We start from the raw sequence: 114,539 nt of genomic DNA, 5'->3' as shown, positions 1-114,539 counted from the left end.
CCACCAGGGCACCACCGTGGCCCTGGCCATGGACGACCGGCGCCGGCTGGTCTACACGGTCCTGGACCTGGCACGTCACGACGAGTCCAAGGGGGAGCTGGACGCCGCGTACTGGTCGGAGAACCCGCTGCCGCTGCGCCTTCCTTCCGAGGTGGCGGACACCGGCTTCGCGGCCGCCGGGGCCACCGCGTTACCGATGGTGAAGAAGGGCGGGCGCATCGAGGCGGCGGCCGGGGAGCGGCTGGACGAGGAAGAGGTGGACCCGTTCCTGTCCACCACGGCCCGGCTCACGGCCCCGGTGCCCTTCCACGTCCTGTCGGACGGGACGCACGTCGTCGTGCTGCGCCAGTCCATCGGTGCCGATCACCCGGACGCCGTGCACAAGCTGACCGGAGGCGGCTCCTCCGGTGACCCGGGCCGCGGGGACTACGTGACGGACGCGGCCGGCGCCAAGGTGCCGCTGGTGGCGGACACCCTCCTGTGCGACCGTTTCCTCCTCGTGGGCGGCGAGCTCAAGCCCGTACTGGAGGCCCGCTACCGCCGCAGCCGGCACCGGAGCCGGCCCGACTCGGCCAAGGACAGCCTGGGCACCACGGACATGGAAGGCCGCCCCTTCCGCGAGCCGACCCAGGAACTGTCCTTCGTCCGTCACCTGAGCGGCGGCCGGTTCGCCGCCCTGCTCGTGCCCACCGCCGTCCACGGACAGCAGCGCTGGCAGATCTTCGCGCACCACGACGCCACGGGCCGCATCGACTCCTTCAACATCGAGCAGGGCAAGGACGGCCTGTTCAACCTCCAGGGCACCCGGGCATGGACCAGCCCGGATGCCGCCCACCGCGACGCCGTCTACGAACCGGGCCCCGGCACCTGCCCGTTCACCGGCCTGCCGCTCGTACCCGTCGTCAGCACGGAGGGCCACGCCGAGACCGCCCTGGCCTTCGGCGAGGGCGACGCCCACGTCCGCGTGGCCGAGGGGCCCGAGCTCGCCGGGCGGGACTTCACCGTCGAATTCTGGGCGCGGCGCACCGCGCACGCGCGTCAGGAGTTCCTCCTCGGCCACGGCGACGAGGCCGGCAGCCCCCACAAGTCCCTCCACATCGGCTTCCGCGAGGACAACCGCTTCACCTTCGCCTTCTACGCCGAAGACCTCAACGCCGACGTACGGACCGAGGACACCGCCTGGCACCACTACGCCTGCGTCTACGAGCACGCCGCGCGCCGTCAGACCGTCTACCGCGACGGCGAGCAGGCCGGCAGCCGCACCACGGACAGCGGCTACACCGGCACCGGCGCCCTGCTGCTGGGCCGCGCCCTGGCCCAGAGCGCCCGCGCCGAGCTGGACGAGGTGCGGATCTGGGACCGCGCCCGCACCGCCGACGAACTCCGGCGCGACAAGAGCGTGCGCCTCATCGGCAACGACCCCGGGCTCGTCGCCTACTACCGCTTCGACGAGGGCTCCGGCACCCGCCTGCACGACCAGACCGACCACGCCCGCCACGGCGAACTCCTCGGCGGCCCCCGCTGGGTGACCTCCGAGGCCCCCATCGGCGACCACCCCGGCGTGCGGCGCGACAGCTTCACCGTCGCCGGCCGAAGAACCGTCTCCGGGCTCTCCGCCGTCCTGTACCACCAGCAGGAGGAGACCACCACCGGCTACGACCGGGAGCCCAGGCCCGCCAAGCGCCAGGCCCGCGTCCTGCTGTCGTACGCCACCTCCGGCCCCGACCCGAGGACCGGCGCGGAGACCGACGACGCGTACCTGGCCACCATCGACTTCGGCGTCGGGCGCGACGGGCGCCTCGCCCAGGTGCCGGACGAGCTGAAGCTGCCGGTGCTCGCCGCGCCGGAGGGCAGCTCCGACGTCGAGACGATCAGCGAACTGGACGCCCGGATACGGGAGCTCGTCCAGGACATCGCCGCCAAGGAGACCGAGGTCGCCGACCTCGCCCGGCAGACCGCCGACGTGCCGGAGCTGGAGCGACAGCGCGAGATGTACTACGCCGCGTGGCAGGACATCTCCGGCTGGACGTGCCGTCTCCGCTTCAAGAACACCCGGGACGGCAAGCCGCAGTACCTCGCTGTGAAGGACGACGGCGCGGGGAGCGAACCGCCGCTGATCAGGACCTCCGACAAGGAGGCGAAGTCGGCGCTGTGGGCCGTCCTGATCCCCCCGGGCGCCAGCTGGAGCGGCCCCACGCCCTACCACCTGTACAACCCGCACACCGGCAAGGACATGAACGTCGCCGGTGACCGCCAGGACAACGACGCGCCGCTGATCGTGTGGCCACGGAAAGCCACCGCCTGGAACACCCATTTCCACATCGACGAGCGAAGCGACGGTTACCTCACGCTCGTCAACCGCCACAGCGGCAAGGCGGTCTGCGCCCCCGACCGGCTCGGCGACCGCGTCGTCCAGTACGACCCGGCAGCGGTCACCGAGTCCGGCGAGGGGCTGGTCGTCGTCGAACGAGTCGCCCTCCACGACTTCGGCCGCTCCGACGCCCGCGAGGCCGGCAAGCGCATGGAGGCCCTCGACGCCCAGCTCGCCGAGCTCCGCCCGCAGCGCGAACTGCTGGAACGGCGCCGCCGCGAGATCGAGGCCGACCAGGCCGAGCTCACGGCCAAGCGCGACGAGCTCGCCCGCCTCACCGGCGGCCTCAAGGGCGCCGACGACATCGCGCTGCCCGTCCCCCAGCTCTCCCTCGACCGCACCGGCCTGAGCGCCTCCGGCGCGCTGCTGGCCTTCGCCCGCTCCGCCGACCGGCCGTACCTGCTGGACAGCGCCACCGGCAACGTCGTGCTGTACTTCCGCGGCACCAACGGGCAGTTCTTCGCCACCTACTACGACACCACGGTCCTGCGCTCCTCCCGCAGGCTGACGGCCGGCGACGGCCAGGGAGTCACCTTCACCGCCCGCGACTCCGGCACCGGCCTGGGCTCGGTGACCATCCGCGTCACCGCCGGTGACGGACCCGGCCTGTGCGACATGACCATCGAGCGGGGCGAGGAACGCGAGACCTGGCGGGGGCTGCCGCGCCACGCCGCCGACTTCGCCGCGATCGTCAACGGGACGCCGGAGGAGCCCGTCACGATCGGCGCGGTCAAGTCGTTCGACGCGACCACCAGAATCCTGTCCGGCGGCAAGTCCGGCGACGTCGTCGGCGGTGTCCTCCGGCTCGCCGAACCCCTCTCCGCCGCCCTGCCCGCCGGTACGCCGGTCACCCTCGGCGGTCACCTCTACCTCACGGAGACCGCTTGCGCGCCCGGAGCCACGTCGCTCCGGCTGGACGCCGGCGAGGGCGGCCCCGAGCCGCAACCGGGCGAGGCGGTCCAGCGGCTGCGCTACGACCACCGCCGCGCCTCCTCCAACCGCCCCGGCGTCCCGCTCTCCGCGGGCTCCCGGCTCGTGCTCGCCGACCCGGGCACGGCCCGGGAGGTCCCGCTCGGTGAGGTCGCGGACCTCGTCGCCGGGCACGGCTGCCGCTGGCGCGCCGACAAGCCCGGCCGGGCCTACTCCTTCGACGGGCAGCGCAACGCCCTCACCCTGCCCCAGGAGCAGCTCGACCGGGTGGCGGTGGCCCGCGACCTGACCCTGGAGGCGTGGGTCAACCCCGAGGCGGTGTCCGGCGCGGCCAGGATCGTGCACGCCGGCACCGGCGACGTCCCGTACACGCTGGGCCTGCTCGCCCCGCCCGCCCCCGTCGTGCCCGCGCTGGCCTTCGACGGCAGGAGCGGCGTGGCCATGACCGAGAAGGCCTTCAGCCTCGCGGGCCGGTCCTTCACGGTGGAGTTCTGGGCGCGGCGCACCAAGGAGTGGGACGGCAAGGCGCAGTACGTCGTCGGCCACGGCACCTCGCACGCCACCACCCGTGGCTCCCTGCACATCGGCTGGCGCGAGACCAGCACCTTCACCTTCGCCTTCTACGGCGACGACCTCACCACCACCCACGGCCAGGACTACGCCGGCTGGCACCACTGGGCCTGCGTCTTCGACGCGACCACCCGGGAGCAGGTGATCTACCGGGACGGCGTCGCCGAGGACCGGCGCATCGCCACGGGTACGTACCAGGGCGACGGCCTCTTCAGCTTCGGCAGCCACTTCGGCGGCTGGGTGCCCGACTACGCCGCCGTGGAGATGGACGAGGTGCGGCTCTGGGGCACCGCCCGCACCGCCGCGGAGATCCGGGACCGCAAGAACGTACGGCTGACGGGCAAGGAGCCCGGCCTGATGGGCTACTGGCCCGCAGGCGACCCGCTGGACCGGGTGGACGGCAAGCCCGGCGTTCTGGACCGCTCGGGCAACGACCGGCACGTCCACCTGCGCGGCGGCATCACCACCGTGACCACGACCGCTGAGCTCAAGCAGGCCGCGGAGACGACCTACCGCGTCGTCGCCGGGGCCGGTGACCGGCTGGTGGCCACCCGCGACACCTTCCCGCCGCACCAGTGGACCCACCTCGCCGCCGCCTACGAGCAGTCCTGGGCCGTCGAACTCTCCGACGGCGCGTACCTGGAGGCGGCCGACAACGACGCGCTCGACATCGCCGACGACCTCACCGTCGAGGTCTTCTGCCGCGTCGCCGCCCTGGGCGCGACACAGGGCCTGCTCTCCAAGGGCCGTACCGCCGACGGCTCCGGCGGCAGCGTCCCGTACCGGCTGCTCGTCCTGCCCGACGGAAAGCTGGAGTTCGGCTTCGAGGAGCCGGACGGCAAGCTGGTGAGCTTCACGTCCACCGGGGCCGTCGCCGCGGGAACGTTCCACCGCCTCGCCGTCGTCCGCAAGAGCGGCCGGTCGATGCACGAGCGCAAGGGCAACAAGGAGATCACCGCCGCGGGCGCCGACGGCAAGCCCGTCCAGCAGACCGTCGAGCTGGTGGAGTCCGTCGACGTCCAGGAGTGGCAGGACATCCGCTTCTTCATCGACGGCCGCGAGGCCGGCTCCGCCCGCTACGAGGGCCCCGGCGCCAAGGGCAACACCGGCACGCTCGACATCGGCCGCGCCCGCACGGGCCCGGACGTCCACTCCTTCACCGGTGTCGTCGCCGAAGTCCGGCTGTGGGGCCTCGCCCGTGACGCCGCGCAGCTCGGCACGCCCGTCTCCGCCCGCGACCGCGGCCTGACCGCCCGGTGGCGCTTCGAGGAGAACGCCGGCAACACCGCCGCCGACACCACCGGCTCGCACCCCGCCCGGCTGCGCGGCGCCCGCTGGACCCGCAACCCCGACCCGCGCGGCAGCGCCTTCCGGCTCTACCGCAACGGCATCTCCGTGGCCTGCGACCCCCTCGACGCCAAGGACTTCGCCGACTACGGCGACGCCCAGCTCTCCCTCGGCGCCCGGCTCGAGGGCGGCGAGGTCACCCAGCCCTTCCGCGGCATCCTGGAGGAGGTGCGCGTCTGGCGCACCGCCCGCACCCAGGAACAGGTCCTCGACAACCTCTTCACCCGCCTCAAGGGCGAGAAGGAGGACCTGATCGCCTACTGGTCCTTCGACCGCGCCTCCACCGACGAGAGTGCGAACCTGGTCCGCGACGAGGGCCTGCGCGGCAACGACCTCACCCTCCCCGACGCCCCCCGGCGCCCCGCCGCCGTCCTGTCCACCGCCCCCGTCTCCAGCGACACCGCCCAGGTCCGCTCGGCCCTGGCCGCCATGCGCACCCCCTTCCACGAGACGGTCTCCGCCGCGCCCGCCGTCGCCGAGTACGCGGACATGCAGTACACCGCCAAGGGCGAGGCGTTCGGCGTGCTCAAGCGGGCGTACGGCTGTCTGCGCAACGGCCGCTGGCACCTGGTCACCGGCTACAAGGTCGGCGACCTGATCAGCGAGTGGGTCGGCCAGGTCCAGTTCGACCCGCAGCTCGTCGGCTACGTCGAGGGCGCCCCGCCGGTGCCGTCGGAGAACCTCACCCCCAACACGGTCGATCCCGACCGGGCCACGTACGACGGCGCGTCGTCGGTGACGTTCACCGAGGCCGAGGAGGTGGTCCACTCCCTGTCGTCGGCCAAGGAGCGCAGCGTCGACGCCGCCTTCTCCTTCGCCCTCTCCAACGAGGTCGACGTCGACATGTGGATGATCGCCGCGCCGCTGGGCTTCGGTGTCGCCAAGTCCATGGCCAAGGCCAAGGTGTCGGTGGGCGTGCGCGGCAGCCTGGAGTTCTCCAACAGCTGGGCCGACGAGACCGTGGTCTCGCAGGGCGAGAACACCGCGCGGGCGATGAAGGTGGACCTCTCCGGCAGCTGGGAGGACCCGCTCAAGCCGCTCAATCCGGCGCTCGGGCGCCGCTACGTCCCCGTCAACACCGGCTTCGCGGTGGTCCAGTCGCAGACCGCCGACGTCTTCGCCCTGCGGCTCGCGCACAGCGGCGCCCTGGTCGCCTACCGCATCCAGCCCAACCCCGACATCCCCAAGGACTGGAACGTCGTCCCCTTCCCCCTCAACCCCCGCTACACCAAGCAGGGCACCCTCGACGGCGCGGTCGGCTACGACGAGCGGGGCAAGGTCCTCGACCCGGACTACGCCGGCGCCCGCGACCACGGCGAGTACAGCTACTACAAGCCGCGCGAGGCCTACGCGATCAAGCGCCGCATCCAGCGCGAGCAGCAGCGGCTGCGCGGCTACTACGAGTCCGTCTCCACCGAGACCCACGCCCCCGACCCCACCGCCGAGCGGGCGGGCCGCGTCCTGGGCGGCGCGATCGGCGGCGAGACGGCACCCGGCAAGGGACGCGACACGACCGGCAACACCACCGGTGACGGCTTCTCCCGGCGCGACCTGGTCAACACCTACGTCTGGACGGCGGACGGCGGTTTCTTCTCCGAGACGACACAGACCACCGACGTGGTGAGCGAGACGACCTCGGGCTCCTACTCGCTGTCCGGCTCGGTGGGCGCGTCCGTCGGCACGTCCTTCGACGTCATGGGCGTCGGGATCAACGCCCAGCTCGACGCCTCCGTCGGCGGCGGCATGACCGTCACCCGGGCCCGCGGCAAGGAGGCGACACGCTCCTTCGGGCTCGACGTCACCTGCTCCCCCTCCGGGAACGTCCAGCAGTACGACGCCAACCGCAAGCCCGTCTTCGACGCCGACGGCAACCCGGTCAACGCGCCGGGCAAGGTCGACGCGTACCGGTTCCTCACCTTCTACCTCGGCGAGGACACCGAGCACTTCGACACCTTCTTCCACAAGGTCGTCGACCCGAAGTGGCTGGAGAACGCCACCGACCCCAACGCCGCGGCCCTGCGCCAGGCCCGCCAGTCGGACCGCAAGCCGCCGTGCTGGCGGGTGATGCACCGCGTCACCTTCGTCAGCCGGCTCCTGCCGCCCGTCACGAGCGCCGCCGCCCCGCCCCTGGAGCGCGCCGTCCGGGAGCTGGACCTGGCGAGCAACTACGAGCTCGTGCGCCGCCTCGACCCGTACGTCAAGGGCGCGACCACGAGCCTCGCCGACCTGGGCACGGCGGTCCGCGAGGCCCTCGGCACCCACCTGCCGGGTCTGCTCCCGCACGCCGACGCGGTGACCGGCTTCATGGCGCAGTACTACGGAGTGGAGGCCTAGGATCCGCCCGGCGGATCTTCATCGCGGCACAGCCCCGCGCCCCGCAAGGGGCGCGGGGCTGTGCCGATCTGCGGCTGCCGCCGCGTGGGCGCGACAAGCCACGACGCACCCGCAGACGGGGGCTGCATGATCCGCCGGGCAGGCCCTGGACGCCCCTACAGGGCCGCGGTGAGCATGATTTCCCTGACCCGGTCCACGTACTTCGGCACGCCCGCAGCGGCCTGCGCCGTGTCCGGCATGCCGACCACCAGGTCGGCCCGGTCGGGGAACCAGTTCAGCCACAGCGACACCCCGCTGGCGTTGTCGGGGCCGGTCAGGACCGTCGCGCCCGCGTCGAGGTAGTCGCGGGCGCCCGGTGCGGAGCGTGCGTCCACGTAGGACGCCATGGGCGGGATGTCGGGGGCGGCACCGTCCTCGACGAGCAGGTCGAGTGCCCGGTGCAGGGGCACGTCGTACCCTTCGCGGGCCCGCTGGAAGCCCTGCTGCGCGGCGGCGATCGTGCCCGCGAGGCTCGGCGAGGCGGGCAGGCGGAACAGCAGGGGGGCGAGGTTGACCAGCCAGCCGTGCACGCGCAGCAGCCGGGGGTGGGCCCTGGTCGACACGGCGGTCAGGACACGGTAGGTGTCGTTGCCGGTGAACTCCTCCTGGGCGAGGGCCAGCGCGGCGAAGAAGCCCGCGGCCAGGCCGCCGCCGTGCCGGGCGCAGAAGGCGCGGAACGCGCGTGCCTGCTCCCCGGTGAACACCGGGTACTCCAGGCGCGTGGCGGGCAGCAGATCGCCGGTGTCGTTGCCGAGGTCGACGGGGAAGGCGGGGAAGCCGCCGTCCTTCACGGCCAGGAACTCCGACCAGGCGGCGAGCTCCGGTGCTCCCTTCGTCAGCGACGCGGAGCGCCGGTGCTCGCGACGGTTGAGGTCCAGATAGCCGGGTGCCGGCGGCAGGTCGACCGGGGTTTTGCAGCGCGCCGCGTGGTAGCGGATGCGCAGTTCGTGGAACAGCAGTGTCAGGGAGTGTCCGTCGGTGTAGGCGTGGTCGATCGCGAAGTACACCGTGGACGTCGTCTCGCGGCGGATCACTCCGGCCAGCAGGCCCGGCCCGTTCACCGAGGTCTTCTCGTCGATCCGCCGGTGGAGGTGGGCCCGCAGGCCGGCCGTGTCCGGGAAGTCGCCCACGGGCACCGGGTGCACGGTGAGGGAGTCGGGCGGTATACGGAACCCGGTCAGGGTGTCGCCGTCCGGGTCGTACCAGGTGTGGAACGCCTCGTGCCGGCGCACGAGCCCCTGCCACGCCTCGGTGAGGGCGTCGAGGTCGGCGCGGCCCGGCAGGTCGAACGTCATGGCCACCCAGGGCGACTGCTGCCGGCCGGCGGCGCGGTGGGCGGCCGCCAGCTGCAGGTGCGCCCGCTGGAAGTGGGAGGCGGGCACGTCGTGCGGCTCGGGCGCCCGGTCGGTTCTCGCTTCGAACTCGGTCACGTGGCCCGGCTCGGGCCGCCAGTCGACGATCTGGGTCATGCGCACGGTGGGGTCTCCTGTTCCGTCGGGTGATGCGAGGTGCGCGGGGGTCAGGCGGGCGTCGGCACCGCTGCGGCCCGGTGGCCCTGCACGACACGGTCCGCGGCCTGCGCGGCGGCGAGGACGAAGCGTCCGACGTTCGCGCGGGCCACGGCCGTGCCGGGGAAGCGCGTCGAGAGGTGGACGCCGCGTTCGCTCCTGGTCAGCCACACGTACACCTCGGCCGGGCCGTGGATCCGGCTGCGCAGCATCACGTCCTCGGGCCGGGGCGGGGTGCCCGTCACCCGGCGTACGTCGAGGTAGGACACGACGAACCGGGGGTGGATCGGCCTGCGCAGCATGCGGCTGACGTGGGGCAGTGAGCTGCCCGGTCCCGGTGCGCGCCGGCGCAGTTCGGCGGTGGCGGTGGCGACGGTGTCGGCGAAGGCCGCTCCGGGGGCGGCCGGGATCCGTACGGGGTGCAGGCCGACGAACCAGCCCGGGGCCGCTCGCCAGCGTGCGGGCCGGGTGTCGGCGAGGCTGATCACGGACAGCTGCCGTGCGCCGGTGACCTCGGCCGAGGCGAGTGCCAGGCAGGCGAGCAGTCCGGCGGCGGTCGTGCCTCCGGCGGCGCGGGAGGCGGTGGCGAATCTGCCGGCGGCGGGGCCGTCGAGCAGCCAGTGGTAGCCGCTCGTCTGCGGGATCGGTGTTCCGGGCGCGCCGAGCGGCAGGGGGAAGGCGGGGGTACGGCCGCGGGTGTCGGTGGGCAGGGCCCGCCAGGGAGCGGTGCGGTCGGGTTCCGCCGGCAGCCGTTCCAGGAGCTGCCGCTCCTCGGCCCCGTAGTCCAGGAAGGTCGGCCGGGGCGCGGGCGCGGTGCGTCCGGCCAGGGCGTCGCGGATCTCCCCCGGGATCATGGCGAGTGTGCAGCCGTCCATGACGCCGTGGTCGGCGCCGACGAACACGGTGAGTGCGTCCGCGCCGTCGACCGTGGCGAAGAGCACCGGAGGCCAGCCGAGCGGTCCGGTGCCGCGGTCGAAGAAGGCTTCGATCTGCCGCCCGATCGAGGCCCCGTCGGCGAAGTCGCCGACGTCCTGCCGTCGCAGGGTGACGGCGCTCTCGGGGAGCGTGCGCCGTGCGCAGCCTCCGGGGGCCGGTATCAGCGTGCTGCGCAGGTGCTCGTGTGCGCGCAGCCAGGCCGAGAAGGCGGATGCGATCCGCTCCGGGTCGCACCGGCCCACGCGGAAGGACACCCCGATCCATGCCGGAGCCACGTGCCGCGGCCCGCGGTCGGCCGCCGCACGCACATGGTGTTCGTGGACGAGTGCGGGCGCCCGGGGGTCGTCCCTCCAGTCCGCGTCCGGGGCGGACGGCGTCCAGAACACGAGTCGGCCGGCGGGAATGTCGCTGTCTCCCAATTCCGTGAATTCCACTGGAATTCCTTCCCCCTATGACACCTCATCGACGTCCCAATTGACGCCTCGATACGCCTCGATACGGCTCGCGGAAGCTAACCGATCACGATGAAACAAAGATGAAGGAGAGACGTTTTCGCTGATCAACAGCGCGGTTGGGCGGCACGGGAGAACCTCGCGCTTGTTGCTCCCCGATCACGCTGCTAGCGTCGGCGCCCGTCATTCGCTCCGCATTCCGTCATTTCCATGACCGTGTCGACGGAGGTCGATTCATGAACGTACGGGCAGGCACGCCCTCCACGGATTACGCGGCGCTGCGCCGTGATCCGGAATACGCCGGGTTGAACCGCGCGCTGCTCGATCTGGTCCCGGTGGGCTCCGGGCCGGCCGTGCTCGATCTGGGGTGCGGCGACGGGGCCGTCAGCGAGCAACTGCTCGCGCGCGACGCGGCGATGTCGCTGGTCGGCGTCGATCCGGACGCGGCGCTGCTGGATGCTGCGCGCGCCCGGCTGGGCGACCGGGCGCGGTTCGTCGAGGGCGACGCGTCCGCCGTCGCCCGGCTGTTCCGCCCGGGCGTCTTAGACGTCGTCGTGCTGGCCAACTGCATTCATCTCGTCCCGGACCTCGCCGAGGCGCTCGAGGCGATCGGCGAGGTCCTCGGGGGCGGCGGACGCCTGGTGTTCAACTCGGCCTTCTACGCGGGCGCCGAGTCGGGGGCCGACCTCCCCCTGTACGCCGAGCTGGTCGCCGGCGCCCGCCGCGCCGCCCGGGAGCGCGGGCTGCCCCTGACCCGGTCGGCCGCCGGTCGGCCGGCGGGGCTGCGCAGGACCGCCGGGGACTACCGGGCCGCGCTCGCCGGCGCGGGGTTCACCGATGTCGCCACCGCCGAGCGGGAATTCACGCTCGGCCCGCGTTTCCTCACCGCGCTGTGCTCGACTCCGATGTTCGCCACGGCCGCGCTGCCCGGGGTCGACCGGCACACCGCCGCGGAACTTCTCACCGCCTCGCTGGAAAAGCAGTACGCGCGCGCCCCGTTCACCATCACGCGGCGTTGCGTGTACTTCTCCGCCACCCGGCCCTGACCACCGTTCGAAAGGAAGAATTCCCATGACCGAGATACTGGACGCCGTCACCCGGGTCATCACCGGCATCCGCCCGGACCTGGGCGGCCCCGGAGCGGCCGTCACCCGTGATTCCGCCCTGTTCTACGCCGCCGATCCCGGGCAGCCGGTGCTGGGGCTGGACTCCATGGAGGCCCTGGAGCTGATCGCCGCACTGGAGCGGGAGTTCGGCATCGAGCTGGCGGAGACGGACATCAGGATCGCATCCTTGCGCACCGTCGGGGACGTGGTGGACGCGATGGCGGCGGCCCGGTGATGCACAGGACGGCGCGCAACCGCGTGCTGGTGACCGGCATCGGCGTGGAGTCGTGCGCGGGCGACACACCGGACGAGCTGTGGGACGCCCTGGCCACGGGGCGTCCCGCGATCTCGGCGCTGGATCTCGACGAACCGCTGCCGTGCCGGGTCGGCGGGGTGATCCGCGGGTTCGACCCGGGCCGGTACATGTCCGTCCCGCAGGTCCGCCGCACCTCGCGCTTCCAGCAGCTGCTGTTCGCCGCGGCGCTGAAGGCCCGGCAGGACGCGGGGCTGCGCACGGCCCCGGGGGCCCTGTACGTCGGTACCGGCGGTGGCGGGCTCGACGAGACCGCGCGGCAGGTGACCCTGCTGCGCGCGAGCGGGTGGTCGCGCATGGACCGGCTCGGGCTGCTGCGGCTGCTGCCCAACCAGGCCGCCGGGCTCGTCGCCCAGGAGCTGGGCATCACCGGCCCGGTGCTCACCCTCTCCACCGCCTGCGCCTCCTCGACGGACGCCATCGGGGCCGGTCTGCGCGCGGTGCGCGACGGCATCGCCGACATCGTCCTGGTCGGCGGGGTGGAGAGCTGGCTGGACGTGCCGGCCCTGGCGTCGTTCTGCCTGCTGGACGCGCTCTCGCAGCGGCCAGCGGCGCAGGCGGCGGCCGCGTCCCGGCCGTTCGACCGGGACCGCGACGGCATGGTGCCCGCCGAGGGCGCCGCCGTGCTCGTCCTGGAGTCCGAGCGGTCCGCGCTGCGGCGCGGCGCGACCGTGCACGGCGAGGTGCTGGGCGCCGCGTCCACCTGCGACGCCCACCACCCCGTGGCGCCCCGGCCGGACGGCGCGGTGGCGGCCGGGACGATCGAGCTGGCCTGCGCCGACGCCGGCCTGGAGACCGCCGCCGTGGACCTGATCAGCGCGCACGGGACCTCGACGCCGCTCAACGACCGGACCGAGACGGCGGCGATCAAGCGCGCGTTCGGCCCGCACGCGCGCGACGTGGCGATCACCGCGCCCAAGTCGGTCATCGGCCACGCGTGCGGCGCGTGCGGGATCATCGAGAGCGTCGGCGTGCTGCGGGCCATGCAGGACAAGTACGTACCACCCACCGCGAATCTGGACCACCCCGATCCGGACTGCGACCTGGACTACACCCCACTCGTGGGCCGGTCCGCTGTGATCAATGTGGCCGTCAAGCAGAACTTCGGTTTCGGCGGTCAGAATTCGGCGGTGGTGTTCGGGTCCGCGTGACGGCACCGTCGTCGAGGGGGTGCGGCGCCGCCCGCCCGCGCGGACCACCGGCGGCGCGGCGTTCCCGGTGGGCGCGGCGTTCCCGGTACGTACGGCTTTCCCGGTACGTACGGGCCAGGTGGTCCTGCAGGCGGGCGTGGCGGAACTGGTAGACCGCGCCGCTCTGGCGGAGCACGCCCCGCCGGTAGGCGTCCTCCAGGAAGGCGACCACGGACCAGGGCAGCCGGCCGGTCAGGGGCAGCCAGATGCGGGAGAAGACCGCCCACTGGCCCCAGGCGGTCAGGGCGAGGGCGTAGCCCAGGGCACCGCAGAGCCCGCTGATGAGGCCGAGTTTGAGGGAGGCCTCGGTGCTCCAGACGAGCGGGCCCAGGAGCATCGACAAGGGCCGCACGGCCACCGCGGACCCGACCCCGGCCAGCAGCCCGAAGGCGGGGACCCACACCAGGACCTGGGCGATGGCCGTCCGGCGGTTCGTGCGCAGCAGGCCGGCCGGGTTGACGGCGGAGCGGATGTCGAGAGGGGTGGCGAGGAGGGTGAGCAGGCCGAGGGTGGGACCGCCACCCAGGGCGAACACGGAGCCGAAGAACGCGGCGTCGTAGAGGCCGAAGTACAGCATGCTCAAGGGGCCGGTGCCGTAGACGAGGCCCTTGAGCACGCCGTGTTCGAAGCCGTAGCCGAGGCCGAAGACGAGCCCGCACAGGAAGCCGACGGCGGTGCGCCGGAGGACTGTGCGCCCGGGCGGGCCGGCCCCGCCGAACACCCTCATGCGCACGCCCGACGGCGCCACCGCCGTGTTCCTGCCCGCGACCATGAACCAGTGGGCCAGGGCGCAGATCAGCGCGGCGAGCAGCCCCGTCATCAGCCCTTCCACGACCTGGAAGCCCAGCGGGTCGAAGAGGGTGCCGACGACGCAGTCGACGAGCCCGACGAGCAGGCCGGTCACCAGCGCGGTCACCACGGTGCGCGCGGCGCGGCCCAGCCCCGAGCCGAGCCGCCACCACTCCAGGTCGGGTGTGTCGAGCCGGGTCAGGTGGTGGGCGAGATAGCCGAGCCAGTACTGGGCGCGTTCCGGATCGAAGGCGCGGCGCCGGCCGCCGGCCGTGCCGTGCTCGGCACGGAGGCGGTAGGCGGAGGCGGTGAAGGCGTCGAGGAGGTGCTCCTCCAGCTCGGCGGGGCCGCCGAACCGGCCGGTGTCCAGCAGGGCGGCCGGGTCCCGGCCCGGGGTGTCGCTGTAGACGGCGCGGGCGAGCGTGACCATCAGCGGGGTGGTCAGCACCGCGGCGAGGTGGGTGGCGCCGCGGCCGCGCGGCCGTGCGCGCAGTGCGCTCAGCACGGGCTCCCAGGCGGTCGTCGCGGCGTTACCTCCGCGGGCCTTGCGGGCGGTGCGGGGCAGGTAGTCGGCCAGGTCGTCCGGGGTGAGGTCCGTCAGCTCCACGGCGGCGGCGGAGGTGAGCACGTCGGTCTCGGCGACCGCCGTGGCGTACTCGGCCGGACGGCTCGTCAGCAGCAGCGGCAGCGTGGTGGCGTTGAGCGCCTCCAGCGCGGGGCGGTGCAGCCCGGCGGCGATCTCGTCGAAGCCGTCCAGCACGGGGAGCACCCGGCCGGCCTCGACCAGCGCGGCGGCCAGGCTCGGCCGGCCGGGCGCCGGGCCGGCGAGACCGGGGTGGTCGCGGACCAGCTGTGCGGTGAGCCAGTCCCGGAAGGTGGTGGCGGTGGGGTCCCACGCGCCGATGCTGAAGATCACGGCCACGGGCTCGGCACGGGTCCGCGAGGCGGTGTGGTCCAGGACGAAGCGTGTGGTGAGGACGGACTTCCCGGAACCGGGCCGGCCCAGTACCACCAGCCGCCCCGAAGGGATCCTGCGGTGGACGTCCACGATGTGCTCCAGCCGCCCGCCGAGGTCCAGCGGTCCCGGGGCGGCCCCGGCGGGCAGGCGGCGGATGTTGGCCCAGTGGTCGGTCAGTTCGTCGGACGCCGGCCGCCAGCGCACGGGCAGCGGGTAGGGGTCGTGCACCTGCCGCTGCTCCTCCTCGCGCCGCCACCGGGCGGCGACGGCGTGGGCGAGCTGGTCGGCGACGTCGGCCAGGGTGTCGTACAACGGCGAGACGGGCCGGGGAGCGGCGCCCGGTGCGGCCGGAAGCAGCCGCTCCGTGGCCGATCCCGGAAGCAGCCGTTCCGTGGCCGGCCCCGGAAGCACCGGCCCGGTGGCCGGTTCCACCGGAAGCACCTGCCCGCCGGCCGACCCGGGCGAAAGAACCCGCCCCGTGGCCGATCCGGCCGCAACGGCCTGCCCGGTGGCCGGTGGACCGTCGACGGGCGGGGCGTCGGGGCGGGCTGCGTGCCCGCTGCGGCGGACGGCGGCCGCCAGCAGCTCCTCGCGCTCGGCCGGTGCCAGCCCGAGCGCGTCGGCCAGCAGCCGCACCGTGGTCACCCTGGGGTCGGCACGCTCGCCGGTCTCCAGCCCCCGGATGGTGCGCACTCCCACTCCGGCGCGTTCCGCCAGCAACTCCTGCGTCATGCCCGCGTCGCGCCGCAGCCGCCGTAACAGCGTGCTGAACTCACTGGCCACAGGTCAGGGCCTCCCCCTCGCACAGATGTTTCCCCAGGTGAGGGACTCTAGCGCGGCCACCGGCCGCAAACGGCCGGTCGTATGGCCTGTCCGCTGCGCGGACACGGGACGAGCGTCGGGGCATCCGCCGCGGACAGCGGCCCGAAGCCCGGGGAGCCACGATGCCGATCACCACGACCACCGCACTCGGACGCCAGGAGCGCGACGTCCTCTACGCGGTCGGTTGCGGTCTGCGGGACGACGAGATCGCCGCCGCCCTCGCCCTCGACGAGGACGCCGTGGCCGGGCACCTCGCACGGATCCTCGCCGCGCTGGGGCTGCGCGACCGGGCCGCCGCCATCGTCCACGCGTTCGACATCGGTCTGGTGGCTCCCGGCCGCGGCCCCCGCAGACAGCCGGCGAACCCGCGGCCCGCGCCCGCCGGCCACCACGGGCCCGGGCCGCGGTTGCGGATCTCGGTGCTCGGCCCGCTGCGGGCGTGGCGCGACGGGCAGCCCCTGGACCTGGGGCACCTGCGCCAGCAGGCCGTCCTGGCGGCGCTGGCCCTGTGCCAGGGCCGGACGGTCAGCCGGCAGGAGCTGCTCGACGGGGTGTGGGGACAGGAGCCGCCGAACACCAACGTGGTGCCGGTGTACGTCTACCGGCTGCGCAAGGCCCTGCACACGGCAGGCGGCCCGGACGCGGTGATCGCACGTGACCGCAGCGGCTACCGGCTGCTGCCCGGCGTGGTCGCCGTGGACGTGGCCCGCATGGAGGAACTGGTCACCGCGGCCGGCGCGGCCGAGCGCGCGGGCGACCTGACGGCTGCGGTCCGCTCCTGCGCCCGGGCACTGGAGCTGTTCCGCGGGGAGCCCCTGGCCGGCCAGCCGGGGCCGTTCGCCGAGCTGGAGCGGCTGCGGCTGACCGAGCGCAGGGTCGTCCTCGTCCAGCGCAAGCTCGACTGGCAGCTGCGGCTGGGGCAGCACTGCGAGGCGATCGCCGAGCTGTCGGCGCTGGCCGTGGCGCAGCCCCTGAACGAACCGGTCGCCGCGATGCTGATGCGCGCGCTGTACCTCGGCGGCCGGCAGGCCGACGCGCTGAGCGTCTACGCCCGCACCCGCCGCCGGCTGGCCGACGAGCTGGGGGTCTCGCCGGGCCCGTTGCTGCGGCAGACGCACCGCACGATCCTGCGCGGGGACGACGTCCGCCTCGGCCTGAGCGGAACCGCGCGGTGACCGGCCCGGCAGGGCCCACGCGCGCCGAGGAGCTGCTGCTGGCGAGGATCACGGCGGCGGCCGGCCGCGAACGCCTCGGCAGGCGGCGCGGCACCTATCAGGGAGTTGTGCGCCCCGCGGCCCCGAAGGGCTTGTGGGGCCAGGGGATCGGCGCCCTGTTGGCCCTCGCCCGGCACCTGGGAACCTGCGCTGCCGACGTGCGCGACGAGGCGCGACTGGACCTGTACGAGCACGGGATGACGGTCGCCGTCAAAGGCCGCATCCACGTCGTCCGTTACGACACCACGGCGGTGTTCCGGACGGGGGCCGCCTCGCACGCGCTCACCGGCGTCGGCGGCGAGCGGATCGTGCTGCACGACGGGCCGGAGGAGGACGACGTGCCGCCATGGCGGGCCGGGATCGAGCGGGGCGTCACCCGGGCCCGACTCCCCCGGGCGCTGGCCGCGCTCGGCAGGGGCGAGCGCCTGGCCTTCGGCGGCATCCGGCTGACCCGGGAGGAGATCGGGTGCGGGGAGGTGCGCGCACGGTGGCCGCAGGTCCGCGACCTGCGGGTCCGGCAGGGCGCCGTCGTGCTCGACACCGTCGACGGAACCGCGCACGAGCTGGCCGCCGACCTGTCCCGGATCCCGAATCTCTGCGTCCTGCGGGCGCTCGTCGAGCACCTCGGGCGGGAGGGCGGGCGCTGAACTCCCGGCCATTTCATCGCGATGTCAACGCCCGTCCCTAACGTCGAAGCGCTGCACAGCAGTTCCGTGTCGCCAGTTCCGTGGCGTCAGTTCCTTGTCGTCAGTTCCTTGTCGTCTCGACCGAAGCAGCAGCAGGAGGAGCACGCAATGTCCCTGTTCCGGGCCCTGACCCGCAGATGGCGCAAGACGATCGTCGCCGGGGCGGCCACGGTCATGACGGCGGCCGCCGCACCGGCCGTCGCCCACGCGGACCCGGTCCACCACTACTACCTGGAGGTGGGCGGTACGGGCTCGGGGGCGCCCGCACCGGACTGCACCGGCAGCTACCGGTTCGCCAACCAGCACCTCGACGGCGGCATTCCGGTGCCGGTGTGCTACCCGGCGAGCGCCGGCCCCTGGCTCAACGGCCGCAATCAGTACCCGGACCCGAGCGCGCCGTCCTTCGACGCCAGCGTCCGCGAGGGCTACCGCAATCTGCTGGCCGCCGCCGAGGACACCCACCGCCGTGATCCGAACGCCCGTTTGACCCTCGTCGGCTACTCCCAGGGCGCACAGGTGGCCGACCTGGTGCTCCAGGCGATAGCCGGCGGCGGCACCGGCATCCCCCGCTCGCTGGTCGACGGCAAGCTCTACGCCGACCCGATGCAGCCGGGCACCGGCATCTGGGCGAAGCTGCCCAAGGGCTGGAGCGCCCTGGGCTTCACCTCCCCCGGCCCCGGCCCGGAGAAGTTCGACGGCATCCCGGTGCAGCGCTTTTGCATCCGTACGGACGGGGTGTGCGACGCGACGGCCCTGACCTCCGTGCTCGGCTTCTTCGCCCAGCACCCGAAGTACTGGCAGGACGGCGACGTCATGACCAGGACCATCGGCAAGGACGGCGGCGACGGAGTCGTCTGGTACGAGTCCTGACCGCTCGGCGACCGGCGGAACGAGTGCGGTTCCCGACGTGAGAGAGGTCGGGATCGGTGTGAGACTGGGTACGGAAGGGGTGATCCCCGTGCCGGAGCCATCGCGCGCGTCCGCCGGTCCCGACACCGCCATCGACGAGAATCGGCTGGAAGAGCTGATCGTCGAGGCGCAGACGGCGCTGCCGGTCGAGCTGCCGGGGCTGGCCGACCGGTGCGCCGCGGCCCTCGGCCTGGACTCCGCGCTGATCTACCTCGTCGACCTGCAGCAGCAGCTCCTCGTCCCCCTCGACGAGGCCATGGAAGCGCTGCCGGTGGACCGCTCGCTGGCCGGCTGGGCGTACCGCACGCTCTCCCCGCGCGTGGACGACGCCGACGCCAGTGTCATCGTCTGGCTGCCCCTGGTCGACGGTGCGGAGCGGCTGGGCGTGCTGGCGGTGCGGACCACCGCGCTGGACGGGGTGCGGATGCGGCGCAGCCGGATGCTGGCCTACCTGTTCGCCATGCTGATCACCTCCAAGCGCGCCTACAGCGACTGGCTCGCCGCCCGCGCCCGCACGGTGCCCATGCGGTTGCCCGCCGAGATGCTGCGGGCCTTCCTGCCGTCCCACACCATCGGCAGCGCCCGGTGCGTCTCGACCGCGGTCCTGGAACCGGCGTACGAGATCGCCGGCGACGCCTTCGACCACGCGGTGGTCAAGGACGTGCTGCACACGATGATCATCGACTCCATGGGACACGACCTGGCCTCCGGGCTGACCACGTCGGTCGCCATGGCGGCGGCGCGCAACGCCCGCCGCGGCGGCGGCGACCTGGCCGACGTCGTCGACTCCGTCGACCGGGCGCTCGCCGAGTGGCTGCCCGACCATTTCTGCACGGGTGTCCTGTGCCGGCTCGACGCGGTCACCGGGGTCCTGCGCTGGGTCAACTGCGGTCATCCGCCGCCGCTGCTGATCCGTGCCGAGCGGGTGCTCGCCGGGGCACTGGACAGTCCCCCGCAACCGCCGATCGGCCTGGCCGACCATCTCTCCCCGGCGACCCGGGAAGTCCACGAGACGACGCTGGAACCGGGCGACTGCGTCCTGCTCTACACCGACGGTGTCGTGGAGGCCCGCGACACGGACGGTACGGAGTTCGGCCTCGACCGGTTCACCGACTTCATCATCCGCTCCTCCTCCGCCGGCCAGCGCCCGGCGGAGGTCCTGCGGCTGCTCATCCACGCCATCCTCGACTACCAGCGCAACACCCTGCGGGACGACGCGACCATCCTGCTCTTCGAATGGCGCCCGCAGCACCGGTGACGCGCCCGGCCGGTTTCCGCCGCCCTCATCCGCCCGATGGAGGCTGCCCGCCGGGCAGGGGTTCCTCGCGCATCGCGAGTGCCAGGACGAGGGCGAGCACCATGAAGGGCACCGTCCAGCCGAAGACGGTGTGGAAGGCCGCCGCGGCCTGCGCCGGGCCCGGCTGCGGGGAGGGCAGCCCGGCGGCGAGGATCGCGCCGAAGAGGGCGGTCCCGAAGGCACCGCCGAGCGTGCGGCAGAAGTTCAGTACGGCGGTTGCCGCGCCCACGTCCCGGTACCCGGCGCTGTTCTGCCCCGCCAGCAGGGCGACCTGGACGAAGAAGCCGAGGCCCACACCGGCGACCGCGAGTGGGACGACGAGCCACGGCGCCCCCGTGTGCGGCCCGGCCCGGCTGACAACCGCCAGCGCCCCGCCGGCCAGCACCGCACCCGCGACCGGGTACGCCTTGTAGCGTCCGGTCCTGGCGATGACGGGTCCCGACAGGGCGGCGGCCACCACGATGCCGAGCAGCATCGGGATGACGTACAGCCCGGCCCGGAAGGCCGACTTGTGCTGCACCAGCTGCAGGAACGTCGGCACGTAGAGCATGGCGGCGAACATCACCGTCCCGACGACGAGGTACTGCGCCGTGGCCAGGGCGAAGACCGGGCGGCGGAAGAGCCGGGGCGGCGTGAGGGGTTCGGCCGCCCGGCGCTCGACGACCACGTACAGGGCCAGGGCCACGGCCCCCACAGCGATCAGCCCGAGAAGAACGGGCGAGCTCCACGCGTAGCGGTGCCCGCCCCAGGTGGTGACGAGCACGACGGACGTGGTGAACACCGTCGCCACCAGCGCCCCCAGGACGTCCGGCCGGCCGCCGGGGTCCGCCGGGCGTGGCAGGCGCAGCCGCAGTGCGACGGCCGCGAGGGCGACGGCGCCGATCGGCAGGTTGACGTAGAAGATCCAGCGCCACGACAGCCCGTCGGCGAACGCCCCGCCCAGCAGCGGCCCGGCGACGAGGGCGAGCGCGGCCACCATGCCCAGGAGGGCCTGGTGCCGGGCTCGTTGCCGCGGTGCCGCCAGGTCACCGGTGATGGCCATCACGAGCGAGGTGATGCTGCCGCCGCCGATGCCCTGCAGGGCACGGCTCAGGGAGAGGTGCAGCACGCTGCCGGCGGTGGCGCTGAGCAGGGAGCCGCACAGGAAGACCAGAAGGGAGACCTGGAAGATCCCCTTGCGTCCGTACATGTCGCCGAGCCTGCCGAAGACCAGTGTCGTCACGGCACTGGTCAGCAGATAGGAGGTGGCGATCCACGAGACGTCGGTGGTGGTGCCCTGCAGGTCCTCGGCGATCGACGGCAGGGCGGTCGTCACGATCGTCTGGTCCAGGTTGGCGACGAACAGCGCCAGCATCAGGGGCAGGACGACCATCACGACGCGTCCCGGGGCAGGGGGTGTTCCGGATGGGTGCGATTGCGGCACATCCACCACAGCCAGGCCGCATACTCGGCGCAGGCCCGGCCCTTGGCGTGCCACGTGAGGTGGCCCCCGCCTCCGCCGAGGCGTTCGCCCAGGGCACGCACGGCGACATGCAGGACGGCACCGGTCAGGGCCGTCGTCCGATGTTCCTCGGCGCACAGCACCCGCATCATGCGTTCGCGCTCGCCGGCGCTGTCGCGCAGCACGGCGTACATGCTCCGGCGCAGCTCGGCCGTGGTCCGTCCGGGGTCGCAGAAGATGCGGTGCAGGGCTGCGGCGAGATGTTCGCCCGCCCGGCCCGCGGCCTGCCGGCGGTGGCCGTGCCGGGCGACGCTCCTGGTGTGGGCGAGGCATTCGGCGTCCCGCAGCGCGAAGGTCAGCCCGGACGCCGTGAGCGGGTGGCAGGCGCCGACGGCGTCGCCCACCAGGACGTACGGGCCGCGGCCGTGGAAGCTGCGCGGCCGCAGCCGGTTGGCCGCCCACTGGACGCCGCCGTGCCGCAGCGCGTCCTGCAGGGCATCGGCCATCTCCTGCGGAAGCAGGGGGGCGTAGGACCGGTACAGGAAGGTCAGCAGCGGACCGGAGCGCAGCGGCAGCAAGGGGACGTCGAACATCAGCCGGACGGTGCCGGGGGCGATCCGGTACGCCAGGACGGGCCCGGGGCCGCCCGCGAAGAGATGGCCGTAGCCCTCGGTGGGGAGCGGCACACCGTGGATCAGTACCCCGGCCGTGCGGGAGACGGTCGTCGGCGCGGCGGGGGCGGGCCGCAGCGCGCGCCGCACGAGGGACCTCTGCCCCTCGGCACCGACGACGCGCCGCACGCGCACGTGCCGCAGGGAGCCGGCCCCCTCGGTGTACGTGACGGTGGCCTGCTCGACGGACCGGACGCGGCAGCCGAGGGCCAGGGTGACGCCCGGGTGGGCGGACGCCCCGGCGCGCAGGGCGGTGACCAGGTCCTCGTGCCGGACGACGGCGGCGCGCCGGCCGTCGGGGCAGGGCAGCGTGATGGGCGGACCGCCGTCCTCGGGGTGCAGGACGAAGCCCAGGGCGGGGGTCGTACGGGCCGGCGGCAGGTCGACGCCCAACCGGTGCAGGGCGTCGAGCCCGGTGGGGTGGATCCACTCGCCGGCCAGCCGCGCCGGGGGCCGGCGCGCGGCCTCCAGCAGCAGCACGCGCAGGCCGCGCCGTGCATGCGCCAGGGCCGCGGCGCAGCCCGCCGGTCCCGCGCCGACGACGGCGACGTCGTACGCGGCGCGGCTCATGGCTTCCTGCGGCGGTAGCGCAGCAGGCAGGGTTGGCGGGGCGGGGTGAACATCGACAAGCGGGCCGGACGGACGTCGGGCTCGGCGAGTTCGAGGTCGAAGTCGCGCAGCAGGGCGCTCCAGAAGACTTTGATCGCCTGCTGGGCGAAGGGCATGCCCGGGCAGAGATGGCGTCCTCCGCCGAAGCCGATCAGTGGGCTGGGCGTCACGCGGTGCTCCGCACGGCAGGCGTAGCGGTCGAGGTCGTAGTGGTGGGGGTCGTCGAAGACCTGGGGCAGCCGGTGGGCGGCCGCCGGGGACACGATCACCATGTGGTCGCGCGGCACCCGGTGGCCGCCGATGTCGACGTCCTCGGCTACGGTGCGCGGAATGGAGTGGGCGGGCGGATGCAGGCGTTCCGCCTCCAGCACGCAGTGTCCCAGCCACTCCATTTTCTGCAGCAGTTGCAGGCTCGGTGCGGCCGAATCGGCGAAGAGCGCGTCCAGTTCGGCGCGGACGACGGACAGCCACCGGGGGTGCCGGAGCAGGAGGATGCCCGTCCATGCGGACTGTGTGGAGGTGGTGCCGTAGCCGCCGAACAACAGGCCCAGGGTGATGGCGGCAGCGGCGTCCTCGTCGGTCGTGGTGCCGTCCGGCCTGGGGGTGCCGGTGATCGTCTCGAACAGCCCGTGGTCGACACCGCGGGGACGGTCACCGGGTGCGATCTCTTTGATCGTCCGGGTGAGGGTGTCCCGGGCGCGGTCCCGTCGGCGATAGGCCGGCAGGGGTGCCCCGGGGGCGATCGCGAAGGACAGGTGGAGCGCGGTGCCCAGGTGCCCCAGCAAGTCGGGCAGGGCCCGCCCCACGGCCCGTGCGTACCGGGGTCCGATCAGGCAGTGGGCGGCCATGAGCGCGGTCACCTCGCGGGCGGCCGTGAGGATGTCGGCCTCCCCGCGGCGGCCCCAGGCCGCGGTGTACTGCTCGACCTGTTCGTACATGATCGTCACGTGCTGGGCCATGGCCTCGCGCCGCAGTACCGGACGTGTGACCTTCTTGTGCCAGGCGAGGAGTTCCGGGGGCTCGTCGAAAAGGTGCCCCTCGCCGAAGACAGGGATGAGGCGGAAGTGCATGTACTGGCGGTTGAGCTCGCTGCCGTCGTGCCCGAGGACGGCAGCGATGAGCTGCGGACTGCAGAAGGAAGCGACCTTGGTGCCCAGGACCGTGAAGGCGATGGCCTCCCCCAGGGCGGTGTGCTGACGCAGCAGGAATGCCCCGGGGTCACGGAGATAGGGCAGGGCGTGGCCGATCACAGGAAGGCCACCGGGCACGGCGGGCAGTTCCCGGACCGTGGCTGCCGTCACGGCTCCTCCTGCATGCGGTGCGCGTGCCAGTAGCCGATGAAGAAGTCGCCGCTGCGGGCGCCTGCGCACGCGGCGCGGGCGCCGTCGGTCATCATGCGCAGCACGGGCGGCAGCTGGTCGCGGGGCGGCAGCTCCGCGGTCAGCTTCTCGAGCAGGTCCCAGTTCGGCGCCCAGTCGCCGAGGTCGCGGCCGTCGCTGACGTGGATGTCCGTGAAACCGGCGGCCGCGAGGCCCTGCCGGAGCTCGTCCAGCGTCGCCAGGGCGGCCAGGCCGTGGGTCCGGCAGATGGTCTCGGCGACCTCGTCCGCCTGCGGCCCCGCGGCACGCATCCAGTCGTAGCCGGTCCACACCCCGCCGGCACGCAGCACGCGGGCGACTTCGCGGTGGGCGCGGTGCTTGTCCGGTACGTGGCACAGGGCTTCGAAGCTGTAGGCGGCGGTGAAGGTCGAGTCGTCGAAGGGCAGGGCAGTGGCGTCGGCGGTACGGAAGGAGACCCTGTCCTCGAGCCCTCGCCTGCGGGCGTTGTCCTGCGCTTCCCGCACCCGGTCGGCCACCAGGTCGACCCCGGTCACCCGCGCTCCGGTGTGGGCGGCGATGGTGCAGGCGGGGCCGCCCACACCGGAGCACAGGTCGAGCACGTACGAGTCGGCCGTGATCCCGGCGCGGTCGGCCAGGTCCTTCTCGTGGGCCTCGGTGGCCTCCTCGCGGCTCTGTCCGGGGCCGTAGCAGGCCATGTGCTGGGAGGGGCCCCAGCTCTCCCGGTAGACGTCCCCGACCAGGGCGTAGTACTGCTCCACCATCGCGGTGGAATCGTCGCGGCGGTGTCGGGGGTCGGCGACCAGGGCCCGGAACTGTGCTGTCGCATCGATCTCAGTGCTCATGCCGCTCCCTGTGGTGTGCCGGACGTGCGGAGTCCGGGGTGATGGGGGTGACCGCCCGGAGGTAGCGGCCCAGGGCCAACGCCGGAAAGTAGGCGGAATAGAGCCGGTACGTGAGCATCATGGTGGTGAAGAAGACACCGTTGACATGGTCGCCGCTCCAGGAGCCGTCGGGCCGTTGGGCGGCGCACAGCCAGCGGATCCCGCCGGTGACCGAGGGGTGTTCGGGGCCGAGCGTGTCCAGCCCGGCCAGCACGGCCCAGCCGGTCGTCTCGGGCAGTCCGTGGTCGAGCGCGATGTAGCGGCGTTCGATGCAGCTGCGCCAGTCCTCGCCCCATCCCCCGTCCGCCAGCTGCGTCGCGGCCAGCCAGTGCCCCAGGGCGCGCAGGGCCGGGTCGCCGGGCCGGGCACCCGCCGCGCGCAGGCCGCGGGCGGCGTGGAAGGCCGCGTAGAGGTAGTTGATGCCCCACGTGCCGGCGAAGGAGCCGTCGGAGTTCTGGGCGGAACGCAGGAAGGCGGCGCCCCGCTCGCGCGCCTCGTCCGCCCTCCGTCGTGCGTCGGGAGGCAGATGGGCGCGCATCCGGGCCAGAGCGGTGAGCGCGGAGCCGGTGCACTCCACGGACGACGAGTCGACCATGCAGGTGGAGAACATCTCCGTCGGGTTGAGTGCCTCCAACCACCGGCCGGCGCGTTGACGGTCGAGCGTGCCGAAGCCTCCGTCACGGTTCTGCCGGGCGAGGACGACGTGCAGCGCCCCGGGCAGCGACCACTGCGGGAGAGTCCCGTGGATGTCGCTCCCCTGTGCGTCCAGCAGAGCGTTGGCGGCTTCCGCCGTGCAGTCGCCGACCGGCCAGCGGCTGTCGCCGTCGGAGAACGCCCAGCCGCCGATCACCGCGCGCCGGGGCGGTACCGGCCCCGGGTACGTGGTGATCTGAGCGGTACGGAGATAGGCGCAGGCTCGCAGTACCGCCGGTTGCGGTTGCTCCCCGGAGGCCAGGAGTGCGCTCATGGCGAAGGACGTGTCCCACACCGTGGAGCGGTCACCGCAGATGCGCACCCCGTTCTTCTCGTCCTCCCAGCGCCAGTACGCCAGCCTCGCCACCGCCGCGTCCAGCAAGGGGTGCTGCCGGTCGTGCGCGAACAGCACCAGGCACTCCATCAGCGCGTTCACCGAGGACAGGCCGTGCACCGGCGACGCGTGCTGTTCGTCGACGACGGCACGGTGGCAGCGTTCCAGGGCGGCGCGGCGCAGCCGGCGGCTGTGCACGCGCTCCCAGCCTCGCAGGCACTGCTGGAGGGCGCGCAGGAGGCGACCGCGCGGGAAGACGACGTCGGGACCGGGCGCCGGTGGGATGGCAGGCGTGGTGAACAGCTCGCGCCGGAGTGCGCCGGCAAGCGGCCCCAGGTCGGCGCAAAACCGTGCACCGTAGAGGTAGCTCATGGCCTGGTAGAGCATGCGGGTCCAGCCCAGAAGCCGTTCCGGGTGGAGCGGAACCCACCGGGGCAGCAGCATGGCCTCGGGCGGGAAGGGGGCCACCTCGCGGTAGGGGACGATGCCGAGCACCGCCAGCCAGAACCTTCCCCACTGCGGAACGCACCGCGCCCCGCCCGGCTGTGTGCCGAGCCACTTCATGGCGCCGGCGGTCAGCGGATCACCGGGGCCCAGGCCCAGCAGGCGCAGCGCCACGTACGCGAGCACGGTGGCGTACGGCGAAGGCGGCGCCGCGGGGTGCATGCCCCAACCGCCCTCCTGCGTACGCGTGTTGCGGAAGTGGGTGACCATCCCCTGCCGCGTGGTCTCGTCGGGCGGCCGCTGCAGTACCCGCATGACGATGACGTACTGGGAGAGGATGGTGGTGTTCCACTCCATCTCGCCTTCCCAGGACCCGTCCTCGGACTGCAGTGCCAGGAGGCGTGCGCAGGCGGCGTCGTAGGCGGCACGTACGTCGTGCGGACCGGCGTCACGGGCGTTCATCGAGAGGCGCTCCTCGGTGAGAGCGAGCGGGTGCGGAGCCGTGCGCGGGAACCGATGCCGGGTGTACCGCGGCACTGCGCACCGAACGCACGTCCCGGCTCGCCCCCGAGAGGATGCATGACCCCTTTGCCCGGACGGGGAACCGCCGTTCATCCCCTCAGGTGGTAAATACGCCTGACCGTGCGGTGAGTGTGCGAGCGATTCGGGCCACGCACCACCGCCCGCCCCGCCGCCCCGTGCGCGTGTCCGGAAGGCTTCTGGCCGGGCATGGCGGGACGCCACATGCTGGGGGCGCACCCTCGGACCGCCACCCAGGAGTCAGCACGGTCACGCCCGTCGAGAGGTGGGGATCGGTGAACGAAACCGTGGCAACGGGTTCTCTGCGGGATGCGACGACGAGCGGGGAAGAGGTGCGTGCCTGTCTGGACGACTTCCTGGCGGCGAAGGCTTTCGACGCCGCCGAGCAGTCCCTCCCGGTCGAGATCGTTCACGTCCTTCGTGATTTCGTCTGTGACGGAGGCAAGCTCGTCAGACCCGAGTTGTGCCTGATGGGCTGGTGTGCCGCAGCCGGCGGTGGGCCGGCCCCGGCCCCGGTGGTACGGGCCGCCGCCTCGCTGGAGCTCTTCCACGCCTTCGCCCTCATCCACGACGACATCATGGATCGCTCGTCCACCCGCCGCGGCCGCCCGTCGCTCCACCGGCTCCTGGCGAACCGCTACGCAGCCGGCCGGGACGCATCCGACGCCGACCACCTGGGGACGAGTGCGGCGATCCTGGCCGGCGACCTCGCCCTGGCCTGGTCGGACGAACTGCTCCACGGCGCCGGCCTCGCCCCCGACCGGCTCCTGTGCGTGCTGCCGCTGATCGACGCCATGCGGGAACAGGTGATGTACGGGCAGTATCTCGACATCACCGCCCCGGGCTCCGCGGAACCGGGAAGCCCGGGGATCCCGCAGAGTCCGGGGGCCGATGCCGCCCTGCGCGTCGCGCGCTACAAGACCGGCACCTACACCTGCGAAGTTCCTTTGTGCATCGGTGCGACGCTGGCCGGGGCCACGGACGGCGTGCTGCAGGCGCTGTCCGCCTACGCACGGCCTTTGGGCGAGGCGTTCCAGCTGCGCGACGACCTGCTGGGGGTCTTCGGCGACCCTGCCGCCACCGGCAAGCCGGTCCTGGACGACCTGCGGGAAGGGCGGCACACGGTCCTGCTCGCCCTGGCCTGGCAGCGGGCCGACCCGGGCGCCCGTGCCGTCCTGCGTGCGGTGGTCGGCGCGGGCGGGATCACGGACGAGGAAGCGCTGGACGTACGGCACGTCCTGTGCGCCACCGGCGCTCGCGACGAAGTCGAGCAGATGATCGCCACCCGCCGCCACCAGGCCCACGAGGCCCTGCGGCAGGCGCGGTTGCCGACGGCAGTGACCGCCCGCCTGGCACGCGTGGCGGACGCCGCCACCCGTCTGCCGCAGTGCGGGGACGAAGACCCGCGCCGGAGCCGCACCGGCCGTGGAAGCGATACGCGATGACCCCGGCCCGGCTCCTGCGCGACGACGTCAGAACCAGTGCAGGCAGTAGGGAGCGCGGTCGGGGCGGAAGAGGGCGTCGGCGAGGGCGGCCGCGCCCGGGTGGTGGGCCCGTATGTGCCCGGCGCGTACGAGCGTGCCGGGGGCGGTGCCGCCGAGGTAGATCGAGCCCAGGTCGCGCACGTCCAGGGACAGGTCGGGCTCCCGGTCCGTCGGGACGCAGTCGGCCGTGCCGTCCCGGACGGTCAGCAGGTAGCGGCCGTGCTCGCCGAGGAACGGGTCGTCGACGTCGAGGACGAGCTCGCCGTCGGCGAACCAGCCGCGTGCGCTCAGCGCACGCGGGATGTCCAGCAGCCGCACCCAGAGCCAGTCCGTGTGCTCGCTCACCTGGCCTGCGCGGAAGTCCGCGAGCTGCCAGCGCAGCGGGTGCTCGGCCGGGAGCCGCTTGAACACGACCTGGGTGACCAGGTCGTGTCCGAGCACGAACCGGGCCAGGGCCGTGAAGACGGCGTCATCGGCGGCGATGACCTCGTCGACCGTCAAGGTGCCCGACTCGACCGTGTAGCTGGCATACCCGTCCGGGACGCCCCCGGCGTCCCGGTGGACGGCGACATGGCGCGGCGCCGCGGAGATCGGGGGCTGCCCCGCGCCCAGGGCCCACCAGCGGTGCGGCCGGGACAGCGCGCCGGGCTGGGCGCGGCGGTAGCGGTCGTAGACGTCCTCCAGGATCCGGCCGCACTCGGCACGCCGCAGCAGCTCGACCGAGCCGGTGTCCGGACCGGCCGTCCCGCCCGCCCGGGGGACGGCGAGGGCGGCCCGGTGGCGCGGCACCGTCAGCCGCTGCATGGAGGTCGCCGGTCCGTAGCCGAACCTGCCGTAGATCGTGGCCTCGGAAGCCAGCAGTACGGACAGGAACTCCCCCCGGGCCCGCAGCTCGCCGAGCTGACGCCGCATCATGGCGCGCAGTACGCCGCGGCGGCGGTGCGAGGGCAGGACACCGACGGTGGTCACCCCTGAAACCGGGGCGAGGATCCCACCGGGCAGGGTGAGCTCGAAGGACAGCGCCCCGGCGGTTCCGACGGGCCGCCCGTCCGCGGTCACCGCGAGCAGACAGCGGTCCATTTCGAGCGCCGCCCACCACACCCCGCTGCCGTCCTCGGCCGGGGTGTCCGGGAAGGACCCGAACGCGGCATGAAACGTGTCGACGAAGACGCCGAGATCCTTGTCGGTCGTAGCACGGATCTCCATGACTGCCGCTGCCTCCCCCGGGATACCGGCACCACGCCGCATGGCGCCCCGCCAGAGTCCACCTCGGACCCACCGGCCGGTCAAACGATTTACGGCTCGCCCCGCGGCGGCGCGGAGGCCGGGCGCACCCCGAGCGGGTGGCCGGTGAGGCGTGCATGAGTGTCCGTCACCATGCGGAGGTAGGGGGCGACGAGCCCCGGTTCGTTCTCGGCGAGCGCCCGCCACAGGGGAGCCGCTTCGGCAATGGCGCCTTTCGCCTCTTCCTGTTGGGTGCCGGCGAGCAGCCGGGTCCTGGCGTACGCGCAGAGCGCGAAGGCGAGGTGGTCCTCGTGTGCCGCGCGGTGGCGGGCGGCCAGGCCGCGGCTGAGGGAGACCGCCCGGGCGGTGGCGTCCAGGGCCTGCGGGTGCCGGCCGGCCTCGCTCAGCCTCAGGGCGTGGTGGGCCAGGGCCCAGACCAGGACCGGTTCGCCGGCCGCGCCTGCGGTCGTCGCCACCTGCTCGGCCACGGCCAATGCCTCCGCGGAGACGTCGAAGGCGGAGACCTCGAAGGCGGAGACGTCGAAGGCTTCGTCGTGCGCCGGTGCGGCGAGTGCCAGGAGGCGGCCGAGGTCGAGCAGCACGAGGGCCAGCACACGGCCGTGGGCGCGGTCGGCGTCCGTCAGGTCGCGGGCGATCCCGAGGGCCTTCCGGGCGTGCGCGAGGCCCTCGGGCACCCGGCCGCCTTCCACGAGGTGCACGCCCAGGCCGGAGCGGGACAGGCTGCGGACGACCTCGCGTGCGTCGGTGGGCGGCAGGGCGTCCGCGACGGTGACGGCCCGCCGCAGGGTCTCCTCGGCCTCCCGGCGGCCGGCGTTGTGCTGGAGGCAGCCGAGGACCCACAGCGCGTGCGCGAGTGGGCCGTGGTGCGCGAGGTCGCCGAGCAGTCCGGTCGCCTCCTCGGCGACGGGCAGCGCCTCGGCACGCCGTCCCGCCTCGATCAGGTACGTCGTCAGGCAGGACAGGGCCGGGAGCAGCCGGGGCGACGGCTCGGCGGAGCCGTTCCCGGTCGGTCGCCGGAGCGCGGTGACGGCTCGGCGCATGACGCGCGCCGCGTCGTCGGGGCGGCCCGCCGCGGAGAGCTGGGTGCCGAGGACGAACAGTTCCTCGCCGTACGCCGGCGCGGGGCCGGCGTCCTGCTCCCGCTCCAGCCCCAGCAGACGGCCGCTGACCTCGATGGACTCCTCCAGTACGGTCAGTGCCTCGGCCGCCTGCCCGGCCCGGGACCGCATGAGCCAGAGACCGGACAGGGCCCTGGCGAACCCGCGCGCATACCCGCCCGCGTCCTGCTGGGCGCCGTCCTGGTGTGCGCCGTCCTGCCCTGCGCCGTCCTGTTGTACGCCCTCCTGCTGTACGCCCTCCTGCTCTACGAGGCCGCGGTACAGCTCCACCGCTTCGGCTGCGTCGGCCACGGCGTCCTCGGTGCGTCCCGTGTCGCACAGGCAGTGCATCCTGGCCAGCAGGGCGCCCGCCAGGGCGGCCCGCGACCTGCCGGCCGGCTCCGCCGTCGCCCGGCGGCGACGGATGCGGACCACCTCGTCCAGCGCCGCCAGGGCCTCGTCCGGCCGTCCGAGGGTGTTCAGCCGGACCGAGAGGTTGTGCAGGGAGCCCGCCAGGTCGTCGAGCGGGGCATCGGGGCGCTGCCGGGCGAGCGCACGGTAGAGGCCGACCGCCTCCTCGCCGGCCCGTACGGCGTCCTCCGGGTGCCCCGTCTCCTCCAGTTGGGTGGCCCACGTGTCCAGGCTCATGGCGAGATCGGCCCTGAACGCCCCGGGTTCCGCCGCGAACAGGGCCCGGTAGAGGCCGACCGCCTCCCGGGCGGCCTCCAGCGCGTCGGCCGGCCGCCCCGCGTCGTTCAGGCGGTGGGCGTAGGTGTTGAGGGCGTTGGCGAGCCGGTGTCCGAACCCGGCGGGTTCCTGGTCGGCCAGGCGCCGGTAGAGGCCGACGGCCTCGTCGGCCCGTGCCAGGGCTTCGTCCGGGCGTCCCGCCTCGGCCAGGTCGATGGCGAGGGAGTGCACGCTGAGCGCGAGGTCGGCGAGGTAGGTGCCGGGACGTTCGTCGGCCAGTCGGCGCCGGATCCCGACGGCCTCCTCGGCCGCCTCCAGCGCGTCGTTCGGCCTGCCCGTGAGGTGCAGGCAGGCGGAGTACGTGCCCAGGCTGCGGGCGACCCCGTTGCGGAAGGCGTCGGGACGCCGTTCGGCCAGGGACCGGTAGTGGGTGACGGCCTCCTCGCTCACCGGCAGTGCCTGTCCGATGCGCCCGCACTCCATCAGCCAGATGGCCCGGTTGTTCAGGGCGGAGGCGAGTTCCGGCAGGGCGTCCTCGCCGCGTTCCGCGGCCAGTTCCCGCCGGATGCCGACTTCCTCGTCCATGGCCGACAGCGCCGCCTCGGGGCGGCCCAGCTCGCCCTCCGCCTGGGCGAGGGCGCCCAGGCCGTGCGCCAGGCCGGAGCGGAACTCGTGTCCGCCCGACGGGGCGAGACGCAGTTCGCGGTAGATCCTCACGGCGTCCTGGGCGGGCGGCAGGGCCTCTTCGCGCTTGCCCAGGGCGCGCGCGGTCAGCGACAGGTTGTGCAGGACGGCGGCGAGGTGCGGCCGGTAGGCGGCCGGATCCTCCTGCGCCAGCCGCCGGTAGAGCGCGACGGCCTCGCCGGTGGCCTCGTACGCCTCCCGGGTCCGTCCCACATCGCCGAGGCGGCCGGTCAGCCGGCGCAGCATCAGGGCCAGGGCGGGCAGGCAGGCGGGGTCCTGGCGGGCCAGCTCGCGGTGGATCCCGGCGAGCCGCTCGGTCACCTTCGCGGCCAGGGGGCCGAGCGCGTGCGTCGGGCGCGGCAGGCGGTCGGCCAGTTCCTGCAGCGCCTCCGGCGTGGCACCCGGCTCGTCGGCCAGCCGGTCCAACGCCGACACCAGCGGCTCCGGCCGCTCGACCCGCGTGGCGACGTCGACGGCAGGGTGCGCCAGCACGTCCCGACGGCGCACGCACAGCTCGGTGAGGTGTGCATCGAGGGCATCGCGGTGGGCGGGGTGGGCGGCCGCCCGGGCGTAGACGGTGAGCAGCTGGGTGATCTGGGCGTCGGTGAGGCCGGACGCTCCGCGGTCGTCCTCCGTGGTGCCGCCGCCGAGCAGGTCGTGCGGGAGGTCGTGGTTCTTGGTCAGCCGCTCTCCGACGAAGTATTCGGCCAGCCGGTCCGGTCGCAGGGATCCCCACGCCCTGCCGTCGCGGGGCGGGTAGAGCGCGGCGATCCGGCCGGTGAGGGCCCGGTGGCAGGCTCGTCCGCGATCCTTGAGGTAGGAGATGCGACCCAGCAGGGCCTCCCCTTGGGAGGGGGTGTCGGCGCCGCACAGGAAGGCTGCGGCGAGAGCGTCCTTGAAGGTCTCCACGTCCGGCATCAGGGGGTGCTGCTGGGTGGTGTTCGGCCAGTAGGCGGACTCATGGTCGAGCAGTCGCCGTTCCACGCGCACGGTCCTGCGGCCGTCGGCGACGACCGGCCGTTCGGCTGCGCCGCGCACCGCCTCGTCCAGGAGGTCGGCCAGCGCGGTCATGTGCAGGGTGAGCGCCATGTCCAGCCCGGCGCCCTTCAGCCGGTCGGGCCTGCGGCGCGCGGCGTCGGTCACCGCCGCGGCAACCTTCGGCCATGCATGGTGCTGCTGCCGGGGTACGTGCGACAGGGCCCGGGCCAGATGCTCCACGGCATCCCGGTAGGCCTCGGCGCGGCCTTCGGGGTGCGGTTCCAGGGGTGGCAGCGGGGTTTCGATCATGTCGTCGAGGAGGTCCCGGGTGTCGCTGTTCGCCCGCCGCGCGGGCTGCCACCAGTCGTCGTCGGCGGTGCGGGCGAGCAGGAGCACTTTGAGCGGCGTCGCGAGGGGGCGGGCGACGATCAGCGTGAGCAGGGCGGTCAGCTGCTCGATGCGCGTCTCGGCGTAGTCGAGGACCACCAGCAGTGGAACGGCCGTGTCTCCGAGCACCGCCATGTCCTCGGCCTTCGCATCGCGCTGCAGCCACACCACCGCCGAGCGCTCGGCCTCCAGCCGGGCCGTCAGTTCCAGGGCCAGGCGGGTCTTGCCCTGTCCTCCGGGCCCGTGCAGGAGACGCACGTCGAGGCCGGGCTCCTTGAACCACTGCTGCAACTCGGTCAGCAGCTCTTCGCGGCCACGGAAGGGCACCACCGCGTGCCCGGCCTCCAGCAGCGCCGCGGGCGAGGCCGGTAAGGTGCGCGCCGGCGAACGGTTACCGCTGCGGGACGACAGATTCGCCCACTCCGCCGGTTCGAGTACGCTCCCGACGCCGTACTCCTCCAGGATCCGGCGGAAGTTCTCGTCGCCGAGCAGTACGTAGGCCGGCGCGACTTCCAGCCGGGTGTGCCGGAATCCGCCGAAGTCCCTGCAGATCACCCCGGTGAGAAGCCCGTTGCAGAGCATGGCGGCACCCGACAGGCCCGCCCAGGGCGAGACGGCACGCCCGAACCGGTCGGTGCATGCGACGACCTGATCCTTGACGCGCATGAGGTGCCGGTTGTTGACGGATCCGTCGGCCCGGTTGACGGTTCCCTCCACGTGCAAAAGCTCCACTGCCGGGTAGTCCCCCTGGACGACGGCCGGCAGGCCCCAGGTCACGCAGTCGGTCCGGGGCCGGTGGGTGACGAGCCGCCCCCACCGAACGGGTGCGACCGGCCACGGCGTCCCTTGGGCATCCGGATGCCCGTCGCGAAACCGCAGGAGGGCCGCGTCGTCGCATCCCGCGGGTGTTCCCCGCCAGACCACCGTCGCGTCGTACTGCCCGGCCCGGCCGGGACGGAAGAAGGTCGCCGCCCCGCCCACCGCCGGCACGACGTGTGCCGAGGTCAGGACGAGGCCCGGGGCGATGACGTACCCCGACCCCATCCCCTCGGGCCCGTCCACCCCGACCACCAGAGCATCGCTCACCGTGCTGTCCCCCCGTGGGTGAATCTCCCGCGCCCGCGGACGGGCCCGGCCTCGTGCCCTTCGGCGCGTCAGTTGTCCATACGGCCGGACACGTCACCCGGCCCGGGCGCCGCGAGCCGGGGCCGGTGGATCAGGACGCTCCCGGAGGGACCCTGCGGCGTCAGCGCCACCTTGACCCGGTGGGTACGCCCCCGGGCCAGCCCGGCCTCGCCGTCGCCGGCGACCACCCAGGCTCTGAACCCCGCCTTCGCCTTGGCGTCGTGGCGGAGTTCGACGGTGAATTCCAGCTCGATCGGGCCGACCTGGAACGTGATTTCCTGCCCGCTGCCCCGGGCCGCCGCCTCGGTCAGCTCGTCACGCAACGCGGCCACGGCCGCCGCCAGTTCGATCTCCATGCCTGTGCCTCCCCCGTGCATGGCTGCAGCCCCGGCGGGTCCCGCCGGAGACTCCCTCGACGGTACAGGCGCGACGGCGGAGCGAGGCGGGATTCGCTTACTCACCCCGAACAACCAGCGTAGGCACGCCCCGCGGACCCCGGCAAACGCAGACAAATCCGCAGTAGTTGCGGGCGATAACAGCATTCCGTAACGCTTGACACCCCACCCGCCCCAGGGCGCACCGTGAAAGGAGATACCCGTTGAGGTACCAGTGAGGGATGTGAGGCCATGCCCTCCGACGACAGCCACAATGACAAGATCCTGCGCGTCCGGGTCACGGCCAAGGACGCGGACACGCTCCGCGCGCTCCTTCGCGACGAGCGCCCCGACGTCGGAGGCCGTCCCCGCACCGATGCGGACGGCAGAGTCGGCATCGACGCCTACGTGCCCGCGGGGAAGGCCGAGGCGCTGGAGCACCCGGGGGTGACCGTGACGGTGGTGGCCGACGCCACCGCCACCGGCAAGGCCCGCCAGGCCGAGGTCGGGGAGGGCGACCGGTTCGCCGATCCCTCGACCGTTCCGCACGGGCTGGGCGACAAGGTCGAGGACTGATCCGGTGAGGTTCCCATGCCGGCCAACGCAAAGTACTTCAACACCACCGAGGTCGACTCGGCCGTGGTCCGCCTGGCAGGCGCGTACCCGGGGCTGAGCCGACTCGTCGCACTTCCCGAGCCGTCGGTCGAGGGCGTGACGTGTCACGCCCTCGAAGTCGGTTCCACGCCCGACGGGGGCAGGGACTGCGTCGTCCTGACGGGCGGGGTGCACGCCCGGGAGTGGGGCAGCTGCGAAGTCCTCGTCCACCTGGCGGCCGACCTCCTGGAGGCCTACCAGGGCGGCACCGGGCTCGCCTACGGCGGCACACGGTTCGACGCGGCGCAGGTACGGACGTTGCTGGACGGGCTGTCCGTCGTCGTCTTCCCGCTCGTCAACCCCGACGGCCGCCACTACAGCCAGACCGCCGACCCGATGTGGCGCAAGAACCGCAGACCCGCCCCCGCGGGTGGCGGTCCGGCCTGCGTCGGCGTCGACATCAACCGCAATTTCGACTTCCTCTTCGACTTCGCCACCGCCTTCGCCCCGGGCGCCGGGCCGCGGGTCACCGACGACCCGTGCGACTACCAGACGTACCAGGGCCCGCACCCGTTCTCCGAGCCCGAGACGCGCAACGTCCGCTGGTTGCTGGACACTTATCCGGGCACGCGGTGGTTCGTCGACGTGCACAGCTATTCCGAGGACATGCTCTACATCTGGGGCGACGACGAGAACCAGTCGGCGACCCCTGCCCAGAACTTCCGGAACCCCTCCTTCGACGGCAAGCGCGGCCTGCCCCACGACTCCGCGTACGCGGAGTACATCCCGAAGGCCGACGCGGACACCGCCCTCGACCTGGCCCGGGAGTTCTGCGCGGGGCTGCACGGCGTCCGCGGGGCCACGTACAAGCCGATGTCCGGCTTCCACCTGTACCCGACCTGCGGGACCAGCGACGACTACGCCTACTCCCGGCACATCGTGGACGACGGCAAGGGCAAGATCCTCGCCTTCACCGTCGAGTGGGGCAAGGAGGACCCGGCCTCGGACGCCGCGAGCTTCCACCCGCCGTGGGCGGAGATGCGGCGCATCATCAAGGACGTCGACGCGGGGCTCGTCCAGTTCTGCCTGGCCGCGTTGAAGACCTGAGCCGGCAGTCGGGAGGAGCCCGCGGTCGACGAGAAGGTGTCGGTGATTCCCATGGGTTCGACCAAGATCGTGGTCGTCGACTACGCCGCCATGCGGCACAAGGGGTACACGGAGGCGGGCCTGGCGTCCGTTCGCGACGCCCTGGCCGGCCTCGTCGAGGCCGACCAGGGCCGCGGGCTCGACACCACCGTGGTCGACATCGGCAGCCCGGACGACATGGTCGGCTACGGCGCCCCGGCGGTGACGGACCCCGCCGACGCCCGGCAGAACAAGGACGCCGTCGACGCCGTCTGCCACGCGGCCGGCCCCGACTACCTGATGCTCCTGGGGAGCCGCGACGTCATCCCGCATCTCCAGCTGAAGAACCACGCCCCGGACGACGACCCCGTCATCCCCAGCGACCTGCCGTACGCCTGCGAGACCCCGTACACGGCCGGAGGCCAGGAGCCGGGCCACTACACCGGCCCCAGCCGCGTCGTGGGCCGCCTGCCCGACGTGACCGGCGGGCACGACCCGGCCTACCTGACCGGTCTCCTCGGACGTGCCGCTGCCGCCGCACCCGCGGACCGCGGGCGGTACCAGGGCTACTTCGGGCTCTCCGCCGCCGTGTGGGAGAAGTCGACGCGCGAGAACCTCGCTACCCTCTTCGGCGACGCCACCGCCCTGCACCTGGTCCCGCCCGGCGGATCACCCTGGCAGCCCGGCCCCCTCGCCACCAGGAGCCACTTCGTCAACTGCCACGGCGCGGCCAGGGACCCCCAGTGGTACGGGCAGGGCCCCGCCGGCTACCCCGTGGCCCTCAAGGCCGGCGACGTCGACCAGCACCTGACCGACGGGACGGTCCTGGCGGCCGAGTGCTGCTACGGGGCCGAGCTCTACCCACCCGCGAGCGCCCCGCACCTGCCGCTGTGCAACACCTACCTCCGCAGCGGCGCCCTGGTCTTCTTCGGCAGCACGACCATCGCGTACGGGCCCGCCGACAGCTGCGACCAGGCCGACCTCATCACCCAGTACCTCATCCGGGAGCTGCTGCAGGGCCAGTCCTGCGGCTACGCCGCGCTCAAGGCACGGCTGGACTACGTGAAGCTCAAGGCCCACCTCGACCCGGTGGACCTCAAGACCCTCGCGCAGTTCGTCCTCCTCGGCGACCCCTCGGTCCAGCCGGTGCAGGCCCCCGCCAAGCTGGTCGCCGGTACGGACCAGGGCGCCGCCAGGACCCAGCGCCGCCGCGAGGCCCGGCTCGCCGCCCACGTGCTGCAGCAGTCCGTCTCCGTACCCAAGCCCCTCCCCGGTACCGAACGGGAGCCCGGGCTCGCCTTGCGCCTGCGCGAGGTCGCCGAGCGGCACGACCTGCCGCCGACCGCCTCCGTGTCCTCGTTCGCCGGGGTCTGGAAGCACGAGGGCGAGGCACACAAGTCCTTCGGGCAGCCGCCCCGCCAGCACCTCCTGCACGCCCAGCGCGACCCCGGCGCACCGGTGCGCACCGACGTCGTCGTGGTCGTCCGCGAACAGGACGGCAACATCGTGTCCGTGGACGAGTACGAGGCCCGGTGACCCGGTGACGACGAGACGCCTGCGCGGCCGGCTCTCCTACGAGCGCGTCGACGTGGGCTCCAAGAGCGAACGCGACGCGCTCGTCCTGCACACCGGCGAGAACGACTACGTGGTGCGACTGCCGGGCACGAACCCCTTCGAGACGAGCGAGGTGAGCCACCTCGCCGGCCGCGAGATGGAGGCCGAGGGCGAGGTCGACGGGCAGTACTTCTTCGTCACCGACTGGACGGCCGAAGGCGAGAACTAGGTCCGGTCCGGCGGATTCCCGTCACGGGGCGCCCCGTAGGGGCGCGGGGAACTGCGCGACAAGTCACGACGCACCCGCAGACGGGGTGCCGTCTCGCGCCCACGCGGCGGCAGCCGCAGACCGACACAGCCTCGCACCCCCGTGGGGCGCCGGTACTACCCGCCCTGGCCGGACAGCGCCGCAGGCCCGGCACCCGTCCGCCGCAGGAAGTCGACCAGGGCGGCAGCGAGTTGTTCGGGCTGGTCCTCGGGAACAAGCGTGGACGAGTCGGCGATCTCGACGAGCCGGCCCTGCGGGTAGAGCTCCGCCAGCCGGGGGCCGTGCTCGCGCGGCATCAAGGGGTCCTCGGTGGCCCAGACGACGAGAACGGGCCGGTCGAACGCGCTCAGTTCCCGGCTCCAGGCCAGCAGCGTCCCGCGATCGGGCGCGGACGTGGCGAACTTGACGAAGTCCCTGCGAATGGCCTTGCTGCGGGCCGCGGGGGCGAACCAGTCCGCCATGATCTCGTCCGGGACGCCCCGGCGACTCATCCCGCCGTACCCCTTGGGGTGCGCGCGGACGGCCGGAATGCGCATCAGCTGGGTCAGAAGCCGGGCACCGCCGGGGATTTTGCACACGGCGGCCAGCGCCTTGGCCGGTCCCGGGGGGAAGTTGTCGAACGCCTCGCAGGCCACCAGCACCAGCCGGGCGACCCTGCGGCCCTGCTCCTCCAGGACCAGGAACTGGCCGCCGCCCCAGTCGTTGAGGACGAGCGTCACGTCGTCCAGCCCCAGCCGTTCGATGAACTCGCCCAGCAGCCGGGCAACGCCGCGATGGGAGAGGTCGGCGTCCGGGTTCATCGGCCGGCGGTGACCGCCCAGGGGCAGCGTCGGCAGGATGCAGCGGTAGCCGTCCAGCAGCGGTACCACCTTGCGCCACTGCCTTCCGTCCATCGGGAGACCGTGGCCGAACACCAGCACGGGCCCGTCCCCGCCGGTGTCCTGGTAATCGATCGGCCCGTACGACAGCTCGATTTCCGGCATGGAACCCCCTTGATAGATTGTTCTACTGGAACGTAGCGCGGGCGGGGCGGAAATGCCAAGGACTCGGTACGCAAAGGGTGATGGGGCATGGGACAGGGCGAGCCGGACACGCGAGCCAGGATCCGCAACGCCGCCACGGCGCTCTTCCGCCGCAACGGCTACTCGGGCACCGGACTGAAGCGGATCGCGGCGGAAGCGGACGCGCCCTTCGGTTCGATCTACCACTTCTTTCCCGGCGGCAAGCAGCAACTGGCCGAGGACGCGATCCGCACGGCCGGCGCCGCGTACGGCCACATGGTGCTGGCCTTGCTGGACAGCGTTGCCGACCCCGTCGAGTCCGTCGTGCACGCCTTCGAGCAGGCCGCGGAGAACCTGGCCGCGACCGGGTACGCGGATGCGTGCCCGATCGCGACGGTGGCATCGGAGGTCGCCGGGACCAACGACGTGCTGCGCGTGGCGACGGCGGAGGTGTTCGCCGAGTGGGTCGGCGCAGCCGGGCAGTGGTTCGCCCGATGGGTGCCCGACCCCGACGAGGCACGGTCGCTCGCCTACTCGTTGATCATGAACTTGGAGGGCGCGTTCATCCTCGCCCGGGCCGCGCGCGACCCGGAACCCCTGCGCGTGGCGGGCCGATCGATGGCCGAGCTGCTGCGCGCAGCGATCAGTCGCACCGACCGGTGAGGGTCGGCCGGGGCGACCCGGCCACCATGTCCTCGATGAGGTCGGCGGCGCGCGGCGTCCCGCCCTCCGCCCGGGCGCCGGCGCGCAGCCGTGCCGAGCGGCGGGCGACCTCCGCGTCGGCGAGCAGGTCGTGCAACGCGCCTCGTAGCGTGTCGGCGGTGGCTTCCGCGGTGTCGATGCGGCGGGCCACGCCCAGTTCCACGAGCCGGTCGGCATTCATGAACTGCTCCGCGGCCTGCGGAACGGCGATCATCGGGACGCCTGCCAGCAGTCCCTCGCCGCAGCCGCCCATACCGGCGTGGGTGACGAAGGCGTCCGCCTGCTCCAGGATCGCCCGCTGCGGCACCCAGGAGTGCACCTCGACGTTGGGCGGGATGTCGCCGAGTTCACGCGGGTCGGTGTACGTGCCGATCTGGAGGACGACGTGCCAGTCGGGCAGGTTGCCGTAGGCCGCCAGGCACGCGCGGTAGAAGGCCGGTTGACGCGTGTACGCCGAGCCCAGGGAGATCAGCAGCACGTTCGCGGCGTCCGCCGGACGGGTCCAGCCGTCCGCGTCCGCCGCCCGGTCGAAGCAGGGCCCGACGAAGGTCACGGCGGCGGCGTCGACCCGGTCGGCGTGCGGCTGCATCGCCCGGGGGATGAGCGCCAGGGCGCGCGCCGGGCGACCCGAGAAGGCGTCCACGTCGGTCGTGCAGGCCCCGCAATCGGCGAGCCACCGGGCGAACTTCGCCCGGTAGGCGTCGGCGCCCGGCAGCCGGCGCAGGTACGCCGCGACGTCCTGGTCGTAGCCGTCCCAGGCCACGAACGTCGGGGACAGCTGCAGGAGGGGCCGGTCCTGCGATTCGGCGAGGGCGCGCGCGGCGTAGGCGCCGATGTCGTACAGGTACAGGTCCGCCGGGTCGTGGTCGTAGGCGGCACGCAGCTGGGGCAGCGCCTGGACGGCGTCGTCGAGGAAGAGGCCCATGGCGGCGATGGGGTCGTCGGGCCAGTTGTTGTCGGCGACCGGCAACCGGGAGGTGCAGGGGACGAGTTCGGCGCCGGTCGCCGTGATCAGGTCGGCCACCGCGGGGACCGCCGGATCGTTGGCGTAGGTCACGCGGTGCCCGCGGGCCACCAGCTCGCGGATGACCGCAAGACTCGGCAGGACGTGGCTGACAGCCGGGATGCCGACCATGGCGATATGGGCACGGGGACGGGACATGGGGCTCACTCATTTCGGGTCTACGGCGAGAAGGGCACGGCAAACCCGCCCGCGGGGGCGGGCGCACCTGAACGTGCGGGAAGGAGACCGGGGTGCTGCCCGGACCCTGTCAGCCGTAGATCTGAGGAAGCTGCATGCCTGCGACCCTAGCGGCAGCAGAGAGCGCTCGGCACGGCATTTTCTGCCGACGCCGGTGCCGGTGCCTCTGCGGCTGCCGCCGCGTGGGCGCGACACGGCACCCCGTCTGCGGGCGCGCGGTGGCTTGTCGCGCAGTTCCCCGCGCCCCTACGGGGCGCCCCGTAGGGGCGCGGGGCAGTGTCGATCTGCGGCTGCCGCCGCGTGGGCGCGATCGGCCACCGACGGCCCGCAGTCGACAAGCGACCCCGGGGCCCGGGCGAAGCCCGGCGCCCGCGACGATGATTCGCCGGAGCGGCCCTAGGAGTCGCGCCTCACCATGTCGCACAGCCGTCGCGCAGCCACCGTCGCCCCGTCCGTGCGGATCGTCCCGGCCACCTCCTTCGCCCGCACGCGGGTCTCGTCGGCCAGGGCAGTCCCCAGCACGGCCGAGAGCGAGTCGAAGGTCGGGGTCGGGCCGTCGTGCGCCGCGCCGATGCCGAGATCGGCCACCCGGGCGGCCCAGTAGGGCTGGTCCGCCATCTGGGGCACCACCACCTGGGGCGCACCGGCCAGCGCGGCTGTCGTCGTCGTGCCGGCGCCGCCGTGGTGCACGACGGCGGCCACCCGGCGGAACAGTGCCTGCTGGTTGACCTCGCCGACGGCGAAGCAATCGTCTGCTTCGTCGGTCAGTGCCAGGTCGGCCCAGCCGCGGGAGACCAGGACGCGGCGGCCCTGCGCGCGGACGGCCTCGACGGCGGCGTGGGCGACGTCCTGTGCGTCGCGCAGGGGCATGCTGCCGAAGCCCACGTACACCGGCGGTGTGCCCGCCTCCAGGAACGTCTCCAGGTCGGCCGGGAGCGGGCGGTCGTCCTGCCGGATCCACGCGCCGGTCCGGACGACGTCGAGGTCCGCCGGCTGCAGCCACGGGGCCAGGGTCGGGTCGGCCGCCAGCCACGGGCGGTCGGTGAAGACGTGGTCGCGGACGTTGTGCACCGCGGGCAGACCGATCGATGCCCGGTGGGTGTTGATCGCCGTGCCGAAGAGCTCGTTGAGGTTCTCCGTGTTCAGCTCCCACAGCACCCGGTTGTCCGTGACGTCCGGCGGGACCGGCCGGCCCGGCCAGGCGAGCGGCGGGTGGTGCGGGGAGGGCAGGTAGGTGGGGAAGTAGGCCACGAAGACGTAGGGGATGCCCAGCTTCTCGGCCACGGACCGTGCCGCGGCCGCGGCCGGGAGCAGGCCCGTCGCCACGACTGCGTCGCATCCCTCGGCCACCGCGGCGATCTCTTCGTACGTCGCGGCGACCATCCGGGCCGCGCGCTCGGGCAGGGTCTCCGCGGGCAGCGGCTTCGACGTGTCCGTCACGGCCTTGGTCGCCATGTCGCGCACCGACCGGCCGAGCGGCACCAGCGGGAGGCCGAACCCGTCCAGCAGTTCCGCGAAGTCCGGCGGCGCGCACACCTGCGCCTCGACGCCGAGCTCTCGCAGGCGCAGCGCGAGCCCCACCATCGGTTCGACGTCCCCACGCGACCCGTACGCCACCAACAACACACGCATTCCGTGCCCCCGTACCTTCGTCTTCCGGCATCCGTCGTCCGGCCCAGGTCGGTGATTCTGCGGCACGACCGGGGCCTTGCCACAAGCCCCCCTGCCCGCTATAAGTTGATCATGGAGAGGAGAAGACGCCCTCCCTTCGATGCAGCTCAAGTCCGGCGCGTCGAGAAAGCCCGACATGGCACACGCCGTGCCCGGAATTCCTCCGTCCGCTCGCTTGTTCCCGGTCACGGACAGCGGCTTTCCCTCACCCTGCTGGTCAGGGGCCGGACGAAAGGCGGACGATGCGGGCAGTCATTCACCATGGGCAGCCGGGCACCAGCGGACTGCGGCTGACAGAGGTCACCGAACCGGAACCCGGCACCGGCCAGGTCAGGGTGCGCCTGCGCGCCGCCGGGCTGAACCACCGTGATCTGTTCCTCATGGACGAACGAAGCGGCGCCGAAGCCCCGTTCATCCCCGGCTCCGACGGGGCCGGGATCGTCGACGCGGTCGGGAACGGCGTGAGCGGGGTCCGGGAAGGCGACGAAGTCCTGATCAACCCGACACTGGGCTGGGAGAAGACCTGCGACACTCCCGTCGTGCCGGAGATCCTGGGCGGCCCGACCGACGGCACTCTCGCCGAATCCGTCGTGGTGCCCGCCGCCAACATCGCCCGCAAACCGGAACACCTGTCATGGCCGGAAGCCGCGGCGCTCCCCATGGGGGCACTCACCGCCTACCGGGCGGTGTTCACACGAGGCGGGCTCCAGCCCGGGGAGCATCTCCTGGTGCCCGGGGTCGGAGGCGGTGTCGGAGGATGGGCGCTGCTCCTGGCCAAGGCCGCCGGGGCGCGGGTCACCGTGACGTCGCGGAAGGCGGACAAGCGGGAACGTGCCGTGCGCCTCGGTGCCGACCGGGCCCTGGACAGTGCGGCGGACTGGGCCGCCGCGCTCGGCGGCGCATCGGTCGACCTGGTGGTGGACGGGGTCGGCCCCGCGGTCTTCGACCAGTACCCGAAGGTGCTGCGCCCCGGCGGGCGTGTCGTCGTGTTGGGCGCCACGACGGGCACGGAGCTCCACGTTCCCTTGAGGGAGTTCTTCTTCCACCAGTTCAGTCTTCTGGGGACGTCCATGGGCAGCGCCGAGGAGTTCCGGCGGATGCTCGCTTTCGTCGAGCAGCACCGCATCCGTCCGGTGGTGGACAGTGTGTACGCGCTGGAGAACGTGGCGGAGGCGTACGAACAGATGGCGGCCGGCAGGCAGTTCGGCAACATCGTCGTGGTGCCCTGAGCGTACGGGCCTGCGCCGGAGCGGGGGTCTCCGGCGCAGGCGGTTTGGGGTGTCGGTCGGGGACGTGGCCACCGCCCCGTGACGACGGGTCAGTCGGTGGCGTCCTGCAGAACGGGCGCGGGCGCGGCCGGCGCGACGACGCTCTTGCCGCTGGAGCGTACGGCGGTGACCTGGAGCAGCAGGGCGAGGAAGCCGACTGCGGCCGCGCACAGCGGCAGGACGGCTCCGCTCCATCCGGCGGTGGCGCTGCCCGCGTTGGCCAGGGCGAAGACGGCGAGGGAGGCGAGAAGGCCCAGCCGGACGCCTGACGCGGACAGGAGAGTGGCGAAGATCGGGGAACGCATGGGGCACTGGGCGCCGTGGTACCGCGGACACCTCCCGTACGCCCTGCACGCGCTGACGCACGACACGGCAGGGGCCGGGGGCGAGGCGGAAGGCTTCGGCGTCGAGGACGGCCGGCCCGGTCCATGTCGCGCCGAACGAGGCCGGCGACTGGGTCGGCATCCATCTCTGACAGCCGCCTGCGGGCCCGCCCCGTCGGCACGGCACACGGTGTCCCCCTCCGCCAACGCCTGGCCCATCACCGCCCGTTAACGGCTTGTTGATCGTATATAGAGCGGCACCCGGGATGGTCGAGACCAGTACGCAAAGAACGTACCGCCCAGCCGGAAAGGTCTCGTAATGTCGCTCGCCATGTCGCCGAGAACGAACCGCCCGACCGTTACGCGCACCGCCTCCGCCGCAGCCGCCGTCCTCCTCGTCGCCGCCGGGCTCCTGGCCACCGGCGGTGCGGCCCGTGCCGCCGTGCCCGCGGCCGCCTCCGACACCCTCGTCAACGGCGGCGCCCTGTCCCCCGGTGCGAGCCTGACGTCCGGTGACACTCACCTCGTCATGCAGCAGAACGGCGACCTCGCCCTCTACACCACCGGTGCCGGCGGCGCCGGGGAGCGGCAGTTGCGCTGGCATTCCGGGACCACCGGCGAGGGCAACAAGGCCGAGCTGCGCGCCGACGGCGACCTCGTCGTCACCGCCCCGGACGGCGGCACGCTCTGGCAGAGCCGCACCGGCAGCGGCGACTGCCTGCACCTGCCGTGGACCAAGCTCACCGTCCGCTCCGGCGGCGACATGTCGATCCTGGCGACGACCGACAGCGAGGCCCCGTACGTCGTCCGGCTCTGGTCGGCCTCCTACGGGCTCCAGTTCCCCTGCGGTTCCTCCGCCCGGTGAACTCCCCCGCCGCGGCACTGGAATTCGCCCTGCTCGGCCCGGTGCGGGCCTGGTGCGACGGGCTGCCGGTCGACCTCGGGCAGCCGCGTTCGCACGAGGTGCTGGCGGTGCTGCTGGCCGCCGCCGGCCGGACGGTGTCGATGCCGCTGCTGGTGGACGCCGTGTGGGACGAGGCCGACCGGCCGGCCCGTCCGGAGCACTCGATCCGTACCCATGTGTGGCGGCTGCGCCGCGCGCTGGCCCGGCACACCGCCGAGCCGTTGCTCGTCACCGTCGGCGACGGCCGGATCGGCGGGTACGCGCTGCGCGTACCCGCCCATGCCGTGGACATCCGGGCCTTCGAGCGCGCCGCGGCCCGGGCCGAGGAGATCCGGGCCTCCGGCGGCACCGCCGGGCAGGCCCGCGAGGTGCTCACCAAGGCGCTGGACCTGTGGACGGGCGAGCCGCTGGCCGGGCTGCACGGACCGCACGCCCGGACGCTGCGCGCCCGTCTCCGGCAGACGCGGCAATCCCTGCTGGAGGCCCGGCTCGGCCTCGACGCCGAGCTCGGCGACCGGCCCCACCTGGCCGCCGAGGCAGGCGCCCTGGTCATGGAGTTCCCCGCCAGCGAGCGGTTGCGCGCGGTACAGATGCTGGCGCTGTACCGCGCGGGCCGCCAGGCCGAGGCGCTGGGCGTGCACGAGGACACCCGGTGCCACCTCGGCACCGCGCCCGGGGCCGAACTGGCCGCGCTGCACCAGCGGATACTGCGCTCCGACCCCGCCCTGCGGCTGCCCGAGGACGGCGGGCACCGGCCTTGCACGCCCGGTCCGGGCGGCTCCTTCCCCTCCCCCGTCCCCGGCTTCACCGGGCGCGAGGAACAGCTCCGGGACCTGACCGGGTTGCTGGCCAGGACGGACGCCTCGGCCGTCGTCGTCTCGGCGGTCAACGGCATGGCAGGCGTCGGCAAGACCACGCTCGCCGTGCACACCGCGCACGAACTCGGCGACGACGCGTTCCCGGACGGACGCCTGTACGTCGACCTGCGCGGCGCCGACGCCGAACCCCTGGACCCGCACCACGTGCTGGAGGGGTTCCTGCAGGGGTTGGGCGTCGCCGACGTGGACGTCCCCGACGACGCCGACGAACGCGTCGCGCTCTACCGCACCCTGCTGGCCGACCGCCGGATGCTCCTGCTGCTGGACAACGCGGCCTCCTGCGAGCAGCTCAGACCGCTGATCCCCGGTGCCGCCGCCTGTGCCGTCCTGGTGACCAGCCGCGCCTGGCTCACCGGACTTGCCGGGGCACGCCACCTGCGACTGGACGTCATGCCACCCGAGGACGCCCTCCGCCTGCTGCGGCGCACCGTCGGCAACCGCGCCGTGGACGCGGAACCGGAGGCCGCCGCAGCGCTCGCGGCCGCCTGCGGCCACCTCCCGCTCGCCCTGCGGATCGTCGCCTCCCGCTTGGCGGCCGAACCCGGCCGGCCGCTGGCGGACATGGTCCGGCGGCTGGCGGACGAACGCCGGCGCCTGGACGAACTGCGCAGCGGCGACGCCGCCGTGGACGCCGCCTTCGAGCTCTCGTACTCCACCCTCACCCCCGGGCAGGCCCGCGCCTTCCGGCGACTGGCGGTCCTCGACGTCCCCGACCTCGCCCTGCCGAGCGCGGCCGCCCTGCTGGGGCTGGGCACCGACGAGGCGGAGGAACTCCTCGAATCCCTCGTCGAACTCAACCTGCTGGAGTCGCACCGCCTGGACCGCTACCGGTTCCACGACCTCGTCCGTGCCTTCGCCCGGGCCCGGGGATCCCGCGAGGACTCCCCCGGCACGACGACCCGCGCCCTCGCCGGCCTGCTGGACTTCTGCCTGGCCACGGCCCGCAACGCCGACGCCGTCGCGCACTCCGCCGAGCCGGACGAACGCACGCTCATCGACGTCGTACCGGCCTCCCCCGGACTCCCCTTCGCCACCGCCCGGGAGGCCACCGACTGGATGCGCGAGGAGACGGCCCTGCAACGGGCGCTGATCGCCCGCGCCTGCGCCGACGACGGCCTGCCGCTGTCCCAGGCCGCCGATCTCCTCGACCGGCTCAACACGGTGCTCTCCGGCATCACCCACCTCACGGCGGTGGCGGAACAGGCCCGGCAGGTCGCCGAGGTCGCCGCCCGGCGCGGCGACCGGCCGTCCGAGGCCCTGGCCAGGTACGTGCGCGGAAACGCACTGTGGCACGCCAACGCCTTCCCCGAGGCCGAAACCGAACTCCACCGCAGCCTGGAGCTCTGCGACCCCGAAACCGACCTGCGACTGTGCGCCTCGGCTCATCTCACCCTGTGCGCCCACGCCCGGGTCCGCGGCCGTTTCGACGACGCGGTCGCGCACGGGGAGGCGTCCGTGCGCTTCTTCCGGACGCTGGGCGCGGCGACCGCCGAGGGCACCGCACTGGGCGAGCTGGCCTTCAACTACGCCCGCCAGGGCCGTGACTCGGAGGCGCGGGCGGCGGCCGAGCGCGGCGCGGAACTGCTCGGCGGGCAGGAGTCGGTGTCCAAGGCCATCGGCCTGTACTACCTGGCCCGGGTGCTGCGGCTGTGCGGGGACCGGGACGAGGCGCTGCGCCGGGCCGACACCGCCCTGCGGCTCTTCCGCACCCTGAACGTGTCCTCCTTCGAGGCCGCGTCGGGCAACCTGATCGCGGAACTCCACGCCGAGGAGGAGCGGTACGCGCTCGCGGCGCAGACCGCCGAGATGTTCCTGCCGCTCGCCCGCAAGGTCAGCACGATGCTGGAGGGCGGCCTGCTCCGCACGCTCGGCCGCAGCCTCGTCCACCTGGGGCAGCACGCCCGCGCCGGCGCCTGCCTGCGGGCCGCGCTGGAACTCTTCGAGGGCCTGCGGTCCGAGCAGGACATCGCGGAGCTCCGCGGGCTGCTGGAGCGAAACCGACTCGGACCACAAAGAACAAGCTGAGAACGTCTCACACAATGAGGGGATCGGTAACTGGTGCTGAGCCGAAGCGCGAGGGGCGTCCCCAAGGCAGGCTCGTTGTCACTTCGCATCGGAGCCTGGTTGTGGTTCCGGCAACGCCGGGGCAGGCCGGTCGCCGTCGGTCACAGGGCAGTGGCGGCGCGGACCAGCCCCGCGACCGCCGTCGAGCGGCTGTGCGGGGGCCAAGCGATGACCGTGGTGACGTGGGGGGCGTCGGGGACCGGTACGGCGGCGAGGTCCCCGCGCAGGCCGGTGCGGCCCGACTCCGGCACGATCGCGCAGGCGCGGCCGAGGGCGATGAGCTGGGTGAGTTGCGTGTGGTCGCGCACCTGCGGTCCAGGGCCGTCCGGAAAGGTGCCGTCAGGGCGGGGCCAGCGGGGCAGGGGCAGGTCGGGAAGATCGGTGACCTCGGCGAGCAGCACGTGGGGGCGGGCGCCGAGAGGGTGGCCCGCGGGGAGGATCGCGACCTGGCCCTCGGAGTGCAGGTCCTCGGTGTCGAAGCCGGTCGTGTCGTCGAACGGCCGGTGCAGCAGGGCCACGTCGGCCCGGCCGTCGTGCAGCAACCGTGCCTGCTCGCCCGGTCCGCACAGCACGACGTCCACGGCGACGGCGCCGGGCTCGGCGGCGTAGGCGTCGAGGAGTTTCGCCAGCAGTTCGGCGCAGGCGCCCGCCTTCGCGGCCAGGACCACGGTGGGGCGGCCGGTCGCCGCGAGGGCGGCCCGGCGGGTGCGCCGTTCGGCGGCCTCGACGGCGTCCAGCGCCGCCCGCGCCTCCCGCAGCAGCACCGCCCCTGCCCCGGTCAGGGCGACACCTCGGCTGCCGCGCTCCAGCAGGAGGGCACCCAGGCGCCGTTCGAGCCCGCCGATCGCCCGCGACAGCGGGGGTTGGGCGATCCCGAGCCGCCGCGCGGCCCGGCCGAAGTGCAGCTCTTCGGCGACCGCGACGAAGTACCGCAGCTCACGTGTCTCCACCCCGCCAGCCTAACCGGGATGACCAGGAGCGATACCCGGGCGGTATCGCCGTCCACCCAGTCGGTCTTGGACGCCCTGCCCGGTGGGGGAGAAGTATCGGTGTCATGAGTGAGACGAACACCGTGAACCACCACAAGGTCGCGCTGGTGACCGGGGCCAACAAGGGCATCGGGTACGAGATCGCCGCCGGGCTCGGCGCCCTCGGCTGGTCCGTCGGAATCGGCGCGCGCAACGAGGAGCGGCGCGAGGCCGCTGTGGACAAGCTGCGCGCGGCCGGAGCCGACGCATTCGGCGTGCCGCTGGATGTGACCGACGACGCCAGCGTGACAGCGGCGGCTCGGCTGCTGGAGGAGCGGGCCGGGCGGCTCGACGCGCTCGTCAACAATGCAGCGATCACCGGCGGCGGACCGCAGGAGCCCACCACGGTCGACGTGAACCGGGTACGGGCGGCCGTGGAGACCAACGTGATCGGAGTCATCCGCGTCACCAACGCCCTGCTCCCTCTCCTGCGCCGCTCGCCGTCGCCGCGGATCGTGAACGTCTCCAGCAGCGTCGGCTCCCTCACGCTCCAGACCACGCCTGGCGCCGAGACCGGCCCCATTTCCATCGCCTACACGCCGTCGAAGACGTTCCTCAACGCCGTCACCGTGCAGTACGCCAAGGAACTGGCCGACACCCACATCCTGATCAACGCCGTCTGCCCCGGCTTCACGGCGACCGACCTCAACGGCTTCCGGGGAGTGCGCACCCCCCAGCAGGGTGCAGCCGCCGCGATCCGGCTGGCCACCGTACCGGCCGACGGGCCGACGGGCCGCTTCTTCGACGACGAGGGAGAGGTGCCCTGGTGAGGCGCTTCCGGTTCGCGCCACACCGGGGAGAGGGCGCATGCGCGTCCTCGTGACCGGCGCCGTCACGCCATGCCGGTACGGCCGTCGCGACCGTCATCCACGACGCCCAACCAACCCATCCCGCCACCGGGTTGGCGCTCCGGTCGGGGGACGAGGTTCTGCTCGTCTCGCACGAGGCGTCGGAACGGGAGATTCACGCCGCCTTCCGATAAGGGAAGGTCTCGTGAACGCCGACGATGAGCACAGCCGTGCCGATAGCGTGGCCGCATCGCCGACAGGAAAGGGCCACCAGGGTGGTTGAGCGGATATGGCTGGATGTTCCGTACGCGCAGAAGGACGAGGCGAAGGCGGCCGGAGCCCGCTGGGATCCGGCCGCCAAGCGCTGGTACGCGCCGCGCGAGGGAATGACCGCCCTCGCCCCGTGGGCCGCCGCCCCGGACATCCCGGATCTGCTGCCGGGTGAGGACCGTACGCTCGGCAGCGGGCTGTTCGTCGACCTGGTGCCCAGCAGCTGCTGGTTCACCAACGTCCGTTCCTGCGTCGCCCAGCGCGACTGGGAACGCCTGCGCCGCATGATCACCCGCCGGGCCGGCCTGCGCTGCGAAGCCTGCGGCGCGGAGGAGGACCGCCGGGCCAAGCGGTGGCTGGAGGCGCATGAGCGGTGGACGTACGACGAGGCGCGCCGCGTGCAGACGCTCAGGCGCCTGATCTGCCTGTGCACCGACTGCCACACCGTCACCCACTTCGGCTACGCCCAGGTACGCGGCCTGGAGGCGCAGGCCTTCGCCCACCTGGTGCAGGTCACCGGAATGAGCCCGGGGCAGGCCCGGCAGCACGTCGCCGCGGCCTTCGCGCTGTGGGAGCAGCGCTCGGCCCTGACCTGGAGCTTGGACCTGCGCATCCTCACCGGAGCCGGTATCACCGTCACTCCCCCGCCGGACGCACGGCACCGCCGCGGCATCGCAGCAGCGACGCTGGCGGCCGAGGAGGCCGCCGGGTCGTCCCCGGCCTCGCGGGACATCCCGTCGGTGCCCCGGCAGGACGCGCCCTCGGACTTCGTCCGTAGCCTGTTCCGCGGTGCACGCCGCGGCTGAGGCGTCACCGGGCCCGGGCCCACCGGGCTCTGCCGCCTTCTGGCACGAGCCACGCCTGCAGGCGCATCGCCGCGTACCCAAGCAGGAACGCGGCGCCCGCCAACCTTGCACAGCCCGCCTACCGCACCCCGCATCAACCGGGACGACCGCCTGCTGGAGGGCCTGGTCGGATCGGGCGCCGGCACGGGTTGTGCGTGGCTACGATGCGGGTGGCTGTGTTCTGCTGACGGCGAGGGCAGGCGGTACCGGGGATGCGTGTGGTCGTCCTGGGAGAGTTCCCCCTGGTCACCAACCAGGTGCGGGCGTACGACCTGCTGCGGATGTCCGGCCGCGAGGGGCGCCCGACGCGGTCCTGGCAGGGGTGCCGAGCGGTGCGGTGCGCATAGCCGACTCGCCGGTCCGGGTCGGGGAATAGCGGACGACATGAACCTGGTCATGACGGGTCGAACGTCTCCGCCCGGCGCGACGTCCCCCTTCCTGCTATCGCAAAGCGAACCGGGAGGAAGTCAGGTACCACCATCGCTTTGCCCTCCATGGGAATGGTTTCCTTGCTGCCCAAGGGGTTACTCCATTCGGTATGGGCCGAATAACGAGGTGGCGGTCCGGCCGGGCAGGTGATGGCCGTGCCGGCGACACCGGCCGCGGCGGTGGTGAAGGCCGTCGGCGCGGTGAGCGCCGGCCGGGAGCCGGTCCTGCGCCGGAGGTGGAGGAGCGCGCGCCCGACGAGCCGACCGGGCTGCCGAAGCGGTCGTGGCGGGCGGTGCTGCGGGGCACGCTGAAGGAGTTCAAGGACGACGAGCTCGCCGACCGGGCGGCCGCGCTGACGTACTACGGCGTGCTCTCCCTCTTTCCCGCGCTGCTGGTCCTCGTCTCGTTGCTGGGCGTCGCGGGGAAGTCGACCACCGACAAGGTCCTGAACAACCTGCAACACCTGACGCCCGAGGCCGCACGGCAGGTGATCACCAACGCGGTCCGGCAGCTCCAGGGCGGCGCCGGCATCGGCTCGGTCCTGGCCGTGGTGGGCCTGCTGGGCGCGGTGTGGTCGGCGTCCGGGTACATCGCGGCGTTCATCCGTGCCTCGAACGCCGTCTACGACCTGCCCGAGGGCCGGCCGGTCTGGAAGCTGACGCCACTGAGGCTCGGGCTGACCGTGGTGATGATGGTGATGGCGTGCGCCAGTGCGTTGATCGTCGTCTTCACCGGCGACGTCGCCCGCCAGGCCGGGAAGGCCCTGGGGCTGGGCGACACGGCCGTGACCGTCTGGTCGGTCGCGAAATGGCCCGTGCTGGTCCTCCTCGTCACCGTCATGATCGCAGCCCTGTACTGGGCGGCCCCCAACGTGCGGGGCCGCGGCTTCCGCTGGGTGACCCCCGGCAGCCTGCTCGCCCTGGTGATCTGGATGATCGCCTCGGCGGGCTTCGCGCTGTACGTGGCGAACTTCGGCTCGTACAACAAGACGTACGGCAGCCTGGCCGCGGTGATCGTGTTCCTGGTGTGGCTGTGGATCACCAACCTGGCGATCCTGCTCGGCCTGGAGTTCGACGCCGAACTCGCCCGCCAACGCGCCGTCGCCGGCGGTCACCCGGCGGACGAGGAACCGTACGCCGAACCGCGCGACACCCGCACGTGGAAGCGGGACGAGGGCGGCCGGCCCGAGTAGGGGTGCGGCTGCGGAGCATCGGGCCGGGCCGGCGGGGCACCAGTGGGACCATGGGAACCGTGGACGACCTGCACCAGGTCGAGAGACACCTCACCCGCCGCGTGGCCTCCTGCCGCCACCCCCTCGTCCGGTGGGCCCGGCCGGTGATCGGAGAGGCCGCCGAACACACGAAGCTGTGGTGGGGCGTCGCCCTGGCACTGGGCGCTGCGGGCGGCTGGCGGGGCAGGAAGGCCGCTGCCGCCGGGCTGACGGCCATGGGAGTGGCGGAGTTGCTGTCCAACGCCGTGATGCAAGCCACTGTGGCGGCGGCGCCGGCCACGAGGCCGTCCGGCAACGCGGCGGAGAGGAAGCGGTGAGCGTCCTCGTCTCCCGACCTTGGTGCTGTCGTCACCGAGCCCGTGCAGCGGCTCGTCCACCTCCGCGTGCAGCTCGTCCATCGCACTGCCGGCCGCGCACCCTGCAGGTGCCGAGGTCCCGGCCAGCGCCGCTGCTCACACACCCTGGCCGTATGCGACATGGACGCCAACAAGGCCATCGATCCTCCGTCCGAGCAGTGCGAGCTGCCCGAGTCATGCCCTCCCGAGTAGCCACCGTCACCGTGGTGGCCTGACGCTCCGCCGTCGCCTGCGAAGTCCGGTTCATGCCCGCCCCGAGGACCGAGCACCCTGCCCCACCCGGCGCCATGGTGCGTTGCGGAGGCACCTGGCCCCATTGCTGTGCGCCTCGACAAGACGGCGCGGGGTCTACCGAACGAGACGGGAGGGGTCTTGTTCAGCGTGGAGCTCGGAGCGCCCGGGCGGCCGGATCCGCCTCGCCTTGTCACCTCAGTGGCCTACCGTTCGCCGGCTGGCACGAGGGGGTGGTGCTGGTCGTGTGGGGGACCGTGCACAGGTACAGGGGGCGTTCGGCCAGGGCCTGGTCGTCGGAGGGGAGGTGGAAGGGGCGGTCCTGGGCGACGGTGTCCTTGACGTCGACGCTGTTGCGGAGTTGCTGCAGGACGTTGGAGGCGCGCGGGGGAAGCTTGGTGCCCGTCCAGGTGCGGTAGACGGCGGCTGCCGCGGCGCGGAAGGAATCGCTGCCGGCCGCGTGGTCGCTGTGGTGGTCGGAGGAGAAGGCGATGTACGACAGGTCGACCGCCGTGTAGCGGTCGAGGTGGGCGAACTCCGGGAGTTCGGGGTATTCGATGAGGGTGTCGACGTCGGAGGCCAGGAACGGGAAGGGTGTACTGGTGGCGCTTCCGCACTCGGCCTGCACCTGGTTGAGGATCTTGGGGAGCTGGCTGCCCCGGGCGGCGAACAGCGTGATGCCGTTGTCCCGGTTCAGGGCGCAGATCTTCCTGGCCAGCTCGGGCAGGGCGCTGACCACGCCGGGCTGACCGAAGTCCGGGGTGCGGACGACCTCCGGCTCCAGGAGCTCGATATCTTGGCCCGCCAGCTCGCTGCCGAGGTCCTGGCGGAGGTTGAGGCTGTAGCGGTCCTTGTCGTCGTAGATGATGAGGGCCTTCTTGCGCTTGAGCTCCATGACGCGCCGGGTCAGGGCCCGGGCGAAGTGGCGGTTCGTGGGCTGGGTCTGGAAGTAGTTGGGTGTCTCGGTGGTCATGAAGTCACCGGAGACCGCGGCCCCGATGACCGGCAGATCCGGTGACAGGCGGTTGATCGCGTCGACGGACGCCTGACGGCTCTGCGAGATGCCGATGACGGCCGAGATGCTCGTACCGTCGCCGGCCAGCGCGTTGAGCCGGTCGACGACTGCGGCCCCTTGAGCGAACGCGTAGCCGGCGTTGGCGATCAGCAGCCGGAGGTAGGGCCGCTCGGCATCGCCGACCGCCTGCTTGTTGAACTCGCGCTGGGCGTCGGCGGCGCCTTCGAGCTGGAGGACCCCGGCGGGAGTGAGCTGTTCGCCCTTGCCCTGCGGGTCGGCGGTCAGCGGGGAGAGGAAGACCACCGTACGGTGCGCGCCGCGGTCGGCCACCCGGTTCTGGGCCCGGATGCGGTCCTGGAGCGTACGGAGCAGCTCCTGGCTGCCGCCGTCCGTGAAGTAGCAGCCTCCGGTGGCCGTGTCGACGCCCACCCGGACCCCCTGGGCGGCCCACGTGTCGGCGCAGGCGTCCTGACGGACCCAGTTCACCACGGGGACGGCGCCGGCCAGCAGCGCGACGGTCACCAGGACGCCGAGATACGCGGACGGCCACGGCACCGAGTGCGGGGACACCGCCACATTGATGTCCAGCCAGTCACTCACTTCCGATTGGTCGTCTCCGGACAGGCGAACACGCAGTTGCCCGTCCACCACTCCGGTGCCGGCCGAGCGGGCCCGGCCCTCCAGCAACGGCCGCAGGCAGTCGGCCGCTGCGGCCGCCGTCTGCACGCGCCCACGGCCACCCGTGCCGTCCCCCCGGCCCTCCTGCTCGTCGTGCTCGGCGGCCAGGACCAGCAGCGGCAGACCGCGCCGGTGCAGCTTGACCAGGCCGTCCAGCAGTCTGCGGGTGGCCGTGCCCGGTTCGTCAACCCGCGGCAGCAGGACGACGAACGGCCACACCCGACGCCGCCGCCGCGGCAGCAGGACGCCTCTGCGGGCCGCACGCACCAGGTCCACCGCCAGCGCTTCGAGCAGCAGGGACTGCCGCAGTGCCGCACGGTTGCGCAGCTCGCCCTTCTTGCTCAGCGATACGGCGGCGGGCAGGAAGCGGGCCGCCGCCGGACCGCCGGCGCTGCGCACCTTCGGCGCGTACCAGCGCAGGCGCCGCGTGCGGTTGAGCCAAGTGCGGTAGACCCACTCGAGCGGCCAGGCCACCAGGACCGTGGCGATCGCGCCCAGGCGCTCATTGATCTGTCCGGCCCCGCCGGTGTCGATGAAAGAGCGCAGACCTTTCAGGCCGGGCGTGTCGTTCTCCCAGGCCACGCAGAGCTTCTCGGCCAGCGTACGGCGCTGGGCGCGCGCCGCACCGGCGCCCGCGTCGATGTCCAGCACCCTGCGGCAGGTCCAGTAGGTGGACAGCGTCAGCCCGCCGGCGGCCGCGGGCATCGTCTGTTCCAGCTGCCTGGTCAGCTCGTCGAGCAGGACGACGTCGGGCTCGGTGGACCGCTGCGCCTGCTCCACAAGCGCCTCCCCGAGCAGCGCATGCGGAGCCAGGGCTGCCCCGCTCGCGTCCCGCAGCCGGTCCCGGTAGCCGGTGACGAAGGCGGTGTCCCGCTCGTGGTTCCCTTCGAGGACGACCGCCGGCAGCTCCCGCCGGCCCACAGGCCGCCCGACGAGCCCGTCCAGCACGGTCACGAGTTCCTTGACGCCCGTCAGCGGAGGAATCCTGCCCATCCCGCCCCCCTTACACAGCGTTATTTGAAGGGGGGAACTCTCCCACCAGCAGGGGGTTCGCGGAGCCCGTCGTCCGTGATTGACCACCTTTGCAAGAAACAACTCAACGAGGCGGCGCCATACGACCGCAGAGCGTCCGTACCCCGTCTGACCGATCGGCCGCGATCGCATCCTGTCGGGAGACGCCGGTCCCGGCACCAGCCGCAGCACCGGCAGCCGTCCATGCGCATCACGGACGAAGCTCTGCTCTCGCAGGATCCCGGTGCACCCGGCCAGTGGGCGTTGTCCGGGTCCCACAACCAACGTTACCCATCCGACCTCAAGCCGGCCTCGGAGAGGTGACAGATCAAGCCCCTCCAGCGCGCACCCAGCGCCGTTCGAGTGCATCGTGCGAGCATGGCCGGGCGGCGCCCGGCTGCACGATGGGAAGATCTCTCAACCCGTCGGCGTTGACGTCTCGCACAAGCCTTCGACCAGCGTGTGACAGGAGTGGAACCCCGTATGCCCAGCACTTCCACCACCCAGGCGACCGCCCAGATCGGTGTCACCGGGCTCGCCGTCATGGGCAGCAACCTCGCCCGCAACTTCGCACGCCACGGCCACACCGTCGCCGTCCACAACCGCACAAGCGCCAAAACCAAGGCGCTCGTTGACCAGCACGGACACGAGGGGAACTTCGTCCCCTCCGAGACCGCCGAAGAGTTCGTCGCCGCCCTGCAGAAGCCGCGCCGCATCGTCATCATGGTCAAGGCGGGCGACGCCACCGACGCCGTCATCGACGAGTTCGCCGCCCTGCTGGAGCCCGGGGACGTCCTCATCGACGGCGGGAACGCCCACTTCGACGACACGCGGCGGCGGGAGGCCGCCCTCCGCGACAAGGGCATCCACTTCGTCGGCGCCGGCATCTCCGGCGGCGAGGAAGGCGCCCTCAACGGGCCCTCCATCATGCCCGGCGGATCGGAGGAGTCCTACAAGTCCCTCGGACCGCTGCTCGAGTCCATCGCCGCCAAGGCGAAGGACGGCTCCCCCTGCTGCACCCACGTCGGGCCCGACGGTGCCGGACACTTCGTCAAGATGGTGCACAACGGCATCGAGTACGCCGACATGCAGCTGATCGCCGAGGCGTACGACCTGCTGCGTGCGGTCGGGGGGTACGAGCCGGGGCGGATCGCCGAAACGTTTCGGACGTGGAACACCGGGCGGCTGGACTCGTACCTCATCGAGATCACCGCCGAGGTGCTCGCGCACACCGACGCCGCCACCGGGCGGCCGTTCGTGGACGTCGTGGCGGACGAGGCGGAGCAGAAGGGCACCGGGCGGTGGACGGTGCAGACGGCGCTGGACCTGGGGGTGCCGGTGTCCGGCATCGCCGAGGCCGTCTTCGCGCGCTCGCTGTCCGGGCACACCGGGCTGCGCAGGGCCGCGCGCGGCCTGCCCGGGCCGAGCGCCCGGGCCCTCTCCCCCGCCGAGGCGCAGGAGTTCGCGGCGCAGGTCGAGCAGGCGCTGTACGCGTCGAAGGTCGTCTCGTACGCCCAGGGCTGGAACATGATCGCCAAGGCGAGCGAGGAGTACGGCTGGGACATCGACCTCGGCGCGATGGCGGCCATCTGGCGCGGTGGCTGCATCATCCGGGCCGCGTTCCTCGACCGCATCCGCGCCGCCTTCGAGGCCGATCCGCAGCTGTCGACCCTGCTGGCGGACGAGGGCTTCGCGCGGGAGGTCGGGCAGGCGCAGGAGGCGTGGCGGACGGTCGTGGCCACCGCCGTGCGGCACGGGGTGCCGACGCCCGGCTTCTCGGCCGCACTCGCGTACTACGACGCGCTGCGTGCCGAGCGGCTGCCCGCCGCGCTGACCCAGGGGCAGCGGGACTTCTTCGGTGCCCACACCTACCGCCGCACCGACCGCGAGGGGTCCTTCCACACTCTCTGGAGCGGTGACCGCAACGAGCAGGCCGCCGGCTGAGCACCGACGCTACCTTGGCAGTCATGCATCCCCACGTCGAGACGGCGATCCGCTACCACCAGGCAGTCGCGCAGGGGGCCACGGGCGAGGAGCTGGCCGCCTTCTTCCACCCGGAAGCGGTCCACCGCGAGCTGCCCAACGTGCTCTTCCCCGACGGTGCCGTCCGCGACCTGCCCGCCGTGCTCGCCGCGGCGGAGCGGGGGCGGACGGTGCTGACCGAGCAGCACTTCGAGCTGCTCAACGCCGTCGCGTCCGGTGACCAGGTGGCCCTGGAGGTCACCTGGCACGGAACGCTCGCCGTCGCCCTGGGCGAGCTGCCCGCCGGGCACGTGCTGCGGGCGCACATCGCGACGTTCCTGGAGTTCCGCGACGGGAGGATCGTCTCCCAGCGCAACTACGACTGCTACGAGCGCCCGCATCCTGCCGCCACGTAGTTCCGTCACACGGTCGGCATGTCCTCTCCCCGCCCGCCTCCCCTGTCCGCATAGCCTGGCCCCGGGCGGGAAGACGGACGGGACGACGAGGTACGGACGGGACGACATGCCGCCGAACGAGCCGAGTGGACAGCCGGGCCCACCAGCGCCCACCGGGCGTCACGAGACGGAGGAGGAGCGCGCGGACCGGCGCTGGGCCGAGCTGCTGCAGGAGGTCCGCGTCGCCCAGACGGGGGTGCAGATCCTCTTCGGCTTCCTGCTGACCGTGGCCTTCACGCCACGCTTTTCCACCCTGGGCGACACGGACCGGGGGATCTACGTGGCCACCGTCCTGCTGGGTGCCGCGACCACCGGGGCGCTGGTCGGGCCGGTCTCCTTCCACCGGCTGGTGACGGGACGCCGGATCAAGCCGCAGACCGTCACCTGGGCATCGCGGATGACCATGGTGGGTGTGGTCCTGCTGCTGTGCACCGTCACCTCCTCGCTGCTGCTGATCCTGCGCATCGCGATGCCCGGCACCGCGGTGCCGTGGGTGGTGGCGGGTCTGGTGGCCTGGCTCGTGGTGTGCTGGTTCGGCCTGCCGCTGTGGGCCCGCCACCGCTACCTGGCGAAGAAGTAGGGTTCAGTCCGCCGGCTCCTCCGTCTCCTCCTTGATGTCGGAGATGAGCCGGGTCGCGGTGTCGGACTGCACGCTCAGGTAGGTGTAGGTCGGCTTCTTCTCGTCGCCCCAGGTGAGCCGGACGCGGGTCCAGGTGTGGCCGGCGCCGCTGTTGTCGTACGTCACGCGCCAGGCACGCGGGGTGTTCTGGGCGCGCAGGACGCCGTCGGCGCCGTTCTTGCGTTCCCACTCCTCCAGCCGGGTGCGGAACTCGCCGGTGAGATAGTGCGAGCGCAGGGCACCGGAGAGTACGGAGTCGGGCGTACCGCTGCGGGCGCCGACGTACGCGCCGTAGAACGCGGCCACCTGGTCCACCACCGACCCCGCGTTGCCCTCGCGGACGGGCTGCTGCGCATCGGGGGTGGTGGCCGGTGCGGGATCCGTGCGGGGGACGTCGGCGGGGCCGCCGGAGGCCGCCGCGAAGGCGACGGCGGGCACGGTCAGGGCGGCGAGCAGGACCAGGGCGGCGCCGGAGCGCCATGGGGTACGGGGTGCGGGCATGGGTTCCCCTCATCGCAAGTGCCCCTGGGGGCACGGGGTTTACTGCTCTCCCCCGTTAAAGCGGACGGGTTGCCGGAAGGGTTCCGTCCAAACCGGCCATTTGTCGCTGATTTCGTTGGTACGCGCCCGGCGTGCACCCGAAACACCGGCGGAAGACATCGATGAACGCGCTGGCCGACGCCCATCCGCAGCGGTGCGCGACCGTGGTGACGGGGACGTCGTCGGCAAGCATCCGCAGCGCGTGGTACAGACGCGACTGCGTGCGCCACTGCGGGAAGGTCATGCCGAGCTCGGCGCGGAAGAGCCGGCTGAGGGTGCGCTCCCCCGTGCCGGTCGCGGCGCCGAGGGCGGCGAGGGTGCGGGTGTCGGCGGGGGCCTCGTGCACCAGCGCGCAGACGGCGGCCAGGCGGGGGTCGGCCGGTGCGGGCAGCCGCAGAGGCTGCTGCGGCGAGGCGCGCAGCTGGTCGCGCAGGACGGCGAGCAGGCGGCGGCGTTCGGGGCCGGCGTCCTCGGGGCTGCGGGTGTAGGCGCGGATCAGCTCGCGCAGCAGCGGGCTGACGGCCAGGACCGTGGGGGCGGTCAGGCCGAGCGGGTTGTCGTGGGCCGGCAGGCCGACCAGGTGCAGCTCCAGGTGGCCGTGGGCACGGTGGGCGTGGACGGTGCCCGCGGGCACCCAGAGGGCGCGGGTGCCCGGCGCCACCCACGTACCGGCGTCGGTGGTGACGGCCAGGACGCCCGCTCCCGCGTAGACGATCTGGTGGTCGTCGTGGCGGTGGGCGTCGATGCCCTGCCCGGCGGCCAGGTCCTGCACGCGCGTCGGGGCCTGCGGCTCGTGGCGGATTTTCGGTAGGGACGGGCGTTCCATCGGAAGCGGGACAGGTGGCTGCACGGACACGATCACAACATGCCGATGAGAAACCTGCCGACAAAACCCTTGCGAACCAACCGCCCGATCTCGCTGCTGTCGTGGGGACACGCCTGCGTCGACGTCTACCAGGGTGCGGTGGCCGCGCTGGTGCCGTACTTCGTCGCCGAGCGGGCCTACTCGTACGCCGCCGCCTCCGGCATCGTGCTGGCCGCCTCCCTGCTGTCGTCGGTGATACAGCCGCTGTTCGGCGTGCTCACCGACCGCTGGTCGCTGCCGTGGTTGCTGCCGCTGAGCACGCTGGTGAGCGGCATCGGTGTCGCCGTGAGCGGACTGTACGGCACGTACGCGCTCACGCTGGTCGCCGTGGCCGTCTCGGGCATCGGCATCGCGGCGTACCACCCGGAGGCGGCGCGGGTCGCGCGCGATGCCAGTCGCGGCAGCCACACGGCGATGAGCTGGTTCTCGCTGGGCGGCAGCCTCGGCTTCGCCGCGGCCCCGCTGCTGGTGTCCGCCGTGGTCGTGACCGGTGGGCTGCACGCCTCGCCGCTGCTGGCCGTCCCGGCCGTGGTCGGTACGGGACTGTGCGCGGCGGCCCTGCGGACGGCCGCCCGCTCGTCCGGCGGGGAAACGGTGCCGAAGGCGGCCGCGGCGGACCGCCGGGACGACTGGCGGTCCTTCGTCAGGCTGTCCGGCGCGATCGTCTGCCGTTCGATCGTCTTCGTGGGGCTGAGCGCCTTCGTCTCGCTCTACGCCCGCCAGCGCACCGGCGGCGGAGACCTTTCCGGCACGGCCGCGCTGTTCCTGCTGTACCTGGGAGGCGCGGCGGGCACGGTGACGGGCGGCAGGCTCGCCGACCGCCACGGCCGTCTGCCGGTGATCCGCTGGTCGTACCTGCTGACGGTCGCCGCCGTGGCCGGTGTCGTCCTGGTGCCCGGCCCGCTGCTGTACCTGTTCGTCGCGCTGACGTCGGCCGGCCTGTACGTCCCCTTCTCCCTGCACGTCACCCTCGGCCAGGACTACCTCCCCCGCCACGTGGGCACCGCGGGCGGCGTGACGCTGGGCCTGGCCATCAGCGTGGGCGGCGTGGCCAGCCCGCTCCTCGGCGCCCTGGCCGACGCCACGTCCCTGCAAACTGCCCTCGCCCCGCTCGTCGCCCTGCCCGCGGTGGGCTGGTTCCTGCTGCGCCCGTTGCGTGATCCCGCGCTCGGGCGCGTCATGCAGGAACCGCCTGTAAGAGGGGTTTCGCGGTGAAACCGCCTCCGAGCCGGGTGCGGTGCGAGAGCCTGGTCGGACGACTTGGGGGACGTCGGACAGGGGGGAACTCGTGAAACCACGCACACGACTCGCCGTATTGGCAACGACGTTGGTTGCCGCCTTCGCTGCGACGGCCCCGGCGGCTCCCGCCCCGCGCGCGGTCGGGCCGTTCCAGGTCAGGAACTACGGCACCGGCCGCTGCATGGGCTTCCCGGACGGTGAGGACCGCGTACGGGTGTGGGACTGCACCACGGAGGCGTACCAGCTGTGGGACCTGGTCGCCGACGACCGGGGCCGCTACCACATGGTGAACCGCAGGGACGGCCGGTGCCTCGCGGGATACGCGCAGGGCCCCAGCGGCTGGGCGACCTGGCTGTCCACCTGCGACAACAGCTTCGGCAACGTCGATCAGCTCTGGTACGTCGACCCGGCGAACCAGCCCGACCCGGCCCGTATCGCGAACCTCTTCGGCCGCGTCCTGGAACCCGACCGCGGCTGGAACGGCGCGAACCGGTCGCCGGTCGTGACCAACGACAACCAGGGACTGCCGAATCAGAAGTGGACCCTCAAGTACATCCAGTGAGGCGCACCGCCGCTCCCGCCTCGGCCGGTCATTGCACCTCGACGGTGACCTTCCACGGCGTGACCAGCAGAGGGCAGACATGGCCCCGGTCCGGGCGGCAGTGTCGTTGCGCGGTGATGGCGGCGGTGCCGTCGCCTTCCGCGCGGAGGACCGCTGATGCGTCGCCGTTCGGCGCCGTACCGCCGGCGGTACGCCGGAGGACGGTGGAGTCGCCGGACGCCGGAGTGCTCCAGCTGTAGGTGAGTCCGTGGTCGCGGTAACCGGTGAGCCGGACTTCGACGTCGTCGCCCAGGCTCGCGGTCACGGACCGGCCGTTGTCCGCGTTCGTCAGCACGATGCGCTGGGCCAGGTGTGCCCGGCCGGGTGCCCGGCCGTGGGCAGTCGCCGGTGCCGCAACCGCAGCCATGACCGTCATCAAGGCCAGCGCCATGCCCCATGGGGTGGCAGACCGCTTCGTTCCCACCATGATTCCCTCCCCTTTGGTCCCGTCGGACCGGACGTCATCCGGCGACGGCAACAGCAGACCATCCTTCCGGTCGGCGCGACGAGACGGCGAAGAGTCGCTTCCAAACCACCCGACCGAGGGCTGTGGCGCTTGTCCCGTCGGGCATGGCCCGAGGGCCTAGGTCCGGTCCGGCAGATCATGCAGTGCCCCGTAGGGGCGCGGGGAACTGCGCGACAAGCCACCACGCGCCCGCAGACGGGGCGCCGTATCTCGCCCACGCGGCGGCAGCCGCAGATCGACAACGCCCCGCGCCCCTGACGGGGCGCTGCACGATCCGCCGGACACGGCCTAGGGGTGTTCCAGCACGAGGACGGCGCGGGTCGCCGGTTCCAAGGCCTCGAAGACGTGCGGGAGGTCCGCGGGGTAGACGACGTAGTCGCCGGGGCCGAGCTCGACGGCCTCGCCCGCGACGCCGGCCAGGGCGCGGCCGCTGGCGAGCAGCAGGTGTTCGACGACGCCGGGCATGTGGGGGTCGGAGGCGCGAACGGTGCCCGGTTCGGCGTCGATGCGGTAGACGTCGCGGCGGGCACCGGGCGGGCTGGCGGAGAGCAGGGTGGCCCGGTAGTCGGACTCCGCGGCGGCGACGGCCGCGCCCTCGCCCGCTCTGATCACTTGGGTGCTGCGGCGGGGCGGGTCCAGCAGGCGGGAGAACGGGACGTCCAGGGCCACGCACAGGGCCCAGAGCGTCTCCAGGTTGGGGTTTCCGCTGCCGGATTCCAGGTTGGACAGCGTCGACTTGGAGACGCCGGCCCGGCGCGCGACCTCGCTGAGGGAGAGCCCGGAGCGGGCGCGTTCACGGCGCAGCCCGGCCGCGATGGTTTCGAGCGGCACCTTGGCGGGGGACGGTGGCTCCTGCGACATCGTTCGCTCCATTAGTCATACGTTCGCCTTGACGAACGACCTCGATGGTGTTCATTCTAATGAACGTGCAGTCGATATGCAGAACACTGGATCGAGCGGTCCTGCGCGACATCGCCCTGGTGTGCCTCGCCGTCGGCGTGATCGGACTGTCCTACGGGGCGATCGCCGTCGCCTCGGGCTTTCCGCTCTGGCTCCCCGTGGTGCTCGCCCTCACCGTCCTCGCCGCCTCCTCGGAGTTCTTGTTCATCGGCATCGTGGCGGCCGGCGGCAGCCCGATCGCCGCCGTTCTCGCCGGCCTGCTGGTCAATGCCCGGCACCTGCCGTTCGGCCTGGCCCTGCCGGACGTCCTGGGCAGCGGCTGGCGCCGCGCGCTCGGCACCCACCTGATGAACGACGAAAGCGTCGTCTTCGCCCTCGCCCAGGAAGACCTGCCCCGCAAGAAGGCCGCCTTCTGGACGTGCGGGCTGGGCATCCTCGTGTGCTGGCCGCTGGGTGCGTTCGCCGGTGGCGCCATCGGCACCGTCATCGACGACACGGATGCCCTCGGTCTCGACGCGATGTTCCCCGCCGTCCTGCTGGCCCTGATCGTCCCGGCCTTCCGCGACCGGGAGAAGCGCAGGGCCGCCCTCGCCGGGTCCGCCGTCGCCCTGGCCGCCACCCCCTTCCTGCCCGCCGGCCTTCCGGTCCTGCTCGCCCTGACCGGACTGTCCGTCACCGCCGTACGGGAGAAGGCCCGCGCATGACTCATCCCCCCGTTCTCCTCGCCGCAACGCTGGTCCTTGCAGGCGGCACCTTCGCGTTGCGCCTGGCCGGGCCGTACCTGCGCAGCCGGATGACCTTTCCGCCACGGGCCGAGAGGCTCATGGAGATCTCCACCGTCGTCCTCCTCGCCTCACTGGTCGCGACCGCAGCGCTGACGGAGGGCCACGGACCGGCCGGCATCGCGCGACCGGCCGGTGTCCTGGTGGCCGGTGTGCTGGCCTGGCGCAAGGTGCCCTTCCTGGCGGTGGTTCTGGCGGCCGCCGCAGCGACCGCCGCCCTGCGCCTCCTCGGCGTCCCCTAGGCCCTGCCCGGCAGTGTCGGAACGGCCCCGCGCTCCCGCACGTGCAGATGCCCTTCCAACGGGCGCGGTGGGCGAGGCGGGAGGATGGCCTCCAGGGCGTAGCCCGCCTTCTCGGCCACCCGGCAGGAGGCCGGATTGCCCACGTTGTGGATCAGCTCCAGGCGGGCCAGGCCCTCCCCCTCATCGGGGTCGAAGGCCCAGGCCGTCAGCATCTCGACAGCCCGGGAGGTCAAACCGAGGCCGCGCGCGGGAGCACCGGTCCAGTAGCCGATCTGGGCCACGGCGCCCGCGCCGCCCGGCCGTTTGAGCACGACGTGCCCCACGACCTGCTCCTGTGCGAGGACCGCGAAACCGAGCCGCTCCCGGGTCTTCCACCCCGCCGCCTCTGCGGCGATCCAGCGCTCCGCTTCGTCCCGGTCGGCCACCCGGTGCGACGTCCAGCGGCGCAGCTCCTCGTCATCGGCCAGCGCCGCCAGCGCGGGGGCATCACCGGCCTCCCATGGACGCAGTGTCACACCTGCCGAGCTCAGTATCACGGTCATCGCCATCCCCCGGGCTTCTCATCCTGCTCGGCAGGCTATGCGATCACAGGGGCATCAGCGGTTGGTCAGCGTGCGGTCCAGGAGGGGGAGCAGCCGGTCCCAGTGGCGCTGCAGCCCGCGGGCGTCGAAGGCGTCGGTGTCGGCCATGGTGAAGCCGTGGACGGTGCCGGGGTAGATCTCGGAGGTGTAGTCGACACCTGCGGCATCCAGGGCCTGGTTGAGCGCACCGAGGGCATCGGGTGTCAGGTCGCCTTCGGCATGGCCGAGATGGACCTGGGCGGTGATCTTCTCGAAGAGGCCGGGCCCGTCGGCGCCCACGGGGCCGTGGAATGCGGCGACGGCGGCCACCCGATCGGGGTGGGCCGCGGCGGTGCGCATCGCCAGGAGGCCGCCGATGCAGTAGCCGGTCACCGCGACCGGACCGGCGCCGACCTCGGGTCGGGCGGTGAGGAACCCGAGGTAGGCGCCGGCGTCGCGCAGGGCGCGTTCGGCGGTGTGCGCCTCGATCAAGGGCATCAACTCGGCCATGACCCGGGGCCGGGTCTCTTCCCCGATGTGCTCGGGAAGTGCGATCACCGGCGCCGGGCCGTGCCGGTGGAAGAGGTTGGGGACGAGCACGTAGTACCCGTGCCCGGCCAGCTCCTGAGCCATCTCCCGCAGTACGGGCCGGATGCCGAAGCCGTCCGGGTACATCAGCACCCCAGGGTGCCGGTCGCCATGGTCGGGGAAGGCGGCAAAGGCGTCGGCCAGGCCGTCGGGGGTGGGAATCTGCAGCGTCTTGATGGGCATGGAATCCTCCTGTCGCGGTCGACATGTCGAAATCTGTGGTCGACACGACGGAGGCGGAGCCCGCGCGGCAGCGCCGGCTCCCCGATCGAACAGCGGGCCTGCAGCGGCCCGCACGGCGCTCAGCAGAGCACCGGGTCACCCATCCGTGTGTGGCGCAAGGCCGTCCCGGTAGTCATCGCCGCACAACGTAGCCCACCGGATCATGCAGGCGCCAGCACTCGCCTGGAAGCTTCTGGCAAGAGGTACCGGGCGGGGGTATCAAGCGGCGCGGCGGGAAGGCGAAGACCTGCTCACGATGCGGCACCGCCCGGACCCGGGGGTATCCGCCCACCTGTAGGCCACGGCCGGCCGCCACGCGCGTGCCGCGCCGCAGCCGCGGCTCTCCCCACCCCGAGGGGGCCCCTACTACGCGCCCGGCGATCGGCCGGGCGGACGCACCTCGCCTTCACCCTTCCGGAATACCCCAGGGGGGTATATCGTTCTTCTTGTCGGAAGGACGCCGGGCAGCACCCGGCACCGCTTCCGCACGGCACCACACCTGCGTCCCGAAGGAAGTAGCCATGACCTCCCAGACGATCTCCGGCACCGGCTCCTGCTGCACCCCGGCCGGCACCTGCGGCACCGGCGTCCCGGCCGACGTCCGGGGCGGCATCACGACGGTCTACAAGGTGACCGGCATGACATGCGGCCACTGCGAGGGCTCGGTCGCGCAGGAGGTCTCCGCGATCCCCGGCGTGAGGTCCGTGACGGCCGTGGCCGCCACCGGCCTGGTCAGCGTGGTCTCCGCCGGCCCGCTGGACGACGAGGCCGTGCGCGCCGCCGTGGACGAGGCGGGCTACGAGCTCGCCGGCCGCGCCTGAGATACCCCCCGGTAGTCCTCTGCCGTGCCGTACCGCCCCACTGATATGGCCGCCGTACGGCCCGGCCCTCCCCCAGGAGACCCACAGCAATGACCAGCATCGCTCCCGAGAAGACACCGGCACTCGCCGCATCCGCCTCCGCGGTGGAACTCTCCATCGGCGGCATGACGTGCGCCTCGTGCGCCACCCGCATCGAGAAGAAGCTCAACCGGATGGACGGCGTCACGGCGACGGTCAACTTCGCGACCGAGAAGGCCAAGGTCGCCTACGGGCCGGGGGTGGAGGTCGCCGATCTGATTGCCACCGTCGAGAAGACCGGCTACACCGCTCAGGAACCGCCCGAGCCGGCCGCCCGCGCGGAAGCGGAGACCCCGCAGGAGGAGACCGGCCACGACGGTGGTGAGGCCGGTGCCCTGCGGCAGCGGCTGATGGTCTCGCTGGTGCTCGCGCTGCCGGTGGTGCTGATGGCCATGGTGCCGGCGCTGCAGTTCGACAACTGGCAGTGGCTCTCCCTCACGCTGGCCGCTCCCGTCGTCGTCTGGGGTGCGCTGCCGTTCCACCAGGCCGCCTGGACCAATGCCCGGCACGGCGCCGCCACCATGGACACGCTGGTGTCGATCGGTACGCTCGCGGCCCTCGGCTGGTCGCTGTGGGCCCTGTTCCTCGGCCACGCCGGCATGCCGGGCATGCGGCACGGCTTCGACTTCTCCATCTCGCGGGCGGACGGCTCCTCCTCGATCTACCTGGAGGCCGCGGCCGGCGTCACCGCCTTCATTCTCGCCGGCCGCTATCTGGAGGCGAAGTCCAAGCGCAAGGCGGGCGCGGCCCTGCGGGCGCTGCTGGAGCTGGGCGCCAAGGACGTGGCCGTCCTGCGCGACGGGCGCGAGGTGCGCGTCCCCACTGCCGAGCTGATGGTCGGCGACCGGTTCGTGGTCCGGCCCGGGGAGAAGATCGCCACCGACGGCACCGTGGTCGAGGGCAGCTCCGCCGTCGACGCCTCCATGCTCACCGGCGAGTCCGTCCCCGTCGACGTGACCGTGGGCGACGCCGTCACCGGCGCGACCGTCAACGCCTCCGGCCGTCTGGTCGTCGAGGCCACCCGGGTCGGCGCCGACACCCAGCTGTCCCGCATGGCCAAGCTGGTCGAGGACGCGCAGAACGGCAAGGCCGCCGTCCAGCGCCTGGCCGACCGCATCTCCGGCGTCTTCGTCCCCGTCGTCCTGCTGATCGCCCTCGGCACGCTGCTGACCTGGCTGTTCGTGACCGGCGACGCCACCGCCGCCTTCACCGCCGCCGTCGCCGTCCTCATCATCGCCTGCCCGTGCGCCCTGGGCCTGGCCACCCCGACCGCCCTGATGGTCGGCACCGGCCGCGGCGCCCAGCTCGGCATCCTCATCAAGGGCCCCGAGGTCCTGGAGTCCACCCGCCGCGTCGACACGGTCGTCCTGGACAAGACCGGCACCGTCACCACCGGCCGCATGGCCCTCCACGACGTCATCACCGCCCCCGGCGTCACCGAGCACGACCTGCTGCGCCTGGCCGGCGCGCTGGAGCACGCCTCCGAGCACCCCATCGCCCGCGCCATCGCCGACGGCGCCACCGCCCGTACCGGCACCCTGCCCGCCCCCGAGAGCTTCGAGAACGTCGCGGGACTGGGCGTGCAGGGCGTCGTGGAGGGCCACGCGGTCCTCGTCGGGCGGGAGAAGCTGCTGGCCGAGTGGGCGATGGAGCTTCCCGCCGAGCTGGCAGCGGCGAAGGCCGCCGCCGAAGCGGAAGGCCGTACGGCCGTGGCCGTCGCCTGGGACGGCGAGGCCCGGGGCGTCCTCACCGTGGCCGACGCGATCAAGGACACCAGCGCGAAGGCGGTGGCCGAGCTGCGCCGCCTGGGCCTGACGCCGGTACTGCTGACCGGTGACAACAAGGCCGTCGCCGAGGCCGTGGCCCGCGAGGTGGGCATCGACGAGGTCATCGCCGAGGTCCTCCCCCAGGACAAGGTGGATGTCGTCAAGCGCCTCCAGGCCCAGGGCCGTTCGGTCGCCATGGTCGGCGACGGCGTCAACGACGCCGCCGCCCTGGCCACCGCCGACCTGGGCCTGGCCATGGGCACCGGCACCGACGCCGCCATCGAGGCGGGCGACCTCACCCTCGTCCGCGGCGACCTCCTCGTGGCCGCCGACGCCATCCGGCTCTCCCGCCGCACCCTCGGCACCATCAAGGGCAACCTCTTCTGGGCCTTCGGTTACAACGTCGCCGCACTCCCGCTCGCGGCGGCCGGGCTGCTCAACCCGATGATCGCCGGCGCGGCCATGGCCTTCTCCTCGGTCTTCGTCGTCACCAACAGCCTTCGGCTCCGCCGCTTCACGTAAACGCAGACACCTCGAAGGCCCGGCCGCCGGACGGCCGGGCCTTCGAGGTGTGCACACCCCTTCACACCGGCCGCTCCGCATCGGTGGTGAGCAGGTAGTTGGGCCCGTCGACGTAGTACTTGTTGATGTCCACGGCGCCCGAGCGGTTCTTGCTGAAGAGCGTTCCGGCGGTGACCATCGCCTTGATCGGCAGCCGGGGCGCCTTGAGCACCCGCGCGCGCAGCACCGCGGCCGGTTCCGCGGGAAGCCGGTCGACGGCTTCGGTGAGCCGGTCCCGGAGAAGCCCCAGCCAGGTGTCCAACGGGCCCCGGCCGCGTTCGGCCAGTTCGAAGGCAAGGGCAGCCGCGCACAGATGAACGGTCACGGTCGTGAACAGATCGGCCAGCGGGCCGTCGTCGGTGACGAGGACCCGGGGGTCGGTGAAGTCCAGCAGACCGGCGGCCGCCCCCTCGCCGATCCGTGCGGCAAGACGCGCGGGGTGTACGCGTGGCCCGTCGTTGTCCTTGAGCAGCAGCCGCACCCGGGGGGTGCCGCCGTGGCTGTCGAGGACGATCGAGGTGTTCTGCTGGTGCGATTCGAGCGCGATGCCATAGGAGAAGAGGGTGGTGTGCCAGTCCAGCAGCAGCCGGAGGTAGGCGTCGAGCAGCGCGGTCACCGAGCCGCCGTAGTGGCGTTCGGCGAGCACGTCGACGACGGTACGGCCGTCGGGGCAGGTGGCCAGCAGGGCGGCGACCGGCACCACATGGGCGTCGTCGAGCCCGGGCGGGTAGCGGCGGACGAGCGCGGCGAGGAGTTCGTGGCCCGCGCCCAGGTGGGTGCGTTCGTCGGTGAGCAGCACGGCGTCGGCGAGGCGGGGCTCGCGGGCCGCGATCCGCGCCACCAGTCGCTGACCGCACTCGCCGTCGGGCAGGACGCCCGGTTTGATGGTGCGCCGGTTGAGCAGTCCCAAGGTGGACGTGGCCAGGGGAAGTTTGATGTGGACGCCGGGGTCGTCGGCAACGGCGACGGTCCGCATGGACAGCGTGGGGACCACGGCCGGCCATGTTCTCCCGGCGAGCCGCGCGCGGCCGGCGAGGCCGGCGGCGGTGACGGCCTCGGCGAGGGGGCCCTCGGCGGTGAGCGGATGAACGGGCAGTGCCAGGGACCCGTCGCCGGACCGGGGCAGGCCGAGGGAGGCGGGCGTCGGCCACCAGCGCGGCAGCCGGGCCCGCCGCCCGAGGGCCAGCGCATCACGCGGCAGCACGAGCCAGCGCAGACCGAAGACGGGCCGGAACTCGGGTGCGTAGGCCAGGAGTTGCCGCTCGTCGAGGCCGTTGCGCACTCGACCGGTGGGGTAGACCGGATGGTCCCGGAAGGCGGCCAGCGCCTCGAATGCGAGGGACCCCCGCACCCCTGTCCACTCCTCCACGGGCCCGTGCTCCTCGGCCAGTCCCGCGACCACGCGCGACCGCTCCCGCCGCTGCAACCGGACCGTGGTCAAAGCCTGGTCGCATTCGGCGCGGAAGGCGTCGAAACCCGGTAGATCCCGCTCGGCCACGGCCTCACGCAGCCGGTCCAGCACGGCATCGAGGCCGGGCACCGGACGAACCCGGATCTCGCACTGGAAGCCGTCGGGACGTATGGGAATGTCCGCATGGGGAAGGGCGAGCCAGTCACCGTCGGGCCGGTGCTCGACGACCGCCCCGGGGCGCAGGTCGTAGGGGTCCTCCCGCAGCAGGGCGCCGAGGGCCCGGGCGAGGACTTCCTCCTCCGCCGCCGTCACACGATCTCCCAGCGATGGGCGGCGCGGAACTCCGCCACGACACGTCCGATCCGGTCCTGGTCGGGTCCGGTGGCCCGTATGACGCCGAGATGGTCGCGGTCGGAGTGGTGAAGGGGGTGCTCCTCGCCGATCGTGCGCTGCGGCCGGTAGACCAGCCGCACCCCCTCCCGGTCCCACTCCACGGGCCCCGGTGCGGACGCGAGGGTTCCGGCGCGCTCGGCGTGCACGGTCTCGATACGCAGCAGCCGTCCCGCTCGCCGTGCGCCGAGGTCGGCCGGGAGCGGGTGGCCGAGGTGGGTGCCGAGGATGTGCTCGAACAAGGGGATGCCGAGCGCCTCGGCGAGACCGAGGTCGGCCTGGTCGCCGGCGGAGCGGTAGTTGACTTCGACGACGCGGATCCGCTCGTCCTCGTCCACGAACTCGGTGTGGCAGGCGCCGAAGCCGACACCGAGGGCCCCGAGCCGTGCGACCACCTGCTCCCCATGCGTCCGGGACGGCGCCGGCAGCAGATCGGCGCGGCGCAGGACGAAGTGCGGAGGCTCGACGTCCACTTCGTGGAAGGAACCGAGGATGTGCAGGTCGCGTCCGTCGCCCAGGGTCTCCAGGGTGCGCAACGATCCCGGCAGGTACTCCTCGACGACCAGGGGCAGGCCGGGCCGCCGGGACCACACGTCCCGGCAGTGGCGCAGCAGCTCCGCCCGGTCCTCGACCAGCTCGGCGTCCTCGCTGGCCACCCCTTCGCGGGGTTTGACCACACAGGGGAAGGGGGGCCGGACGTCCTGCTCGTCCCCGGGCCGGGTCAGCTCCGTGCTCCATACGCTCTCCAGCCCCGCCTCGGCGAGGGCCCGCCGCATCTGTGCCTTGTTCTTGGTCAGCAGCGCGGCTCGCCAGCCCTTGCCCGGCAGGCCGAACCATTCGGCGGCGAGCGCCGCTTGCACCTGGAGGTGGTCGCTGTTGGTGAACACGGCCTCCGGCCGGCGGTCGAGGGCCGCAATGCGGGCGATCACCTCGCGGAAGTCGCGTACCTCGCAGGGGACGATGTCGATGCGGGGCCACGCCTCCCCGCCGCGCCCCTCGTAGGCCCGCCGGTGTGCTTCGGGTGCGTCGGTCAGCAGCGTGACGTCGAGCCCCAGCCGGGCTGCGGCGGGAAGGTAGCCCTCCGTGACGGAGTCGGTGGGGGGCAGCGCCAGCAGATACAGCACGAGGGAGACTGTAGAACTGGCACCGGTCATGTCAATCCCTCGGCGGCAGAGAGGAGTTGACCTGGCGCATGCCACGCCTCCTACTCCGTTCGCCCGTAACCTCCGCCGCGTCCCACCGTTAGGCGACCAGTATGAGGAGCAGATCATTCAGCTCCGGAACCCGCCTTTCAAGGAGCCCCGCATGTCCGTACGGTCCTGGTTCGGCACCGCACTCCTCGCCGCCGCCACGGTCCTGTCCTGCACCCACGTCGCCTCGGCTCACGGGGAGCACGACTCCCGCGCACCCCACATGACGCGCATCTCTGCCCAGAACGCGAACGCCAACCTCTTCCCGCCCTCCATCGGTGCGAGGGCCTTTCTGTACGACGCCGAGACCGGCAAGCCGCTCAAGGGCAAGTCCGTGGAGTTCAGCACTCCCGACGGCAGCGAGATCTGCCGCGCCGTCACCGGTGCCGCAGGCGATGCCGCGTGCATCGGGCCCCTCCGCCTGGGCACGGCGAGCGCCGGCACGCTGACCAACGGCTACGTCGCCACCTTCCGGGGCGACGACCGGTACGGGGCGTCGTACGCGTTCGGCACCGTGGGCGTACTGGTCCGCCCCTGAGACGCCTGCCCGGCCCTGTCCGCTTGTTCGGAGGGGGCACCCCCACTCCCGGCAAGGCCCATGGCGTTCCCCTCTTGCGGAGTCGGCGGCGGGGCAAGCACATTGGCATCCGCAGAAGAGCGGAAGGAGCCGGCTGATGGACGCACCGGTTGCGGCCATGGGACCCTCCGCGTGGCAGGGCGCGACGCTCGCGGAACGGGACTGGCTGGTTCCGGCGCATCCTCCGCTGCCGGAAGACACCACGGGTGATGTGCCCCCGGGCCGGGGCGGTGGCGATCCGGCGGCCCGGGCCACGCAGTGCCTGCACTACGGTCCCGGGCTGGCGGTGGTACGCGGCCTCGACCTGGACACGTTGACCGACGAGGAGTGCGTCGAGGCGTGCCGGCGCTTCATGGCGTCGCTGGGCGACGTCCGCCCTGTGAACCGCAACCGCCCCGGCGACAGCCTGCTGACGGCCGCGGCCCCCGCCCCTGCGCCTCCGGCCCGCGTGCACCCCACCGAGGAAGACCTCGCCCTGCACACCGACCGGGCGACGTTTCCCGGACCGCCACGGCTGCTGGGCATGCTCTGCATCCGCCCGGCGCGCCACGGCGGTGAGTCGGTGCTGGTGAGCGGCCACGCCGTCCACAACGTCCTGCTCAGGGCCCGGCCGGATGTCCTGCCCGACCTCTACCGCGACTTCCACTTCGGCCGCGGGCCGGACTTCGAGCACATCTACCCCGTCTTCCGGCGCAGCGCCGGCCGCCTGTACATGCAGTACAACCGGTACTGGATCAACCGCGGCCAGCAGGAGCACGGAAGCCCGTTGTCCACCGCCCAGGTCGCCGCGCTGGACGCCTTCGACGAGGTCCTGGCGGATCCGCGCATGGCCCTGCGCGTGCGGCTTCGCCGCGGTGACCTCCTGCTGGTGGACAACATGACCGTCCTGCACGGCAGGACGGCGTTCGCCGACCCGCCCCCACCGCACGCCGGCCGCTGCCTCGCGCGGGTGTGGGCCGACTGAACCGTTGCACGCTTGCCGCTACGAGCCGCTCGGCCCCTGATAGCCCTCGAAGCCCCTGGCCCCCGGGACGGGCTCGGGCGCGCCCTCCGGCGGCAGCAAGTGGCCGAGGCCCTCCGCGGTACGGGCGGCCAGGTCCGCCGCGCGCGGCAGCATGACTTCCTCGTACGCCCGGACCGCCGCGTCGAGGTGCGGGTGGGCGACGAGCGCCAGGGCGAGCTCTGCGCCGTCGAGGAGGGCGAGGTTGGCGCCGACGCCCAGCGGCGGCATCAGGTGGGCGGCGTCGCCGACCAGCGTCAGCCCGGGCACGTGGTCCCAGGCCGGGGGCACGGGCAGGGCGTACAGGGGCCGGTTGACGAATTCCCTGTCGCCGGCCCGCAGCAGGTACAGCAGGCTGTCGTGCCAGCCGTCGTACTTGGCCAGCAGGTGGGCGCGTACGGCGGCGGTGTCGGCGAAGTCGAGGCCCGCGGCGACGTACCAGTCCTCCGGCGCACGGAACATGGCGACGGCGTCGAGGTAGCCCCCGCTGTTGCGCTGGGCCGACAGTGCCTTGCTGCCGGAACGGGCCGACATGGTGCCGTCGCCGACCAGGTGGGCGAACGCCGGGTGACGGGTGTCGGAGTCCTCGAATCCGGTTCCGACGAAGGTGACGCCGGTGTAGCGGGGCATGGCGTCGGTCAGCGCCGGGCGGACGCGCGACCAGGCGCCGTCGGCGCCGACGACCAGGTCGAAGTCCTGCGCCGTGCCGTCCTGGAGCAGCAGCCGGTGCGTACCGTCGCCGAGCGGGACGACACGGCTGACCGGGCACCCCCAGCGGACGGTGCCGGGGGCGAGGGAGTCGAGCAGCAGCCCGCGCAGCTGCCCGCGGTCGATCTCCGGCCGGCCGGCCTCGCCGTCGGCGGGCTTGTCGACCACCAGGACCTCGGCCGTGAACGGGTCGATCTGGCGCCACACCTCCCCCTCGGGCCGGGCCAGCTCGTGGAACTTCTCCAGCAGTCCGGCTTCGCGCAGTGCCTGCTGGCCGGTGGTGGTGTGGATGTCGAGCGTGCCGCCCTGCGTCCGCGCGGAAGCGGACGCCTCGCGCTCGAAGACGGTGACGGACCAGCCGTGCACCTGCAGGATGCGGGCGCATATCAGCCCGCCGGGGCCGGCTCCGACGACGGCGATGCGGGCGGAATGGGCGTTCACCAAAGGCTCCTTCGACGGTGGAGGGGGGTGGGGAGTGCGTGCCGGATGCGGCACTTCCACGAAAGCACACCCACTACGTAAGTGCAACGACTTAACTTTTTGCCTCGCTCAACTTGCGGCGTCGTTCGCGGGGTATGGTGGGCCGGTGAACGCACCGACCGGACGCCGCGAGCGCAAGAAGGCCCAGACCCGCAAGGCCCTGGCCGACGCCGCCCTGGAGCTCTTCCTCGACCGCGGCTACGACCAGGTCGGCGTGAAGGAGGTGGCGGACGCCGCCGACGTGTCGGTGACCACGCTGTTCAAGCACTTCCCCTGCAAGGAGGCCCTGGTCTTCGACCTGGACCAGGACATCGAGGCGGCCCTCGTCGCCGCCGTACGCGATCGCGCACCCGGCGTCTCCGTCCCCCAGGCCCTGCGCGAGCACCTGGTGACGGCCGTGGGCCCGCACAGCCTGATCCCCCAGCCGCCGGGCGGGCACTCGGGAGGACCGCAGCTGGCGGAGTTCGCCCGCATGGTGGAGGAGACCCCGGCCCTGCGCGAGTACGCCCACCGGATGTGGATCCGCCACGAAACGGCCCTGGCCCGCGCCATCGCCGAGGAGACGGGCGCTCCCGAGGACGACGCCGCCTGCGCCGCCCTGGCCCGCTTCGCCCTGGAGGCCCCCCTCGTCGCCCACCGCCACCCCGACCCGCAGCGCGCCGCGGACGAGATCTTCGCCCTCCTGGAGCGGGGCTGGGCCGCACGCAGCGGCCGCTAGGGCCTGTCCGGCCGATCTTCGTCGCGGGGCCACCACGGCGCCCCGTAAGGGGCGCGGGGAACTGCGCGACAAGCCACGACGCGCCCGCAGACGCAGTGCTCTGCTTCGCCCGGGCCCCGGTGGCGCGTCGACTGCGGGCCGTCGGCGGCCGATCGCGCAGTTCCCCGCGCCCCTTACGGGGCGCCTGGTCCGGCTAGTCCTGCGTGCGCTGGGTGACGGGGGCGTCCGTGTGGTCGCCGAGGAACTCGTACCAGCGGCGCTGCAGGCACACGTACCGCGTGTCCGCCTCGACCAGGCTCAGGAACGCCCGCACCGTGTCCGTCAGACGCTGCTGACCCGAGGGGTCGGCGAGCAGGCCGTCGTCGGTGAAGCCCTGGTGGGAGCGGGCCAGGCTGAACATGTCGGGGTAGACGCGGGTCCCCAGGTGTTCCAGCGGGATGCGCAGCGTCCACAGGCCGCGGTTGCCGCCGACGAGTGAGGGCGAGGCGGACAGCAGCAGCGCCTGCTTGTCCTTGAACGGCTGGGGCCGGAAGCGGGAGACCCAGTCGATGGCGTTCTTCAGCACGCCGGGTACCGAGGCGTTGTACTCCGGCGAGGAGATCACCATCGCGTCGCAGCGCGCGATCCGGTCGTGCAGGGCCCGGGCGCCCGCCGGCAGGCCCTCGGTCTCCTCCGCGTCACCGTCGTACAGCGGCATGTCGAACTCGCGCATCGTCGCGAGATCGACGTCGGCGCCGGCCTCGGTGAACAGCCGGGCCGCCAGGGAGGCCAGGCGGGCGTTCAGCGACCCGGCCCGCAGCGCGGCCCCGAAGACCAGGATCCGCAGCGGACCGGGGTGGGCATCGGTGGCCATGAGTACGTCCTCCCGGCGATCCGCCTCGGCAGCGCGCCGGCACGACGCCGTACGCTCCTCCAGCATCGCGCGGACGACGGCCACCGGACGAGCGGACGTCGGCCGACCGGGTCACGGTCGGCCGCGTGACGACGCGGGGGCGTACGTACGCTCCGTCAGGCCGTCAGGCCGTCAGGCACCGGCCGGGCGGACCGGCTCGCGCCGCATCGCCCACAGCACCGGCCCGCCGCCGGGCAGCTGCACCTCTTCGCGCACGACGAAGCCGAAGTGCTCGTAGACGGGGAGGTTGTCGGGCTTGGAGGACTCCAGGTGGACGGGCAGGCCCGCCGCGTCGGCCTTGGCCAGGCCCGAGCGCAGCAGCGCGGACCCGTGGCCCTGGCCCCGGGCGTCCGGGTCGGCGCCGATCACGGCCAGGTACCAGTGCGGCTCCTGCGGCGCGTGCGCGGCCGCCGCCTGGACGGCGTCGCGGAACACCGGGGCCCGGTCGCCCAGGATCTCCTGCAGCTCCCGGATCGTCCCCGCATCCGGAACGGCCTTCTCCTGCCCCTCCGGCGCCACCCAGAACGCGGCCGCGGCGTCGGTGCGCTCGCACACACCGTGGAGGGCGTACTGCCGGGTGAAGAGAGTGGTGAAGTAGCGACCCAACTGCACCTGGCGGGAGGCGTCGTCGGGGAAGAACCAGCGCATCATCGGGTCGTCGTCAAAAGCACGGGCCAGCGCGCGGCTGATCGGTCGGACGTCGTCGAGCGTCGCCATCTGCGGCGTGTTCTTCATGGGCACATGGGTCATTCTGCACCTGCATGATCGACAACGTTCCTGCGGGGTCGTGCAGTCGGATTCCCGAAGAAACCACGGGAGAAAGACGACCTCTTCAGACGAGGAAGGGGTCCCAATCCCCGGTGGGCCCTGTGTACTCGGCAGCACTGCTCGCAGCCCACCAGACATTTCCGAGGAGCACGAGAGCGCTGTACACGGCCATGGCGTCGACGCATTCGCAGTCCCCGGCCTGTTTCCTCACGTACGCATGCTGTGCTCGTGCGGCCCGTTCCGCCCAGGAAGCCCGGTCGTACCCGTTGCATGTCCCGCAGGTGGCGAAGTGGTCGAGGCATGCGCCGACTTGCCGGTCGTACCAGGCGCGGTTCGAGCAGCGGGCGCGTACCGAGAATCGGTCGACCGGCATGACGTCCGGCGCGGGCTCGGCGCCACCCTCCTGCAAGAGGGGGTTGAACGCATTCAGTACGTGGTCCTGGTAGGGGTCGACGACTGGCTGCTCGACCACCCTCAGGTTGTCGAGAATCTCGACGCTTCGGTAGCGGCAGCAGTGTATTTGCCACAGCAGGAGTCGGCCGGCCGCCAAGAGAGGCCACATCGACTGCCTGTCCACCGCCCATGCCAGCACATCGGTGCAGAAGCGTCCGAGCAAGTCGGCGCTCTCCGTGCCGTTGTGCGCCGCGACGATGGTGAAGAAGTTGTTCGCCTCGGTGCCGCGCACGTCGCAGCGGCGGTCGAGCGCGTCGTGCACGCTGAACATCATCATGGTCACGGCTTCGATGTGCTCGCCGGTCACGATGCCGTTGTGCGTTCCCTCCAGCAGGTTGAGGAGGGTGATGGTGCGGGCTCCGCTGTTGAGCATCCGGTAGCGCAACGCCTGTGCCTCGTCCCCGTCGACCCGGAGCTCGGTGGCCTTCGGGTGCAGCACATCGAGGTACACGGCCTGGGTCGCCAGGACGAAGCTGTCCATGACCTGGCACAGCGCGGAATCCGGATGCTCGGTCAGGCAGTGGTGGATGTACTGCGCCGTCGCCCGGGAGAGCTCGCCGAGGGACTCGTTCACGTCGGACGCGAAGTGGTAGTACTCGGCGAACGTCGCGTACATGGATTGCGCCGCCAGACCGTTGATGCACTTCCGGCACGTGACGCCGCCGTCGAACATGCACCACAAATAGCCGTAGCAGACCTCGGTGAACGCCAGCATCGCCGGCGTCCTGTCGACCGAGATCGCAGTGCTTGCTATGTCGTACAGTGTGTCGTTGCGGGCGACGAATCCCAGTCGCTGCGGGCAGGTGCGGGGAAGGGGAGTTTCCGCGGGGAGGGAAATGGTCGTGGCTTCGTCGCGGGTGTTCTCGCCGATGAGGACGGCCTTCCAGCGGCCGTCGTACCTACCGATCGGGCATTGCCGACTTCCGCCGTAGAGGACGTCGAACAGGCCGGTGTCCACCAGCACCCGAAGGCCCTCCACGGTGAGCTCCGGCAGGCCCGGCGGAACCGGGCCTGCCTCGCCGGGCCCTCCGCAGGCGGCGCAGTGCAGCACATCGGGCAGAGCCTCCGGGCGGATGCGCCGGGGCAGGAGACAGCCGCATGTCCCGCATTCCGCTCGTACGAGGACGGTGGAGCCGTCGTATTCCACCGGGCGTGATGCCCAATGCCGCCGGAGATCCGCGATCGCCCTCATGCTGGCGGCCAGCCCGCCGTCGGCGGCGATCCCGTATGCGTCGGATGTCTCGTACAGCGGGCCGAACAGGCCGCGCTCCGCTGGCTCACCAGGGGATCGGCCGGGGGGCCGCTGTCCGACCCGGATGCGGACGACAACGCGGTCGGGGGCGCTGCGGGCCACAAAGTCCGCAATCGCCCTCCCCACGTCCGGCGCATGCTCCTCGCAGAGAGCCGAAACGTCCGTCCTGCTCCCGGAAACATAGAAGTCGGAGCCTTCGGAGGCATCCTTTGACTGCGCGACGACGTCGAGCAGGGTCACGCCGCGAAGCTCGTTGACCGCGATCAACCGGATTCGGTCGAACCGGGGTAGGGGACCGTCGGCACGACGGTTGTGTACGGCTGTCACGCAACCTGCCTCCTTCGGCGGCCGGACAGCGGCCGGTCGCCGATTGCAAGACTGTCGACTCCTTGAAGCTGCCCGCCCGCCGAACGGTCACGCCGCCCTCCCCGGTGCGCGTTCACCCTGCGAGGGTCGGGCGCGGCGGCGGCGTGGTCGCGTGGAGGGAGGCCGCTCCCCGAGCCGCGTCCCCGCGACCGTCGGCCCCGCGACCGTCGACAGGAGTCGTCATGTCCCTGCGCTGGACCCGCGTTGCGGCGGCGGGTTGCGCGGCGGTCGCCACCGCCCGTGCCCCGGCCTGGGCCGGCGCGGCGACGGGGACCACTCCGCGCCTGCTGCCCGCTCCGCAGCCGAAGGTCGGCAAGGCGCAGGCGGATCTGTGCCCGACGGCTGCCGCCGCCAAGGCGCTGGCGGACCAGGGGTGGCGCTCGGCGCCCGGAGCCCGGCGGTCATGGCCCACGTCGACATCCGTACTGCGTGCGCCTGCCGATGACGCGGGGCTCGTTCGCGCTGGACCTCAGCGCGGGGTCCGTACCGGCCGACGGCAGCGTCACCTTCACCAAGTCCACGGGACGGGTCCTGACCGGCGGAGGCTTGGCCCCGGGGGTTCGGTCGGTGGGGCCGCGGCAACGTCTAGGACGCGGGGGTCATGGCGCGGCGGGTGGTGATGTCGCGGTGGGCGTACGTCGCCAGGGCCAGGGCGACCACCGTGCCGTACGCCCACACGGAGTCGTTGGTCCAGCGGCCCGCGTCGATGCCCAGGACGAGGAACCAGGTGTTGGCGGCATTCAGCAGCGCTGTCACGTATCCGGTCGTGCGCAGCAGGGACCCGGCGCGGGGTGTGAGCGCCGAGGCGCATCCCAGGAGGGCCATCATGAGGGTGAGGGAGACGTAGCGGAAGCCCGAGCCCGCGTAGGTGAGCCATGCCGGGTCGGGGAAAGCGATCAGCGTGGCCACGAGCAGGACCGCCGGCAGCCCGAACCGCTTTGCGGCCTCTTTCCTCCGGGCGGTCGAGGTCCGGCCCGTCTCCGGGGTGGTGGCCGGAACGGTGGGGGTGAGCACCGGGGGCGCGGATTCGGGCGGGAGGTCCAGCCGGCGCAGGGCCCGGCCCAGGGCACCGGCGTCCGGGTAGCGCCCGGCGGGCTCCTTGCACAGCAGGGTGAGGACGAGGTCGTCCCACGCCGCAGGGATCCCCGCGGCCACCGAACCGGGCGTCGGCGGTTCCTCGGTCAGGTGCGCCGTGAGGAAGCCGACCGTGTCCGGGGCCTGGAACGGCAGGCGTCCCGTGAGCAGTTCGAAGATCAGGCAGCCGACCGCGTAGAGGTCACTGCTCGGCTCGGGGCGACCACGCGCCTGCTCGGGGGCCATGTACGGGGGCGTTCCGACGATGAACCCGGTCCGTGTCAGGCGGTCACCGGTGGCGGAGGGGTCGGCGGCCCGCGCGACGCCGAAGTCGAGGACCTTGACGCTGCCGGACGGGGTGATGAGCACGTTCGACGGCTTGATGTCCCGGTGCATGATTCCGGCGTCGTGCGCCGCGGCCAGCGCGTCGCATATCTGGGCGCTCCACCGCGCAACGAGTGCCGGTGCGACCGCGCCGCGACGCAGCACCGCGTCGAGGCCCTCGCCCTGGACCAGTTCCATGACCAGGAACGGGACCCTGTTCTCTCCCTGGCCGGACTCGCCGAGGTCGTGGACCGTCACGATGCCGGGGTGCCGGAGCCCGGCGGTGATGCGTGCCTCGCGCAGGAACCTTGCACGTGCCTGGTCTCCGCGGGTCCCGCCTCCGGCGAGCAGGGAGACCACTTTGACGGCAACGGGCCGGGCCAGGGCTTCGTCGCGCGCCTCCCACACCTGCCCCATACCGCCCTCGCCGAGCAGGCGCCCCAGCCGGTATCGACCACCGAGAAGCTGACCCTCCATCACCGCGTTCTCCGTCCGCCACGCCCTGCCCGTCCGTCCACCGCGATCCGGTGCAGGCAGGATCATGACGCGGATGGCACGACCAGCACACCCCCCTCCCTCGGCTATGTGACGACGGGGCCCAGGGGCGGCATGCCCTGTCAGCGGCTTCGGCCGGCGTCGAGGCGGGCGTTGAGGCTGGCGTTGAGGCGGGCGGCCTGGCGGGTGAGGTGGGCGCGCTCGGCGAGGTTGGGGGCCTTGTGGGCCGCCTCGGCGTACAGCCGTGCCGCCGTCGCCGGGTCGCCGTCGCGTTCGTGGAAGTACGCCGCCACCGCGGTGTGGCGGGGCAGGGAGGCGTCCAGTTCGGCGAGTGCCGCCAGGCCGGCGCGTGGTCCGTCGGCCTCGCCGACGGCCACGGCGCGGTTGAGGCGGACGACGGGGTTGTCGGTCAGGCGCGTGAGCTCGTCGTACCACTCGACGATCTGCGCCCAGTCGGTCTCGGCGGCCGTGGGCGCGTCGGCGTGGAGGGCCGCGATGGCGGCCTGGGCCTGGAACTCACCCAGCCGGTCGCGGGCGAGGGCCGCCTGGAGGATCGTGATGCCCTCGGCGATCAGGTGCGTGTCCCACCGGCTGCGGTCCTGCTCGGCGAGCGGCACCAGGCTGCTGCCGTCGGGCGCGGTCCGGGCGGCCCGGCGGGCGTGGTGGAGCAGCATGAGGGCGAGCAGCCCGGCCACCTCCGGGTGGTCGCTGCGGGCCGCGAGCTGCCGGGTGAGGCGGATGGCCTCGGCGGCGAGGTCGACGTCGCCGGAGTAGCCCTCGTTGAAGACCAGGTAGAGGACGCGCAGCACGGTGGCGACGTCGCCGGGCCGGTCGAACCGCACGCCGGCCACGGTGCGCTTGGCCCGGCTGATGCGCTGGGCCATGGTCGCCTCGGGTACCAGGTAGGCCTCGGCGATCTGGCGGGTGGTCAGCCCGCCGACGGCGCGGAGCGTGAGCGCGACCGCCGATGCGGGGGTCAGGGACGGGTGGGCGCACAGGAAGTAGAGCTGGAGCGTGTCGTCCACCGCGGGTGCGGGCCCGGGCGCCGGCTCCTCGTCGGCGAGGTCCTCGCGCCGGCGGCGGGCGGCGTCCGAGCGGGCCGCGTCGAGGAACTTGCGCCAGGCGACGGTGACCAGCCAGCCCTTCGCGTCCCGCGGCGGGTCGGCGGGCCAGACGCGCAGCGCCTCGACGAGCGCGTCCTGCACGGCGTCCTCGGCCGCCGCGAAGTCGGCTCCGCGGCGGACGAGGACGGTGAGCACGCTCGGCGTGAGGCTCCTGAGCAGGGCCTCGTTCATCGGTGAGGGCACTCCGTGGTGCCGGGCTCCGCGGTCAGGAACGGGCGTACCTCCAGCCACTCGTGGATCGGCTTGCCGCCCGCCCCGGGGGCGGCCGACAGTTCCCCGGCCAGCTGGACGGCGCGCTCGTGGCTGTCGACGTCGATGATCATCCAGCCGGCGATGAGGTCCTTGGTCTCGGCGAACGGTCCGTCGGTGACCGGCGGGCGCCCCTCACCGTCGTAGCGGACCCACTCCCCCTCGGGGGCGAGCGCCTGACCGCTGACGAACTCGCCGGTCTTCTCAAGGCGGGCCGCGAAGTCGTTCATGTACTGCACGTGCGCGGAGATCTCCTCCGGCGTCCACTGGTCCATCGGTACGTTGTTCACCGGGTCAGGGGCGCCGCGGTAGTGCTTGAGCAGCAAGTACTTGGCCATGATGGTTCTCCTCGGTGCTGGTGCGCCCCATTGTGGTCGCGTTCACCCCGGGGACGGAGCCGGCCACGGGTTCTCGACATCGCTGTCCAAGATTTTTTTGAGCCGCTCGGCTACGGTCCGGCCGTGCCTGCCGGGTTTGCGGAGGGGCAGGCGACGGCCCAGGCCGCCTCGATCATCCGGAAGATCTCGTCCACCGCGGCTTGCGGATCGGCCTCTTCACGGGCCAGCGCATAGGCGTCGATGACGAATCTCGCGATCGTCCGGCAGGCCGTCGCGGTCAGGGGCAGGACGGGATCGGCGGCGAGGGCCGCTGCCAGCGACTCGGCGTGGCGCAGCCTGATCGACTCCTCGTACTGCCGCAGGGCGGGTGATGCGTCGATCATGCGCCGGACGGGGGCGGCGCTTTCCGCCGTGCAGTGGCGTACCAGGGCCTGGACCTCGCGGCGCAGGGCGGCGAGGAGCGGCTCGTGGGGCGCCCGGTCGGTGACGGCCCGGGTGAGGCGTTGCTCGAAGTCGTGGTCCTGCTCGAACACCAGGGCCTCTTTCGAGGCGAAGTGGGAGAAGACCGTGGTGACGGCCACGTCGGCCTCGGCCGCCACGTCGCGGATGCCCACCGCGTCGTACCCGCGCTCCAGGAAGAGCCGCAGGGCGGTGTCGGCGATCTTCTGGCGGGTTGCCGCCTTCTTGCGTTCGCGGCGTCCGGTCGGCGCAGTCATGCCCTCACGCTACCAAGCACTTAACAACAACTGTTCCAAAACACTAACCGTTAGGGTTATGGTCGGCGCATGAAGAAGGTGAGCTTCGCCGCGTTCGGCGGCCCTGATGTTCTGCAGCTTGTGGACGCCGAGGAGCCCCACGCGGGTCCCGGCCGGATACGCGTCGCCGTGCGGGCGGCAGGCGTGAACCCCGTCGACTGGAGGATCCGTGAAGGCCAGGTCCTCGGGGCCCACCCCGTCCGGTTGCCCTCCGGAGTCGGGCTGGACGCCGCCGGTGTGGTGGACCAGGTCGGCGAAGGCGTCGAAGGGGTCGAGGTCGGCGACCGCGTGTTCGGCGAAGGCACAAGTACGTATGCCGAGTTCGCCGTGCTGTCGGCCTGGGCCCGTATGCCCGAGGGCCTGACATTCGAAGAGGCGGCCGGGTACCCCTCCGTGGTGGAGACCGCGCTGCGCATCCTCCGCGAGGTCGGTGTGCAGCCCGGACAGACGCTGCTGGTCAGCGGCGCGTCCGGGGGCGTCGGCTCGGCGGTGCTGCAGATCGCCCGCGACCGCGGCATCACGGTGATCGGCACGGCCGGGGCCGCGAACCAGGACTATCTGCGCGGCCTGGGCGCTCTCGCCACGACGTACGGCGAGGGCTGGGTCGAGCGGGTACGGCGGCTCGGCCGGGTCGACGCGGCCCTGGACCTGGCCGGCTCGGGCGTGATCCGCGAGCTCGTCGAGCTCACCGGAGACCCGCAGAAGGTGATCTCGATCGCCGACCTCGGCGCCCCTCAGCTCGGAGTCCGGTTCTCCGGCGTGGCCGGCAGCGTGCCGGACGCGCTCGCCGAGGCCGTCGACCTCATCTCGCGGGGGAAGCTCCACATCCCGGTCGAGAAGTCCTACCCGCTGGCCGAGGCCGCGGCGGCGCACATCGACAGCCGCGCCGGTCACACGCGCGGGCGGCGGGTCCTGATCATCTGAAAGGTCGTCCTCAGGCCGGGGCGCGGCTCGAGCGGCCCGCCCCTGACCAGCCGTCCCAGAACACGGTGAAGAGGCAGAGCATGCACGCGGTTGACAGTGGGTGCGGGCACCGGCCTCCGCCGTTCCGTGGCCAGCTTCAGCTGGACCGAGCGGGGCGCGACCGCCGCCCACATCAGCGTGTACGCGTTCCAGGTGAGGCCGGAGCACGTCGGGGCGGCCTCGTCGGACGGGCCGGACGTGAGGTTCGCCGCGGGCAATGTGAAGGCAGGCGTAACCGGTGCCGGTCCGGTTGCATCGGCCTTCACTCCCGCCGGCAGTACCCGTGGGATGAAATGAAGACCTGGCCTGACGGCAGGCTCGGAGGCGCTACTGTGCCGGTGCGCCCAGTAGTGGTCGCGGAGTTGTGCCAACGGACGGGCCACGCCGGCCGGCGCGGTCGCACGAGGAGGAGCCCTGTGTCGTCGCCCTGTGACCCCGAGAACGCACCCGCCGGCGATGTGGGCACCGCGCTCATGATGGTCGACTCCCGGCTCAAGGCCATCTATGACGGCAAGACGGAGACCGATCCCGAACAGCAGGACATGATCGACCGGTTCGCCGCCTCCCTGGGGCCCGGAGGGGCCAACGACGTGCTGGACGGCACGTGCACGCTCATCTTCATGTACATGCAGTGGCTGCGGATGGCCTACGAGGCCCAGGACGAGGACGTCATCGACTTCGTGGTGCCCAACCTGGTGGGCTCGATGCGTCTGATGCCCAAGAGCGTCAAGCCCGAGGTCATCCCCACCATGGCCGGCCTGCTCGTCGCCGCCGGCACCGGGCTGAGCCCCAACTTGTGGCGCAGGCAGTACGGGTTCTGGACCAAGGACGAGCTGACTCCGCTGGAAGCCACCGCCTTCCTGCTCGCGGAGCACATCAACCGCATCACCGACGACCGCAACTTCGCCACCCGCATGATCACCCAGGCCCTGGCCGCTTCGGACGAGGACGAGGACAGGCGGAACGAGGACAGGCGGAACAAGGACGACGACTGACGGCTGAGAGCTCCGTCCGTGCCGCAGCCCGGTGCAGATGCTCCTCGGCTGCTCCTCGGCTGCTCCTCAGCGCGTCGCACCGCCGGGAAGCCGCCGGGACACCAGCGCGAAGACCGTGCCGATCGCGGCGAAGAAGAACCCGATCCCGCCCACGATCAGCGGCGGCAGCCACAGGGAGGCGAATCCCTTGATGCGCGCGTCCTCGGGGGAATCCGCGCGGTAGAGCACCTCCACCCGCTCGCCCACCGCGTACGACGGCGGGTTGGTACCCGTGGAGTCCCGGAACTTCCTTCGCACGCCGTCCTTCGAGGTGAACTCGATCACGGGGTACGCCGCAGGCTCGTCGTCCGCCCGTGTCCCGCGGGATCCGCCGCCGTGGCCGTGCTCCCAGTCCAGGGCCACCACCGTGCCCGGGGTCCGCTCCGCGTCGTTCAGGTAGGAGACCGACACGCCCGCAAGGACCAGGCCGATGACCAGGAGCAGCCCGCCGATGGTGAACATCCCGATGGTGACCCACCGGATGACGGCCCGCGTCTGCGCCGGGTTCTGCGTCCGCCGCTGTATGTCGATCACGTCCATGTCCCCGTCTACTTCACCGTGTACGAGCACTGCTTGCCGGACGTGCCGTTCTGGTTGTCCGCCACCTTCTTGCCGTCGACGGTGATGGAGCAAGCGGCCTCGTGCAGCATGCCGTCGGAACCGGTGACGGAGCCGGGGGCGACGGAGACCAGCTGACCGACCTTCTTCTCGGCGTCCGTCGTCAGGGTGACGGTGGCCGTCTTCTTCCAGGGCAGCTGCACCTGCTCCAGGTTGTTGGTGTCCAGGTTGTAGTAGACCGACGACGTTCCGGTGCCCTGGACCTCCAGGGTCACCTCGTGCTTGACCTCGCCGCTCTTGGCCTCGCCACTCTTGGCCTTGCCGCTTCCGCCGTCCGGCTTCGCGGACGCGGACGCCGACTTGCCGGCGGCCGCCGGGTGGTCGTCGCTGCCGCAGCCCGTCAGCAGAACTGCGGTCAGCGCCAGAGCCGTACCGATGATGATCTTGCGCATGTCTCCCCTTCAGCGGACAAGTGAACGATCTTAAGGGCGGATGCTCCCCTCGTGCTCCTGTGCGCCTCCCCGGTACGTGGCACGGGCGCGGCCGGGGTCTCGTTGACCGGGTGTGGGTGGTTTCGGGCGGGCGCGGATGCAGCGGCGTATCGGGCTGGGCGTGGCCTGCTCGGCGCTGGTGGTGATGGCCGTCGTCGTGTGGAGGAACGGGGGTGACAGGAACAACGCGGCCTCCCTGTGGATCTCCGTCGTCTCCGCGGTCGTCTCGGTGTGCGCCTTCGCCGCCGACCTCCTGCGCACCCCGGACGGCGGCCGCGGTCCGGCGCCGCGGAGCCGGCGGCAGCGCGCGGCCGACGCGCTCGCCGACGCGGTGCAGGAGCAGTGGGCGAGGGAGGCGCAGTTACGGCGGTTGCAGGATCCCGAGCCGCTCGATGTCGGCTGGTCCCGGCTCGGGCCGCCGCTGGCCGACCACCGGCGCAACGTCCTGCGGGGCAGGCCGCTGCCGCCGCCGCGCGACGGCGACCAGCGGCTGGAGCGGATCGTGCGGGCCTTCGGGGCGCTGCCGGCACGCCGGCTGGTCGTGCTGGGCGAGCCGGGGGCGGGCAAGACGGTGCTCGCGGTGCAGTTCGTGCTGGGTACGCTCGCGGTCCGGCGCCCCGGCGGTCCCGTACCGGTGCTCTTCGCGCTGGCGGGCTGGGATCCGCGGGCCGTCACGTTGCGCGAGTGGCTGGCCGGTCGCCTGGCCGCGGACTACCGGCCCCTGGCGGCCGTCACGGGCGAGCGCACCCTGGCCCGTGAACTGCTGGACGCCGGCCTGGTCCTGCCGGTCCTCGACGGGTTCGACGAGCTGCCCCGGGCGGTGCACGGCGACGCGGTACGCCGCCTCAACGCGGAACTGGACGACCGCCTGCCCGTCCTGCTGACCTGCCGTACCACCGCCTGGTCGCGCGCCGTCGCGTCGGGGGACGTGCTCACCGCGGCGGAGGTGGTCCGGCTCGACCCGCTCGACCTGGCCACGGCCCGGAGCTACCTGGAGCGCACGGCCCGGCCGGACGAGCACGGTACGACCGCCTGGACGCCGGTCCTGCAGTGCCCTCCCGAGCCGCTGGCCACGGTGCTCAGGACGCCGCTGATGGTGGCGCTGGCCCGGACGGTCTACGGGGACGCCGCCCGCGATCCGGCCGAGCTGACGAACGCCACCCGCTTCCCCACGGCGCACAGCATCGAGGAGCACCTGCTGGACGCCTTCGTGCCGGCGGCCTTCGCCGGCGGGCCCGGCAGCACCTGGCAGCCGGAGGCCGCGCACCGCATCCTGTGCCGCCTCGCCCGTGACCTGGGCAGCCGGGACGCCGTGCAGGGCACGTGGCGGTTCGCCTGGTGGGAGGTGCCCGCGGCGATGCCGCCGCTGCTGCGCGTCCTGGGCCCTGCCGCCCTGTCGCTGCTGATGGTGGCCACGGTGCTCGTACCGCTCGCCCGGTTCGGTGACGGCGTCGTCGGTGACTGGGACACCCCGCTCTCCGCCGTCCTCAACCTCCTCGGCGACCTCACGGGACTGGGCTTCGGGCTCGCCGTCCTCCCGCCCGCCACGGCCGACAGCCCGCGGGGGCCGCGCCGTCTGGCACGCATGACCGTGACGTTCACGGCGGCCGTGGCGGTCGTCGCGGTGTGCGTGGGGCTGCTGTGCCCTCCCGTGCTCGGGCTGCGGCTGGGCGGCGTCGTCACGCCGCGCCCGGCCTGGTACCTCAACGGATGCTCCATGGGGCTCATCCTGGCGATGCTGTTCGCGGTCGCCGGTCTCCCCCGCCGCCCCCTCCCCCTCGGGCTGCCGTGGGCCGGCGGACACCACGGCAGCGCGACCGTCCGGCTGCTGGGCGTGCTGGTCACGCTCGCCGGAGTCGTCCTCCTGTGCTGCGGGGAGGTGCTGCCGGCCACGACCGCCCTGGTCGCCGGCGTCCTGCTGGGCGTGGCGGGGCAGCGGTACGCCGAACGGGTCGTCGCCCAGTACACGAGCCCCGCCGCGGTCCTCAAGGGATTCGCCGGCGGCCTCCTGCGCGGCTTCGTCGTCTGTACGGTCGTCGGGGTGGCCGCCGCGGCGGTCGTCGGCGGCATTACCGGGCTCTTCGCGGCGCAGGAGATCCGGTCGGCACATCTGCCGGCGGACGGCTCGGTGAGCGAGGGCTGGCGCCTGCGGACGGCGGCGGACGGCACGCGTACCGCCACCTCCACCGGGCCCTACCGGGGCGAGCTGCTCGTCGGCCGCCACGGCGAGCTCCCGCTGGCCGTACCGCGGCACGCCCGTATCGCCCGGAACGGACGCCGGGTGGAGCACTTCGAGCAGGTGGTCCGGATCCGCAGGGAGCCCGCGGGCCCGGTGCTCTCCGCCTCCGGCCTGCCCCGGGCCGACGCCTGGAACGTGGTGCTCGGGCTGCCCCGGCCCGTCCACCTGTGGCTCGCCGAGCGTCCCACCCCCGTCGTCGTCCGCGACGCCACAGTGCCCCTGCTGGGCTTCGGGGCGCTGATCGGGGCCATCGGCGGCTGCGCGTCCGGCGTGTACCGGGCCCTGAGCGTGCCGTCCGACATGGTGCGGGCGGCCGGCCCGCGCAGCACCTTGCGCGCCGATCGCGCCGCCACGCTGGCCCGCAGTGCGGCCGCGGCCGTCCTTGCCGGTGGGGTGTGCCTGGCGCTCGTCCTCCTGGTGGGCCGCGGCGGCCGGTTGGGCACCATGCACACCGAACTGTGGGTGCCGGTCGGCACGTCCGCGCTCGCTCTCAGTGCCTGGGGGCGGCTGTGCGTCGCCCGCGTCTGGCTCGCCCTGACGGGGCGGGCGCCCTGGCGGCTGATGGGGTTCCTGGCCGAGGCGCACCGCCGCGGTGTGCTGCGGCAGTCGGGTGCCCATTACGAGTTCCGTCACCTGCGCCTGCAGCACCGCCTGGCCGGGGCGCCGGACGACGCGGGCACCCGGCGCGTCCCGGCCCCGGCACCTTAGTGCAGGGCACGCCGTGATTCAGGGCGCGTCGCAGTTCAGCGTGCGTCGCAGTTCAGGGCGCGTCGCAGTTCAGGGCACCAGCTGTGCGCGCAGCCGCTGCTTGTCCGGCTTGCCTGCCGCCGTCAGGGGAAGGGCCGGGACGAGGTGCAGCGCCTCGGGGGCGTAGAGGCGTCCCTTGTGGGCGGTGACGAAGTCGCGGATCTCCTCCAGTGACGGCCGCTGCCCGTCCGCGGGCACCACGGCGGCGTGGACGTGCTCCACCGACTGCTCGTCCCGGCTGCCGAAGACCGCGCACTGGGCGACGGCGGGATGGCGCAGCAGCAGGTCCTCGACCTCCGCCGGGTGGACGTGGCCGCCGACGACCACGATCACCTCCTTGATCCGGTCGACGATGTAGAGGTAGCCGTCCTGGTCGAGGTAGCCGACGTCGCCGGTGTGCACCCAGCCGTCCCGCAGCACCTGGGCGGTCAGTTCCGGCTGCTTCCAGTAGCCCTGCATGACGTACGGCGAGCGCACGTGCACCTCGCCCGGCTCCCCCGGCGGCAGGGTGGTACCGCCGGCGTCCCGGATGGCGATCTCCACCCCGGGCAGCGCCCGGCCGACCGTCAGGTGCCCGCCGCGGCCGGTGCGTTCCTGGTCGCCGGGGCCGGCTTCGGTGATGTGCTGCGCCTCGGCCTGCCCGTACAGGCCGTGGAGCACCGGCCCGAACACCTTGACCGCCTGGCGCAGCCGGGCCGGCGAGGCGGCGGTGCCGCCGTAGGTGATGCGGCGCAGCCCGGACAGGTCGGTGGTGGGCAGGGCCGGATGGTCCAGCAGCTGGTACAGCAGGGGCGGCAGCAGCCAGGTGTGGGTGATGCGCTCGCGCTCGATCGTGGCCAGGACGTCCCCGGGATCGAAACCGTGCCGCAGGACCACCGAGCCGCCCTCGTGCAGGGCCATGTCGGCGAAGATGCCGGCGAGGTGGGCGAGCGCGGTGCAGGCCAGGTAGCGGGGCGGGTCGCCGGCATGCGCGAGCGGGTGGTCGAGGCCCCTGCGGTACGAGCCGTGGGTCATCCGGATGCCCTTGGGGATGCCGGTGGTCCCGCCGGTGTGCCGGATGCACCAGTCGTCGTCCGGGCCGACCCGGCCGCGCATCGGCCGGGCCGGGTGCCGGGCGGCCGTGGCCAGGACGTCCTCGGCGAAGCCGGCCGGGCCCAGGGAGAGCACCGGGGGCACGTCGCCGAGCCGCAGCAGCTCCTCGGCGGTGGCGTGCCGCCGGTCGTCCACCAACAGCAGGGAGGACTCCGCACCGGCCATGATGTGCGCCATGGTCGGCGGGCTCATGCCCTCGTACAGGCCGACCACCCGGCCACCGGCCAGGTTGGCGGCGTAGCGGGCGACGAGGGCCTCGGCGGTGTTGCCGGTGAGCAGGGTGACCGTGGTGCCGCGGCCCACGCCGCGCTCGGCCAGCTCCGCGGCGAGCCGGTGGACCCGGTCGCGCAGCTCCCCCGCGCAGATCACCAGTCCTTCGGCGGTGGTGACGGCGGCCCGCTCGGGGTGGGCGGACAGCGTGTCGAGGACGGCCTCCACGTAGCTGCGGAATGCGTCGTGCCCGCCGGTGTGCTGCTGCTGGCTCATCGCTGCTGCTCTCCCTTGCCGGACTGTGTCGGATCGTGTCGGGCCGTGTAGGACGGTGTCGGACGATGTCAGGCTCTATCGGCCTTGCCGTCCTTATCGGCCTTGCCGGCCTTGCCGGAATGTCCCCCTCGATGCCGTCGACGCTAGTGCCGCCCGTTGATACCTTCCACGACCGGTTTTGCCATGTACTCATGACGTGCCGGGCATGAGGTGTTCCTTCGCCAGCCGGCGGAACTCCAGGGCCGCGGGCGAAAGGTGGGCGTCCCGGCGCCAGACCAGGGTCAGGGTCCGGTGGCAGTCCGGGGCGTCCAGCCGCAGCCAGGCCACCGGGCTGCGCGCGGCCATGGTGCGCCGGGCGACCGCGGGCATCAGCCCGATGCCCAGCCCGGCGGCGATCAGCTCCGGTGTCGCGGCGGCCTCGTCGCCCTCGCACACCACGCGCGGCACGAGCCCCTCGCGAGCGAAGAGCCGCTCCAGGAGGACGCGCTGCCACAGGCCGGAGCGGGTGCTGACGAAGTCCTCGCCCGCCAGCTCGGCCACCGTGACCCGCTCCCGGCCGGCCAGCGGATGGCCCGGCGGCACGGCCAGCAGCACCTCCTCCCGCACCAGCTCCAGCGTGCACAGCCCGGGCCCGGACAGCGGCTGGGAGGCGAGCGCGAAGTCCACCTCGGCGGTGCGCAGATGCCGCCGCATCTCGTCCAACGGCGCCTGGAAGAGCCGTACGCTCACGCCGGGACGGGAGGTACGGAAGACGGCCAGCACCGAGGCCAGCTGCACCAGGGTCTCGGCGGCCACGGCCACCCGGCCCGGCCCCGCGCCGGAGGCGTCGGCGGCCTCCCGCCGGGCGTCGTCCAGCTCGGCCAGCACCCGCTCGACCCGGTGCAGGAAGGCCTCACCGTGCTCGTTGAGCCGGATCCGGCGGCCGCGGCGGTCGAAGAGCGCAATCCCGAGTTCGGATTCGAGCCGGATGATGGTCCGGCTCACGGATGGCTGGGCGACCCGCAGTTCCTCGGCGGCCCGGCTGATGTGCTGGTGACGGGCGACGGCCTGGAAGTAGCGCAGGGAGAGAAGGTCCATGACGGCAGTCTCGCCGGGCCCCGGTCCTATCGCGTACTTCAATACGACTCGGCGCTGATCGAACGCCTGGGTGAGAATGCGCTCATGACCAACGATCACGCCCATGCTCCTGCCGGCCGTCCGCTGCTGCGCCGCCCGCAGGAGGGCGAGCTCATCGACGTCGCCGGAGTCGCCCACTTCTTCCGGCTCACCGGCGAACACACGAACGGGCACTTCTCCTTCGAGGAATTCAGCCTCGCCCCCGGCACGATCGGCGCCCGGCCGCACGTCCACGAGGGGCACGACGAGTACTTCTACGTCCTCGAGGGCGAGCTGACGCTCCACACCGGCGACGGCGAGGTGACGGCCGGCCCCGGCGACCTGCTCGCCGCGACCCGCGGTACGCCGCACGGCTTCCGCAACGCGGGCACGGTCACCGCACGCGCCCTGTGCCTGTACACCCCTGCCGGCTACGAGAACTACTTCCGTGACGTCCACGCCGCCGTGAGCGCCGGGGCCGAGGCGACCGACGAGCTGCTGGCCGAATTCCGCAGCCGCTACCGCACCAGCTCCCACCCGGTGCCCTCGGGCACGGAGCAGCAGTAGGAGTCGCCGGCCGGATTTTTTCCCGGACTCTTCGCGCATAACGCGCGCGAACGGGTACCCGCGGAGGAGTCCGAGTGCGGCGGACACGCGCCGCGCTGCCGCGACTACAGCGAGGAGTCCCCATGAGCACGGTGAAGGAAGCGGTCGAGGTCGACGTGCCCCTCCACACCGCCTACAACCAGTGGACGCAGTTCGAGGAGTTCCCGAACTTCATGGAAGGCGTCGAGGAGGTCCGCCAGATCGACGACCGTCACAACCACTGGACCACCAAGATCGGCGGCGTCCAGCGGGAATTCGACACCGAGATCGTCGACCAGCACCCCGACGAGCGCATCACCTGGCGCACGGTCGGCGGCGAGACCAAGCAGAAGGGCACGGTCAGCTTCCGGCGCGTGGACGACACGCACACGCGGGTCGAGCTGGTGATGGACGTCGAGCCGAGCGGCATCGCCGAGAAGGCCGGCGACCTCACCAAGACGATCGACCGCCGCGTCAAGGGCGACATGCGCCGCTTCAAGGACTACATCGAGAAGCAGGGCGGCGAGACGGGCGCCTGGCGCGGCCGCATCAGGCCCGGCGACTGACGGCCTCCAGGGGCGTCGGCCGACGTCCAGGGGCGGGCACCGCTGACGGCCCGGGGCCGTCGGCCGGTGCCGGCCGCCTTTCCGGCGGATCGTGCAGCGCCCTGCGGCTGCCGCGGCGTGGGGGCGATACGGCACCCCGTCTGCGGGCGCGCGGTGGCTCATCGCGCAGTTCCCCGCGCCCCTATGGGGCGCCGTGGCTGGTGCAGTGCCCCGTCAGGGGCGCGGGGAACTGCGCGATCGGCCACCGACGGCCCGCAGCCGACGCGCCACCCCGAGGCCCGGGCAAAGCCCCGCGCCCCTGGCGGGGCGCGGGGGCTGCCCCGTGACGAAGATTCGCCGGGCACGGCCTAGTACCGCGTCGGTTGGGCAAGTAATGGCCGTCACATCAGCCAGCACCCCCTCCGACGGGAGCCCGTATGACGATCAGCCATCGCACCATCGGCACCGGTCCGCACAAGGTTCTGGTTCTGCACGACTGGTTCGGCACCAGCGCGGGGTGGGGGGCGTTCCTCGATCATTTGGATCCGGAGGACTTCACCTACGCCTTTCTCGACTATCGCGGCTACGGGGAGCGGCGCGACGTGGAGGGCGAGTTCACGCTCGCCGAGATCGCGGCCGACGCGCTGGCCCTCGCCGACCAGCTGGGCTGGGACGCGTTCTCCGTCGTGGGTCACTCCATGGGCGGCAAGGCCGCGCAGCGTGTTCTGGCCGAGGCGCCGCGGCGGGTGCGCAAACTGGCCGGGGTGACGCCGGTGCCTGCCGGGCCGTTTCCGCTGGAGGGTGACGCCTACGACCTCTTCCACGGTGCGGCGCATGCTCCCGCCAACCGGCGGGCCATTCTCGACCTGGTCACCGGGCACCGGGCCTGCGACCGGTGGCTGGATGCGATGACGGCCGCTTCGGTGGCGGGCTCCCGGCCCGAGGCCTTCGCCTCGTACCTGGACGACTGGAGCACCCAGGACTTCGCCGCCAAGGTGGTCGGCAGCACGCTTCCGGTGAAGGTCTTCGTCGGCGAGTACGACCTCGCCCTGACCGCCGAGGTTGTGCGCGGCACCTGGCTGGCCCACTACCCGCAGGCCGAGCTGGAGGTCCTGACCAACTCGGGTCACTATCCGATGCACGAGGTGCCGGTGGCCTTCGCGACCGCTCTGGAGGGCTTCCTGCGGGCGTGAGAGCTCAGTGGGGCAACCAGTGCACCTCGTACGGGGCCAGGGGCAGCACGTGCCCGTCCACCCTGGCCACGACCGGGCGGCGCTCGGTGTTGACGACGAGCAGGGCTTCGTCGTCGGCCAGGACCTGAATCCGGTCACCCCTTCCGGCCGTCGCGGCGACCGGCCGGAAGGCGGTGCCGGGAGGGAACTCGTGGGCGAACCGGCTCAGCAGCCGTGCCATGGGCAGCGGCCCTCCGCCGTCGCGCAGGTGGGTGCTGCGCCACAGGCAGCCGGGGCAGTCGTCCCCTGTCTGCTGCGGGTTCCAGTAGAAGGCGGCCGACGCGCCGCTCTCCGCCAGCCGCATCATGGCGGTCGCCTGTACGGCGGTGCGGTGCTGCTCGCTCCAGTCGTCCCGGCCGCCCGGCCGGTCGTCGTCGGCGGGCGGCTCGACGTACCACTCGGCCCACCACACCGGCAGCCCGGTCACCTGCCTCAGCCAGCGGGTGACGTCCGCGAACTTCTCGGTGGCGGCGAACTCGTCGGGGATCGTGCGGTGTCCCTCACGGGTGTAGCTCGATCCGTCGACGACGACGAAGTCCGCACCTGTCTTGTGCGCGTTCCAGTAGTGCAGGACGTCGGCCGAACGCTGGTCGAGTTCGCCCCAGCAACCGCGCAGTTCGCGCGAGCAGTCCTCCTCGTAGGCGGCGGGCGGGTCGTGGTCCATCACGACGTACGGCCCGCCCACCAGGTTGCGGGGGTTCTGCCGCTTCAGCTCCGCGTGGACGAGGTTGTACAGCTGGGTGTAGCCCTCGTAGTTCCAGCGGCGGTTGTCCTCGTCGTAGAAGCCCTTGAGCTCGTTCCACACCAGGAAGTGGCGGACGTCGGGGTAGCGGCGGGCGACGGCGCCCGCGAGGCGGGCGAAGTCGGCGTAGTGCCGGGGGTCCGGGGCGGTTTCGAGCCGCGACCAGTCGGTGTGACCGGCCCGGCCGCCCTTCATCCAGTCGGGGGCGGCGCACAGGGTGAGGACGGGAACGGCACCGGTGCCGCGCATCAGGGCGATGCGCTCGTCGAGAGCCTCGAAGTCGTGACGACCGGGGGACGGTTCCGGGTTCTCCGCGCCCCAGCCCATGATGTGCTGGTTCTGCGGCAGCGGCCGCGCGGAGAGCAGGGCGCCGGCCCTGCGGGTGGCCTCCGGTACGCCGTACTCCGCGCTGTACTGGGTGTGGGTGAAGCCCCACCCGGGCCGGGTACTTGCCGCATGTCGCCCCATGGCATCCGACGATATCCCTCTCGCCCGGGGTTCTCCCGGAATCGCCCCAAGTGGTCGGCCGGCCTCTCGTTTCCGCCGGGGCGTCCCCCTTCCGTCAGCGGCGGGAAGCGCCGCTACGGGGCGGGGCTATGCGGACCCGCTGGTTGCCGGGGGCGTTCTCGATGTCGTCCAGCTGGGCGGTGATCGTGCTGCGCAGGTCGTCGTCGTCCTCGAAGCAGAAGTCGTTGAACAGCGTGTAGCCCGTCCACATCAGGTTCGCGCACACCCGTGCCGGCACCCGGCCGGTCTGCGCGCCCATGCCGACCAGGGCCACCGACCGGATGCTGCCCGGCGCCTTCTTGTTCTGCCGGTGGATCGCCTGGAACGCGGCGGCGCACGCCAGGGCGACGTTCAAGGTCTCGCTCACGTTCTGCGAGGACGTCTCCATCGTCGGCGTCGAGATCAGAAACCTGGGCGTGACCGCCCCGGAGGAGACGCACACCGCGCTGCCCACCGGAAGGGTGCCCCCGAAGTCGTCCCGGATCTCCCGCTGGACGCGCAGCTGGATGCCGGCACCCAGGTACCGCTTGATGGCCGCGTCGACACCGCCGTCCATCCGTCCTCGGGAGTTGGTCGGGCTGACCCAGGCATCGACGTTCTCGTCGAGGATCGAGCCATGGCGGATCCCGATGCCGGGGGTGTCGGCGAAGGCTGCCCGCCATGCCTCCACCACCGCGGTGTTGATGTCGGTCAGCACGACCTTGAGCGGCGACGGCACGGGATACACGGTCATGATTCACTCCGATCGGGAACGTTCACTCGACTGATCGGAACGCTAGCGCGCCCCACTGACAGGGCGTCCGGCCCGCGACCGGGGTCCGGAGACGATGTCAGTGGGCTGCCCTATGGTCGTGGGCACTTCGCCGATCAGGCCTCCCACCAGCGCTGTTCGACTTTTTCGGAGCCCCTCCACCATGAGTGACGCCCACACCTCCGCCCTGCCCGACGCGGGCGACCCGCTGGCCCTCGCCGACCTGTTCAAGGGGGGCGGCGAGCCGTGGCTGCCGCTGCTGAAGCCGGTCGTCGAGGCCCAGCCGGACGCCTCCGCGTTCATCGGCCCGGGGCGCAGCCCGGAGGTCGTGCCCGTCCGCGAACTGACCTTCCAGGCGCTCAAGCCGCATGCGCCCCACCAGTGGAAGGTCGTCGTCTTCGGCCAGAACCCCTACCCACGGCCGGAGAGCGCCACCGGCATCGCCATGTTCGACAACACCTTCCACGACTGGAAGGACAGTCAGTTCGGCAGGGTCGTCAGCATCCGCTGCCTGATCAAGGCGGCGGCGATGTGGAAGTACGGCATCCCCAAGAAGACGCCGATCGCGGAGATACGGGCCCTGCTGAAGAAGCAGGACACCGTCCAGCCGCCGGAGTGGTTCCAGGCGATGCTCACGCAGGGCGTCCTGCTGCTGAACGCCGCGCTCACGGCCAGCGCCGACGGGGCGATGGGCACCGACCGGCACACGGCGTTCTGGCGGCCGGTGGCGGAACGGATCGTCGAGGAGATCCTCAAGGCCAAGCAGGACGCGGCGAAGGAGGAGGACCGCGGTGTCGTCTTCGCATGGTGGGGAGCCCACGCACGCAGCCTGAAGAAGGTCGTCCTGCGGCTCCAGGAGAAGTACCCGGACGTCGACGTCCGGCACATCGACCACGCCAACCCCGCCGCACAGGGCGACCTCTTCTGCGACGGCGACCACTTCCGCGTGGTCAACGACGCCCTCGCCTCGCTGGGCGCCGACGCCATCGACTGGCTGCCGAGCAAGGGCTGGGACGCACACGCGGGCGGGGGCGGCGCAGCGGACGGCGGCATCGCCGAGCGCATGGGCGCGTTCATCGCGTCGACGATGGAGCTGCACCAGCTGTACCTGGACCGGCTCGCCGGTGTGAAGGACGAGGGCCTCGCCCTCTCCCCCGTCACCGGCGTCTTCGACACGCCGCTCATGGACTTCCGGGACGCCGTCTTCCCCGTCGCCCGGCTGCTGTCCGGCCTCGACCGGCACGTCACGCTCTCGCACGAATTCGCCAAGAGGCGGGCGGACGCGACGTCCGGCGGGCTGTCCGCCGACGCGATCGCCGCCCTCCACCTCTACACCTGCCAGTCCGCGTTCTACCGGGAGATCAACGCCGTCCTGCGCTCCCCCGACCGGACCCGGGTCCTGCCGTATCTGCCGTACCTGCGCCTGCTGTTCTCGGCGGTGTCCGGCCTTCCCGCCCGTACGGAGCCGCTGTGGCGCGGCGTACCGCTGGACCTGCGGGCCCAGTACCCGGTCGGCGGGACCGTGACCTGGTGGGGCGTGTCCTCGTGCACCTCCAAGCACAGCGTGGCGCGGGCGTTCCTCGGCGGCCGCGGCAAGCGGACGCTCTTCGAGGTGCTCCCCGCGCGGGCCGTGGGCATCCGCAGCTTCTCCGCGTTCACGGACGAGGAGGAGTTCATCCTCCTGCCGGGCACGCAGTTCAAGGTGACGGACGTCACGACCGAACGCAACGGTCTGTGCACGGTGAAGCTGGCCGAGCTGGAGGAGCCGCCGCTGGTCTCCTGAGCCTCAAGCGACGCGGCGCTCGGTCAGCCACACCACCGCCAGGACCGCCGAGATCGCACCGCCCAGCGCGCACACCCCGTGCCACCCCGCCGCGCCCCACACGGCGGACGTGAGGGCCGAGCCCGCGGCACCACCGGCGAAGTAGGAGGTCATGTACGCGGAGTTGAGGCGGTTGCGGGCCTCGGGGCGCAGCGCGTACACGAGGTTCTGGTTGCTGATGTGCAGGCCCTGGACGGCGGCGTCGAGCACGACGACGCCGGCGAGCAGGGCCGTGAGCGCCCAGGCGCCTCCCGCGCCGCCGGCGCCGAGCAGGACCCAGGAGGCGAGCAGCAGGAACGCCGAGGCGCCGCTCACCCGGTGCACCAGGCCGCGGTCCGCCAGCCGCCCGCCGACCGAGGCGGACAGGGAACCGGCGGCGCCGACCAGGCCCAGCAGTCCTATCGCGGACCCGGACCAGCCGTAGGCGGGGCCGGACAGCAGGAAGGCGAGGGCCGTCCACAGGACGCTGAACGCGGCGAAGGACAGCGCCCCCATCGCCGCCCGGCGCCGCAGCACCGGCTCCTGGGCGAAGAGCGCCGCGGTCGAGCCCAGCAGCTTGGGGTAGGTCAGCCCGGCGGGCGTCCGCAGCCGGGGCAGGGACAGCCGCAGCAGGACCGCCACGAGGGCCATGAGTGCCGCATTGACCCAGTAGACGGTGCGCCAGCCGCCGACGCCGGAGAGGAGGCCGGCGGCGGTGCGGGCCAGCAGGATGCCCAGCAGCAGGCCGGTCATCACGGTGCCGACCGTGCTGCCGCGCTTCTCGGGCGCGGCGAGGGTGGCCGCGTAGGGGACGACGACCTGCGCCGCGACGGAGGTGAGCCCGGTGAGGGCGGTGCCCACCAGCAGCCCGGTGCCGCCCGCCGCGCTCGCCGTCACCGCGAGGAAGACGGCTGTCGCCGCGCACAGCCCGACCGCCAGGCGGCGGCGTTCGACGAGGTCCCCGAGGGGGACGAGGAGGACGAGCCCGAGCGCGTACCCGACCTGGGCGACGGTCACCACCAGCGCCGAGGTGCCGGCGCTCATGTGCAGGTCGCGGCCGATGACGTCCAGCAGCGGCTGGGCGAAGTAGTTGCCCGCGACGGAAAGGCCGCAGGCCACGGCCATCAGCAGCAGCGTGCCCCGGCCCAGCCCTCGGCTTCGTGGGGTGATCGCGGTGGTCGGGGTGGTCGAGGTGGTCGTGGTCATGGATCGAGTCTCGGCCGGGCCCGATCCATGAGTCCAACACATAATGTTCATCGCATCGATCGCGATTTAAGATCGGTGAGTGGAGCTCCAGCAGATGCGCTACGTCGTCGCCGTCGCCGAGACCGGCGGCTTCACCCGTGCCGCCGAGCGGTGCCACGTGGTGCAGTCCGCGCTCAGTCATCAGATCGCCCGCCTGGAGAAGGAGCTCGGGGCACGCTTGTTCGACCGTACGAGCCGCAGTGTGCGTCTCACGGCCGCGGGCGAGGCCTTCGTCCGGGTGGCGCGGCAGGCGCTGGAGGCCGCCGACCGGGCCCGCGCCGAGGTCGACGCGGTCACGGGCGAGGTCCGCGGCCGGCTGGCCGTCGGCACGATCTCCACCGTCGCCGCCGTCGACCCGGCCCACGAGCTGGGCCGCTTCCGGGCCCGGTACCCGCAGGTCCGCATCAGCCTGCGCACCGCCATGAGCGAGGCCCTCATCGAGGGCGTGCGCCAGGGCACGCTCGATGTCGCCTTCATCGGCCTGGTGCCGGGGACGCGCCCCCAGGGCGTGCGCCGCAAGGAACTGGCCCACGACGAGCTGGTCGCCGTCGTGGCACCCGGGCACCCGCTCGCCGCCCGCACGCACACGGACCTGCAGCGCCTGGCCGGCGAGCCGTTCGTCGACTTCCCCGTGGGATCGGCGGCCCGCCGGCAGCGCGACACGGCGTTCGAGGCGGCCGGCCTGGTGACGGACGTGCCCTTCGAGGTGACCGACATCGCGGCACTGGTACGACTCGTCCGCGCCGACCTGGGCATCGGCATGGTGCCCAAGGCCATCGCCTCCACCCTGCAGGGCGTGCACGCCCTGCAGGTGCGCAACGCACCCTCCCGCGTCGAAATGCTCGTGTGGAGCACGCTCGGCCCCTCCCCTGCCGCCACCGCGTTCCTCTCCCAGCTCGGCGCGGACCCGGCCGACGCGACCTGAGGACGCGGCGCACGGCGCACGACGAGTGGACCCCGGGCCATCCGCGGGCGAGCCTGGAGGCATGGGGTCGCTCTTGCGCTCCGCTCCCCGGCCGGGAGTGAGCACCCACACCTGGGGCCTCCTGACGCTGGGACAGTGCCTGCCCTTCGCGATCGCCCTGCTGGTGCTGGCCATCGAGTTCTCGCCCGCTCACTTTCTGTACACCGGCCCGCTCCTCACGGCGACGCCCGCGCTCGCGGCCGTGACGTGGGGGCTGCGGGGCACCCTCGCGACGATCGGCCTCGCGCTGGCCGTCAGCGTGATGACCGCGACGTACAACGACGCCTGGGGCACCCAACAGGTCTACACCAATCTGCTGGCCATCTTCCTGGTCTCCGTGGCCGGCATCACCTCGAACAGCGCCATGCGCACGCGCAGGGCGAACGAGCTGGACCAGGTCCGCCGCATCGCCACCGCGGCCCAGGAAGTCGTCCTGCGCCCCGTACCCGAGCGGATCGGCCCCTTCCGGACCGCCGGCATGTACCTCGCGGCCGAACAGGGCGCACAGATCGGCGGCGACCTGTACGAGATCCTGCAGACCCGCTACGGGCTCCGGATGATCGTGGGCGACGTACGGGGCAAGGGGCTCCAGGCCGTCCGCGCCGCCGCGGCCGTCCTCGGCGCCTTCCGCGAGGCCGCGCAGTACGAGGACGACCTCGCCGACGTGATGAACCGCTGCACCGCCGCCCTGCGCCGCGAGACCGCCGTACCCGGCGCGTTCGACCAGACCGCCCTCCTGGAGGGCTTCGTCACCGCCCTCGTCGCCCAGGTCGCCGACGAACCCGTGGTCGAGGTGGTCAACCGCGGCCACCCGCCCCCGCTGGTGACGCACGGCGACACCCTTCACGTCCTCACGCCCGCCGACCCCCTCCCACCTCTGTGGCTGGAGGACTTCGCCGCGGGCCACCCCGCCACGGCGGAGAGCCACCCGTTCGTACCCGGCGACCGCCTGCTGCTGTACACGGACGGCGTGGTCGAGGCCCGCGACCCGAACGACGCCTTCTTCCCCCTGCCGGAAGCCATGCGCAAGACCGCCGCCGACCTCCCCTGCGGCCTGCCCAAGGACTTCCTTGAACACCTGCACGAGGCACTGCTGGGGCACACACGGGGCCACCTGGCGGACGACGCGGCGATGCTGCTCGTGGAACGGTGCGAGGAGGGACAGGAGCCGAAGCCCTGACGGCGTCGGTGATGCGGCAGGTGGTGGCCCAGCCGGTGCCGACGGCTGCGGGTTCCGGGTACCGCGGTGGGGCATGGGCGCGCAGCGCAGGGCCTGGCGGCCACTTCGCCATCTTGACAGGGCCCGACTCAAGTTTTATGAAGGCAGAGAGGTGATGCATCGTGGCACGCGCTGTCGGAATCGACCTTGGTACGACGAACTCCGTGGTGTGCGTCCTGGAGGGCGGGGAGCCCTCGGTCGTCACGAATGCGGAGGGTATGCGAACGACACCGTCCGTCGTCGCGTTCGCGAAGGGCGGCGAAGTACTGGTCGGCGAGATCGCCAAGCGCCAGGCCGTGACGAACGTCGAACGCACCGCCCGTTCCGTCAAGCGGCACATGGGCGATGCGCAGTGGCGCTTCCCCGACTCGGGGACCGTGGACGGCAAGCGTTTCACCGCGCAGGAGATCTCCGCCCGGGTGCTGCAGAAGCTCAAGCGGGACGCGGAGGCGTTCCTGGGGGACGACGTGACGGAAGCCGTCATCACCGTCCCGGCGTACTTCAACGACGCCCAGCGCACGGCGACCAAGGAGGCGGGCGAGATCGCGGGGCTGAAGGTCCTGCGGATCATCAACGAGCCGACATCCGCCGCGCTCGCCTATGGCCTGGACAAGGAGAACGACCAGACCGTCCTCGTCTTCGACCTCGGCGGCGGTACGTTCGACGTCTCGCTGCTGGAGATCGGTGACGGTGTCGTCGAGGTGAAGTCGACGTCCGGTGACACGGAGCTGGGCGGCGACGACTGGGACCAGCGGGTCGTCGACCATCTGGTGAAGCAGTTCAAGAACGGCTACGGCATCGATCTCTCGCAGGACAAGATGGCCGTCCAGCGGCTGCGGGAGGCCGCCGAGAAGGCGAAGATCGAGCTGTCGGCCGCCACGGAGACGACGATCAACCTGCCCTACATCACGGCGTCCGCCGAGGGCCCGCTGCACCTGGACGAGAAGCTCACGCGCGCCCAGTTCCAGCAGCTGACCGCGGACCTGCTGGAGCGCTGCAAGGCCCCGTTCCACAACGCGGTGAAGGATGCCGGCATCAAGGTCGCGGACATCGACCACGTCATTCTGGTCGGCGGTTCGACGCGGATGCCGGCGGTGACGGATCTGGTCAAGGAACTCACCGGCAAGGAACCGCACAAGGGTGTGAACCCGGACGAGGTCGTCGCCATCGGTGCCGCCCTGCAGGCCGGTGTCCTCAAGGGCGAGGTCAAGGACGTCCTGCTCCTCGACGTCACCCCGCTGTCCCTCGGCATCGAGACCAAGGGCGGCATCATGACCAAGCTGATCGAGCGCAACACCACGATCCCGACCAAGCGCTCGGAGATCTTCACCACGGCCGAGGACAACCAGCCGTCCGTGCAGATCCAGGTCTACCAGGGCGAGCGCGAGATCGCGGCCTACAACAAGAAGCTCGGCATGTTCGAGCTGACCGGCCTGCCCCCGGCCCCGCGCGGCGTCCCGCAGATCGAGGTCGCCTTCGACATCGACGCCAACGGCATCATGCACGTGACCGCCAAGGACCTGGGCACGGGCAAGGAGCAGAAGATGACCGTCACCGGCGGCTCCTCGCTGCCGAAGGACGAAGTCGACCGCATGCGCCAGGAGGCCGAGAAGTACGCGGAGGAGGACCACAAGCGCCGCGAGGCCGCCGAGACCCGCAACCAGGGCGAGCAGCTCGTCTACCAGACGGAGAAGTTCCTCAAGGACAACCAGGACAAGGTCCCGGCGGACGTGAAGGGTGAGGTCGAAACGGCCGTCGGCGAGCTGAAGGAGAAGCTGAAGACGGACGACACGAGCGGCATCCGGGCCTCGATCGAGAAGGTCGCCACGGTCGGCCAGAAGCTCGGCCAGGCCATGTACGCCGACACCCAGGCCGCGCAGGGCGCTGCCGGTGCCGCGGGCGACGGCCAGGCCAAGGCCGAGGACGATGTCGTCGACGCCGAGATCGTCGACGACGACAAGGGGCGCGCCGGGACGGCCTGACCCGGCCCGGCGTTCACCCCACGGGCCGCTCGGCGGTCACCGTGTAGTAGTCCAGGAGGCCGTCCCGGTAGGCGCGCAGGAAGTTGCGGGGCCAGGTGCCGGGTCGCCACATGGTCGACAGCCAGCGGTCCCAGCCGGGCCACACCGACGCGCCGATGGAGGTGACGCGGATCCCGGTCAGGCCGGCCTTCTCCAGGCTGCCGGTCAGCTCGGGGATGCTGTGGGCGACGTCCAGGCCGTCGGCGAACGTCTCCAGCAGGCCGGCCAGTTGCCCGGGCCGGTCCGGGTGATCGTCGGGGACGAAGAAGCTGCTGACCGCGATCCGGCCGCCCGGCCTCACCACCCGGGCGGCCTGGCGGGCGAACGCGCCGAGGTCGCGGAAGTGCTGGGCGGCCTCGACGGTGTACACGCGGTCGAAGGCCGCCTCGGGGAACGGCATGTCCTCGGCCGCCCCCTGCGCGAAGCGGAGGGGCTCCGGGCGGTGGGCGTCGGTCAGGAGGGCGGCCTGGGCCCGGCGGGCGCGCTCGAGTTGCCGCGGGTGGATGTCCATGCCGGTGACGTGCGCGAAACCGTACTCGGCGAGCGCCATCGCGCACCCCGTGCCCAGCCCGCAGCCGACCTCCAGGGCGCGCAGCCCGGCGGTGGGCGCCAGGGTGCCGAGGACGTGCCGGTACAGGGCCTGCTGGCTGCGGATCCGGTCGTCCTCGGTCGGCTCGCCGTCGAGGTCGATGCCCTGCCAGTGGCCGAAGTTGATGAACCCGCCGCCGAACAGGGGCGTACTGCCGAGGTCGCCCGGGCCGTACGCCTCCTCGACCGCCGCGTGCATCGTCTGCGGCTCGGGCCGCAGCCCCGGGTCCTGCGCCATCCGTGCCACCTCCGTGATCGGGGGCGGGCCGCCGGTCGGCGGCCCGCCCCCTGAGCCGTACCCACGGCAGCGGGGGTTCAGTGGCGGTTGTCCACCACGGCGCGCAGCTTGCCGGTGCTCGCGGTGCGGGTGAAACCGGCGAGATCCACCTGCTCGACCGCCAGGTCGAGCAGGCGGTCGTCGACGGCCGAGCGCAGTTCCTCGTAGCCGGCCAGGAAGGCGGCACGCAGGGCGTCCGGGCCGGCGGTGGCGGAGTGCTCGACGCGTACGGTCAGGTGCTCGCGGGCGTCGCAGCGGCCGAGGATCAGCTGGAGTTCGCCGCTGTAGCCGCAGTCGGCCCCGGCTATCGCAAGGAAGCGGCGGTAGTTGAGGAAGTAGGAGGCCACGCGCATCACGTCGCCGCCGCGGCCGAGGAGTTCGAAGCGCGGGGAGCGGTTGCCGCAGGGACAGGGGCCGGGTACGGCCCGGCCGAGGTCGCCGATGACGTAGCGATCGAGCTTCTGGCCGCGGCGCGCGTGGGTGGTGAAGACGAGGCGGCCGGTGTCGCCGGGTGCGACCGGGCGGTCGGAGTCGGTGTCGAGGATCTCCAGGGTGTGCAGGTCGGCGTGCAGGTGGTGGACGCCGCCGGTGCTCTCGGTGCACTGGTAGCCCAGCGGGCCGAGGTCGGTGCTGCCGTAGGTGATGGAGCGGACGACCTCGATGCCGAAGTCCTCGGTGAGGGTGCGGCGCTGTTCGGCGGTGAAGTGCTCGCCGCCGTAGAAGATCTTGCGGATGCCGCCGTACGCGCGCAGCAGGTCCGCCTGGTCGTGCAGGAGCTGCCAGAGGTAGGAGGGCATGCCGAAGAGGGTGTCGGCCCGGTGGGCGACGAGCGTCTCCGCCGTGACGCGGTGGTCGGCCCCGGCGGCCATGGGCAGCTGGACACCGCCCAGGCGTTCGAGGATGGAGAAGAAGCTGATGAAGCCGCCGTACATGCCGCCGCAGTAGAAGAGGTTGGCGGTGCGGTCGCGGGCCGGGTCGTAGCCGGCGGCGATCAGGCCGCGGGCGGCGGCGTGCATCTGGGTGTCGTAGTCGTCGTAGGTGAACAGCGACAGAGCCGGCTTGCCGGTGGTGCCGCCGCTGCGGAAGTACAGTTCCGCGTCCTGCGCCGCGACGGCGTCGTTGAGCACCTGCACGGCGGCCTTGTCGAGCAGCGGGCCGGCGGGCGCCGGGACGTCGGGGGTGCGGACGAGGTCGTCGAGGCAGGCGGTGGTGGCGAAGCGCGCGTCGGCCTGGACGGCGACGCGGCGGCTGTAGCGCTGCAGGGCGTAGACACCGTCGTGCGGTTCGCCCGCGTAGCTGCCGAGCATGGCGCCGACGGGGGTGACGCGCGTGGCGCCGGCGGCCAGGACGAGGCGGGAGAGCTCGGCGACGTCGGTGCGGCTGCCGCCGATGCCGGCCGTCTGCAGGTAGCGGCGCATGGGGCGCAGGGTGCGCAGCAGGTCCGTGCGGGGCAGGGGCTTGACCCAGATGCTGCGGTGCAGCGGGGAGGCGGTCAGGGCCGGGCGGGTGTCGGCCATGACACGCCAGGAGCCGTCGGGTGCGGCGAGGACGCGGGTCAGGCCGAGGTGTTCCTCCAGGCGGGCGATGAGCTCGGTGGTGGTGAGTTCGGCTTCCTCCCCCGGGCTCGGCGGCTGCGCCTCCTCGGCGGCCGGCTGGGTCGCGAGGGCCTGCGCCAGGTGTTCGGCGAAGGCGAAGACGTCCTTGTCGTCGTCGGTGTCGAGGTAGACGACCTGGGGGCTGGAGCACGCCTGCTGCTCCAGCAGGCACACGTCGCCGGCGAGGGCGGTGACGGTGGCGGGGTCCTGCCAGGCGTCGCGGGTGAGGTAGGCGAAGGAGATCTTGTGTCCCCATTCCACCAGCTGGCACCCGGGCGGTACGTGGGCGGCGACGCCCTCGACGGCCGCTTCGCCGCCCCAGACCGCGACGGCGTCGGCGGGCGCGCACATCTGCTGCAGCCAGTCCTGGCGGGAGGAGGAGAAGCGCAGCACGATGACGCGTTCGGCGAGGGCGCCGGTCGGATCGAGGTCGGCGAGTTCGGCGAGCAGGTGCTGGGCCAGGAGGGTGTCGGCGCTGCTGGTCTTGAGGATGTTGACGTTGCCGGCGAGGAGGCCCTCGACGATGCTCAGCGGGGCGACGGTGGCGGCGTTGCCGGGGGCGATGTGGGCGACGAGGCCGACGGGCGCCCACGCCTCGTAGACGGTTTCCCTGGCGTCGGGGCGGGTCAGCCGCTGGGGGGCGCCGTCGCCGAGTTCGCGGCGGAGCTTGCGGGTGAGTTGCGGGCGGGCGAGGAAGGCGGCCAGCTCGCCCAGGACGGCGTCCGCCTCGTCCTCGGGCAGGTGCGGGATCAGGCGGGTGCGGACGGGGTGGCCGGGTTCGGCCAGGGCGGTGGCGAGCGCGTCGCAGGCGGCGAGGACGGTGCCGGTCTCCAGGGGCGTCGCCAGGGCCGCCTCGACGGCTGCCGGCAGCGTGGCCAGGCGGCGGGCGGCCTCCTCGTCGTCGACGAAGGTGCCCTGCCAGTAGTGGTGCTTGATGGTCTCGGTGGTCACGACAGGCCCTTCATGAGTTCGGCGGCGGCCACCGCACAGCTTCGGTTGCGGCTCACTCCGGCACGGCCGCGGTGGATGAACCAGGGGGTGTCGAGCTCGCAGGGGCAGGCGTCGCCCGGGTGCAGCTCGGCCAGGTCGCCCATGACGACGCTCTGTGCCGGTACGGAGGTGATGTACGGCGAGACGAGGTGCAGGTAGCCCACCTCGCCGTACGGCAGCGGTTCGAGGGTGCGGGTGGAGCGGATGAACACCCGGGACCAGACGGGGGCGTGCAGGCGGTGCTGCTCGCACTCGATGTAGGGAATGCAGTGCTCGACGGAGCCGAAGGTGTCGCGGATGCGCTCGGAGGGGATGCCGAGCTGTTCGGTGACGCGGGCGTAGAAGGCGTCCTTGCCGATCTGCCGGTCGGCGTTGCCCTTCCAGCCGCCGCCCAGCATGACGAGGGAGTCCTCGGGCAGCTGCAGCGGCGGCAGGCCCATGGCCTGCATGCGCTCCAGGGTGAACCACAAGAACGCCGGGAAGCCCAGGATCCGTACGGGGGCGTCGTCCTGTGCGAAGCGCTGGAGTGCGGCGATGCAGCCGAAGGGGTCGAACTCGTGGCCGCCTCCGGTGTGGCGCAGGGCGTACTCGACCTGGCGGGCCGGTGCGAAGTCGCACAGGTAGTTGTCGGTGAAGGAGGTGCCGAGCTTCAGGTCGGGGGCCGGCTGGTAGCTGTAGAGCAGGTAGTTGACCTGCTGGTCGGGGGTGATCCAGCCGTTGCGCTCGAAGATGCGGGCCACCATGCGCTGGGCGGAGCGGATGGTCCAGTTGTCGAAGAACATCTGCGACTTCTGGCCGGTGGTGCCGGAGGAGGTCAGGTGCAGGTCGACGTCGTCGCGGTCGATGGAGAGCACTTCGTGCCGCTTGAAGAAGTTGGCGTGCACCAGGGGTGCGTGGAAGGGCTGCTCGGCGGCGGTGGCGACGTACAGGCTGCGGAAGAACGGGGAGCGCTCGGCGTGCCAGGCGTTGCTCTCGGCCATGGCGGCGGCGAACAGTGCGTCCTCGGCGGGGCCGGTGGCGTAGGGGTCGGTCAGGTCGCACAGCTGCTGGACGGCGGCGAGGGCCGTGGGGTCGGGGACGGCGACCGGTGCAAGGTGGGGGTTGATCGGGTTCATGAGGCGACCTCGAGTGTGGGCAGGTAGGTGGCCGCCCAGGCCGACAGGTAGGCGTCCACGTAGGGCTGCAGGGCGGTGTCGACGACCACGCCGCGGAAGTCGATCTGTTCGGCGGTGCGGGTCATCACGACGTAGTCGTGGAAGCCGGTGCCGGCGGGGTCGGGGCGCATCGCCGGGTACAGGGCGCTGGGGATGAAACCCTGGGCGAGGAAGGCGGAGAGCGGCCCGTGCTCGGCGAGCGGCACCAGCGCCTCGACGTAGCCTGTGCCGGCGCGGGTGAGGGTCCGGGTGATGGCCTCGAGGTATCCGGCGGCGGTGGCCGGGGAGGGGTGGGCCGCGATCAGGGCGCAGTAGCGGCCGGTGCGGTTGAGGTAGGCGTACACCTCGAAGCCGCCGTCGTCCGCGACGAGCAGCGCGTTGGGCGTGTGCAGCGGGTAGAACCAGCTGGTCGCGTCGGGGAAGCGCTCGTGGAAGCGGCGACGGACGAAGGCGGGGGCCTCGACCATCTCCAGCCGCGCGGTGGAGCGGCCCTCGGGCGCCGGGGCGGGCGCGGTCGCGCGCGGCTCGGGGCCGCCGGTGCCCAGGGTGCGGGCGACGGTGCGCAGCAGCGGGGCGAGCGGGGCGGGGACCTCGGGCACGGGCAGGCGCCGGTCCAGGACCCCCGGGGAGTGACGCGCGTAGAGCGCAAGGCTCTCACGGCTGTTGAGGTCGACGGCGTTGGGCAGGACGCCCAGCGGCTTGAACCCGTTGCGGGTGACGACCCGCTGCGGGCCGGCGCTGACGGTCCGTACGGTCGCGTACACCGAGTCCAGGCGGCCGGTGCCGAGCATCTGCCGGCACAGCTCGTCGGTGAGGGTGTGGGCGAGCCCGCCTGCCCGGTGGTCGGGGTGCACGGCCAGACCTTCGAGGCGGCCGATGCGGCTGCCGGGCTCGCCGTGGATGGCCGCCGAGCCGGCCAGGTGGCCGGTGCGCGCGCAGCGGGCCACCAGCCACAGGGTGTGCGGGTCGGCGATGAGGCGGGACATCTCCGCGGGGTCGGTGCCCAGCGCGGCGGGGTAGTGCGGGCCGTAGACGGCGTAGTAGAGCTGGCGCAGATCGGCGATGTCGGCGGGGGCCGCACGGTCGATCGTGGTGGTCATCGCTCTCCTCCGGAGGCGGTGAGCTGAGGTTCGGGGACGGCCGGGGCGGTGGGGCGCTCCTCGCGCAGGAGGGCGAGGGCGCAGGCGGCGGGGAGCAGTCCGGCCGCCTGGACCAGGCACAGGACGCGGGGCTCGACGTGGTCGCCGAGCAGGCCGAACAGCAGGGAGGCGACGGGGAACGTCGCGCCGAGGACGGCCTGCATGACGGCGAAGAAGCCGGGCTTGTCGGCCGGCGGGACCAGCCGCTGGAACAGGGCGACGAAGCGCACCCCGATCACGCCCACGCACCAGCCGGCCACCAGCAGGCAGCCCGCCATGACGGGGCGGCCCGGCACCAGGCCGGGGACGGCGAGGGCGAGGGCCATGAGGCCCATCAGGCATGCACCGGCGGTCGTGGGACGGCCGGGGACGCGGGCGCCGGTGAAGGAGCCGATGAGCGTGCCGGCGCCCAGGGATGCCTCCAGCAGGGCCACGGTGCCGCCGCCGTCCTCCAGCACCGAGCGGGTGTAGAGGGGGATGATGACGAAGACGGCGGTGGTGAAGAGGTTGGCCGCGGTGAAGCAGAGCAGGATGCGGCGGACGAAGGGCAGCCCGCCGAGGATCCGGCGCAGCTTCGGCTGGGCGGGGGCGCCCGTCCCCTCGGCGGTCCCGGCGTCCTCGGCGGTGCCGGGGGCGGCCTGAGTACGGAAGCGGACCGTCGTGATGAGCAGGGCCGCCGTCAGGTAGGCGGCGGCGCAGCCGGTGGCGAGGCCGGCCAGGCCGGCGCCGTCGACGATCAGCGCGCCGAGCAGGGCACCGCCCAGGCTCGCCAGGGACTGGGTGGACAGCTCGAACCCGGTGGCCGCCTCGATGTCCGCGTCGTCGACGAGCTCGGGGACGGAGGTGGTCAGGCAGGGGTCGAAGAACGCCTGGCCGGTGGCCAGGGCCAGCGTCGCCGCGTACGCCGCGGCCAGCGGCAGGTCGGCGGCGTACGCCCAGCAGGCCAGGGCGGCGGCCGCGGTGCCGGCGCCGGCCGCGGCTGCGCGCAGCACCGAGCGGTGGGCGTGGCGGGCGATCGTCCGGGCGACCACGGGCGCCAGGGCGACCGCGGGCAGGGTGCTGACGGCCATGAACAGCCCGGAGGCCAGGCCGCGGCCGCCGGAGACGGCGTAGGCGACGAGCCACCAGGAGACGCCGACCTGGAACATGCGCACCGCGGCCTGGGTGAGCACCTGGGCGGCCCAGACGGTGCCGAAGGCGCGGTTGCGCAGGACGAGAGGCGTACGGGACGTGCCGCGCCCCGCGTCCGTGGCGGGGGTGCTCATGCGGTCGGCCTCTCGTCGATGACGCGGACGAGCTTGCCCGAGCGCGGGTTGACGGTCAGATCGCCGTGGCGCACCCATTCGACGGTGACGGGGTGCACATGGCCGGCCCGGACGCTGTCGGGGTACAGCGGGCGGACCTCGTCCAGGTGCGTGACGATCGACTTGGCCAGAACCTCCAGGCCGGCCTCGTCGGTGTCGCCGGGGGCGGTCGCCAGGCGCAGCACGAGCCCGTCCCGGCCGTCCCAGCGGCGTACGACGAGCTGGGTGCCGGTGACGCGGCCGGTGGTGTCGGCCTCGGCGACGGCGGCGAAGGTGTCCTCGGAGTACAGGGAGACGGGGCCGACGCGCACGCCTTCCTCGGCCCGGCCGAGGATGCGGAAGGTGCCGGCCTCGGGGTCGGCCCATGCGGCGCGGTCGCCTGCGGGGTAGCGGATGACGGGCATGAGGCGGCGGTAGAGCTGGGTGACGACGACGCGGCCGGGGCGGCCGGCCTCGCGGATGGGCTCGCCGGTCGTCTCGTCGAGGATCTCGACGACGGTGTGCGGGGTGAACGCGCGGTGCAGACGGGGGTCGGCACCGGGCACGGGGCGACCCAGGAGGCCGGCGTCGACGCTGGCGTAACCCAGGGAGCACGGCTCGGCGTTGGGGAACGCGGCGCGCAACAGCCTGCGCTGGTCGTCGAAGAGTGCCTCGCCGCCGAAGAAGAGCAGCTCGACACCGGGCAGGGTGCGGCCGGTGGCGACGATGTGCTCGGCCAGGCGGCACAGGGTCGTGGGGGTGCCGGCGACGACGTGGGCCGCGAAGTCCTCGAGGGTGGGGACGGTGGTCTCGAGGGGGGCGGCGCCGCCGATGGGCAGGCGGACGTTGTCGACGGGGGCCTGGGCGAGGGAGTCCAGGATGAACAGGAAGCTGGCGTAGAGCTCGCCGGCGTAGAACAGGTCGGCCACCCGGTGGCCGGGGCGCAGGCCGGCGTCGACGAGGCCCTGGCCGAAGGCGGCGGTGAACTCGCGCCACTCCTCGCGGGTGTAGCAGGAGAACTTGGGGGCGCCGGTGGTGCCGCCGGTCTTGTAGACGACCGCTTCCGACAGCGGGGCGGTCAGGACCCGGTTGTCGTGGAGGGTGTTGGCCGCCCAGAAGGCGCCCTGGTCGACGACGGGCAGATCCGTGAGCCGGTCGGTGCCGGGCGGCAGGTCGGCGTAGAGCGCCGAGTAAAAGGGAGAGTTATGGCGGGCATAACTGATAAGGTCCGATAGTTGAAGGACGGACATATGGCCTTTGCCTAGGTCATGCGGGCAGGTGAAGGTTCTTTTTGGTGTTGCGGCACAGCAATACGTGGCGGGTTCTGGCCAGTTGAGCCCGCCACGTGACTGTTGAAGGGTGTTCCGCGAGGTGCGTGGATTGCATCCTCAGCGTCGCTCCGCGGCTACGATTTTGGATCTGACGCGCGGTCACGTCGGAACGCCTTAGAAGATATCGCACACCGACCACTCCCCTGACCACATGTCAGGCGGAGATGGCTGGAAACCTTGCTTTCTGCCATCAGGGATGTGTAAGGAGATCCGTCATCGCCCAAGGCCCGCGTCACGGGCCAGCAGGGCGGCCTGCACCCGGTTGTCGCATTCCAGCTTGGCGAGGATGCGACTGACGTACGTCTTCACCGTGGCCTCGCTCATGTGCAGCCGGCGGCCGGCGTCGGCGTTGGACAGGCCCTCGCCGAGCAGGGCGAGCACCTCCAGCTCGCGCTCGCCGAGGACCGCCACGCGTCTGCGGGCTTCCGCGGTGCGGGTGTCGGCGGCGCCGGCCTGCCCGGTGGCGAGGGAGTCGACGACGTGCCGGGTGGCGGCCGGGGAGAGGTAGGCGTCGCCCGCGGCGGCCGCCCGCACGGCACCGATGAGCTCGCCGGGCGCCGAGTCCTTCAGCAGGAAGCCGGCGCCGCCCTGCCGCAGGGCCCGCAGCACGTTGTCCCGTTCGCCGAAGGTGGTCAGGATCAGCACCCGGACGCCGGGGACGCTGCGGCCGAGCTCGGCCAGGGCGGCCAGCCCGTCCAGCCTCGGCATCTGGATGTCGAGGAGCGCCACGTCCACGCGGTGGCACCGGGCCTGCTCGACGGCCTCGCGCCCGTCCGCCGCCTCGGCCACGACCTCGATGTCGTCGGCCGAGGTGAGGATCATCCGGATTCCGGCCCGGATGAGCGGCTCGTCGTCGGCGATGAGGACGCGGATCACTGGTTCAACTCCTGGGGCGGGGCGCGGGGCTGCTGCCGGCCGGCTTCTGCCGGCTCGCGCTAACTCTTGACGTGGAACTCACGCTTCTCGGACAGTTTCCCGTCCGTGAAGCAGAACCGGTACACGGTATCGGTGTCCAGGCCGCGCGAGGTGTCGGTGGACAGCAGCACCAGGCAGCCGGCCCCCGCCGGCTCGGCCGGTATCTTGCCGCGCACGTCGGAGGTGATGATCGACCTGCCGGAGGGCAGCTTCTGACGCACCTGAGCCTCGGAGTCCCCGATGCGGACGGACTCGTAGACGCTGGGCTCGATCATTCCCTTGTCGAGCTCGTCCACGAACTGGACGACCCCGAAGAGGGCCAGGAACCCCAGCCCCAGCATGATCAGCAGGCCCACCGCACAGCCGATCGCGCAGCCGTTGCTCTTCTTGGTGCCCATGATGTCCTTGAACTCCTCGCGGGGGTCGAGCGGGTCGATGACCGCTCCACCCTCGCCCGGAGCCCAGGGCCCGGTCTGCTCCCGAAAGTCGTCCGTCGTGTCGACGATCGTCGTCTCCCCCAGGGCCGCCCGCCGGCCGGCGCCGGCCTCCCTGCCCTCCGCGGAGTCGTAGGGGATCACGGCCGCGAGCCGGAAGCCGCCGCCCTCGGCGGGGCCGGTGAAGACCATCCCGCCGATCAGCCGGGCCCGCTCGCGCAACCCGGTCAGCCCCTGGCCGCCGCTCACCGGCTCCGGGTGACTCCTGCCGGCCTCGGCGACCCGCCGCCCCAGGGGCACCGTCCCGTTGGCGACCTCGACCAGCAGGGAGTCCGGCTCGTAGTGCAACCCGACGGTGATCGGCGCCCCCGGTGCGTGCTTGGCGGCGTTGGTCAGGCCCTCCTGGACCACCCGGTAACCGGCGTGGTCGGCGGCGGGCGCCAGCGGCCGCTCCTCCCCCGTGCT

Annotated in this window: 91 protein-coding genes (2 of these 91 cut by a window edge); 43 read left to right on the top strand and 48 right to left on the bottom strand. The window is 72.7% G+C overall.

What is annotated here, in order from left to right; translation table 11 throughout:
* Positions 1-7,552, top strand: the 3' portion of a protein-coding gene (locus tag AC27L3_RS18460) for a LamG-like jellyroll fold domain-containing protein (protein ID WP_487235135.1). 68 nt of this gene lie to the left of the window's left edge; the window shows 7,552 of its 7,620 coding nt (coding positions 69-7,620); the start codon falls outside the window, past its left edge; its stop codon occupies positions 7,550-7,552.
* A 155-nt stretch (positions 7,553-7,707) separates the two neighbouring features.
* Here the strand turns inward: AC27L3_RS18460 and AC27L3_RS18455 are convergent, their stop codons facing one another.
* Positions 7,708-9,060 (bottom strand): condensation domain-containing protein, encoded by a 1,353-nt coding sequence (locus tag AC27L3_RS18455; RefSeq protein ID WP_487235174.1) that lies wholly within the window; start codon positions 9,058-9,060, stop codon positions 7,708-7,710.
* A 50-nt stretch (positions 9,061-9,110) separates the two neighbouring features.
* On the bottom strand, positions 9,111-10,469 hold the full coding sequence (locus AC27L3_RS18450; RefSeq protein WP_487235134.1) for a condensation domain-containing protein: 1,359 nt from the start codon (positions 10,467-10,469) through the stop codon (positions 9,111-9,113).
* 254 nt (positions 10,470-10,723) lie between these two features.
* On the opposite strand from AC27L3_RS18450, the gene AC27L3_RS18445 reads away from it, so the two are divergent.
* The 3 genes from AC27L3_RS18445 to AC27L3_RS18435 are packed head-to-tail and all read left to right on the top strand — an operon-like array spanning position 10,724 to position 13,057.
* Positions 10,724-11,533 carry a class I SAM-dependent methyltransferase gene (locus AC27L3_RS18445; RefSeq protein ID WP_487235133.1) on the top strand — a complete coding sequence of 270 codons (810 nt, stop codon included), beginning with the start codon at positions 10,724-10,726 and terminating at the stop codon, positions 11,531-11,533.
* Between the two features lie 25 nt (positions 11,534-11,558).
* Positions 11,559-11,828, top strand: a complete 270-nt coding sequence (locus AC27L3_RS18440; protein ID WP_487235132.1) for an acyl carrier protein — start codon at positions 11,559-11,561, stop codon at positions 11,826-11,828.
* Positions 11,828-13,057 (top strand): beta-ketoacyl-[acyl-carrier-protein] synthase family protein, encoded by a 1,230-nt coding sequence (locus AC27L3_RS18435; RefSeq protein ID WP_487235131.1) that lies wholly within the window; start codon positions 11,828-11,830, stop codon positions 13,055-13,057. Before AC27L3_RS18440 ends, AC27L3_RS18435 begins: the two co-directional genes overlap by 1 nt.
* Here the strand turns inward: AC27L3_RS18435 and AC27L3_RS18430 are convergent.
* The gene (locus tag AC27L3_RS18430; RefSeq protein WP_487235130.1) at positions 12,999-15,626 is read right to left on the bottom strand and encodes a helix-turn-helix domain-containing protein; all 2,628 of its coding nucleotides are present in this window, start codon (positions 15,624-15,626) and stop codon (positions 12,999-13,001) included. The genes AC27L3_RS18435 and AC27L3_RS18430 overlap by 59 nt on opposite strands.
* Positions 15,627-15,787: 161 nt before the next feature.
* Between AC27L3_RS18430 and AC27L3_RS18425 the strand changes: the two genes are divergently transcribed.
* The 4 genes from AC27L3_RS18425 (at position 15,788) to AC27L3_RS18410 (ending at position 19,732) form a co-directional block, all read left to right on the top strand.
* Positions 15,788-16,840: an AfsR/SARP family transcriptional regulator gene (locus AC27L3_RS18425; RefSeq protein ID WP_487235129.1), complete on the top strand. Its 1,053-nt coding sequence runs from the start codon at positions 15,788-15,790 to the stop codon at positions 16,838-16,840.
* Complete coding sequence (locus AC27L3_RS18420; protein ID WP_487235128.1) at positions 16,837-17,526, top strand: DUF6585 family protein; 690 nt, start codon at positions 16,837-16,839, stop codon at positions 17,524-17,526. Before AC27L3_RS18425 ends, AC27L3_RS18420 begins: the two co-directional genes overlap by 4 nt.
* A 147-nt stretch (positions 17,527-17,673) precedes the next feature.
* Positions 17,674-18,435, top strand: a complete 762-nt coding sequence (locus AC27L3_RS18415; protein ID WP_487235127.1) for a cutinase family protein — start codon at positions 17,674-17,676, stop codon at positions 18,433-18,435.
* A gap of 88 nt (positions 18,436-18,523) precedes the next feature.
* Positions 18,524-19,732, top strand: a complete 1,209-nt coding sequence (locus AC27L3_RS18410; protein ID WP_487235126.1) for a PP2C family protein-serine/threonine phosphatase — start codon at positions 18,524-18,526, stop codon at positions 19,730-19,732.
* 25 nt (positions 19,733-19,757) lie between these two features.
* Here AC27L3_RS18410 and AC27L3_RS18405 read toward each other — a convergent pair whose 3' ends face one another.
* Genes AC27L3_RS18405 through AC27L3_RS18385 form a run of 5 tightly spaced genes read right to left on the bottom strand, consistent with a single transcriptional unit; the run spans position 19,758 to position 26,646 of the window.
* Positions 19,758-21,143, bottom strand: coding sequence for an MDR family MFS transporter (locus AC27L3_RS18405; protein ID WP_487235125.1), 1,386 nt, complete (start codon positions 21,141-21,143; stop codon positions 19,758-19,760).
* A complete protein-coding gene (locus AC27L3_RS18400; RefSeq protein ID WP_487235124.1) occupies positions 21,143-22,453 on the bottom strand; it encodes an FAD-dependent oxidoreductase in 1,311 nt (436 codons plus the stop codon). Before AC27L3_RS18400 ends, AC27L3_RS18405 begins: the two co-directional genes overlap by 1 nt.
* Positions 22,450-23,793 carry a cytochrome P450 gene (locus AC27L3_RS18395; RefSeq protein WP_487235123.1) on the bottom strand — a complete coding sequence of 448 codons (1,344 nt, stop codon included), beginning with the start codon at positions 23,791-23,793 and terminating at the stop codon, positions 22,450-22,452. The genes AC27L3_RS18400 and AC27L3_RS18395 overlap by 4 nt, the downstream gene beginning before the upstream one ends.
* Positions 23,790-24,674, bottom strand: a complete 885-nt coding sequence (locus AC27L3_RS18390) for an SAM-dependent methyltransferase (RefSeq protein WP_487235122.1) — start codon at positions 24,672-24,674, stop codon at positions 23,790-23,792. Before AC27L3_RS18390 ends, AC27L3_RS18395 begins: the two co-directional genes overlap by 4 nt.
* Positions 24,664-26,646 carry a prenyltransferase/squalene oxidase repeat-containing protein gene (locus tag AC27L3_RS18385; RefSeq protein WP_487235121.1) on the bottom strand — a complete coding sequence of 661 codons (1,983 nt, stop codon included), beginning with the start codon at positions 26,644-26,646 and terminating at the stop codon, positions 24,664-24,666. The genes AC27L3_RS18390 and AC27L3_RS18385 overlap by 11 nt, the downstream gene beginning before the upstream one ends.
* Positions 26,647-26,999: 353 nt before the next feature.
* On the opposite strand from AC27L3_RS18385, the gene AC27L3_RS18380 reads away from it, so the two are divergent.
* Positions 27,000-28,169, top strand: coding sequence for a polyprenyl synthetase family protein (locus AC27L3_RS18380; protein ID WP_487235120.1), 1,170 nt, complete (start codon positions 27,000-27,002; stop codon positions 28,167-28,169).
* A 27-nt stretch (positions 28,170-28,196) separates the two neighbouring features.
* On the opposite strand, the gene AC27L3_RS18375 is transcribed toward AC27L3_RS18380, so the two are convergent.
* The 3 genes from AC27L3_RS18375 to AC27L3_RS18365 all read right to left on the bottom strand — a co-directional run bounded on the left by AC27L3_RS18375 (position 28,197) and on the right by AC27L3_RS18365 (position 34,767).
* Positions 28,197-29,414: a GNAT family N-acetyltransferase gene (locus AC27L3_RS18375; protein ID WP_487235119.1), complete on the bottom strand. Its 1,218-nt coding sequence runs from the start codon at positions 29,412-29,414 to the stop codon at positions 28,197-28,199.
* Positions 29,415-29,503: 89 nt separating this feature from the next.
* Complete coding sequence (locus tag AC27L3_RS18370; RefSeq protein WP_487235118.1) at positions 29,504-34,372, bottom strand: tetratricopeptide repeat protein; 4,869 nt, start codon at positions 34,370-34,372, stop codon at positions 29,504-29,506.
* Positions 34,373-34,440: 68 nt separating this feature from the next.
* Entirely contained in the window at positions 34,441-34,767 is a 327-nt protein-coding gene (locus AC27L3_RS18365; protein ID WP_487235117.1) for a trypco2 family protein, read from the bottom strand.
* A 270-nt stretch (positions 34,768-35,037) separates the two neighbouring features.
* Between AC27L3_RS18365 and AC27L3_RS18360 the strand changes: the two genes are divergently transcribed.
* Genes AC27L3_RS18360 through AC27L3_RS18345 form a run of 4 tightly spaced genes read left to right on the top strand, consistent with a single transcriptional unit; the run spans position 35,038 to position 38,287 of the window.
* Complete coding sequence (locus tag AC27L3_RS18360; protein WP_487235116.1) at positions 35,038-35,361, top strand: hypothetical protein; 324 nt, start codon at positions 35,038-35,040, stop codon at positions 35,359-35,361.
* 15 nt (positions 35,362-35,376) lie between these two features.
* Positions 35,377-36,486 carry a M14 family metallopeptidase gene (locus tag AC27L3_RS18355; RefSeq protein ID WP_487235115.1) on the top strand — a complete coding sequence of 370 codons (1,110 nt, stop codon included), beginning with the start codon at positions 35,377-35,379 and terminating at the stop codon, positions 36,484-36,486.
* Between the two features lie 51 nt (positions 36,487-36,537).
* Complete coding sequence (locus tag AC27L3_RS18350) at positions 36,538-38,040, top strand: hypothetical protein (RefSeq protein WP_487235114.1); 1,503 nt, start codon at positions 36,538-36,540, stop codon at positions 38,038-38,040.
* A gap of 4 nt (positions 38,041-38,044) precedes the next feature.
* Positions 38,045-38,287: a hypothetical protein gene (locus AC27L3_RS18345; RefSeq protein ID WP_487235113.1), complete on the top strand. Its 243-nt coding sequence runs from the start codon at positions 38,045-38,047 to the stop codon at positions 38,285-38,287.
* Between the two features lie 155 nt (positions 38,288-38,442).
* Here AC27L3_RS18345 and AC27L3_RS18340 read toward each other — a convergent pair whose 3' ends face one another.
* Positions 38,443-39,309 (bottom strand): alpha/beta fold hydrolase, encoded by an 867-nt coding sequence (locus AC27L3_RS18340; RefSeq protein WP_487235112.1) that lies wholly within the window; start codon positions 39,307-39,309, stop codon positions 38,443-38,445.
* A gap of 87 nt (positions 39,310-39,396) precedes the next feature.
* On the opposite strand from AC27L3_RS18340, the gene AC27L3_RS18335 reads away from it, so the two are divergent.
* Positions 39,397-39,990: a TetR/AcrR family transcriptional regulator gene (locus AC27L3_RS18335; RefSeq protein WP_487235111.1), complete on the top strand. Its 594-nt coding sequence runs from the start codon at positions 39,397-39,399 to the stop codon at positions 39,988-39,990.
* On the opposite strand, the gene AC27L3_RS18330 is transcribed toward AC27L3_RS18335, so the two are convergent.
* Complete coding sequence (locus AC27L3_RS18330) at positions 39,971-41,191, bottom strand: macrolide family glycosyltransferase (RefSeq protein WP_487235110.1); 1,221 nt, start codon at positions 41,189-41,191, stop codon at positions 39,971-39,973. The genes AC27L3_RS18335 and AC27L3_RS18330 overlap by 20 nt on opposite strands.
* 435 nt (positions 41,192-41,626) lie before the next feature.
* Complete coding sequence (locus tag AC27L3_RS18325) at positions 41,627-42,862, bottom strand: glycosyltransferase (RefSeq protein ID WP_487235109.1); 1,236 nt, start codon at positions 42,860-42,862, stop codon at positions 41,627-41,629.
* A gap of 281 nt (positions 42,863-43,143) precedes the next feature.
* Between AC27L3_RS18325 and AC27L3_RS18320 the strand changes: the two genes are divergently transcribed.
* Complete coding sequence (locus tag AC27L3_RS18320; RefSeq protein ID WP_487235108.1) at positions 43,144-44,130, top strand: zinc-binding dehydrogenase; 987 nt, start codon at positions 43,144-43,146, stop codon at positions 44,128-44,130.
* A gap of 89 nt (positions 44,131-44,219) precedes the next feature.
* Here AC27L3_RS18320 and AC27L3_RS18315 read toward each other — a convergent pair whose 3' ends face one another.
* Positions 44,220-44,474 (bottom strand): hypothetical protein, encoded by a 255-nt coding sequence (locus tag AC27L3_RS18315; protein WP_487235107.1) that lies wholly within the window; start codon positions 44,472-44,474, stop codon positions 44,220-44,222.
* Between the two features lie 349 nt (positions 44,475-44,823).
* On the opposite strand from AC27L3_RS18315, the gene AC27L3_RS18310 reads away from it, so the two are divergent.
* Positions 44,824-45,357: a hypothetical protein gene (locus tag AC27L3_RS18310; protein WP_487235106.1), complete on the top strand. Its 534-nt coding sequence runs from the start codon at positions 44,824-44,826 to the stop codon at positions 45,355-45,357.
* Positions 45,354-48,299: an AfsR/SARP family transcriptional regulator gene (locus AC27L3_RS18305; RefSeq protein WP_487235105.1), complete on the top strand. Its 2,946-nt coding sequence runs from the start codon at positions 45,354-45,356 to the stop codon at positions 48,297-48,299. The genes AC27L3_RS18310 and AC27L3_RS18305 overlap by 4 nt, the downstream gene beginning before the upstream one ends.
* Positions 48,300-48,439: 140 nt before the next feature.
* On the opposite strand, the gene AC27L3_RS18300 is transcribed toward AC27L3_RS18305, so the two are convergent.
* Positions 48,440-49,288, bottom strand: a complete 849-nt coding sequence (locus AC27L3_RS18300) for a LysR family transcriptional regulator (RefSeq protein ID WP_487235104.1) — start codon at positions 49,286-49,288, stop codon at positions 48,440-48,442.
* Positions 49,289-49,392: 104 nt separating this feature from the next.
* Between AC27L3_RS18300 and AC27L3_RS18295 the strand changes: the two genes are divergently transcribed.
* The 4 genes from AC27L3_RS18295 to AC27L3_RS18280 all read left to right on the top strand — a co-directional run bounded on the left by AC27L3_RS18295 (position 49,393) and on the right by AC27L3_RS18280 (position 53,246).
* Positions 49,393-50,136 carry an SDR family oxidoreductase gene (locus AC27L3_RS18295; RefSeq protein ID WP_487235103.1) on the top strand — a complete coding sequence of 248 codons (744 nt, stop codon included), beginning with the start codon at positions 49,393-49,395 and terminating at the stop codon, positions 50,134-50,136.
* Between the two features lie 293 nt (positions 50,137-50,429).
* Entirely contained in the window at positions 50,430-51,230 is an 801-nt protein-coding gene (locus AC27L3_RS18290; RefSeq protein ID WP_487235102.1) for a DUF5710 domain-containing protein, read from the top strand.
* 577 nt (positions 51,231-51,807) lie between these two features.
* Complete coding sequence (locus AC27L3_RS18285; protein ID WP_487235101.1) at positions 51,808-52,890, top strand: YihY/virulence factor BrkB family protein; 1,083 nt, start codon at positions 51,808-51,810, stop codon at positions 52,888-52,890.
* Positions 52,891-52,949: 59 nt separating this feature from the next.
* Positions 52,950-53,246, top strand: a complete 297-nt coding sequence (locus AC27L3_RS18280; RefSeq protein ID WP_487235100.1) for a hypothetical protein — start codon at positions 52,950-52,952, stop codon at positions 53,244-53,246.
* A gap of 463 nt (positions 53,247-53,709) precedes the next feature.
* Here the strand turns inward: AC27L3_RS18280 and AC27L3_RS18275 are convergent, their stop codons facing one another.
* Positions 53,710-56,202, bottom strand: a complete 2,493-nt coding sequence (locus tag AC27L3_RS18275; protein WP_487235099.1) for an ABC transporter substrate-binding protein — start codon at positions 56,200-56,202, stop codon at positions 53,710-53,712.
* A 501-nt stretch (positions 56,203-56,703) separates the two neighbouring features.
* Here AC27L3_RS18275 and gndA point away from each other — a divergent pair.
* From gndA to AC27L3_RS18260, 3 genes are all read left to right on the top strand, one after another.
* Positions 56,704-58,164 (top strand): NADP-dependent phosphogluconate dehydrogenase, encoded by a 1,461-nt coding sequence (gndA, locus tag AC27L3_RS18270; protein ID WP_487235098.1) that lies wholly within the window; start codon positions 56,704-56,706, stop codon positions 58,162-58,164.
* Positions 58,165-58,187: 23 nt separating this feature from the next.
* Positions 58,188-58,598, top strand: coding sequence for a nuclear transport factor 2 family protein (locus tag AC27L3_RS18265; RefSeq protein WP_487235097.1), 411 nt, complete (start codon positions 58,188-58,190; stop codon positions 58,596-58,598).
* 106 nt (positions 58,599-58,704) lie between these two features.
* Positions 58,705-59,217 carry a DUF6328 family protein gene (locus AC27L3_RS18260; RefSeq protein WP_487235096.1) on the top strand — a complete coding sequence of 171 codons (513 nt, stop codon included), beginning with the start codon at positions 58,705-58,707 and terminating at the stop codon, positions 59,215-59,217.
* 3 nt (positions 59,218-59,220) lie between these two features.
* On the opposite strand, the gene AC27L3_RS18255 is transcribed toward AC27L3_RS18260, so the two are convergent.
* Positions 59,221-59,757, bottom strand: a complete 537-nt coding sequence (locus AC27L3_RS18255; RefSeq protein WP_487235095.1) for a hypothetical protein — start codon at positions 59,755-59,757, stop codon at positions 59,221-59,223.
* A 55-nt stretch (positions 59,758-59,812) separates the two neighbouring features.
* Positions 59,813-60,622: an AraC family transcriptional regulator gene (locus tag AC27L3_RS18250; protein WP_487235094.1), complete on the bottom strand. Its 810-nt coding sequence runs from the start codon at positions 60,620-60,622 to the stop codon at positions 59,813-59,815.
* Between the two features lie 45 nt (positions 60,623-60,667).
* Between AC27L3_RS18250 and AC27L3_RS18245 the strand changes: the two genes are divergently transcribed.
* Together AC27L3_RS18245 and AC27L3_RS18240 are read left to right on the top strand one after the other, a co-directional pair.
* Entirely contained in the window at positions 60,668-61,876 is a 1,209-nt protein-coding gene (locus tag AC27L3_RS18245) for an MFS transporter (protein ID WP_487235173.1), read from the top strand.
* Between the two features lie 100 nt (positions 61,877-61,976).
* Complete coding sequence (locus AC27L3_RS18240) at positions 61,977-62,462, top strand: RICIN domain-containing protein (RefSeq protein ID WP_487235093.1); 486 nt, start codon at positions 61,977-61,979, stop codon at positions 62,460-62,462.
* 28 nt (positions 62,463-62,490) lie between these two features.
* Here the strand turns inward: AC27L3_RS18240 and AC27L3_RS18235 are convergent, their stop codons facing one another.
* Together AC27L3_RS18235 and AC27L3_RS18230 are read right to left on the bottom strand one after the other, a co-directional pair.
* Positions 62,491-62,892 carry a hypothetical protein gene (locus AC27L3_RS18235; RefSeq protein WP_487235092.1) on the bottom strand — a complete coding sequence of 134 codons (402 nt, stop codon included), beginning with the start codon at positions 62,890-62,892 and terminating at the stop codon, positions 62,491-62,493.
* Between the two features lie 363 nt (positions 62,893-63,255).
* Positions 63,256-63,828: a helix-turn-helix domain-containing protein gene (locus tag AC27L3_RS18230; RefSeq protein WP_487235091.1), complete on the bottom strand. Its 573-nt coding sequence runs from the start codon at positions 63,826-63,828 to the stop codon at positions 63,256-63,258.
* Positions 63,829-63,887: 59 nt separating this feature from the next.
* On the opposite strand from AC27L3_RS18230, the gene AC27L3_RS18225 reads away from it, so the two are divergent.
* A complete protein-coding gene (locus tag AC27L3_RS18225; RefSeq protein WP_487235090.1) occupies positions 63,888-64,571 on the top strand; it encodes an AzlC family ABC transporter permease in 684 nt (227 codons plus the stop codon).
* Positions 64,568-64,891 (top strand): AzlD domain-containing protein, encoded by a 324-nt coding sequence (locus AC27L3_RS18220; protein ID WP_487235089.1) that lies wholly within the window; start codon positions 64,568-64,570, stop codon positions 64,889-64,891. Before AC27L3_RS18225 ends, AC27L3_RS18220 begins: the two co-directional genes overlap by 4 nt.
* On the opposite strand, the gene AC27L3_RS18215 is transcribed toward AC27L3_RS18220, so the two are convergent.
* The gene (locus AC27L3_RS18215; RefSeq protein ID WP_487235088.1) at positions 64,888-65,406 is read right to left on the bottom strand and encodes a GNAT family N-acetyltransferase; all 519 of its coding nucleotides are present in this window, start codon (positions 65,404-65,406) and stop codon (positions 64,888-64,890) included. The genes AC27L3_RS18220 and AC27L3_RS18215 overlap by 4 nt on opposite strands.
* Before the next feature lie 81 nt (positions 65,407-65,487).
* A complete protein-coding gene (locus AC27L3_RS18210; RefSeq protein ID WP_487235087.1) occupies positions 65,488-66,222 on the bottom strand; it encodes a dienelactone hydrolase family protein in 735 nt (244 codons plus the stop codon).
* A gap of 560 nt (positions 66,223-66,782) precedes the next feature.
* Here AC27L3_RS18210 and AC27L3_RS18205 point away from each other — a divergent pair.
* Positions 66,783-67,082, top strand: a complete 300-nt coding sequence (locus AC27L3_RS18205; RefSeq protein ID WP_487235086.1) for a heavy-metal-associated domain-containing protein — start codon at positions 66,783-66,785, stop codon at positions 67,080-67,082.
* A gap of 89 nt (positions 67,083-67,171) precedes the next feature.
* On the top strand, positions 67,172-69,448 hold the full coding sequence (locus tag AC27L3_RS18200) for a heavy metal translocating P-type ATPase (protein WP_487235085.1): 2,277 nt from the start codon (positions 67,172-67,174) through the stop codon (positions 69,446-69,448).
* Between the two features lie 61 nt (positions 69,449-69,509).
* Here AC27L3_RS18200 and AC27L3_RS18195 read toward each other — a convergent pair whose 3' ends face one another.
* Together AC27L3_RS18195 and AC27L3_RS18190 are read right to left on the bottom strand one after the other, a co-directional pair.
* Positions 69,510-71,210: an IucA/IucC family protein gene (locus AC27L3_RS18195; RefSeq protein WP_487235084.1), complete on the bottom strand. Its 1,701-nt coding sequence runs from the start codon at positions 71,208-71,210 to the stop codon at positions 69,510-69,512.
* On the bottom strand, positions 71,207-72,442 hold the full coding sequence (locus AC27L3_RS18190; RefSeq protein ID WP_487235083.1) for an ATP-grasp domain-containing protein: 1,236 nt from the start codon (positions 72,440-72,442) through the stop codon (positions 71,207-71,209). Before AC27L3_RS18190 ends, AC27L3_RS18195 begins: the two co-directional genes overlap by 4 nt.
* Positions 72,443-72,593: 151 nt before the next feature.
* On the opposite strand from AC27L3_RS18190, the gene AC27L3_RS18185 reads away from it, so the two are divergent.
* The gene (locus AC27L3_RS18185; protein WP_487235082.1) at positions 72,594-73,016 is read left to right on the top strand and encodes a hypothetical protein; all 423 of its coding nucleotides are present in this window, start codon (positions 72,594-72,596) and stop codon (positions 73,014-73,016) included.
* Positions 73,017-73,152: 136 nt separating this feature from the next.
* Positions 73,153-74,019, top strand: a complete 867-nt coding sequence (locus AC27L3_RS18180) for a TauD/TfdA family dioxygenase (protein ID WP_487235081.1) — start codon at positions 73,153-73,155, stop codon at positions 74,017-74,019.
* An 18-nt stretch (positions 74,020-74,037) separates the two neighbouring features.
* Here AC27L3_RS18180 and AC27L3_RS18175 read toward each other — a convergent pair whose 3' ends face one another.
* A complete protein-coding gene (locus AC27L3_RS18175) occupies positions 74,038-75,204 on the bottom strand; it encodes an FAD-dependent oxidoreductase (protein WP_487235080.1) in 1,167 nt (388 codons plus the stop codon).
* Positions 75,205-75,349: 145 nt separating this feature from the next.
* On the opposite strand from AC27L3_RS18175, the gene AC27L3_RS18170 reads away from it, so the two are divergent.
* Complete coding sequence (locus AC27L3_RS18170) at positions 75,350-75,961, top strand: TetR/AcrR family transcriptional regulator (RefSeq protein ID WP_487235079.1); 612 nt, start codon at positions 75,350-75,352, stop codon at positions 75,959-75,961.
* Between the two features lie 193 nt (positions 75,962-76,154).
* Here the strand turns inward: AC27L3_RS18170 and AC27L3_RS18165 are convergent, their stop codons facing one another.
* The 7 genes from AC27L3_RS18165 to AC27L3_RS18135 all read right to left on the bottom strand — a co-directional run bounded on the left by AC27L3_RS18165 (position 76,155) and on the right by AC27L3_RS18135 (position 84,012).
* Positions 76,155-76,814: an NADPH-dependent FMN reductase gene (locus tag AC27L3_RS18165; RefSeq protein ID WP_487235078.1), complete on the bottom strand. Its 660-nt coding sequence runs from the start codon at positions 76,812-76,814 to the stop codon at positions 76,155-76,157.
* Positions 76,815-76,985: 171 nt separating this feature from the next.
* A complete protein-coding gene (locus AC27L3_RS18160; protein WP_487235077.1) occupies positions 76,986-77,603 on the bottom strand; it encodes a GNAT family N-acetyltransferase in 618 nt (205 codons plus the stop codon).
* 82 nt (positions 77,604-77,685) lie between these two features.
* Positions 77,686-79,653, bottom strand: a complete 1,968-nt coding sequence (locus tag AC27L3_RS18155) for a hypothetical protein (protein ID WP_487235076.1) — start codon at positions 79,651-79,653, stop codon at positions 77,686-77,688.
* 624 nt (positions 79,654-80,277) lie between these two features.
* On the bottom strand, positions 80,278-81,567 hold the full coding sequence (locus AC27L3_RS18150) for a serine/threonine-protein kinase (RefSeq protein WP_487235075.1): 1,290 nt from the start codon (positions 81,565-81,567) through the stop codon (positions 80,278-80,280).
* A gap of 140 nt (positions 81,568-81,707) precedes the next feature.
* Positions 81,708-82,880: an RNA polymerase sigma factor gene (locus tag AC27L3_RS18145; protein WP_487235074.1), complete on the bottom strand. Its 1,173-nt coding sequence runs from the start codon at positions 82,878-82,880 to the stop codon at positions 81,708-81,710.
* A complete protein-coding gene (locus tag AC27L3_RS18140) occupies positions 82,877-83,296 on the bottom strand; it encodes a YciI family protein (protein WP_487235073.1) in 420 nt (139 codons plus the stop codon). Before AC27L3_RS18140 ends, AC27L3_RS18145 begins: the two co-directional genes overlap by 4 nt.
* A 110-nt stretch (positions 83,297-83,406) precedes the next feature.
* Positions 83,407-84,012, bottom strand: a complete 606-nt coding sequence (locus AC27L3_RS18135) for a TetR/AcrR family transcriptional regulator (RefSeq protein ID WP_487235072.1) — start codon at positions 84,010-84,012, stop codon at positions 83,407-83,409.
* Positions 84,013-84,081: 69 nt separating this feature from the next.
* On the opposite strand from AC27L3_RS18135, the gene AC27L3_RS18130 reads away from it, so the two are divergent.
* Positions 84,082-84,975 carry an NADP-dependent oxidoreductase gene (locus AC27L3_RS18130; protein WP_487235071.1) on the top strand — a complete coding sequence of 298 codons (894 nt, stop codon included), beginning with the start codon at positions 84,082-84,084 and terminating at the stop codon, positions 84,973-84,975.
* Positions 84,976-85,430: 455 nt separating this feature from the next.
* A complete protein-coding gene (locus AC27L3_RS18125) occupies positions 85,431-86,009 on the top strand; it encodes a hypothetical protein (protein WP_487235070.1) in 579 nt (192 codons plus the stop codon).
* A gap of 66 nt (positions 86,010-86,075) precedes the next feature.
* Here AC27L3_RS18125 and AC27L3_RS18120 read toward each other — a convergent pair whose 3' ends face one another.
* Together AC27L3_RS18120 and AC27L3_RS18115 are read right to left on the bottom strand one after the other, a co-directional pair.
* Positions 86,076-86,588 (bottom strand): DUF3592 domain-containing protein, encoded by a 513-nt coding sequence (locus AC27L3_RS18120; protein WP_487235069.1) that lies wholly within the window; start codon positions 86,586-86,588, stop codon positions 86,076-86,078.
* 8 nt (positions 86,589-86,596) lie between these two features.
* Entirely contained in the window at positions 86,597-87,058 is a 462-nt protein-coding gene (locus tag AC27L3_RS18115) for a hypothetical protein (protein WP_487235068.1), read from the bottom strand.
* A 136-nt stretch (positions 87,059-87,194) separates the two neighbouring features.
* Here AC27L3_RS18115 and AC27L3_RS18110 point away from each other — a divergent pair, with 136 nt between their 5' ends.
* Positions 87,195-90,044 (top strand): NACHT domain-containing protein, encoded by a 2,850-nt coding sequence (locus AC27L3_RS18110; protein WP_487235067.1) that lies wholly within the window; start codon positions 87,195-87,197, stop codon positions 90,042-90,044.
* A 69-nt stretch (positions 90,045-90,113) separates the two neighbouring features.
* Here the strand turns inward: AC27L3_RS18110 and AC27L3_RS18105 are convergent, their stop codons facing one another.
* Together AC27L3_RS18105 and AC27L3_RS18100 are read right to left on the bottom strand one after the other, a co-directional pair.
* A complete protein-coding gene (locus tag AC27L3_RS18105) occupies positions 90,114-91,661 on the bottom strand; it encodes an AMP-binding protein (protein WP_487235066.1) in 1,548 nt (515 codons plus the stop codon).
* A gap of 189 nt (positions 91,662-91,850) precedes the next feature.
* On the bottom strand, positions 91,851-92,738 hold the full coding sequence (locus tag AC27L3_RS18100) for a LysR family transcriptional regulator (protein WP_487235065.1): 888 nt from the start codon (positions 92,736-92,738) through the stop codon (positions 91,851-91,853).
* A gap of 84 nt (positions 92,739-92,822) precedes the next feature.
* Here AC27L3_RS18100 and AC27L3_RS18095 point away from each other — a divergent pair, with 84 nt between their 5' ends.
* From AC27L3_RS18095 to AC27L3_RS18085, 3 genes are all read left to right on the top strand, one after another.
* Complete coding sequence (locus AC27L3_RS18095) at positions 92,823-93,323, top strand: cupin domain-containing protein (protein WP_487235064.1); 501 nt, start codon at positions 92,823-92,825, stop codon at positions 93,321-93,323.
* Between the two features lie 122 nt (positions 93,324-93,445).
* Positions 93,446-93,907, top strand: a complete 462-nt coding sequence (locus AC27L3_RS18090; RefSeq protein ID WP_487235063.1) for an SRPBCC family protein — start codon at positions 93,446-93,448, stop codon at positions 93,905-93,907.
* A gap of 416 nt (positions 93,908-94,323) precedes the next feature.
* Complete coding sequence (locus tag AC27L3_RS18085; RefSeq protein WP_487235062.1) at positions 94,324-95,079, top strand: alpha/beta fold hydrolase; 756 nt, start codon at positions 94,324-94,326, stop codon at positions 95,077-95,079.
* Positions 95,080-95,083: 4 nt separating this feature from the next.
* Here the strand turns inward: AC27L3_RS18085 and AC27L3_RS18080 are convergent, their stop codons facing one another.
* Both AC27L3_RS18080 and AC27L3_RS18075 read right to left on the bottom strand, forming a co-directional pair.
* Complete coding sequence (locus AC27L3_RS18080; protein WP_487235061.1) at positions 95,084-96,328, bottom strand: xylan 1,4-beta-xylosidase; 1,245 nt, start codon at positions 96,326-96,328, stop codon at positions 95,084-95,086.
* 94 nt (positions 96,329-96,422) lie between these two features.
* A complete protein-coding gene (locus tag AC27L3_RS18075; RefSeq protein ID WP_487235060.1) occupies positions 96,423-97,100 on the bottom strand; it encodes a macro domain-containing protein in 678 nt (225 codons plus the stop codon).
* Positions 97,101-97,281: 181 nt separating this feature from the next.
* On the opposite strand from AC27L3_RS18075, the gene AC27L3_RS18070 reads away from it, so the two are divergent.
* Complete coding sequence (locus AC27L3_RS18070) at positions 97,282-98,901, top strand: ADP-ribosyltransferase domain-containing protein (RefSeq protein WP_487235059.1); 1,620 nt, start codon at positions 97,282-97,284, stop codon at positions 98,899-98,901.
* A gap of 3 nt (positions 98,902-98,904) precedes the next feature.
* Here AC27L3_RS18070 and AC27L3_RS18065 read toward each other — a convergent pair whose 3' ends face one another.
* Positions 98,905-100,125 carry an MFS transporter gene (locus AC27L3_RS18065; RefSeq protein ID WP_487235058.1) on the bottom strand — a complete coding sequence of 407 codons (1,221 nt, stop codon included), beginning with the start codon at positions 100,123-100,125 and terminating at the stop codon, positions 98,905-98,907.
* A 79-nt stretch (positions 100,126-100,204) separates the two neighbouring features.
* Here AC27L3_RS18065 and AC27L3_RS18060 point away from each other — a divergent pair, with 79 nt between their 5' ends.
* The 3 genes from AC27L3_RS18060 (at position 100,205) to dnaK (ending at position 104,329) form a co-directional block, all read left to right on the top strand.
* The gene (locus AC27L3_RS18060; RefSeq protein WP_487235057.1) at positions 100,205-101,089 is read left to right on the top strand and encodes a LysR family transcriptional regulator; all 885 of its coding nucleotides are present in this window, start codon (positions 100,205-100,207) and stop codon (positions 101,087-101,089) included.
* A gap of 61 nt (positions 101,090-101,150) precedes the next feature.
* On the top strand, positions 101,151-102,308 hold the full coding sequence (locus tag AC27L3_RS18055) for a PP2C family protein-serine/threonine phosphatase (RefSeq protein ID WP_487235056.1): 1,158 nt from the start codon (positions 101,151-101,153) through the stop codon (positions 102,306-102,308).
* A gap of 161 nt (positions 102,309-102,469) precedes the next feature.
* Positions 102,470-104,329, top strand: a complete 1,860-nt coding sequence (dnaK, locus tag AC27L3_RS18050; RefSeq protein ID WP_487235055.1) for a molecular chaperone DnaK — start codon at positions 102,470-102,472, stop codon at positions 104,327-104,329.
* 13 nt (positions 104,330-104,342) lie between these two features.
* Here dnaK and AC27L3_RS18045 read toward each other — a convergent pair whose 3' ends face one another.
* The 8 genes from AC27L3_RS18045 to AC27L3_RS18010 form a co-directional block, all read right to left on the bottom strand.
* Positions 104,343-105,194 (bottom strand): class I SAM-dependent methyltransferase, encoded by an 852-nt coding sequence (locus tag AC27L3_RS18045; protein WP_487235054.1) that lies wholly within the window; start codon positions 105,192-105,194, stop codon positions 104,343-104,345.
* Positions 105,195-105,271: 77 nt separating this feature from the next.
* A complete protein-coding gene (locus AC27L3_RS18040; RefSeq protein ID WP_487235053.1) occupies positions 105,272-107,779 on the bottom strand; it encodes an acyl-CoA reductase in 2,508 nt (835 codons plus the stop codon).
* Complete coding sequence (locus AC27L3_RS18035) at positions 107,776-108,933, bottom strand: LuxE/PaaK family acyltransferase (protein WP_487235052.1); 1,158 nt, start codon at positions 108,931-108,933, stop codon at positions 107,776-107,778. Before AC27L3_RS18035 ends, AC27L3_RS18040 begins: the two co-directional genes overlap by 4 nt.
* Positions 108,930-110,072: a GNAT family N-acetyltransferase gene (locus AC27L3_RS18030; protein WP_487235051.1), complete on the bottom strand. Its 1,143-nt coding sequence runs from the start codon at positions 110,070-110,072 to the stop codon at positions 108,930-108,932. The genes AC27L3_RS18035 and AC27L3_RS18030 overlap by 4 nt, the downstream gene beginning before the upstream one ends.
* Complete coding sequence (locus AC27L3_RS18025; protein WP_487235050.1) at positions 110,069-111,376, bottom strand: MFS transporter; 1,308 nt, start codon at positions 111,374-111,376, stop codon at positions 110,069-110,071. Before AC27L3_RS18025 ends, AC27L3_RS18030 begins: the two co-directional genes overlap by 4 nt.
* A complete protein-coding gene (locus AC27L3_RS18020; protein ID WP_487235049.1) occupies positions 111,373-112,644 on the bottom strand; it encodes a phenylacetate--CoA ligase family protein in 1,272 nt (423 codons plus the stop codon). The genes AC27L3_RS18025 and AC27L3_RS18020 overlap by 4 nt, the downstream gene beginning before the upstream one ends.
* 294 nt (positions 112,645-112,938) lie before the next feature.
* The gene (locus AC27L3_RS18015) at positions 112,939-113,601 is read right to left on the bottom strand and encodes a response regulator (RefSeq protein ID WP_487235048.1); all 663 of its coding nucleotides are present in this window, start codon (positions 113,599-113,601) and stop codon (positions 112,939-112,941) included.
* A 59-nt stretch (positions 113,602-113,660) separates the two neighbouring features.
* A protein-coding gene (locus AC27L3_RS18010) for a sensor histidine kinase (RefSeq protein WP_487235047.1) crosses the window boundary here: on the bottom strand, positions 113,661-114,539 show its 3' portion. Its footprint extends 858 nt past the window's final position; only the last 879 of its 1,737 coding nucleotides appear in the window; its start codon lies beyond the right edge, outside the window; the stop codon is at positions 113,661-113,663.

It is taken from the genome of Streptomyces sp. PKA51 (assembly GCF_057552455.1).
Note: the sequence above shows the minus strand (reverse complement) of the source record. Positions and strands in the feature narration are given on the sequence as shown.

What these genes read in the sequence shown, in the direction of transcription:
- AC27L3_RS18455 (WP_487235174.1), bottom strand. Translation starts at nt 9,060, where the DNA reads ATGACCCAGATCGTCGACTGGCGGCCCGAGCCGGGCCACGTGACCGAG.
- AC27L3_RS18445 (WP_487235133.1), top strand. Translation starts at nt 10,724, where the DNA reads ATGAACGTACGGGCAGGCACGCCCTCCACGGATTACGCGGCGCTGCGC.
- AC27L3_RS18440 (WP_487235132.1), top strand. Translation starts at nt 11,559, where the DNA reads ATGACCGAGATACTGGACGCCGTCACCCGGGTCATCACCGGCATCCGC.
- AC27L3_RS18435 (WP_487235131.1), top strand. Translation starts at nt 11,828, where the DNA reads ATGCACAGGACGGCGCGCAACCGCGTGCTGGTGACCGGCATCGGCGTG.
- AC27L3_RS18425 (WP_487235129.1), top strand. Translation starts at nt 15,788, where the DNA reads ATGCCGATCACCACGACCACCGCACTCGGACGCCAGGAGCGCGACGTC.
- AC27L3_RS18415 (WP_487235127.1), top strand. Translation starts at nt 17,674, where the DNA reads ATGTCCCTGTTCCGGGCCCTGACCCGCAGATGGCGCAAGACGATCGTC.
- AC27L3_RS18405 (WP_487235125.1), bottom strand. Translation starts at nt 21,143, where the DNA reads ATGGTCGTCCTGCCCCTGATGCTGGCGCTGTTCGTCGCCAACCTGGAC.
- AC27L3_RS18400 (WP_487235124.1), bottom strand. Translation starts at nt 22,453, where the DNA reads ATGAGCCGCGCCGCGTACGACGTCGCCGTCGTCGGCGCGGGACCGGCG.
- AC27L3_RS18390 (WP_487235122.1), bottom strand. Translation starts at nt 24,674, where the DNA reads ATGAGCACTGAGATCGATGCGACAGCACAGTTCCGGGCCCTGGTCGCC.
- AC27L3_RS18385 (WP_487235121.1), bottom strand. Translation starts at nt 26,646, where the DNA reads ATGAACGCCCGTGACGCCGGTCCGCACGACGTACGTGCCGCCTACGAC.
- AC27L3_RS18375 (WP_487235119.1), bottom strand. Translation starts at nt 29,414, where the DNA reads ATGGAGATCCGTGCTACGACCGACAAGGATCTCGGCGTCTTCGTCGAC.
- AC27L3_RS18365 (WP_487235117.1), bottom strand. Translation starts at nt 34,767, where the DNA reads ATGGAGATCGAACTGGCGGCGGCCGTGGCCGCGTTGCGTGACGAGCTG.
- AC27L3_RS18360 (WP_487235116.1), top strand. Translation starts at nt 35,038, where the DNA reads ATGCCCTCCGACGACAGCCACAATGACAAGATCCTGCGCGTCCGGGTC.
- AC27L3_RS18355 (WP_487235115.1), top strand. Translation starts at nt 35,377, where the DNA reads ATGCCGGCCAACGCAAAGTACTTCAACACCACCGAGGTCGACTCGGCC.
- AC27L3_RS18350 (WP_487235114.1), top strand. Translation starts at nt 36,538, where the DNA reads ATGGGTTCGACCAAGATCGTGGTCGTCGACTACGCCGCCATGCGGCAC.
- AC27L3_RS18340 (WP_487235112.1), bottom strand. Translation starts at nt 39,309, where the DNA reads ATGCCGGAAATCGAGCTGTCGTACGGGCCGATCGATTACCAGGACACC.
- AC27L3_RS18335 (WP_487235111.1), top strand. Translation starts at nt 39,397, where the DNA reads ATGGGACAGGGCGAGCCGGACACGCGAGCCAGGATCCGCAACGCCGCC.
- AC27L3_RS18330 (WP_487235110.1), bottom strand. Translation starts at nt 41,191, where the DNA reads ATGTCCCGTCCCCGTGCCCATATCGCCATGGTCGGCATCCCGGCTGTC.
- AC27L3_RS18325 (WP_487235109.1), bottom strand. Translation starts at nt 42,862, where the DNA reads ATGCGTGTGTTGTTGGTGGCGTACGGGTCGCGTGGGGACGTCGAACCG.
- AC27L3_RS18320 (WP_487235108.1), top strand. Translation starts at nt 43,144, where the DNA reads ATGCGGGCAGTCATTCACCATGGGCAGCCGGGCACCAGCGGACTGCGG.
- AC27L3_RS18315 (WP_487235107.1), bottom strand. Translation starts at nt 44,474, where the DNA reads ATGCGTTCCCCGATCTTCGCCACTCTCCTGTCCGCGTCAGGCGTCCGG.
- AC27L3_RS18310 (WP_487235106.1), top strand. Translation starts at nt 44,824, where the DNA reads ATGTCGCCGAGAACGAACCGCCCGACCGTTACGCGCACCGCCTCCGCC.
- AC27L3_RS18295 (WP_487235103.1), top strand. Translation starts at nt 49,393, where the DNA reads ATGAGTGAGACGAACACCGTGAACCACCACAAGGTCGCGCTGGTGACC.
- AC27L3_RS18285 (WP_487235101.1), top strand. Translation starts at nt 51,808, where the DNA reads ATGGGCCGAATAACGAGGTGGCGGTCCGGCCGGGCAGGTGATGGCCGT.
- AC27L3_RS18275 (WP_487235099.1), bottom strand. Translation starts at nt 56,202, where the DNA reads ATGGGCAGGATTCCTCCGCTGACGGGCGTCAAGGAACTCGTGACCGTG.
- gndA (WP_487235098.1), top strand. Translation starts at nt 56,704, where the DNA reads ATGCCCAGCACTTCCACCACCCAGGCGACCGCCCAGATCGGTGTCACC.
- AC27L3_RS18265 (WP_487235097.1), top strand. Translation starts at nt 58,188, where the DNA reads ATGCATCCCCACGTCGAGACGGCGATCCGCTACCACCAGGCAGTCGCG.
- AC27L3_RS18260 (WP_487235096.1), top strand. Translation starts at nt 58,705, where the DNA reads ATGCCGCCGAACGAGCCGAGTGGACAGCCGGGCCCACCAGCGCCCACC.
- AC27L3_RS18255 (WP_487235095.1), bottom strand. Translation starts at nt 59,757, where the DNA reads ATGCCCGCACCCCGTACCCCATGGCGCTCCGGCGCCGCCCTGGTCCTG.
- AC27L3_RS18250 (WP_487235094.1), bottom strand. Translation starts at nt 60,622, where the DNA reads ATGGAACGCCCGTCCCTACCGAAAATCCGCCACGAGCCGCAGGCCCCG.
- AC27L3_RS18245 (WP_487235173.1), top strand. Translation starts at nt 60,668, where the DNA reads ATGAGAAACCTGCCGACAAAACCCTTGCGAACCAACCGCCCGATCTCG.
- AC27L3_RS18235 (WP_487235092.1), bottom strand. Translation starts at nt 62,892, where the DNA reads ATGGCGCTGGCCTTGATGACGGTCATGGCTGCGGTTGCGGCACCGGCG.
- AC27L3_RS18230 (WP_487235091.1), bottom strand. Translation starts at nt 63,828, where the DNA reads ATGTCGCAGGAGCCACCGTCCCCCGCCAAGGTGCCGCTCGAAACCATC.
- AC27L3_RS18225 (WP_487235090.1), top strand. Translation starts at nt 63,888, where the DNA reads ATGAACGTGCAGTCGATATGCAGAACACTGGATCGAGCGGTCCTGCGC.
- AC27L3_RS18220 (WP_487235089.1), top strand. Translation starts at nt 64,568, where the DNA reads ATGACTCATCCCCCCGTTCTCCTCGCCGCAACGCTGGTCCTTGCAGGC.
- AC27L3_RS18210 (WP_487235087.1), bottom strand. Translation starts at nt 66,222, where the DNA reads ATGCCCATCAAGACGCTGCAGATTCCCACCCCCGACGGCCTGGCCGAC.
- AC27L3_RS18205 (WP_487235086.1), top strand. Translation starts at nt 66,783, where the DNA reads ATGACCTCCCAGACGATCTCCGGCACCGGCTCCTGCTGCACCCCGGCC.
- AC27L3_RS18200 (WP_487235085.1), top strand. Translation starts at nt 67,172, where the DNA reads ATGACCAGCATCGCTCCCGAGAAGACACCGGCACTCGCCGCATCCGCC.
- AC27L3_RS18190 (WP_487235083.1), bottom strand. Translation starts at nt 72,442, where the DNA reads ATGACCGGTGCCAGTTCTACAGTCTCCCTCGTGCTGTATCTGCTGGCG.
- AC27L3_RS18185 (WP_487235082.1), top strand. Translation starts at nt 72,594, where the DNA reads ATGTCCGTACGGTCCTGGTTCGGCACCGCACTCCTCGCCGCCGCCACG.
- AC27L3_RS18180 (WP_487235081.1), top strand. Translation starts at nt 73,153, where the DNA reads ATGGACGCACCGGTTGCGGCCATGGGACCCTCCGCGTGGCAGGGCGCG.
- AC27L3_RS18165 (WP_487235078.1), bottom strand. Translation starts at nt 76,814, where the DNA reads ATGGCCACCGATGCCCACCCCGGTCCGCTGCGGATCCTGGTCTTCGGG.
- AC27L3_RS18160 (WP_487235077.1), bottom strand. Translation starts at nt 77,603, where the DNA reads ATGACCCATGTGCCCATGAAGAACACGCCGCAGATGGCGACGCTCGAC.
- AC27L3_RS18150 (WP_487235075.1), bottom strand. Translation starts at nt 81,567, where the DNA reads ATGGAGGGTCAGCTTCTCGGTGGTCGATACCGGCTGGGGCGCCTGCTC.
- AC27L3_RS18145 (WP_487235074.1), bottom strand. Translation starts at nt 82,880, where the DNA reads ATGAACGAGGCCCTGCTCAGGAGCCTCACGCCGAGCGTGCTCACCGTC.
- AC27L3_RS18140 (WP_487235073.1), bottom strand. Translation starts at nt 83,296, where the DNA reads ATGGCCAAGTACTTGCTGCTCAAGCACTACCGCGGCGCCCCTGACCCG.
- AC27L3_RS18135 (WP_487235072.1), bottom strand. Translation starts at nt 84,012, where the DNA reads ATGACTGCGCCGACCGGACGCCGCGAACGCAAGAAGGCGGCAACCCGC.
- AC27L3_RS18130 (WP_487235071.1), top strand. Translation starts at nt 84,082, where the DNA reads ATGAAGAAGGTGAGCTTCGCCGCGTTCGGCGGCCCTGATGTTCTGCAG.
- AC27L3_RS18120 (WP_487235069.1), bottom strand. Translation starts at nt 86,588, where the DNA reads ATGGACGTGATCGACATACAGCGGCGGACGCAGAACCCGGCGCAGACG.
- AC27L3_RS18115 (WP_487235068.1), bottom strand. Translation starts at nt 87,058, where the DNA reads ATGCGCAAGATCATCATCGGTACGGCTCTGGCGCTGACCGCAGTTCTG.
- AC27L3_RS18110 (WP_487235067.1), top strand. Translation starts at nt 87,195, where the DNA reads ATGCAGCGGCGTATCGGGCTGGGCGTGGCCTGCTCGGCGCTGGTGGTG.
- AC27L3_RS18105 (WP_487235066.1), bottom strand. Translation starts at nt 91,661, where the DNA reads ATGAGCCAGCAGCAGCACACCGGCGGGCACGACGCATTCCGCAGCTAC.
- AC27L3_RS18100 (WP_487235065.1), bottom strand. Translation starts at nt 92,738, where the DNA reads ATGGACCTTCTCTCCCTGCGCTACTTCCAGGCCGTCGCCCGTCACCAG.
- AC27L3_RS18095 (WP_487235064.1), top strand. Translation starts at nt 92,823, where the DNA reads ATGACCAACGATCACGCCCATGCTCCTGCCGGCCGTCCGCTGCTGCGC.
- AC27L3_RS18090 (WP_487235063.1), top strand. Translation starts at nt 93,446, where the DNA reads ATGAGCACGGTGAAGGAAGCGGTCGAGGTCGACGTGCCCCTCCACACC.
- AC27L3_RS18085 (WP_487235062.1), top strand. Translation starts at nt 94,324, where the DNA reads ATGACGATCAGCCATCGCACCATCGGCACCGGTCCGCACAAGGTTCTG.
- AC27L3_RS18080 (WP_487235061.1), bottom strand. Translation starts at nt 96,328, where the DNA reads ATGGGGCGACATGCGGCAAGTACCCGGCCCGGGTGGGGCTTCACCCAC.
- AC27L3_RS18075 (WP_487235060.1), bottom strand. Translation starts at nt 97,100, where the DNA reads ATGACCGTGTATCCCGTGCCGTCGCCGCTCAAGGTCGTGCTGACCGAC.
- AC27L3_RS18070 (WP_487235059.1), top strand. Translation starts at nt 97,282, where the DNA reads ATGAGTGACGCCCACACCTCCGCCCTGCCCGACGCGGGCGACCCGCTG.
- AC27L3_RS18065 (WP_487235058.1), bottom strand. Translation starts at nt 100,125, where the DNA reads ATGACCACGACCACCTCGACCACCCCGACCACCGCGATCACCCCACGA.
- AC27L3_RS18055 (WP_487235056.1), top strand. Translation starts at nt 101,151, where the DNA reads ATGGGGTCGCTCTTGCGCTCCGCTCCCCGGCCGGGAGTGAGCACCCAC.
- AC27L3_RS18045 (WP_487235054.1), bottom strand. Translation starts at nt 105,194, where the DNA reads ATGGCGCAGGACCCGGGGCTGCGGCCCGAGCCGCAGACGATGCACGCG.
- AC27L3_RS18035 (WP_487235052.1), bottom strand. Translation starts at nt 108,933, where the DNA reads ATGAACCCGATCAACCCCCACCTTGCACCGGTCGCCGTCCCCGACCCC.
- AC27L3_RS18030 (WP_487235051.1), bottom strand. Translation starts at nt 110,072, where the DNA reads ATGACCACCACGATCGACCGTGCGGCCCCCGCCGACATCGCCGATCTG.
- AC27L3_RS18025 (WP_487235050.1), bottom strand. Translation starts at nt 111,376, where the DNA reads ATGAGCACCCCCGCCACGGACGCGGGGCGCGGCACGTCCCGTACGCCT.
- AC27L3_RS18020 (WP_487235049.1), bottom strand. Translation starts at nt 112,644, where the DNA reads ATGTCCGTCCTTCAACTATCGGACCTTATCAGTTATGCCCGCCATAAC.